This window comes from Streptomyces sp. NPDC087422 (genome assembly GCF_044744145.1).
In the GTDB taxonomy this organism is placed as follows: Bacteria; Actinomycetota; Actinomycetes; order Streptomycetales; family Streptomycetaceae; genus Actinacidiphila.
In genome coordinates, this window is the sequence record NZ_JBIUXT010000001.1 from 1,144,122 (window position 1) to 1,259,119 (window position 114,998).

Genomic DNA, 114,998 nt, shown 5'->3' on the forward strand with positions numbered 1-114,998 from the left:
GCCGGTGCGGCGCGGAGCGTGAGCCGCTGCGTCAGCAGCCACAGCGCCGCCGCTCCGAGCAGCGCGCCGACGATCGACGGCAGCGCGTCCAGCCGGTGGTGGTCGGGACGGCTCCAGGCGGCGACCGCCCCGATGACGCCGAAGGCCAGCACGCCCGCGCAGCCCGTGCGCCGGAAGCGCAGCGCGAACACGCCGAGCACGAAGGCGAAGAGGGCCAGGATCGCGACGATGCCCAGTTGCAGCACCAGCTTGTCGTTGGTGCCGAAGTTCCGTACCGCGTAGTCCTTCAGGGACACCGGTGTGCGGTCGATGACCGCGCCGCCGACCGCCGTCACCGGACTGGCCTCGGGACGGGCGGCCACGGCGACGAGTTCGGCGAAACCGAGCGACGCGGCAGCGGCCAACAGGCCGCTCAGCGCGCCGAGTACGACCCTCAGCAGCCGGCCGGCGGCGCTCGGGCCATGTGGCTGATGAGGCTCCAGCGCACTGCCGGGGCTGATGGTCTCCTGGTCGGTCACATCCCGCATTCGTGGCCACTCGCCCGGCGGATTGGTGCGGGATTCCGCGTCCACCGGACCGACGGGTTCCGCCGCAGGTGGGGACCGTGAAGATCACCGCCGGAACGTTCCGCTCCCGCACCAATCCGCGGCGGCGGCGGCCACGAATGATCAGTGAGGGCGCACCGGTGCCGGTCGCCGTTCCGGCCGCGCCGGACACCGACCGGGCACGGGGCGCCACCGGGCACCACGGGTGTCACCGGACATCGAGCACTGACCGAGGGGATCGCATGACGGCCGAACGACGTCGGATCGCGGTGATAGGCAGCGGAGTGGCGGGCCTTACCGCCGCCCATGTGCTGCACCGCGCGAGTGACGTGTCCCTGTACGAGGCGGACGACCGGCTCGGCGGGCACGCGGACACCCACGACGTGGCCGACCCCGACGGCCGGTCCCTGAGCGTCGACACCGGCTTCATCGTGCACAACGCCCGCACCTATCCGCATCTGCTGCGGCTGCTGCGCGAGCTGGACGTCGCCACGCAGGAGTCCGAGATGAGCATGTCGGTGCGGTGCGAGGGCTGCGGCCTGGAGTACGCCGGGGCCCGCGGGCCGCGCGGGCTCTTCGCGCAGCCGCGCAACGCGCTGCGGGGCCGCTATCTGCGGATGCTGACCGAGGTCACGGCCTTCCACCGCGGGGCGCGCCGGCTGCTCGCGGAGAGCGGCGAAGCGGGTCCGGGTTCTTCCGCGGATACGGGTGCGGGCTCGGGTTCTTCTGCGGGCTCGGGCTTTCCCGCGGATACGGGCTCGGATACGGACACGGGTGCGCACGCTGCCGCCACCGACCGCACGCTGCGGGAATTCCTCGCCGACGGCCGCTACTCCCCCTACTTCGTCCAGCACTTCATGACCCCGCTGGTCTCGGCCGTCTGGTCCTGCTCCCCCGCGACCGCGCTGGACTTCCCGGCCCGCTACCTCTTCCGCTTCCTCGACCACCACGGCCTGCTCAGCGTCGGCGACTCCCCCACCTGGCGCACGATCACCGGCGGCTCCCGTACGTACGTCGAGCGGGTGGGCAAGGAGGTGTCCGCCGTGCACACCTCCAGCCGGGTGACCGCGCTGCGCCGCGTCCCCGGCGGGGCCGAGGTCACCGTCGAGGACGGCACCACCGAGCGCTACGACGCGGTGGTCGTCGCCGTCCACCCGCACCAGGCGCTGAGCCTGCTCGCCGAGCCCACCGCGGCCGAGCGCGAGGTGCTGGGCGCGATCCCGTACACCGTCAATCCCGCGCTGCTGCACACCGACACCGGCGTGCTGCCGCGCGCGTCCGGCGCCCGCGCGTCGTGGAACTACCTGATGCCGTCCTGCGCCTCGGACGCCGACGCCGTCCTGGTCAGCTACGACATGAACCGGCTCCAGCGGCTAAACGGCGCCGACACGTATGTGGTGACGCTCAACGGCGCCGACCGGGTCGACCCCTCCGCCGTACGGGACCGGATGGCGTACGAACACCCGCAGTACACGCCGGAGTCGGTGGCCGCGCGGCGACGGCTGCCCGAACTGAACGGGCCGGTGGTCGCCTACGCGGGCGCCTACCACGGCTGGGGTTTCCACGAGGACGGCTGCGCCTCCGGAGTGGCGGCGGCGCGCGCGCTGGGGGTGGAGTGGTCATGACGGCTCCGGTGGTGGCGGAGGCGGTGGCGCCTTCGCTGTACGACTGTCGGATTGCCCATGCCCGTAACCGCCCCGTGCGGCACTCCTTCCGTATGCGCACCTATATGTGGCTGGTCGACGTGGACCACATGCCCCGACTGCCGCTGCCGCTGCGCCCGCTGGCCGGTTTCCGGGCGCGGGACCACTTCGGCGGTACGGCGCCCACGGTCAGGGCGGGGCTCGACCGGTTCCTCGCCGCGCAGGGGGCGGCCCCCGCGGACGGCCGCGTGCTGATGCTCACGCACGCCCGTGTCCTCGGCCATGTCTTCAACCCGCTGACCCTGTACTGGTGCCACGCGCGTGACGGCACGCCCCGCCATGTGGTCGCGGAGGTCCACAACACCTATGGCGAGCGACACTGCTATCTGCTGGCGCCGGACGCCGAGGGCCGTGCCTCGACCGCCAAGGAGCTGTACGTCTCCCCGTTCTTCCCGGTGGAGGGCGACTACCGCATGCGAGTGCCGGAGCCGGGAAACCGCCTTTCCGTGACGGTCCATCTGGAACTGGACGGAAAACGCCCCTTCACCGCGACCGTGAGCGGCGACCGCCGCCCGGCCACCACGGCCGGACTGCTCCGGGCCGCTGTACGCCATCCGTGGTCGACGCTCCTCGTCTCCGCGGGGATCAGATTCCACGGTGTTCTGCTGTATCTGCGCGGCCTGCCCGTACGGCCGCGGCCAAGCCATCACGTTCAGGAGGGAATGCGGTGACCGTGTCATCCACTCCGGCCGCCCCGGTGACTGCCGGGGCCGCCGTCTCGCCCGTGTCGACGTCCAGGGTGCGCGCGGCGGTCGACGCCGAGCGCTGGCCGGACGTCGCGGCGGCGCCCCGCTGTTCGGCCGCGCGCGCGGCCGTCGCGGCCTTCCTCGTGCGCAGGGCGCTGGAGCGGCTGCCGCTGCGGGTGCGGCTGGCGGGCGCGGACGGCGACGACGCGGGCGAGGGCGCCCGCACGCTGGGGCTCGGCGGCCCGCTGATGCGGGTGCACGACCCGCGGTCCTTCTTCCGCCGGATCGGCGCCGAGGGCCTGATCGGCTTCGGCGAGTCGTACATGGCCGGGGAGTGGGACGCGGACGACCTGACCGGTGTGCTCACGGTCTTCGCCGACAACGTCGCCACCCTCGTACCGCCGTCCCTGCAACGGCTGCGCGGCGCGTGGGCCAGGCGGCGGCCGGAGGCGCAGCGCAACACCCGCGAGGGCGCGCGCGACAACATCCACCGACACTACGACCTGTCCAACGACCTCTTCTCGCTCTTCCTCGACGAGACGATGACGTACTCCTCCGCGGTCTTCCGCGGCTTCCCTGCCGACGAGCACCTGCTGCCCGCCGCCCAGCACCGCAAGATCGACCTGCTGCTGGACGCGGCCGGGGTCGGTCCCGGCACCCGGCTGCTGGAGATCGGCACCGGCTGGGGCGAACTGGCGGTGCGCGCGGCATCGCGCGGCGCCCGTGTGGTGAGCGTGACGCTCTCGCGCGAGCAGCGTGAACTGGCGCTGGAACGGGTCCGCGCCGCCGGGCTCCAGGACCGTGTCGAGGTGCTGCTGCGCGACTACCGCGAGGTCGAGGGCGAGTACGACGCGGTGGTCAGCGTCGAGATGATCGAGGCGGTCGGCCACGAGTTCTGGCCGGAGTATTTCCGCACCCTGGAGCGGCGGCTCGCGCCCGGCGGCCGGATCGCGCTCCAGGCGATCACCATGCCGCACGACCGGATGCTGGTGAGTCTTCCCACCTTCACCTGGATCCACAAGTACGTCTTCCCCGGCGGCATGATCCCCTCCGCCGAGGCCATCTCCGAGGTGAGCGGCGAGGCCACCGGGCTGCGGATCGTCAGCGCCGAGGCGTTCGGACCGCACTACGCGGAGACGCTGCGGCTGTGGCGCGAGCGGTTCGCGCGGTGCGCGGACGAGGTGGCGGCGCTCGGCTTCGACGCGGTCTTCCGGCGGCTGTGGACGTTCTACCTGGCCTACTCGGAGGCCGGTTTCCGCTCCGGGTACCTGGATGTGCGGCAGTTCGTGCTGGAGGGGGCGGCGGGGGCCACCGGGGCATCGGGGTCGACTGGTGCCGTGCACGCGGAAGACTCGGCGGCAGGCCGGTGAACGGCTTTCCGTGGGGCGCATTCTGCGTGAATCTCGCGGCGGCGGCGGGCGCGGCGCTCGCCGTGATGCTGGTGACCTTCGCGGTCGCGGTGGCCAAGGGCATGCACCGGGTGGTCGACGTGGCGTGGGGCGCCGCCTTCGCGGCGGTCGCCGTCGTGTCGTACGGGTTGTCCTCGGGGCACGGTGACGACGGGCGGCGGCTGCTGGTCCTCGTCCTGACCGTGGTGTGGGGGCTGCGGCTGGCCGGACACATCGCGTGGCGCGGCCGTGGCCACGGCGAGGACCCGCGCTACGAGAAGATGCTGTCCAAGGTCCCGGCCGACCGCCGCAACGGGTACGCCTTCCGGATCGTCTACCTGCTCCAGGGTCTGCTGGTGTGCGTGGTGTCGCTGCCGGTGCAGGTCGCCTGCTATCTGCCGGGGTCCGTCGGCCCGGCGGCGGCGGTCGGCGCGGCGCTGTGCCTGGTCGGGCTGGTCTTCGAGGCGGTCGGCGACCACCAGCTCGCCCGCTTCAAGGCCGATCCCGCGCACCGCGGTCAGGTGATGGACCGCGGCCTGTGGGGCTGGACCCGGCACCCCAACTACTTCGGCGACTTCTGCGTCTGGTGGGGGCTGTACGTGCTGGCGTGCGACGGCGCCCGCTGGTCGTCGGCGGCGGGCGCCGTCGTGCTGGCCGTGCTCGGCCCGCTGACCATCAGCTTCCTGCTGCTGCGGGGCAGCGGGAAGCCCCTGCTGGAACGGCACATGGCGCAGCGGCCCGGCTACGCCGAATACGTCGCCCGGACGAGTGGTTTCTTCCCGTGGCCGCCGCGAAAGGGCGGTGTTGACGGGCGGGCGTAATCGGCGGCAGCAGGGCCGCTGGGGGCACAGGTCGTGGTGAGCGGGTCGGCTCCGCTCGGTTCGGCGGTTTCGGTGGGCTCGGTGGCTCGGTCGGTTCGCGGGTTCGCGGTCAGTCGTCCAGGCCGCGGGCCCGCGAGAAGCGGGCGTGCCCCTCGCTGAGGGCCACGATCGGGTCCGGGTAGGCGAACCGCTCCCGTTCCGGACCCGACAGCTTCCACGGCTGGTGCACCGCCGCCCCCTCCAACTCGGCCAGTTCCGGAACCCAGCGCCGCACATAGTCGCCGTCCGGGTCGAAACGGGCCGCCTGGAGCAGCGGGTTGAGCACCCGGTTGGGCCGGGTGTCGGTGCCGGTGCCCGCCGACCACTGCCAGTTGAGCTGGTTGTTGGGAATGTCGCCGTCGACCAGCAGGTCCAGGAAGTGCCGGGCGCCGACCCGCCAGTCCACGTACAGCGTCTTGGTCAGGAAACTCGCCACGAGCAGCCTGCCCCTGTTGTGCATCCAGCCCTCGTGCAGCAGTTGGCGCATCGCGGCGTCCACGATGGGGTAGCCGGTGCGGCCCTCGCGCCAGGCGGTGACCTCCTCGGGCGCGGTGCGCCAACGGTCGTGCCGGGAACGGTAGTCGCGGTGCGCCGCGTCCGGCCGCGCGGCGAGCACCTGATGGTGGAAGTCGCGCCAGGCGAGCTGCCGGATGAACGCCTCCGCGCCCCGGCCGCTCACCGACCGCGCCCGGTGCACGAGCTCGGTCGCGGACACGCACCCGAAGTGCAGATACGGCGAGAGCCGGGAGGTCGCGTCGCCCGCCAGGTCGTCGTGCTGGTCCGCGTAACCCTCCAGGCCCGAACGCCACCAACTGCCCGCCAGCTTGCGACCCGCCGTCTCCCCGCCGGGCGGCAGGCCCGGCGACGGCTGCCCGCCGCCCGGCCCGGTCAACTCGGCGGCGGAGGGCAGCGCGGCGGACTTCACGTCCTCGGGCACGGTGACCTTGCGCGGCGCGTCCAGCACGCGGCGCTGGGGCTCGGCGCCCCAGCGCCGGAAGTACGGTGTGAAGACGGCGAAGTGGTCGCGGCCCACGGGGGTGACGGCGCCGGGCGGGGCCGCGGTGACCACGGCCTCGTGCACCACCACCTCGCAGCCCGCCTCCGCCAGGGCCTTGCGCAGCCGGTCCTCACGGCGCAGGGCGTAACCGCTCACCCCGGCCGCGATGTGCACCTGCCGCGCCCCGCTGTCGCCGGCGGCCCGGACGACCTCCTCGACGACGTCGCCGCGCCGCACGACCAGCCGCCCGCCACGGGCCCGCAGGCCCGCGTCCAGGTCGGCCAGGCAGTCGGCGAGGAACGCCGCCCTGTTCGGCACCGCGAATCCGGCCCGCGCGATGCCCTCGTCCACCACGAACAGCGGGACCACGCTCCCGGCCGCCGCCACCGCCCCGGCCAGCACGGGGTTGTCGTGCAACCGCAGGTCCGCGGTGAACAGCGCGATGGACGACCCGGTCCGCGACGTCTCAGGCACGGGCCACCGCCGGGAACGTCACCAGCGCCAGCGGGGCACTCGTCGGCTGCTGCGAGCCGCCGGCCGGTTCGACCGTCACGCCCACCCCGGAGGCGTTGTCGATCCGCCCGTCCAGCACCACGGCCTGGTCGGTGGCTGACGGGTCCATCAGACCCGCCGGCCGCATCTTCCCGCCGTCGTCGAACCACAGCTCGTACGTCTTCCCGGCCGCCGGCGTCGGCATACCGGCGGCCAGGAAAGCGGCCTTGCCCAGGCTCCGGGAGACCACCACGGTCGCGGTCGTGCCGGTGCTGAGCTTCCGCGTGGTGCTCGCCGCGTCGGGCGCCGAGAGCACCTGGGAGAGCTCGCCCGCCCGCTGCTCGGCCTGGTTCGCCCGCTGCCTCGCGTCGTCGGCGGCCTGGTGCTGCCAGACGGCCACCCCGCCGAGCCCGACCACTCCCGCCATGCACGCGGCCAGCGCGTAACGCGGCAGCCGCCGCGCCCCGGCCATCCATCCGGCGAGACCGCGCCGCTCCTGCCGCGTGACGACCGGCGGCTCCTGCCGCACGGCGGCGACCCGGCGCAGCACCTGCTCACGCATGTGCGGCGGCGGCACGACCGAGGCGGCCAGCGCCAGCCGGGTGGCCGTCGCGGACAGCTCGCGGACCTCCTGCGCACAGGCCGAGCAGTCGGCGATGTGCCGTTCGAATTCCTCCCGCTCACCGTCGGGCAGCGCGTGCACCGCGTACGCACCGGTGAGGGTATGCAGATCGGCGGTCGTCATGCGCTCACTCCCAAGCAGTCGCGCAGGCGGATGAGTCCGTCCCGCAGTCGGGTCTTGACGGTCCCCAGCGGAGCCGCGAGCAACTCGGCGACCTCCCGGTAGGTGAATCCCTGGTAGTAGGCGAGCGTCACCGACTGGCGCTGCAATTCGGTGAGCGTCCGCATACAGCGTCGCACCTGCTCGCGCTCCAGCCGTGACTCGACCTGTTCCGCGACCTCGTCGAAGGCGGGGGTGTGCTCAAGCAGCGCGGCCTTGTGCTCCCGGTCGGAGGACGCCTGCGCGGAACGCACCCGGTCCACCGCACGACGGTGGGCCAGCGTCATCACCCAGGTCATGGCGCTGCCTCGGGATGCCTGGAAGCGGGTCGCGGTCTGCCAGACCTCGACCAGCACCTCCTGGGCGACCTCTTCCGACTGCGCGGGGTCCCGCAGCACCGAGCGCACCAGCCCCAGCACGGGCCCGGCCACCGCGTCGTAGACCCTGGCGAACGCCGCCTCGTCGCCGCGGGCGACCGCGACCAGCAGCTCCTGGAGGTCGGGGCCGGCGCCTGCGACGCCGTCCAGCCGTACGGCTTCCCTCATCTGCGAATCCATCCCGTCCCGACTCACCCGCGCAAGTCTCCGACCGGTATTCGGAGCCGAGGGGTGGGCGGATTGCCCGCTCGCGGATTTCCTCCGGTCTCAGCCCGCCATCGTGCCCCCTTTCACCGCCACGGCCCGGACGACCTGCGCGGTCGTTACCCGTTCGCCACATTTGTCACCGTTACGCGGGTTCCGTGTCACAGAAGATCAACAAGCCCATGCGGTGACGCTCACCTGTCGTTGGCCGGACGAAGGTGCTGATCAACAGCAGCCCCGCCGTACGGAGGTACCTGGGATGACCGACCGGACCCTGTGGTCGTACGCCGAGATCGCCGCGCACATCCGCGTACAGGTCGACACCGTCCGCTCCTACCGGAAGCACGGGCATCTCCCGCCGCCCGATGTCGTCGAGGGCGGCAAGCCCTTCTGGTACGCCGATACCGTCAGGGCCTGGAGTGCCCGGCGGCCGGGAAACCGCGGCCGCCGGGATCCGGACTGAGCCTCAGTTCCGCGTGGCCGGCTCGGGGTCCCGCCGCTCCCGCGAGGAGTGCGGGGCCTTCGTGCCCTCCGGCGCCTCCTGGCCGCCGCCCTCCGATATGCCGAACCGGTCGTGGAAGCGGCGCAGCACCGGCGGCGCCCACCAGGTGGCCCGCCCGGTCAGCCGCATCACCGCGGGCACCAGCAGGGTGCGGACCACCATCGCGTCCATGAGCACCGCGAGCGCGATGCCGAGCCCCAGCATCTTGGTGTTGGCCACCCGCGAGGTGCCGATCGCGACCATCACCACGGCCAGGATCACCGCCGCCGCCGTGATCAGTCCGCCGGTCCGCTTGAGCCCGAACTCGATGGACGCCTGGTGGTCGCCGCCGCGGTCGTACTCCTCCTTGATCCGCGAGAGCAGGAACACCCCGTAGTCCATGGAGAGTCCGAAGGCCACGCAGAACATCAGCACCGGCAGGGTCGTCTCGATGCTGCCGGTGGCCGTGAAGCCCAGCAGTCCGGACAGATGACCGTCCTGGAAGACCCACACCACCGCGCCGAACATCGCGGTAAGACTCAGCGCGTTGAGCAGCACCGCCTGGAGCGGGATGATCACGCTGCCGGTGAGCAGGAAGACCAGCAGCAAGGTGACCAGGGCGATGATCCCGGCCGCCCATGGCAGCCGTTGGCCGATGGTGTCCTTGGTGTCCACCAGGACGGCGGCCTGGCCGGTCACCGAGGCTTTGAAGTCCGTGGGCACGGCGCGGATCGCGCCGACCAGGTGCTGGGTGCCGGCGTCCACCGCCTCGCTCGTGGACAGCACCGTCATGTAGGCGGCGCCTGAGTCCCGGGCGACGACCGGCCCCTCGACCCGGACCACGCCGGGCAGGGCGGCCACCCGCTTCTCGTATCCGGCCAGTTGGGACCGGTCGGCGCCTTCGGCCAGCACCGTGATGGCGCCGTCGGGACTGCCGGGGAACTCCTGGCGGATGTGCTGCTGCACCACATGGGACTCGGCCGCCGAGGGCAACTGCCGGTCGTCCGCGGCGCCGAAGCGCACCTGGAGGAAGGGCAGTCCGAGCAGCAGCAGGCCCGCGACCGCGCCGATCGCGAAGAGCGGCGCCCTGCGCATCACCAGCCGGGCGAAGGCGGCGTATCCCGCGCCGGGGTCGCTCGCGGGCCTGCGGCGCAGTGCCTTGCGCAGATCCAGCGCGTTGACCCGGTCTCCGAGCAGGACCAGGCAGGCGGGCAGCGCGATCAGCGCCGCGGCGGCGGCCAGCAGCACCACGGCGATCCCCGCGTAGGCGAAGGAGCGCAGGAAGTACTGCGGGAAGACGAGCATCGCGGCGAGCGAGGCGGCGACGGTCAGGGCCGAGAAGAGGACGGTGCGGCCCGCGGTGCGCAGGGTCACTCCGACCGCCGCGCGCGGGGTGAGTCCGGTCGCCAGCTCTTCGCGGAATCTGCGGACGATGAACAGGGCGTAGTCGATCGCGAGGCCGAGGCCGAGCGCGGTGGTGAGATTCTGCGCGAAGACCGAGACGTCGGTGAACGAGGTGATGGCGCGCAGCACCGCGTTGGTGCCGAGGATCGCGATGATGCCGACGCCCAGGGGCAGCAGTGCGGCGATGGCGCTGCCGAAGACCATGACGAGCAGTATCAGGGTGACGGGCAGGGCGATCATCTCGGCCTTGACCAGGTCGTCCTGGATGGTGCTCTGCAATTCGTGCCGGACGGCGGCAGAGCCGCCGACGCTCACGTCGACCGGTCCGTGCTCCCCGCGGTAGGCGGGGGCGATCCGTTTGACGGCGGTGGCCACCGCGTCGTCGTCGCCCTTGAGCCGGGCGGTGATCATCGCCGAGCCGTCGTCCTTGGCGCGCAGCACCGGCGCGTGGGTGCCCCAGTAGGAGGTGACGCCGGTGACGGCCGGATCGGCGGCGAGCTTGCGGGCCAGCTCCTGCCCCTGCGCGGCCACGGCGGGGCTGTCGACCCCCGCGCCCTTGGCGTCGACCAGCAGGACCAGATTGGGCTGGGAGGCGGGGAAGTGGTCGGCGAGCGCCGCGGTCGCGTACGAGGACTCGGAGTCGGGCGCTTCCCAGCCGCCGCTGGCCAGCCGGTCGGCCACGCCTCGCCCGGCGACGACCGCGAGCGCGGTGAAGAGGAGGGCGAGCAGCAGCGTCAGCCTGGGCCGGGCCGTGACGGCCCGCGTCCAGCCCCCGACCTCGGAGTCGTGGTTGACATCAGCCATGACAAAAGGTGTCCTCTCCCCGTAGTGCGACGTAAAATCGCAAATGCGAACTGTCGCTCGCGTTTCAAGAATGCGAGTGACCGCTCGTGTTTGTCAATACCCCTGGGGAGTCACCGTGTCCGAGGCGGAAGAGCGGCAGCCGCGCCGTCGGCAGGCCCGCGGCGAGCGGCGTGTCACACAGCTCCTCCAGGCCGCCGCCAGCGTGTTCTGCGCGCTGGGCTACACGGCGTCCAGCACCAACGCGATCGCCCGCGAGGCAGGGGTGTCGCCGGGCACGCTCTACCAGTTCTTCCCGAACAAGGAGGCCATCGCGGTCGAGCTGGGCAGCCAGCTCGCCAAGGAGATGGAAGCCACCCACGGTCGGGTCTTCACCGTCGAGAACGCCCTGCTGCCGCTGGACGAGATGATCGACGCCGTCGCAGGCCCCTTCATCGAGTTCAACTGCGCCAACCCGGCCTTCCTCGCCCTGATCAAGGGCCCGGACACTCCCGGCAAGGTCGCCGAGGGCCACGACGAGCTGCACGCGTCACTGCTCGCGCGCCTCACCGAACTGCTCGGCGTCCGTCAGCCGTCGCTGTCCACAGCGGAACGCACGCTTGTGGCGCAGATGTCCTTCGCGATGTTCAAGGCAGGACTCGACCTCGTCGTCCAGCACGAGGGCGAGGAACGGGACGCGTACGCGCGGGAGATGAAGGGGATGCTCTACCGCTATCTGGCGCCCTACCTGGGCACCGGGGCGGTCACCGCCCCGGACACGGCCGCCGCCCCCGCCGCAGCCGCCGCCCCGGACAAGGGCGCCGCCCCGGACAGGAGCCCAGAAGACAGCACGGACACCGCCGCCGCGCGCTGACTCCGGGTCCGGGGACGCGGCCGACGGCTACTTGCCGCGGCCGGCCGAGAAACAGGGAAATCCGCCCCGGTCCTTGCCCGGTGGCGGACTTGTGCGCGCGACAGTGGCGCCTGTGACGGATGTCGACGTGGTGGTGGCCGCTGCCCCTGGTCCCGCGGGCAGGCCACCGGCCGGTCCCGTACCACCACCGCCGGAGGGTCCCGGTACGACCACCGCGTCACCCGCGAAGGACGCCCGTACCACCATCGAGGGAGGCCGGGTCGCCTCGCGCTCCCCCACCAGGCGTGGATCGCGGCGCTCACGCGCCCGCGAGACCCACTGCACCAATGTGCCGATACCGGCGACGAGCATCGATATACCGAGCCCCAGGCAGAGGGCGAAGAAGGAGTTGGAAGCGGCTTTGCCGCTGAAATAACCGGCTCCGACGGAATAGCTGGCCCAGACGGCCTCCGCGACACCCGCGCCCACCGCGTAACGCCGGGCGGGATAGCGCACGACACCCGCCGCGAGACCGCCTATCACTCGGCCGCTGGGCAGAAAGCGCACGCCGATCACAAAGGGCACACCGTGCCGCTGTATCCGCAGGGCGGCCCATCTGAGCAGCGCCGCCCGGCGTTCGTTGCGCTCCATGCGGGCCAGGACACGGCCGCTGAGCGCCCGGCCGGTGCGGTGGATCAGCATGTCGCCGAGGACCGCGCTGCCCGCCACCACCAGCAGCACGAGGGCGATGTCCAGCCGTCCCTCGGCCGCCATCACTCCGCCGGTCACGAGCAGCACGGAGTTGGGCACGAGCGGCGGGGCCGTGGTGAGGGCCAGTACCGCGTATGCCCAGAAGACGTGTCCACCTCGCAGGTACTCAGCGAGACCCGAGGTGAAGTCCAGTGACGACACGTTCAGTGCAACGTCCATTCCACCGCCCCTCTTCCCGCCCCCGGGCTTCAAAACTGACAGCGGCCGGTGGGACGGGGCAAGGGGGTTTCCCGTGGATCAGGGGATTCCTCGGGGGCTCCCAGGAGAATTCATCCTGAGGGTCCAGTCGGGCTACTCCTCAGGGAGTACGGGCGCGCCTGTCACGGAACGCGGAATGCCCCCGGCGCACTGGACCACCGGAGCACAGGGCCTCGGGAGCACAGGGACCACCGGGTCACCGGGTCACCGGGTCACCGGGTCACCGGCCGAGCAGTTCGCCGCCGTTGCACTGAAGGATCTCGCCGGTGATGAAGCCGGCCTCGGGGGACGCGAGGAAGAGCACGGCCGCCGCCACGTCGGCGGGGTGGCCGACGCGGCCCACGAGCGTGCGCCCGGCCCGCCGGGTCAGCTCGGCGTCATTGAGCCGCGAGCCGAAGAATTCGGTGCCCGCCACGGTGCCGGGCGCCACGATGTTGCACGTGACGCCCTGCGGGCCGAGCTGGGCGGCCAGCGAGTGGTTCCAGGCGTGCAGGGCGGCTTTGGAGGCCCCGTAGGAGCCGCCGCCGCGCAGCGCGGCCACCGAGGTGACCGTGACCACCCGGCCGCTGTCGGTGAAGCGGTCCCGCAGCGATTCGGTCAGCAGCACCGCGGTCAGCACATTGCGCTCGAAGTCGCCGCGCCAGCGGGCGAGCACCCCGTGCGGGCCCGCGCCGATCGCCAGCTCCCGGCTGCCCGCGTTGTTCACCAGGACGTCGACCTGCTCGGGCAGGTGCCGGAGCGCCGCCTCGACGTCGTCGGGGTCGGCCAGGTCGCAGGCGACCGGAGTGACGTCCAGCCCGCGCTCCCGGCGCAGCTCCTCCGCGGTGGCGTGCAGGACCTCACGGCGACGGCCGACGATCGTGACGTGGTGGCCCTCCTCGGCGAAGCGGATCGAGATCGCCCGACCGATGCCCGTACCCCCGCCGGTCACGACGACGCTGCGGCCCGCTGTCCCGTTCTGTGCCATGTACTCCGCCCCTCATGAGGAGACAGCACGCTACGGGATCGCCCCATACCGCCCGCGAGCGGGGTAGCCTGCGAAAACGCCCCCTTTCGAAGAGACGTAGATCACAGGGCTTGGAACGTAACCATTACGGTGGTTCGTGGGTCTTATGTCTTGAGCACCGCGCTCCCGGCGGAGCCGGTGGGGGGCTGCGGAACGGGCTGTCTTGGGGGACGGCCCGGGAATGCGTCGCCGGGGCGATGTCCGGGGAGCTTTGAGCGGCCCTCCCGGGCCGCAGTCGTCCCGGCACGGCGCAGCCGCCGAAAGACGCCCGGTCGGACCCGTGGGGGGATCCGTTCCGGGAACGGGAGCGCCCCGTGCCGGACCCGTGGGGGGATCCAGCGCGGGGCGCTTCTTCATGCGTGGCGGGGCCAGGCTCAGCCCGTGGTTCAGCGGCCCTCGACGGGCACGTAGTCGCGGATCTCGACGCCCGTGTAGATCTGCCGCGGACGGCCGATGCGGGAGCCGGGCTCCTTGATCATCTCGTGCCACTGGGCGATCCAGCCGGGCAGCCGCCCGATGGCGAACAGCACGGTGAACATGCTGGTCGGGAAGCCCATGGCCCGGTAGATCAGGCCGGTGTAGAAGTCCACGTTCGGGTACAGCTTGCGCGAGACGAAGTAGTCGTCGCCGAGCGCGTGCTCTTCGAGCTTGAGCGCGATGTCCAGAAGCTCGTCGGACTTGCCGAGCGCCGACAGGACGTCGTGCGCGGCCGACTTGATGATCTTCGCCCGGGGGTCGAAGTTCTTGTAGACGCGGTGTCCGAAGCCCATGAGCTTCACACCGTCTTCCTTGTTCTTCACCTTGCGGATGAAGGCGTCCACGTCGCCGCCGTCGGCCTGGATGCCTTCCAGCATCTCCAGCACCGACTGGTTGGCGCCACCGTGCAGGGGGCCCCACAGCGCGCTGATACCGGCCGAGATCGAGGCGAACTGGTTCGCCTGCGAGGAGCCGACCAGCCGGACCGTCGACGTCGAACAGTTCTGCTCGTGGTCGGCGTGCAGGATGAAGAGCTTGTCGAGGGCGCTGACCACGACCGGGTCGAGCTCGTACTCCTCGGCCGGCACGGAGAACGTCATGCGCAGGAAGTTCTCGACATAGCCGAGGTCGTTGCGCGGGTAGACCACCGGCTGACCGACGGACTTCTTGTACGCGTACGCCGCGATGGTCGGCAGCTTGGCGAGCAGCCGGATCGTGGAGAGGTGGCGCTGCTCGGGATCGAACGGGTTGTGGCTGTCCTGGTAGAAGGTCGACAGCGCGCTCACCACGGACGACAGCATCGCCATCGGGTGGGCGTCACGGGGGAAGCCGTCGTAGAACCGTTTGACGTCCTCGTGCAAAAGGGTGTGCTGGGTGATCTCGCCCTTGAACTCGGCCAGCTCGTCGACCGTCGGCAGTTCGCCGTTGATCAGCAGGTAGGCGGTCTCCAGGAAGCTTCCGCGCTCGGCGAGCTGCTCGATCGGGTAACCGCGGTAGCGCAGGATGCCTTCCTCACCATCGAGGAAGGTGATCGCGGACTTGTAGGCCGCAGTGTTGCCGTAACCGCTGTCCAGGGTGACCAGCCCGGTGTCGGCGCGCAGCTTGCCGATGTCGAAGCCGTTGTCACCGACGGTGCTGTCAACCACCGGGTAGCTGTACTCGCCGTCCCCATACCGCAGTACTACAGACTTGTCGCTCACGTCATTCCCTCACCGACGGTGTTGCCTCTTCTTCGAGGTGCCCTGACGAGGTCCACTGTCCCCCATTTGGCACTGGCGTGTGCACTCGGGGTCGGCCATCGGGCCGAAAGGTGGCACTCAGTGCCTATTTTGCGCCCCTGGACAGCCGGTGGTCGAGAGCCGTGAAGCGCTTTCCCGCCGACACCGTCCGCACCGCCTGACCGATGGCGCGACGCGATCCGACCAGCACGACGAGCCGCTTCGCCCTGGTCACAGCGGTGTAGAGCAGATTGCGCTGCAGCATCATCCAGGCACTGGTGGTGACAGGGATCACCACCGCCGGATACTCGCTGCCCTGCGAGCGGTGGATCGTCACCGCATACGCGTGGGCCAGCTCGTCCAGCTCGTCGAAGTCGTACGGGATCTCCTCGTCCTCGTCGGTGTGCACGGTGAGGCGCTGCTCGACGGTGTCCAGCCCGGTGACCACACCGACCGTGCCGTTGAAGACGCCGTTCGCGCCCTTGTCGTAGTTGTTCCTGATCTGCGTGACCTTGTCGCCGACCCGGAAGGTCCGGCCGCCGAACCGGCGCTCGGGCAGGTCGGGCCGCGCCGGGGTGACGGCCTGCTGGAGCAGTCCGTTGAGCACGCCCGCGCCCGCGGGACCCCGGTGCATCGGCGCGAGCACCTGGACGTCCCGGCGCGGGTCGAGCCCGAACCGGGCCGGGATGCGGCGGGCCACCACGTCCACGGTCAGCCTGGCCACCTCCTCCGAGTCCTCCTCGGCGAAGAGGAAGAAGTCGGGCAGGCCCTGAGTGAGCGGCGGGACACCGGAGTTGATCCGGTGCGCGTTGGTCACCACCCCGGACTGCTGGGCCTGCCGGAAGATACGTGTGAGCCGCACGGCGGGCACGGGGCCGTCCGCCGCGAGCAGGTCACGCAGCACCTCACCCGCGCCGACGCTCGGCAACTGGTCCACATCGCCGACGAACAGCAGGTGCGCGCCCGGCGGCACCGCCTTCACCAGCTTGTTCGCCAACAGCAGGTCGAGCATCGACGCCTCGTCGACCACCACCAGATCCGCGTCCAGCGGCCGGTCCTTGTCGTACGCCGCGTCGCCGCCCGGCTTCAGCTCCAGCAGTCGGTGCACGGTCGAGGCCTCGGCGCCGGTCAGCTCGGCCAGCCGCTTGGCGGCGCGGCCGGTCGGGGCGGCCAGCACCACCTTGGCCTTCTTCGCGCGCGCCAGCTCCACCACCGAGCGCACGGTGAACGACTTGCCGCAGCCGGGGCCGCCGGTGAGCACGGCGACCTTCTCGGTCAGCGCCAGCCGTACCGCCTCCTGCTGTTCCGGTGCGAGATCGGCCCCCGTCCTGGTCGCCAGCCAGGCCAGCGCCTTGTCCCACTCCACGTCCCGGAAGGCGGGCAGCCGGTCCTCCGGTCCGCGCAGCAGCCGCAGCAACTGGGCGGCGAGCGATATCTCGGCCCGGTGGAAGGGGACCAGGTAGACGGCCTTCACCTGTTCCTCGTGCCCGTCCGGCGAGGGCACGCTCTCCCGGACGACGCCCTCCTCCTCGGCCAGCTCGCCCAGGCAGTCGATCACCAGCCCCGTGTCGACCTGGAGCAGCTTCACCGAGTCCGCGATCAGCCGTTCCTCGGGCAGATAGCAGTTGCCGCCGTCAGTGGCCTGCGACAGGGCGTACTGCAATCCCGCCTTGACCCGCTCCGGGCTGTCGTGGGGTATCCCGACCGCCTGCGCGATCCGGTCCGCGGTCAGGAAGCCGATCCCCCAGACCTCGGCGGCCAGCCGGTACGGCTGGTTCTTCACCACGGAGATCGACGCGTCCCCGTAGCCCTTGTAGATCCGCACGGCGATGGAAGTGGACACCCCCACTCCCTGGAGGAAGACCATCACCTCCTTGATCGCCTTCTGCTCCTCCCACGCGGCGGCGATCAGCTTGGTGCGCTTGGGGCCAAGCCCCGGCACCTCGATCAGCCGCTTCGGCTCGCCCTCGATGATCTCCAGCGTGCCGGTGCCGAAGTGGTCGACGATCCGCTCCGCGATCCTCGGCCCGATGCCCTTGATCAGCCCCGATCCCAGGTAGCGGCGTATCCCCTGGATCGTGGCCGGCAGCACCGTCGTGTAGTTCTCGACGCTGAACTGCTTGCCGTACTGCGGATGCGAGCCCCAGCGGCCGTGCATCCGCAGCGACTCCCCCGGCTGCGCCCCCACCAGCGCGCCGACGACCGTCAGCAGATCCCCCGAGCCACGGCCGGTGTCCACCCGCGCGACCGTGTACCCGGTGTCCTCGTTGGCGTACGTGATCCGTTCCAGGACGCCGTCCAGCACGGCCAGCCCCGACTCGCCCATGCCCGGCCTCCTTTCCCGGCCCTCCCGTTGGTGATCTGTTCCGAAGGTACCGGTTGGCTCGGACACCCCGTTGCCGCCCTGTGGATAACTCTCCGGCGGCAACTCCCCCTGTGGACAACGCCGCTCGGGCCACCCGGCTGCGGCCCTTCACGCGTTCGGCCGAACTCCGGGGGCCGCCGCTCGCGCGCCCGCGTAGCGTCCGGCACATGAGCGACCGACCGCTGCAGGACGAAGTGCTGACCGAGCTGGGTGACGAGCGGCTTCAGGAACTGGCCGATCGGCTCGGCACGGACACGGACGCGGCTCGGCAGGTCGTGGGCGCCTCGGTCGGTTCGCTGACCGGTGTGGTCACGGACGAGGCGGTGACACCGGGCGGGACCGCGGAGTTGAGCCAGGCGCTGGAGCAGGCCGCCTCGGAACCGGAGCCGCTCACCGGGGTCGCCGGTTTCGCGGGGCTCGGCACGGGCGTGGGCGGCGGTCTGCTCACCACGGTGCTGCGCAAGGCGACCGCGCCGACGGCCCGCGCGGTGTCGAAGCGGACGGGTCTTCCGGTGGCGGCGGTCACGATGGCGCTGGAGACGCTCATTCCCGTGGTGGCGACGGTGCTGGCCAAGCGGGCCCGCCGGGCGAAGTGAGGCGGACGCGGCGAGCCGCCCCGGCGGTCACAGCGTCCGCACAGAGATACGAAAGAGGTCCGGCACAAGGCCGGACCTCTTTCGTTTCCCCCCTGCTACCCCCGAAGCCCCCCTCGGGCGCATTTCCCTCTCGGCTCCGTGAAACCCCTCCCAGGAGCCTTGATGCCCAGTAAGACCACCGACCCCCCGGAAGGGTTGTACGACGGATGCGTAATCTCTCAAGTTTTTTTCAGAGAACGTGCCGGAGGTACCGATCGGCGATCTCGGCGACCAGTTCAGCGCCGTCCCTGGCCCACAGCGCGGGGTTGAAGATCTCCACCTCGACCGGCCCGCGAAAGCCCGTCGCGTCCACCTGCTCACGCAGTCCCCGCAGGTCGACGCATCCGTCGCCGAGCTGTCCCCGCCCCAGCAGCACCCCCTCCGGCAGCGGCGTCACCCAGTCGGCGACCTGGAAGGAGGCGATCCTGCCTCCCGCTCCGGCCCGGACGATCTGCGTAGGCACCATGTCGTCCCACCACAGGTGATAGGTGTCGACCACGACACCCACCTGGTCCGCGGGGAAGCGCTCGGCGATGTCCAGCGCCTGGCCGAGCGTGGAGACCACACACCGGTCGGAGGCGTACATCGGGTGCAGAGGCTCGATCGCGAGCCGTACCCCGCGCTCCGCCGCGTAGGGCGCCAGCTCGCCGATCGCGTCGGCGACCCGCTCCCTGGCGGCGGCGATGTCGCGGTCGCCCGCGGGCAGGCCGCCGGAAACCAGCACCAAGGTGGCCGTTCCCAGCGTCGCCGCCTCGTCGATCGCCGCGCGGTTGTCGTCCAGCGCGGTCGCCCGCTCCGCCGGGTCGGTCGCGGTGAAGAATCCGCCGCGGCACAGCGATGTCACGGTGAGCCCGCTGTCCCGCATCAGGTCCGCTGCACGCTCGACGCCGTACTCCCGCACCGGCGCCCGCCACAGCCCCACCGAGCCGATCCCGGCCGCCACGCACCCCTTGGCCAGCTCGGGCAGCGACCACTGCTTGACGGTCTCCTGGTTGATGCTCAACCGCGAGAGGTCACCGGTCACGTCGCTGTGCACGTCGTCGTGAGAGGCGGATGCGGAGGACTCGGGGTCGGGCGACGTCGGTACGGTCATGCGTCCACTCCGTATACGGCGAGCAGGCCGCGCATCCGAGCCTCGGCGAGTCCGGGGTCGGGGAACAGGCCGATCCGGTCGGCCAGTTCGTAGGCGCGGGCGAGATGCGGCAGGGAACGGGCCGACTGGAGACCGCCGACCATGCTGAAGTGCGACTGGTGCCCGGCCAGCCAGGCGAGCAGGACGACACCGGTCTTGTAGAAGCGTGTCGGTGTCTGGAACAGGTGCCGGGACAACTCGACGGTGGGGTCGAGAACGCGGCGGAAACCGGCGGCGTCCCCGGTGTCGAGGGCGCTGACGGCAGCCGACGCCAGGGGCGCGAGCGGGTCGAAGATGCCGAGCAGCGCGTGGCTGAAGCCCTGTTCGTCGCCCTCGATCAGCTCGGGGTAGTTGAAGTCGTCGCCGGTGTAGCAGCGCACGCCCTGCGGCAGGCGGCGGCGCAGTTCGACCTCGCGTCGCGCGTCGAGCAGCGAGATCTTCACGCCGTCGATCTTGTCCGGGTGGGCCTTGATGACGTCGAGGAAGGTGTCGGTCGCCGCGTCCAGATCGTCGCTGCCCCAGTACCCGGCGAGCGCCGGGTCGAACATCGGGCCGAGCCAGTGCAGGATCACCGGGTCGCCGGCCTGACGCAGCAGCCGCCCGTACACCTCCAGATAGTCCTCAGGGCCCTTCGCGACCGCGGCGAGGGCGCGGGACGCCATGAGGACGGCCTGCGAACCGGTCGCCTCGACGAGCGCCAACTGCTCCTCGTAGGCGGCGGCGACCTCGCCCAGTGTGGCGGCGGGACCGGTGAGCTGGTCGGTGCCGACACCGCAGGCGATCCGGCCGCCGACGGCGCGCGCCTCGGCCGCCGACCTGCGGATCAGCTCCGCCGCGCCCGCCCAGTCGAGCCCCATGCCGCGCTGCGCGGTGTCCATGGCCTCGGCCACGCCCAGCCCGTGCGACCACAGATGGCGGCGGAAGGCGAGAGTGGCGTCCCAGTCGACGGCCGCGGGCTCGTCCGCCGCCGTCCGCAGCGGGTCGGCCACGACATGGGCGGCGGAGTACACGACACGGCTGCGCAGCGGAAGATCCGCGCTATAGGTGACGGTTTCCGAACGCGGCACATAGGTGCGCGTTTCACCGGACGCGTCCGGCAGCAGGATGCTCACAGCGCCAGCTCCGGAACCTCGAAGCGGCGACCCTGCGCGGAGGAGGCCAGGCCGAGTTCGGCGAGCTGGACGCCCCGGGCACCGGCCAGCAGGTCCCACTGCCAGGGCTCGTCGAGCGCGACGTGCCGCAGGAACAGCTCCCACTGGACCTTGAATCCGTTGTCGAAGTCGCTGTTGTCCGGGACCTCCTGCCACTGGTCCCTGAAGGACTCGGTGGCGGGCAGGTCCGGATTCCACACCGGCTTCGGCGTGGCGGAACGGTGCTGCACGCGGCAGTTGCGCAGTCCGGCGACCGCGGAGCCGTGCGTGCCGTCGACCTGGAACTCCACCAATTCGTCGCGGTTGACGCGCACCGCCCAGGAGGAGTTGATCTGTGCGACGGCGCCGCCCTCGAGTTCGAAGACACCGTAGGCGGCGTCGTCCGCGGTGGCGTCGTACGGCTTGTCCTTCTCGTCCCAGCGCTGCGGGATGTGGGTGGTGGCCAGCGCCTGGACGGTACGGACCCGGCCGAACAGCTCGTGCAGCAGGTACTCCCAGTGCGGGAACATGTCGGCCACGATGCCGCCGCCGTCCTCCGAGCGGTAGTTCCAGGAGGGGCGTTGGGCGCTCTGCCAGTCGCCTTCGAAGACCCAGTAGCCGAATTCGCCGCGGATGGACAGGATCCGGCCGAAGAAGCCGCCGTCGATGAGCCGCTTGAGCTTCAGCAGGCCCGGCAGGAAGAGCTTGTCCTGCACGACGCCGTGCTTGACGCCCGCGGATGTGGCGAGCCGGGCGAGTTCCAGCGCTCCGTCGAGTGAGGTGGCGGTGGGCTTCTCGCAGTAGATGTGCTTGCCCGCGGCGATGGCCGCCTTCAGCGCGGTCTCGCGTGCCGCGGTCACCTGCGAGTCGAAGTAGATGTCGACGGAGGGGTCGGCGAGGACGGCGTCGAGGTCGGTCGACCAGTGCTCGATGCCGTGCCGCTCGGCCATGGCCCGCAGCGCGTGCTCGCGCCGGCCCAGCAGGATCGGCTCGGGCCACAGCGTGGTGCCGTCGCCGAGGTCGAGTCCGCCCTGCTCACGCAGGCTCAGGATGGAGCGGACCAGGTGCTGCCGGTATCCCATCCGCCCGGTGACGCCGTTCATGGCGATCCGCACTGTCCTGCGTGTCACGTGACAAGTCCTCTCGTCGCTGCCGGGTGCAGGGAACGCGCCCACGGTCACCAGCACGGCGATAGCAAGCGCTTTCTGCTCGTTCACGCTAGCCGCCACTGCCTGCGTTCGACAAGAGTCTCCTGGTGGTGAATGGAAGCGCTTTCTCTCACATGCGCCACCGCTCCCCCTCGCGTCCACGAAGTGAGACCATGTGCCCCTGCGAGCGGGAACGCGCACCTCACGGCGCCCCTCGCGCCCACCGCCCCCTGCAGAAGGACCGGACCGAGATGGCAGTGACTCTGGCCGATGTGGCGGCGCGCGCCGGAGTGTCGTCGGCGACCGTGTCCCGTGTTCTGAACGGCAACTACCCGGTCGCGGGAAGCACTCGGGAGCGGGTCAGGCGCGCCGTCGCCGAACTGGACTATGTCGTCAACGGCCAGGCGCGGGCCCTCGCCGCCGCCACCTCCGACCTGGTCGGCGTCCTCGTCAACGATGTCGCCGACCCCTTCTTCGGGCTCATCGCGAGCGCCGTCCAGGCCGAGATCAGCGCGGGCGCGGCGCCGGGCGGCGGCAAGCTCGCCGTCGTGTGCAACACCGGTGGATCTCCCGAGGCCGAACTCACCTATCTCACGCTGCTCGAACGCCAGCGCGCGGCGGGCGTGGTCCTCACCGGGGGCGCCGTGGAGAGCGCGGAGCACACGGCGGCGGTCACCGCGCGGCTCACCCGGCTCGCCGCGTCCGGCGCCAATGTCGTGCTGTGCGGCCGTCCCCCGCTGACCCTGCCGGACAGCGGGCTCGTCGCGGCCACCGTCGCCTTCGACAATCGCGGCGGCGCGCGGCGGCTGACCGAGCACCTGCTGTCCCTGGGCCACCGCCGAATCGGTTACGTGACGGGGCCGGTCGAGCGCAGCACCTCCCGGCACCGGCTGGAGGGCCACCGTGCGGCCCTGGCCGCGAGCGGTACCCGGATCACCTCGGATCCGGAGGCGTACGCGGAGCGGCTGACGGTGCACGGGACGTACGACCGGGCGTCGGGTTACGACGCCGCGCTCGAACTGCTGCGGCGGGACGCGGGTCTGACCGCGATCGTGGCCGCGAACGACACGGTCGCGCTCGGCGTGTGCGCGGCGCTGCGGGACCAGGGGCTGAGCATTCCCGGTGACGTGTCGGTCGCCGGATTCGACGATCTGCCGTTCAGCGCCGATGTCTCCCCGGCCCTGACGACGGTCCGCATTCCCTTGCAGGAGGCGGGCGCGCGAGCCGGGCGGTTGGTGATGGGGCGGCTGTCCCCGCCGCCGGGCGGGGTCGCCACGATCCGTACGGAACTCATGGTCCGCGGGTCGACCGCGCCGCCGTCGGGCCGGTCCGACTGAAGTTATCCACAGGTTTCGGAGGGGTCTTCCGCCCGGCCCCGCGTCCGCCTACCTTTGACTCAGGCAAAGGAAATGGGGGATTGATCATGGCCGTCCGGGAGATCCGCGAATTCAACCGCTTCTACACCAACCTGATCGGCGCGCTCGACTACAGCCGCCACCTGCACACACCGTTCACCCTCACCGAGGCGCGCGTGCTGTACGAGCTGGCGCACGCCCCGCGGACCGACGCGGCCGACCTGCGGGTGGAGTTGTCGCTGGACGCGGGCCATCTCAGCCGGATGCTGGCCAAATTCGAAGAACGGCAACTGGTCACCCGCGGCCCGTCAGAACAGGACGCCAGGCGGCAGCGGATAGAGCTGACCACGCACGGGAGGCAGGCCGCGTCGCTGCTGGAGGAGCGGTCGGAGGAAGCCGTCGGCTCGCTGGTGGACCGCATACGTCCGCAGGACCGACCGCGGCTGTCCGAGGCGATGCGGACGGTTCGGGAAATACTGCGCGACAACACCGTCAGCGGCGACAGCGGTGGCGACGGCCGTGCCCCGGCCACCGGCGGCGAGCCGTCCGCGTCGCGGGTCGTGCTGCGCGGCGCGCGCCCCGGCGATCTGGGGTGGTCCATCGAGCGCAACGCGGAGGTCTACGCGACGGAGTTCGGGTGGAACGAGGAGTACGAGGCGCTGGTCGCCCAGATCGTCGCGGACTTCGCCGCCCATCGCGATCCGGAGCGCGACGCGGTGTGGATCGCCGAACTCGACGGACAGCGGGCGGGCTGCGTCTTCTGTGTACGCGACAAGGAGCCGGGCACCGCGCGGCTACGGCTGCTGCTGGTCGATCCGGCCGCCCGGGGACACGGCATAGGCAAGTTGTTGGTGGACGAATGCATCGCCTTCGCCCGCTCCGCCGGCTACACCGATCTGGTCCTGTGGACCAATGACATACTGGCCGGCGCCCGAACGATCTATCAGCGCGCGGGATTCGAACTCGTCGCGGAGCAGCGGCATCACAGCTTCGGCCGCGAACTCATGGGGCAGGACTGGCACTTGGCGCTGTAGGGGACAGCGCCGCGGGGCCGACACGACATCGCAGACACGGTATAGGGGGATTCCATGGCGATTTCGATGCAGAAGGTGGAGCAGACCGCGCCCGGTCTGGTCAGCCTCTACAAGCAGGCGGCCGTCAGCCTGGACAAGCACCGGCTGTCGGGCGAAAGCGCCGCGGTCTATCTGGTGCTCGACCGCTCGGGCAGCATGCGGGAGTTCTACAACGACGGCACCGTCCAGTATCTCGCCGAGCAGACACTCGGCCTGGCCGCGCATTTCGACGACGATGGCATCGTCCCCGTCGTGTTCTTCTCCACCGAGGTCGACGGTGTGGACGAGGTGTCGCTGACGCGGTACGGCGGCCGGATCAACAAGCTCAATGAGGCATACGGCCATATGGGTCGCACCAATTACGCGGCTGCCATGGAAGCGGTCATCGAGCACTATCAGCGGTCGGGGTCGACGGCGCCCGCGTTCGTGGTGTTCCAGACCGACGGCGGGCCGATCAACAAGGGCGCGACCATCGAGGTGCTGTGCAAGGCGGCGAAGCTGCCGATCTTCTGGCAGTTCGTGGGATTCGGGGACGACGAATTCCGCTTCCTGCGGCGGCTGGACGAACTGCCGGTACCCGCCAAACGGGTGGTGGACAACGCGGGGTTCTTCCCCGCGGGCAAGGACCCGCGATCGATATCCGACGCGGTGCTGTACGACCAGCTCATGGCGGAGTTCCCCGACTGGCTGGCGGCGGCCCGCGCGCAGGGCATCGTTCGTGGCTGAACAGGTGCCGAGCAGGGGCTGAACACGGGTCGGGCGGGGCCGAACGCGGTTGACCCGGCAGGAAGCGGTGCCTAGTGTCCGGCGAATGAAACTCGCCTTCTCCACTCTCGGCGTCCCGGCCCTGCCCATCGAGCAGGTGGTGCGGCTCGCGACGGAAAACGGCTTCCACGGCGTCGAATTGCGCGCCAGCGACGAGGAACCGGTCCACCCCGGTCTCTCAGCCGGTGAACGCGCCGACGTGGTGGAGCAGTTCGGCAAGGCCGGGGTCGAGATCCTCACCGTGGCCGCCTACGCCAAGGTGGCCGCGCCCGGGGACGACCAGCCGGTGCTCGACGAGATCGGCGCGGCGATGACCCTCGCGGCCGATCTGGGGGCCTCCTACGTGCGGGTGTTCCCCGGCGGAGGCGACACCGAGTCGCAGGAGGCGGACGCGGTCGCCGCGCGCCGACTCGCAGCGGTGGCGCCGGTCGCCGCCGACCTCGGGGTGCGGGTGCTGCTGGAGACCCATGACTCGCACCGCGGCGGCGCCGATGTCGCGCGGATCCTGGGCCTGGTCGGACACCAGGGGGTCGGCACGATCTGGGACGTGATGCACACCTGGCTGGCGGGAGAGCAGCCGTCCACGACCTATCCGGCACTGGCCCCGTACCTGGGCTATGTCCAGGTCAAGGACATCGCCTCGGCGGCGGACACCACGCCGCTGGCGCTGGGGGCCGGGGTGCTGCCGCTGGCGGAGACCGTCGAGGTGCTGAGCCGGGCGGACTGGGACGGCTGGCTGTGCTGGGAGTACGAGAAGCGCTGGTATCCGCAGGTGCCGGAGTTGGCGGGGCTGCTCGGCCCGGCGCGCGAGCACCTGTCCCGGTTGCTGGCCGACTCGGCCTGAACGGCATGCTCGATCTAGCGCGGCTGAGGGCGCTGCACGCGGTGCACGTCCACGGGTCGGTGGGCGCGGCGGCCGAAGCGCTCGGCTACACGCCGTCGGCGGTCTCGCAGCAGATCTCCAAGCTGGAGCGGGAGACCAGGTCCGTGCTGCTGGAGCGGCACGGGCGCGGGGTGGCGCTCACGGACGCGGCGCATCTGCTGGTGGAGACCGCGCAGCGGCTGATGTCGATCGTGGAGGCGGCCGAGGTCACGCTGGAGGAGCAGCGCGGACGGCCCACGGGACGACTGACGCTGGCGGCGTTCCCGACGGCGGCCTGCGGGCTGCTGCCCGGAGTGCTGGCGGAACTGACCGCGGCGCACCCCGCGTTGGAGCTCCGGCTGCTGGAGGTGGACGCGCATCTGTCGGTGGACCTGGTGGCGCGCGGGGCGGTGGACCTGGCCGTGGCGCACGACTGGGACATCGCGCCGCTGCCCGCGCCGCCTGGCTTGGAGCGGGCGGTCATCGGGGACGACCGGTGCGACGTACTGGTCCCTGCCGGGCACCGGTTGGCCGAGCGGGCGTCGCTGACGCGGGCGGATGTGGCGCACGAGCGGTGGATCTGCCAGCCGCCGGGGTCGGTGTGCCACGACTGGCTGGTGCGGACGTTGCGGGAGGCCGGGACGGAGCCGGACATGGCCTTCCAGGTCGGCGAGTACGGGACGCAGTTGGCGCTCGTGGGGGCAGGGCTCGGTATCGCGTTGGTGCCGAGGCTGGGGCGGGGACCGGTGCCCGAGGGCGTCGCGGTCGTACCGCTGGAGCCCGCTCCGGTGCGGCGGCTGTACGCGCTGTGGCGGACGGGGGCCGCGCGCAGGCCCTCGATCGTCGCGGCGGTCGACACGTTGAGGTCGCATTGGGCGGCTGGGCCCGGATCGGCCGCCGAGGACGGATGATCGGGGCATGCGCCCACGATTTCCGCACCGTCCGCCGCGCCCGCAGCCGGGCGGTGACCATGCCCCTGAGGCCATCGCGGAACCGGGCGGGGTCGGGGACCGTCACACCGGCATGCTGACCGTGAAGGTGAATCAGCGCGGAGCGGCCTGGGCCGTGGCACTGGCCGTTTCGCTGACCTTGGGTGCCGTCGCCTGCGGGAGCGGCACCTCGGACGCGGCGGACGGCGCGCCGTCCAGCACAACCGGGCCCGTGACGCCGAGCGGCGACACGACCACCGCGCCGCCGACGACCACCGAGCCGACGACCGCGACGCCGACGACCGGTGGCCCCACCACGGGCGGGACGACGTCGGGGACGGGGTCGATCGCCAGTCGCGTCGTGTACTTCTCGTCGTCGGTGCGGGCCGTCGCGGGGACGCACGAGGTGCTGCGCGACCGGGACGAGTTGGACCGTTTCGCCACCACCGCGGCGCACAACGACGGGAAGACGGCGGCGGAGATCTCGGCGGGCGGGGCGGCGACGGACTTCGGGCGGTACGTGCTGGTCGGCTGGACCGAGTCGACCGGGTGCAGCGCGGCCACGTCGGCGACGCTCGGCGTGGCGGGCAACTCGCTGAAGCTGCGCGTCGAGCAGCCGACGCCGACGGCGGAGTGCCTGACGGACTTCCGCGTGACGGTGGTGTTCGAGGTGCCGAAGGACCGGATCCCGGCGCGACCCGCCTTCGGCTGACCGAAGGCGGGACGCCAGGAGCCCAGAAGGGCAGAAGGGCGGCAGGCCAGGAAGGCGGGACCCGCCGGTTCGTCGCACGGGCGACGGATCCTCCCGTCACGCCACCGCGCGTACCTCGCCCGTGAAGGTGCGCCACAGCTCGGCGTAGCGGCCGTCGCGGGCCAGCAGCGCCGCGTGGGTGCCGTCCTCGATGACCCGCCCGTGGTCGAGGACGACGACCCGGTCCGCGCGGGCCGCCGTGCTCAGCCGGTGCGCGACGACCAGCGTCGTACGCCGGGTGGCGAGCCGGTCGGCGGCCTGGTTGACGAGGGCTTCGGTGGCCAGGTCGAGGGCCGCGGTCGCCTCGTCGAGAAGCAGGACGGCGGGGTCGACCAGTTCGGCGCGGGCCAGGGCGATCAACTGCCGCTGTCCGGCCGACAGATTGCGGCCCCGCTCGGCGACCTGGTGGAGATAGCCGTCCTCCAGCGTCGCGATCATCGCGTGCGCGCCGACGGCCCGCGCCGCCGCCTCGACCTCGGCGTCGGTCGCGCCCATCCGTCCGTACGCGATGGCGTCGCGCACCGTGCCCGCGAAGAGGTACGGCTCCTGGGGGACGACGCCGAGGCGCTGCCGGTAGGCGGTGAGGTCGAGTTCACGGATGTCGGTGCCGTCGACCAGCACCGCGCCGTCGGTCGGGTCGTAGAACCGCGCGACCATCTTGACCAGGGTGGACTTGCCCGCGCCGGTCTCGCCGACGAAGGCGACGGTCTGTCCGGCGGGGATGCGCAGATTCACGCCGCTGAGCGCCTCCGCGCCCTCGGCCCCCTCGCCGCCGTACCTGAAGTGCAGGTCGCGGAAGGCGATCTCGCCGCGCAGCCTTCCGACCTCACGCGGCCGGGCGGCGGCCGGGGTGGCGGTCGGCTCGTGCAGCAGCTCACGGATCCGGCCGAGCGACACCGACGCCTGCTGGTAGCCGTCGAAGACCTGCGAGAGCTGCTGCACGGGCGAGAAGAACAGGTCGATGTAGAGCAGATACGCCACCAGCGCGCCCGCCGTGAGCGTCCCCGCGCTGATCCGGTGCGCGCCCACGATCAGGACGAGCGCCGCCGCCACGCTGGACAGCAGCTGAACGAAGGGGAAGTAGACGGAGATCAGGAACTGGCCGCGCACCCGCGCCGTCCGGTAGTCGTCACCGCGTTCGGCGAATCGTTCCGCCCCGCGCCGCTCCCCCCGGAACGCCTGCACGATCCGCAGACCCGCGACGTGCTCTTGGAGGTCGGCGTTGACGACGGCGATCCGCTCGCGCGCCAGCTCGTACGCCTTCACCGACTTACGGCGGAAGATCCAGGTGGCGACGATCAGGATCGGCAGCGTGGCGAAGACCATCAGGGCGAGCTGGACGTCGATGGCGAGCAGCGCCACCAGGATGCCGAGGAAGGTGAGGACGCTGACCAGCGCCGTGACCAGCCCGGTCTGGAGGAACGTCGACAGCGCGTCCACGTCCGTGGTCATCCGCGTCATGATGCGGCCGGTCAGCTCGCGCTCGTAGTAGTCGAGGCCGAGCCGGTGCAGGTGCGCGAAGATCTTCACGCGCAGGGTGTAGAGGACGCGTTCGCCGGTGCGGCCGGTCAGCCGGGTCGAGCCCCACTCCGCCGCCCACTGCGCGATCACCAGGACCAGGCCGAGCAGCGACGCCACCCAGACCGCGCCGAGCGCCGCCTGCCGGACGCCCGCGTCGATGCCGTGCCGGATCAGCACCGGCAGCAGCAGTCCCGCGATGGCGTCCACGGCCACCAGCGCCAGGCTGAGCAGCAGCGGGGTGCGGAAGCCGCGCAGCAGGCTGCCGAGGCCGAACTTCTCCTCGGCGGTCCGCGCCCGGTCCTCGTCGACCTCCGGGGTGTCCAGGGCGGGCGGCAGCGCGGCGACCTTGGCGAGCAGGTCGGGAGTGGCGGGCATGCCCGCCAGCGCGCCCGCCATGCCGCCCTGGGTGGGGGCGCCGCGCGGCGGCCCGGAGGCGCCCGCGCCGGCGCTCCGCCGGTCGTCGTCCTCGGCCGCGGCGCGCCGGTCGGCAGGCCACAGCTCCGGAGTCACCGCCCCCGGAGTCACAGCCTCGGGACAAGCGCCGTCGCCCCGCGCCAGGTCGTCCTCGTCGAGCGGGCACTCGAAGCCGTCGAGGCCGTCCGTACAGCCCTCGGTCCGCGCACCCGCCAGTTCGGCCTGCGCCGCGGCCATGTCCGTCTGCGCCGCCTCCCACTCGATCCGCCCCGCCGGGTCGAGGTCGACCACGTCGGCGCCGAGCGCGTCCGGGTCGGTGAGCAGCGCGCGGTAGAGCGGGCAGCGCTCCTGCAACTCCTCGTGCGTGCCGACGTCCGCCAGGCGTCCCGCGTCCAGTACGGCGATCCGGTCGGCGAGCGCCAGCGTGGAGCGGCGGTGGGCGATCAGCAGCGTCGTACGGCCGCGCATCACCTCGCGCAGCGCGTCGAAGATCTCCGCCTCCACCCGGGCGTCGACCGCCGAGGTGGCGTCGTCGAGCAGCAGCAGCCGGGGGTCGGTGAGGATCGCGCGGGCCAGGGCGACGCGCTGGCGCTGGCCGCCGGACAGGGTCAGGCCCTGCTCGCCGACGACCGTGTCGTAGCCGTCGGGCAGGTCGGAGATGAAGCCGTCCGCCTGCGCGGCGCGGGTGGCGGCGAGCATCTCCTCCTCGGTGGCGTCCGGGTGGCCGTAGAGGATGTTCGCCCGCACGCTGTCGGAGAACAGGAAGCTGTCCTCGGGGACCATGCCGATCGCGGACCGCAGCGATTCGAAGGTCAGCTCCCGTACGTCCACGCCGCCGACGCGTACGGCGCCGCCGGTCACGTCGTACAGCCGCGGCAGCAGTAGCGAGACCGTGGACTTGCCGGAGCCCGAGGAGCCGACGACGGCGACGGTCTCGCCGGGCTCGACGCGCAGGTCGAAGCCGTCGAGGACGGGCCGGTCCTCGGTGTAGCCGAAGGTGACGTGGTCGAAGTCGACGGTGGCGGGGGCGTCCGCGGGCAGCGTCCTGGTGCCGTCGGTCAGCGTGGGCTCGGTGTCGATCAGTTCGTAGACCCGCTCGACCCCGGCCCGCGCCTGCTGGCCGACGGTGAGCATCATCGTCAGCATCCGGACCGGGCCGGTGAGCTGCGCCAGGTAGGTGGAGAAGGCCACGAAGGTGCCGAGGGTGATCTGGCCGCGGGTCGCCATCCAGCCGCCGAGCGCCAGCATGCCGATCTGGCCGAGGGAGGGCACCGCCTGGAGCGCGGGGCTGTAGCGGGCGGTGAGGCGGATGGTACGGAGGCGGCCGGCGAACAGCTTGCGGCTGACCGTCTCCAGCTTGTCCATCTCCTGCTGCTCCTGGCCGAAGCCCTTCACCACGCGCACACCGGTGACCGAGCCGTCGACGATGCCCGCGACGGCCGCCGCCTGACCTTGCGCGTACCAGGTCGCGGGAAACAGCCGCTTACGCGACCGGTCGGCGATAAACCACAGGGCAGGGGCGACCGCGAGCGCGACCAGGGTGAGCAGCGGCGACAGCGTGAGCATCACCACGAGCGAGAGCACGAACAGCAGCAGATTGCCGATCATCATCGGCAGCATGAAGAGCAGACCCTGGATGAGCTGAAGGTCGCTGGTGGCGCGGCCGACGACCTGGCCGGTGCTCAACTCGTCCTGGCGGCGGCCGTCCAGGCGCATGATCGAGCGGAACATCTCATTGCGCAGGTCGTACTGGACGTCCAGGGCGAGCCGTCCGCCGTAGTAGCGCCGCACATAGGTGAGCACATAGACGACGACGGCCGCCGCGATCAAGGTGAACGCCCAGGGCGCGAGCGGCTTGTCGTGCTTGACGATCACGTCATCGATGATCAGCTTCGGCACCAGCGGGACCAGCGCGGTCACCGCCATGCCGCCGAGTGACGCGCCCATCGCGAGCAGCACATTGCGGCGGTAGCGCCAGCAGTACGTGGTCAGCCGCCACAGCCAGCCCCGCTCCTTCAGCGTCCGCGCCGCCGCCCCCTCACCGGGGACAGGACCTTCCTTCGTCGTCCTCGCCCTGGTCAACGACCTTGCCACCCGCGTCCTCCAGCCCGTCCGTCCACCCGTTGCCGCCGGAGGCTGCAACGCTCCGGCGTGCGCGTTTCATCCTCCCGCAACAAATGGGAGACCAAGGTCGCGGGGCGGTGCGACCTTGGTCGTAGTCCCCGGGGCGACACCGGCCAGGCCGCCGAGGGGCCGCGAACAGGCCCGCGGGGCGGCCCTGGAGGGGCCGTCAGCGGGCCGCGGCGACCTGCCGGGACATGATCGTCGTCAGCTCGTAGGCGGTGTGCGAGGCCGCGACCGAGGTGATCTCGGCGTGGTCGTAGGCCGGGGCGACCTCGACGACATCGGCGGATACCAGGTGGCAGTCGGCCAGGCCCCGCAGGATCTCCAGCAGCTCGCGGGAGGTGAGGCCGCCGGCCTCCGGGGTGCCGGTGCCGGGCGCGTGCGCCGGGTCGAGCACGTCGATGTCGACCGAGATGTACAGCGGACGGTTCCCGACACGCTCCCTGAGCTGCTGCGCGACCTCGTCGACACCGCGCCGCATGACGTCGGCGGACGTCACGATCCCGAAGCCCATCTTCTCGTCGTCGTCCAGGTCCTTCCTGCCGTACAGCGGGCCGCGCGTGCCGACGTGCGACAGCGCCGACGTGTCGAGAATGCCCTCCTCGACCGCGCGCCGGAAGGGCGTGCCGTGGGTGTACTCGGCGCCGAAGTAGGTGTCCCAGGTGTCCAGGTGCGCGTCGAAGTGCAGCAGCGCCACCGGGCCGTGCTTGCGCGCGACGGCGCGCAGCAGGGGCAGCGCGATGGTGTGGTCGCCGCCGAGGGTCATCAGCCGGGCACCGGTGTCCAGCAGGTCGTCCGCCGCGGCCTGGACGGTCTCCACGGCCTCGTTGATGTCGAACGGGTTGGCGGCGATGTCGCCCGCGTCCGCGACCTGGGCGAGCGCGAAGGGCGACGCGTCCTGCGCCGGGTTGTACGGGCGCAGCAGCCGTGACGCCTCGCGGATCGCGTTGCCGCCGAACCTCGCGCCGGGCCGGTAGGAGACGCCGGCGTCGAAGGGCACGCCGACGACCGCGACGTCGGCGGCGCCGACCTCGTCCAGGCGCGGCAGGCGCGCGAAGGTGGCCGGTCCCGCGTAGCGCGGGATACGCGAGGAATCGACGGGGCCGCGCGGCTCTGCGCTGCTCATGGGTGGCTGCCTCTTTCGTTGGGGATCGCCCGCCTGAGGGGCGAGGCCGACCCTACGTGGCCGCCGGAAGCCACCGGAATGTACGTTTCCTCCAATCGGGGGTTCCGATTACGCCTCGGCGTCGATCCCCGGCCGGACGCACGTCCGAGCGGCGGAGCGGGACAATGTGCGCATGCCCATGGATCCAGCTGCCGCAGCACCCACCCGCCAGGCCCTCGTCGCCCATCTGACCAGCACCCGGATAGCCGGCGACGTGGCGACCAGCCGCGAGAACAACCTCGACCACTTCCGGGCGCTGGCCGAGGGAAATCGCTACTACTGGTTCGGCCTGGAGCTGGGTGACCGCTGGGACGACCAGGCGGCGGTGCTGGAGCTGATGGCCGAGCGGTGCGGTGTCGTCGCCGATCCCGGGCACCGGCACGGGCAGGACACCATCGATCCCGAGCTGACGATCGACGCGCTCGACCGGATGGCCGATGTGCTGCACAAGGCGGCGGAAAACGGCTCCAGGGTGCTGGTGGCGACCGGTCACCCGGCGGGTCTGTTCGCCGTCCACTGGGAGTTGGCCGCCGCGCTGCGCGAGGCGGGCTGCACGCTGATCACCCCGTCGGAGCGCCTGTACGCGGACGGCGGTGAGATCCGGCACCTGGCGTCCGTTTCCATGGTCCACCGGGCGGGCGGTCTGGTGCACACCCACTCGCCCGACCCGATGCGGGAGATCCTGGACGCGCTGGAGCGCGACGGCGAGCCGCTGCCCGATCTGGTGATCGCCGACCACGGCTGGGCGGGGTACGCGGGCGAGCGCGGCATCGACACGGTCGGCTTCGCGGACTGCAACGACCCGGCCCTTTTCGTCGGCGAGGCGGAGGGCAGCCTGCTGGTGACCGTCCCGCTGGACGACAATGTGCCGCCGCAGCACTACGCGCCGCTGACCGCGTATCTGCTGGCGACCGCCGATCTGACCGCCGCAGGTCAGGCCGCGCGGAACTGACGCGGTCCCGGTCCGTCGCTACGCTCGCTACCATCAATGAAGGAACAAAAGGAACATCAGGGTCAAGAGGGGGCGAGGAAGGCAGGCGCAGTGGTCCAGGTCGTGATCGTCGATGACGAAGCACTGGTCAGGGCCGCCCTGCGAAGCATCCTCGAATCCTCCGGCGACATCCGGGTGGTCGCGGACTGCGACGGGCACGACGCCGTCGGGACGGTGACCGCGACGCGTCCCGGCCTCGTCCTGCTGGACGCGGTGATGCCGCCGCCCGACGACGGACTGACCGTCCTGCGCGCCCTGCGGGCACTGCCCTCGCCGCCCGCCGTCGCCATGCTGACCGCCTTCGACACCAGCGCCCATCTGCGCGCGGCGATGGCGGCGGGCGCCACCGGTTTCCTGCTCAAGGACACCGCGGTCGGCACCCTGATCGACGCGGTACGCGTCATGGCGCGCGGCGGCACCGTCTTCACCCCCACCGTGGGCCGCGCGGTCGTCGACGGCTTCCTGGGCGGTCCGCCCGGCTCCGACGGCGCGAAGGGGCCCGGTACGCCCGAGGCGTCCGCCCACGCCGCGGCCCTGGCGCCGCTGACCGACCGCGAGACCGAGGTGCTGCGGCTGCTGGCGGCCGGGCTGCCGAACGGCCGGATAGCCGCGGAGCTGGGGATCTCGGTCGGCACCGTCAAGGACCATGTGCGCGCGGTGCTGCGGAAGCTCGCCGCGCCCAACCGGGTGGCCGCCGCCGTCGTCGCGCACCAGGCCGGGCTGGTACGGGTGTCGAAGTGATCGTGAAGCCACGTGTCGCCCTGCCGGACGCCGCGCTGTTCGCCCTCTCCGCGACCGAGGTGTGGGCGACGCGCTCCTTCGGCGGCCCGGTCTCGTTCGCCTTCGCGGCCCTGGGCACGCTGGCGCTGCTGTTCCGGCACCGCTTCCCGCTGATCGCCTTCGCCGCGACCCTGCCCGCCCTCTCGCTCGGCTACATCTGGTTCTCGCCGATGGGCGCGCTCTACGAGATCGCCGCGGGCGGCCCCGACCGTCACCGCGCACAAGGGTGGCCGTTTTCTCCGGCCCGGCCCTCGAAGAGCACGCCTTCCGGTACGCCGCCCGCCGGTTCCTCTGCTCGGGCGGCTCTCGTACCGCCGGGGACCACGGCCGCTACCTCATCGGCCACGCTCACCCGTTCGGGTGAGCGCGTGATATCTCGCCGCGCCCTGCTGATCGGTGGCTGCGCGCTGCTCGCGGCGACGGTCTCCTGCGTGCCGTGGCCGTTCCGCGCCCCGGCGCCCTGGGGGCTGTCGGACACGATCCTCGCGGTGATGCTGTCCTCGCTGCTGGCCCTGGCGCCGACCGCGCTGGGCCTGTTCGCCGCCTCGCGGCGCGAGCTGGCCGGGCGGCTGGAGGAGCTGGCGGCCAGCAGGGAACGGGAGCGAGAGCTGGCCGCGGAACAGGCGGTGGTACGGGAGCGGGCCCGGCTCGCCCGCGAGATGCACGACACCGTGGCGCACCACATCAGCCTGATCGCCGTGCAGTCCGGCGCCCTGGAGGCGACCGCGCGGGGACCGCAGGCGCGGGCGGCGGCCGGGGCGGTGCGCGAGCTGAGCCGGGACGCGCTGGACGAGCTGCGCCGGATGGTGGGGCTGCTGCGGCTGCCGGTGACGTCGGGGCAGCCGCTGGACGCGGGCCCCGGCCTCGCGGGCATCCCCGCGCTGGTCGCCGCCGCGGGACCCGGCACGCACGGCGAACTGCCCGGCACCATGGCCCCGGCCGACGCCGCCCGCCTGCCCTCGGACGTCCAGCACGCCGCGTACCGCATCGTGCAGGAAGCGCTCACCAACATCCGCAAGCACGCGCCAGGCGCGGAAACCCGCGTCCTGGTGCGGCACAGCGGCGACGTGCTGGTGGTGGAGGTGCGCAACGGACCCGCGTCGGCGGCGCCGGGACCGGCCCTGCCCTCGGGCGGCCACGGTCTCGCCGGGCTGCGCGAGCGAGCGGTGCAGCTCGGCGGCGAATTCATCGCGTCGCCCGCGGCGACCGGGGGCTTTCTCGTACGGGCGACGCTGCCGGTCGGACCGGCGGTCGAGGCGGCGTAGGCGGAGCCGCGCGATCGGAGCCCGCGCGCGGCTCCGAAACCGCCGAGCCGCAACGCCGCGCGTGTCTCGTATCCGGGAGCGGAAATCCGCGCTCACCCGAAAGGGTGAGCGTCAGTCGCGCGGCACCCGCACCAGGCCCTCCTGGATCACCGAGACGGCGAGCTGCCCGTCGCGGGTGTAGATCCGGGCGGTGCCGAGGCCGCGACCGCCGGAGGCGGACGGGCTCTGCTGGTCGTAGAGCAGCCATTCGTCGGCCCGGAAGGGCCGGTGGAACCACATGGCGTGGTCCAGGCTCGCGCCGACCACGTCGCCGACGGTCCAGCCGCCGCGGCCGTGGGCGAGCAGAACCGAGTCGAGCAGCGTCATGTCCGACACATAGGTGGCGAGACAGACGTGGAGCAGCGGGTCGTCGGCCAGTTTGCCGCGGGCGCGGAACCAGACCTGGGAGCGCGGTTCGCGGATGACACCCGCGGTGAGGAACGGCGGGTCCTCGACGTAACGCAGGTCGACGGCCGCGCGGGTCTCGAGTATCCGGTCGACCACCGTGGGGTCGGGGAACCGCGCGGCGTGTACGGGCAGCATCTCCTCGGCCGTCGGCAGCGTCTCCGGGTCGGGCGCGTACGGCATCGGCTCCTGGTGTTCCAGACCCTCCTCGTGGACCTGGAAGGACGCCGAGAGGTGGAAGATCGGCTGGCCGTGCTGGATCGCGACGACTCGCCGGGTGGTGAAGGAGCGGCCGTCGCGGATCCGGTCGACCTGGTAGACGATCGGCGCGCCGGGGTCGCCGGGCCGCAGGAAATAGGCGTGCAGCGAGTGCGCGCCGCGGTCCTCGGGCGCCGTGCGGCCCGCGGCGACCAGGGCCTGTGCGGCGACCTGGCCGCCGAAGACCCGGGGCACCACGGCCGACCGGCTGACACCGCGGAAGATGTCCCGCTCGATCCGCTCCAGGTCGAGCAGATCGAGCAGGGACTGGAGCGGATCCCGGGAGTCGTTCACGGGTCCTTCGGCATTCACGCGTCCGCCGCTTCTCACGGATGGGTCTACGGTCACAGGCCCATCGACTTGGCGATGATGGACTTCATGACCTCGCTCGTGCCGCCGTAGATCCGGTTGACGCGGTTGTCGGCGTACAGGCGGGCGATCGGGTACTCGTTCATGTAGCCGTAGCCGCCGTGGAGCTGGAGGCAGCGGTCGATGACGCGGGCGGCGACCTCGGTGCAGAAGAGCTTGGCGGAGGCGGCGTCCGCGGCCGACAGCTCCTTCTTGTCGTGCGCTTCGAGGGCGCGGTCGACGACGGCCTGCGCGGCGTCCACCTCGGCCTTGCAGGCGGCGAGTTCGAACTTGGTGTTCTGGAAGGACGCGACGGTCTGGCCGAAGACGGTCCGGTCCTGGACGTACGCCTGGGCGAAGCGGATCGCGGCGGCGGCCTGGGCGTACGCGCCGACGGCGATGCCCAGCCGCTCCTGCGGGAGATTCTGTCCGAGGTAGGAGAAGCCCTTGCCCTCCTCGCCGAGCAGGTCCTCGAGCGGGACCTTGACGTCGGAGAAGGAGAGTTCCGCGGTGTCGGAGGTGCGCAGGCCGAGCTTGTCGAGCTTGCGGCCGACCGCGTATCCGTCGGCCTTGGTGTCCACGACGAACAGGGAGATGCCCGCGCGGCGGTCCTCGGGCGTGGCGGGGGCGGTGCGGGCGCAGACGATGACGCGGTCGGCGTGGACGCCGCCGGTGATGAAGGTCTTGGCGCCGTTGAGCACGTAGTGCGTGCCGTCGGCGGAGAGCTTGGCCGTCGTCTTCATGCCCGCCAGGTCGGAGCCGGTGCCGGGTTCTGTCATGGCGATGGCGAACATCGTCTCGCCGCTGACGAAGCCGGGCAGCCAGCGCTTCTTCTGCTCGTCGGTGGCGTAGGCCATCACGTAGGGCAGGCAGAGGCCGACGTGGACCCCGCTGCCGCCGAAGCTGACGCCCGCGCGGGCGCACTCCTCGCTGATGACGGCCTGGAATTTGAAGCTGTGCTCGCCCGCGCCGCCGAACTCCTCGGGCACCTCGATGCCGAAGACGCCCAGCTCGCCGAGCTTGTAGTAGAAGTCGCGCGGGACCAGGCCCGCCGCCAGCCACTCGTCGTGGACGGGGACGACCTCGGCCTCGATGAAGGCACGTATCGTCTCGCGGAACGCTTCGTGGTCCTCGTTGAACACCGTACGACGCACAGCGCGCCTCCCATCCGCGACCGGGTCCGCTGCCGGGGCGGTCGACAATCGAGCATTAAGCAAGCGCTCAGTAAGTTACCCGCCAGTCGGCCGTGCTGTCCAGACCGTCCAGCGCGTCCAGCGCCCCGAGGGCGAGCCGGTGCAGCAGGGCCGCCATCGCGGTCCTGCCGGGCAGTCCGCCGCGCTCGCCGAGGTGCGGAGTGGAGTTGAGCAGACCGAAGACGGCGTGCACGGCCGCGCGCACCTCCAGCTCGGTGGCGCCCGGATGGACCAGCCGCACGACCGCGACCCACTCCTCGACGTACTGCCGCTGGAGCTGGCGGACCAGCTTGCGGTCGGAGTCGCGCAGCCGGTCCAGCTCGCGGTCGTGCAGCGTGATCAGCGGCCGGTCGTCGATCGCGAAGTCGATATGGCCGCGGACCAGCGCGTCGAGCGCCTCGACGGGCCCGGTCGCCTCGGCGACCCGCATCTTGCCCGCGGTCAGCAGCCGGCCGCTGATGCCCACCAGCAGCTCGGCGAGCATGGCGTCCTTGCCCGCGAAATGCCGGTAGAGACCCGGGCCGCTGATGCCGACCGCGGCGCCTATCTCGTCGACACCGACCCCGTGGAAGCCGCGCTCGGCGAAGAGCCGGGCGGCCTCTCGGAGAATCTGCTCGCGACGGTTCTCCGCCGTCTTCGTCGGGTTCATGAGATCGAGTCTAGACAACCGAGTTAGCGAGCGTTAACGTGGAGTCATCACGTTAACGCTCGCTAACATCCGGGGGGCCGAACCATGGCAGCACCCGCCCTGTCCAGCGCCGCAGATCCGGCGTCAGAGGCGTATCAGGCCAATGCGCAGGCTCATGCCGCATTGACCGCGGACCTGCGCGACAAGCTGGCCGCCGCGCGGCTCGGCGGCGGCGAGAGAGCCCGCGCCCGCCACACCGCGCGCGGAAAGCTGCTGCCCAGAGACCGGGTGGACGGGCTGCTCGACCCCGGCTCGCCCTTCCTGGAGCTGGCGCCGCTGGCCGCGGACGGGATGTACGACGGGCAGGCACCGGCCGCCGGGGTGATCGCCGGGATCGGCCGGGTCGCGGGGCGTGAGGTCGTGGTCGTCGCCAATGACGCCACGGTCAAGGGCGGCACCTATTACCCGATGACGGTCAAGAAGCATCTGCGCGCCCAGGAGATCGCCCTGGACAACCGGCTGCCGTGCGTCTACCTGGTCGACTCCGGCGGCGCCTTCCTCCCCCGGCAGGACGAGGTCTTCCCCGACCGCGACCACTTCGGCCGGATCTTCTACAACCAGGCCACCATGTCCGCGCGCGGCATCCCGCAGATCGCCGCCGTCATGGGCTCGTGCACCGCGGGCGGCGCCTACGTCCCGGCGATGAGCGACGAGGCGGTGATCGTACGGAATCAGGGCACGATCTTCCTCGGCGGCCCGCCGCTGGTGAAGGCGGCCACCGGCGAGGTCGTCACCGCGGAGGAACTGGGCGGCGGCGAGGTGCACTCCCGGGTCTCCGGCGTCACCGACCACCTCGCCGAGGACGACGCCCACGCGCTGGACATCGTCCGCGACATCGTCGCCACCCTGCCCGCGCGCGGCGCCCCGCCGTGGACGGTACGGCCCGCGGAGCCGCCCGCCGTGGACCCGGCCGGGCTGACCGGTGCGGTACCGGTCGACTCCCGCACCCCGTACGACGTCCGCGAGGTCATCGCGCGGCTGGTGGACGGCAGCCGCTTCGCCGAGTTCAAGGCGGAGTACGGCACCACGCTGGTCACCGGCTTCGCCCACATCCAGGGCCATCCGGTCGGCATCGTGGCCAACAACGGCATCCTGTTCGCCGAATCCGCCCTCAAGGGCGCGCACTTCATCGAGCTGTGCGACCAGCGCGGCATCCCGCTGCTGTTCCTCCAGAACATCTCCGGCTTCATGGTCGGCCGCCAGTACGAGGCGGGCGGCATCGCCAAGCACGGCGCGAAGATGGTCACGGCGGTCGCCTGCGCGCGCGTGCCCAAGCTGACCGTGGTGATCGGCGGCTCCTACGGCGCGGGCAACTACTCGATGTGCGGCCGGGCCTACAGCCCGCGCTTCCTGTGGATGTGGCCCAACGCCAAGATCTCGGTGATGGGCGGCGAGCAGGCCGCGTCCGTGCTGGCCACCGTCAAGCGCGACCAGCTCGCCGCCGCGGGCGAGAAGTGGAGCGAGGAGGCGGAGGAGGCGTTCAAGGCCCCGGTCCGCGAGCAGTACGAGACGCAGGGCAACGCCTACTACGCCACCGCCAGGCTCTGGGACGACGGTGTGATCGACCCGCTGGAGACCCGTACCGTCCTCGGCCTGGCCCTCACCGCCTGCGCCAACGCCCCCCTTCCGACCGCCGATCCGGGCGCGCCCGGCTACGGCGTCTTCCGGATGTGAGGGGCGTGCCGACCATGAACACCGCAACCGCCGGGAGCGCGAGCCCCATGTTCGACACCGTCCTGGTCGCCAACCGCGGCGAGATCGCCGTCCGCGTGCTGCGGACCCTGCGGGAGCTGGGCGTCCGCTCGGCCGCCGTCTTCACCGACGCCGACGCCGACGCCCGGCACGTACGCGAGGCGGACACCGCGGTACGGATCGAGAACTATCTGTCGGCCGCCGAGCAGGTACGGGCGGCCGTGGAGGCGGGTGCCCAGGCGGTCCACCCCGGCTACGGCTTCCTGGCGGAGAACGCGGCCTTCGCCCGCGCCTGCGCCGAGGCGGGCCTGGTCTTCATCGGACCGCCCGCCGAGGCCATCGAGCTGATGGGCGACAAGATCCGCGCCAAGGAGACGGTCCGGGCCGCGGGCGTCCCGGTCGTGCCCGGCAGCACGGGCAGCGGGCTCACCGACGACCAACTGGCCGACGCGGCACGGGAGATCGGCCTGCCGGTGCTGCTCAAGCCCTCGGCGGGCGGCGGCGGCAAGGGCATGCGGCTGGTGCGCGACGAGGCCCTGCTGGCCGAGGAGATCGCGGCGGCCCGGCGCGAGGCGCGCGGCTCCTTCGGCGACGACACGCTGCTGGTGGAGCGGTGGATCGACCGCCCGCGGCACATCGAGATCCAGGTCCTGGCCGACGGCCACGGCTCGGTGGTGCACCTCGGCGAGCGCGAGTGCTCGCTGCAACGACGGCACCAGAAGGTGATCGAGGAGGCCCCCTCGGTCCTGCTCGACGAGGCGACCCGGCAGGCGATGGGCGAGGCCGCGGTGCAGGCCGCCCGCTCCTGCGGCTACACGGGCGCGGGCACGGTGGAGTTCATCGTCCCCGGCGCCGACCCCGGCGCGTACTTCTTCATGGAGATGAACACCCGCCTCCAGGTGGAGCACCCGGTGACGGAGCTGGTCACCGGGCTCGACCTGGTCGAATGGCAGCTCCGGGTGGCGTGCGGCGAGCGGCTGGGCTTCGGACAGCGGGCCATCGCCATGACCGGCCACGCCATGGAGGCGCGGATCTGCGCGGAGACCGCCAGAGCGGGCGACGGCCGGGTGGACTTCCTGCCGTCCGCGGGCACCGTCGTGGCGCTGGCCGAACCGACCGGCCCCGGAGTGCGCGTCGATTCGGGTCTCGCGGTCGGCACGGAGGTGGGCACGGCCTACGACCCGATGCTGGCCAAGGTGATCGCCTACGGCCCCGACCGGGCCACGGCGCTGCGACGGCTGCGGGCCGCGCTGGCGGACACCGTCGTGCTGGGCCTGGACACCAACACCGGTTTCCTGCGCAGGCTGCTGGCCCACCCGGCGGTGGTCGCGGGCGAGCTGGACACCGGGCTGATCGACCGGGACGCCGCCGAACTGCTGCCGCCCGGCGTGCCGGACGAGGTGTACGCGGCGGCGGCGCTGCTGCGGCAGGCCGCGCTGGCCCCGGCCCCGGACGCGGGCGGCTGGACCGACCCGTTCTCGGTGCCGAGCGGCTGGCGGCTGGGCGGCGAGGCGGCCTGGACGGTGCACCACCTGCGGGTTCCCGGCCGGGAGCCGGTGACGGTACGGGTCCGTGACGGCCTGGTGCGGATCGGCGAAGGACCGGCCACGGCGGCCCGGTTGACGCTGGACGGACCGCGCGCGCTGCTCCACCGCGAGGGCACGGTGACCGCTTTCCGGCACGCGGGCGAGTGGCTGGGCCGGGACGGCGACGGCTGGTGGGTACGGGCGTACGACCCGGTGGCCGCGGCCCTGCGCGGCGCCGCGGGCGGGGGCGGGGGCGGCGCGCTGACCGCGCCGATGCCCGGCACGGTCACGGTGGTGAAGGTCGGCAAGGGGGACGAGGTCGTGGCGGGCCAGAGCCTGCTGGTGGTGGAGGCCATGAAGATGGAGCACGTGATCACCGCCCCGCACGACGGGACGGTGTCCGAGATCGACGTCACCGCGGGCAGCACCGTGGCGATGGACCAGGTGCTGGCGGTGGTCACCCCGTCGGCCGCGCAGGACCCGGCCGAGGCGGCAACACCCGCGGCAGCCGCCGGAACAGCGCCCGAGCCGCCCGCCGGACCGACCGCCGGACCGACCGCCGCGCGGACCACCGCATCCGACGCCGCGCGGACCACCGCACCCGCTGCCGGTCAGACCACCGCGCCGACTGCCGGGGAGGCGTCATGAGCACCGCCGACCGGAGCCCGGCCGCGTCCGGGACACCCAGCGGCGCCGCCGCGGGTACGACGACGGACGCAACCGGCGGCGCGCTGCCCGCCGGACTGCCGATGGCCGTACCCGCGGCCGGGCTGCCGACGGCCGTGCGGATCCACGAGGTCGGCGCGCGGGACGGATTGCAGAACGAGAAGGCGACCGTGCCGACCGCCGTGAAGGCGGAATTCGTGCACCGGCTCGCCGCGGCCGGGCTCGGCACGATCGAGGCGACCAGCTTCGTCCACCCCAAGTGGGTGCCCCAACTGGCCGACGCGGCCGAGCTGATGCCGCTGCTCGCGGACCTGGACCCGGCGGTGCGGCTGCCGGTGCTGGTGCCGAACGAGCGGGGTCTGGAGCGGGCGCTGGAGCTGGGCGTCCGGGAGATCGCGGTCTTCGGCAGCGCCACCGAGTCCTTCGCCCGCGCCAACCTCAACCGGACGGTGGAGGAGTCGCTGGCGATGTTCGCCCCGGTGGTGACCAGGGCCAGGGACGCGGGCGCCACCGTCCGCGGCTATCTGTCGATGTGCTTCGGCGACCCCTGGGAGGGCCCGGTCCCGATCGGGCAGGTCGCCGCCGCGGCCCGGCGGCTGTACGAACTGGGCTGCACCGAGCTGAGCCTCGGCGACACGATCGGGGTGGCGACGCCCGGCCATGTCACGGCGCTGCTGGACGAACTGACCGGCGGCTCCGGCGGCAACGGCGTCCCGGTCGACAAGCTCGCCGTGCACTTCCACGACACCTACGGCCAGGCGCTGTCCAACACGCTGGCCGCGCTCCAGCGGGGCGTCACCGTCGTGGACGCCTCCGCGGGCGGCCTCGGCGGCTGCCCGTACGCCAAGAGCGCCACCGGAAACCTCGCCACCGAAGACCTCGTCTGGATGCTGCACGGCCTCGGCATCCGTACCGGGGTCGATCTGGACCGCCTCAGCGCCACAAGCGTGTGGATGGCGGAGCACCTGGGACGGCCGAGCCCGTCCCGTACCGTCCGCGCCCTGACCCACCAGGAGCAGTAGCCATGTCGATCGACCACCGTCTGTCCGCCGAGTACGAGGAACTGCGCGCCACGGTCGCGGAGTTCGCCAAGGACGTGATCGCGCCGAAGATCGGCGAGTTCTACGAGCAGCAGGAGTTCCCGTACGAGATCGTGCGGGAGATGGGGCGGATGGGCCTGTTCGGGCTGCCGTTCCCCGAGGAGTACGGCGGGATGGGCGGTGACTACTTCGCGCTGTGCATCGCACTGGAGGAGCTGGCCCGCGTGGACTCCTCGGTGGCGATCACCCTGGAGGCCGGGGTGTCGCTGGGCGCAATGCCGGTGTTCAGGTTCGGCACCGAGGAGCAGAAGCGCACTTGGCTGCCGAAGCTCTGCTCGGGCGAGATGCTGGGCGCGTTCGGGCTGACGGAGCCGGAGTGCGGTTCCGACGCGGGCGGCACCCGTACCACCGCGCGGCTGGACGAGGCGACCGACGAGTGGGTGATCAACGGCACCAAGTGCTTCATCACCAACTCGGGCACCGACATCACCGGGCTGGTCACGGTGACGGCGGTGACCGGCCGCAAGGACGACGGCAGGCCGCGGATCTCCTCGATCATCGTGCCGTCGGGGACGCCCGGCTTCACGGTGTCGAAGAAGTACAGCAAGGTCGGGTGGAACGCGTCGGACACCCGCGAGCTGTCCTTCGCCGACTGCCGGGTGCCCGCGGCGAATCTGCTGGGCGAGGAGGGCCGGGGCTACGCGCAGTTCCTGCGCATCCTGGACGAGGGGCGGATCGCGATCTCGGCGCTGTCCACCGGTCTGGCGCAGGGCTGTGTGGACGAGTCGCTGTCGTACGCCAAGACCCGGCACGCCTTCGGGCGTCCGATCGGTGACAATCAGGCGATCCAGTTCAAGATCGCGGACATGGAGATGCGGGCCCACACGGCGCGGCTGGCGTGGCGGGACGCGGCGTCGCGGCTGGTGCACGGCGACGAGTTCAAGAAGGAGGCGGCGCTGGCCAAGCTCTACTCCTCCGAGATCGCGGTCACCAACGCCCGTGAGGCCACGCAGATCCACGGCGGCTACGGCTTCATGAACGAATATCCGGTGGCCCGTATGTGGCGGGACTCCAAAATCCTGGAGATCGGCGAAGGCACCAGCGAGGTGCAGCGCATGCTGATCGCACGGGAGTTGGGGCTGGTGGGCTAGAACACCCGCCTGCGGGGAAGAGTGATCCCTGAGACAACTGGGACACAGGACCGTTGAAGCGGTGAGTTAGGTTAGGCTAACCTAACTCAGCCGCTCAACGAGAGGTCTGCCCATGCGCTCACACCTGCTCAACGACGCCACGACGGAGCACTACCTGCGCTCCGTCTCCCAGGGAGTCGAGCGGGTGGCGGCCACCCTCGCCGCGACCGACCGGCCTTTCACCGGCATCACCCCGGAAGCCCTCGCGCCCCGGATCGACGCGATCGACCTCGCCCAGCCGCTCGGCGACACCGCCGCCGCGCTGGACGAACTCGAAGCGGTCTATCTGCGCGACGCCGTCTACTTCCACCACCCCCGCTACCTCGCGCACCTCAACTGCCCGGTCGTCATACCGGCCGTCGCCGCCGAGGCCGTGCTCAGCGCCGTCAACTCCTCCCTCGACACCTGGGACCAGAGCGCCGGCGCCACCCTCATCGAGCGCCGCATGATCGACTGGACGGCCGAGCGCGCGGGCCTCGGCCCGGCGGCCGACGGCGTCTTCACCAGCGGCGGCACCCAGTCCAACCTCCAGGCGCTGCTGCTCGCCCGTGAGGAAGCCGTCACCCGCGGCGCCGCCTCCTCGCGGCTGCGCATCCTCGCCTCCGAGTGCGGCCACTTCAGCGTCCAGAAGTCCGCGAAGCTGCTCGGCCTCGGCGCCGACGCCGTCATCTCCGTCCCCTGCGACCAGAACAAGCGGATGCAGAGCCTCGCGCTCGCCCGCGAGTTGGACCGCTGCGCCCGCGAGGGCCTGACCCCGATGGCCGTCGTCGCCACCGCGGGCACCACCGACTTCGGCTCCATCGACCCGCTGCCCGCCATCGCCGACCTGTGCGAGCGCCACGGCGTGTGGCTGCACGTGGACGCCGCGTACGGCTGCGGCCTGCTGGTCTCCCCCACCCGCCGCCACCTGCTCGACGGCATCGAGCGCGCCGACTCGGTGACCGTCGACTACCACAAGTCCTTCTTCCAGCCCGTCAGTTCGAGCGCCCTCCTGGTCCGCGACCGCACCACGCTGCGGCACGCCACGTACTACGCGGACTACCTCAACCCGCGCCGCACCACCACCGAGCGCATCCCCAACCAGGTGGACAAGTCGCTCCAGACCACACGGCGGTTCGACGCCCTCAAGCTGTGGATGACGCTGCGCGTGATGGGCGCCGACGGCGTCGGCCAGCTCTTCGACGAGGTCGTGGACCTGGCCGCCGAGGGCTGGAAGCTGCTCGACGCCGACCCGCGCTTCGAAGTGGTCGCCCCGCCGACCCTGTCCACGCTGGTCTTCCGCTGGATCCCGGCCGCCGTCACCAGCCCGGCGCTGATCGACCGCGCCAACCTGCACGCCCGCAAGGCGCTGTTCGCCTCGGGCGAGGCCGTCGTGGCGGGCACGAAGGTACGCGGCAGCCACTACCTGAAGTTCACCCTGCTCAACCCGCGCACCACCCCCGCCGACATCGCCACCGTCCTCGACCTGCTCGCCGAGCACGCGGACCAGTACCTGGGAGACGCACTTGTCCACGCCTCGTGACCCGGACTCGGCATCCGAACCCGCCGCGCCGGAACCGGAGTTCGACTTCATCGCGATCGGCCTCGGCCCGTTCAATCTGGGCCTGGCCTGCCTGACCGAGCCGATCGACGACCTCAACGGCCTCTTCCTGGAGGCCAAACCGGACTTCGACTGGCACTCCGGCATGTTCCTGGAGGGCAGCACCCTCCAGACGCCGTTCATGTCGGACCTGGTGACCCTCGCCGACCCCACCTCGCCCTTCAGCTTCCTCAACTACCTCAAGGAATCGGGGCGGTTGTACTCCTTCTACATACGCGAGAGCTTCTATCCGCTGCGCGAGGAGTACAACGACTACTGCCGCTGGGCCGCGGCCCGCATCCCGTCGATCCGCTTCGGACAGACGGTCACCGAGGTGACCTACGAGGACGGCGCAACGCACGAGGGCACACACGAGGACACGCACGGCGGGACCTACGTCGTACGGACCGCGAGCGGCGCGGCGCACCGTACGCGCCGGCTGGTCCTCGGCACCGGCACACCGCCGTACGTCCCCGCCGCCTGCGAAGGGCTCGGCGGCGACCTCATCCACAACTCCCGCTATCTGGCGGCCAAGAGCGACCTCCAGCGCAAGCGCAGCATCACGATCGTCGGCAGCGGGCAGAGCGCCGCCGAGATCTACCACGACCTGCTCCAGGACATCGACGCGCACGGTTACGCGCTGAACTGGGTGACCCGCTCGCCGCGCTTCTTCCCGCTCGAATACACCAAGCTCACGCTGGAAATGACGTCGCCCGAATACGTCGACTACTTCCATTCCCTGCCGTCCCCGGTCCGCGACTCGCTGAACGTCTCGCAGAAGAACCTCTACAAGGGGATCAATTCGGAGCTGATCAATGACATCTTCGACCTGCTCTATCTGAAGAACCGGCGCGGCAAGGTCCCGACCCGGCTGCTCACCAACACCTCGCTCGACAGCGCGCGGTACGACGCCGACAGCGGCACGTACACCCTCGGACTGTGCCAACGCGAGCAGGGCGGGGAGTTCACGATCGACACCGAGGGCCTGGTCCTCGCCACCGGCTACCGCTACCAGGTGCCGGAATTCCTCGCCCCCGTCCGGGACCGCATCCGCTGGGACGAGCAGGGCCGTTACGACGTCACCCGCGACTACGCCATCGACGTCACCGAGCGCGCGATCTACGTGCAGAACGCCGAACTGCACACGCACGGCTTCGTCTCTCCCGACCTCGGCATGGCGGCCTACCGCAACTCCCGCATCATCCGGGAGCTGCTGGGCCGCGAGCACTACCGCGTGGAAAAGGCCATCGCCTTCCAGGAGTTCACCGCATGAGCAGCACGAACAGCGTGAGCGGCGCAAGCACCGCGAGGACCGCAAGCACCGCGCACAGCGCGGGCAGCACCAGCACAGACCTCGACTTCACCTTCCGCCCGGTCGACCCCCTCGCCGACGCCGACCTGCTGCACACCTGGGTGACGCACCCGAAAGCCGGTTTCTGGCTGATGGGCGACGCGAGCCGTTACGACGTCGAGCGCGCGTACACCGAGATCGCGCAGGCCCCGTACGAGGAGGCGTTCCTCGGCCTCCAGGACGGACGGCCCGTCTTCCTGATGGAACGGTACGACCCCGCGCGGGTCGAACTCGTCGGGCTCTACCCGGCGCGGCCCGGTGACGTCGGCATGCACTTCCTGGTCGCGCCCTGCGACACCCCCGTGCACGGCTTCACCCGCGCGGTGATCAGGGCGGTGATGGCCGAACTCTTCGCCGATCCCGCGACCCGCAGGGTGATCGTGGAGCCCGACGTCCGCAACACGGCGGTGCACGTACTCAACGAGACGGTCGGCTTCGAGATCATCGAGCGGATCAAGAAGCCGGAGAAGGACGCCTTCTTGAGCATCTGCACCCGCGAGCGCTTCGAGGCCACCCGATGACCGACGTCGACCACCTCACCCCGGAGCTGTGGGAGCGGGCCACCCGCCACCTGGTGGCCAAGGCCCTCGCCGAATTCACCCACGAACGGCTGCTCACCCCGGAGCCCGCGAGCCAGGACGCCCAGCACGGCCAGGACCGTCAGCACGCCCCGGCCACCCAGCACGCTCCGGACGCCCGGCACGCCCGGCACGCCCGGCACGCCCGGCACGGTCAGAAGGACCACGACAGCTACCTCGTCCGCAGCGACGACGGCGCCACGACGTACCGTTTCGCCGCCCGCCGCCTGGCCCTCGACCACTGGCGGATCGACCCGGCGAGCGTCACCCGCCACCGGCAGGAGGCCGAACTCCCCCTCGACGCGCTCGACTTCATCACCGAGCTGCGCACCACCCTCGCCATCAGCGACAGCGTCCTGCCGGTCTACCTGGAGGAGATCAGCGCGACCCTCTCCGCCGCCGCCTTCAGGCTCGCCGCCCGCGACCGCGCGCCGGTGAGCGCGGCGGAGCTGACCCGCGCCGGATTCCAGGCCATCGAGACCGGGATGACCGAGGGCCACCCCTGCTTCGTCGCCAACAGCGGCCGGCTCGGCTTCGGCGCGGACGACCACCCGCGGTACGCGCCCGAGGCCGCCTCCCCCGTCCGGCTGATCTGGCTGGCCGCGCGCCGCGACCGCACCACCTTCAGCGCGGGCGCGGGCATCGACTACGAGGACTTCCTCACCGCCGAACTGGGCCGGGAGCAGCTCCGGCGCTTCGCCGCCGCGCTGACCGGCCGGGGCCTCGACCCGGCCGCGTATCTGCTGATCCCGGTCCACCCCTGGCAGTGGTGGAACAAGCTCTCGGTCACCTTCGCGGGCGAGGTCGCCCGGCAGCACCTGGTCTGCCTCGGCCCCGGCGACGACGCGTATCTGGCGCAGCAGTCGGTCCGTACGTTCTTCAACACCACCGTCCCGACCAGGCACTATGTGAAGACGGCGCTGTCCGTCCTCAACATGGGCTTCATGCGCGGCCTGTCCGCCGCGTACATGGCGGCCACCCCGGCGATCAACGACTGGCTCGCCGAGCTGATCGCCGCCGACCCCACCTTCACCGCCGCCCGCTTCTCGATCATCCGCGAGCGGGCGGCGATCGGTTACCACCACCGGCAGTACGAGGCGGCCACGGCGTACGGCTCCCCGTACCGGAAGATGCTGGCCGCGCTGTGGCGGGAGAGCCCGGTCGCGGACCTGGAGCCGGGCCACCACCTGGCCACGATGGCGTCGCTGCTGCACACCGACGCCGACACGAGCACGGGTACGGACACAGACATGGGTACGGGTCCGGACACAGGCACAGGCACAGGCACCGGCACGGACGCGGGCACCTCCTTCGCGGGCGCCCTCATCGCCCGCTCCGGCCTCCCCGCCGAGACCTGGCTGCGGCGCTACCTGGACGCGTATCTCGTCCCGGTGCTGCACAGCCTCTACGCCTACGGGCTGGCCTTCATGCCGCACGGCGAGAACGTGATCCTGGTGCTGGACGAGACCGGGACGGTGCGGCGGGCGGTGTTCAAGGACATCGCGGAGGAGATCGTGATCATGGACCCGGAGACGCCGCTGCCGCCCGAGGTGGAGCGGATCAGGGCCGAGGTCCCGGAGGACGAGCGGGTGCTCGCCGTCTTCACCGATGTCTTCGACTGCTTCTTCCGCTTCCTCAGCGCGATCCTCCACACCGGGAAGATCCTGGACGAAACGGTGTTCTGGCGGACGGTCGCCGAGTGCGTCGCCGACTACCAGGCCGCCCACCCCGACCTCGCCGACCGGTTCAAGCGGTACGACCTCTTCGCGCCGGAATTCACCCTGTCCTGCCTCAACCGGCTCCAGCTCCGTGACAACCAGCAGATGATCGACCTCGCCGACCCGTCGGCCGCCCTCCAGTTCGCGGGCACCCTCCCCAACCCCCTGGCGGCCCACCGGCCGCACCCGTAACCGGGCCAACCGGGCCGACCGGGCCAACCGGGCCGACCGGGCCGCCCGCGCCCGCAGCAGTGCCGTCTTCGTCCGTAACGGCCGAATTTTCACCCCCTTGGCCGCTTTCCCTGCCCGAAATCGGGCAGGATTCTTGCAAAGCGCAGATGATCACATCAGTATCGACGGGTGCTCGAACGCCGGACGTCCTACGAGGACCTGATCGACCACCTGGTGCGCTCCACGCCGCTGCACCGCGGCGAGGCGAGCCGGGTGGTGCTGGACGTGCTGGCGTACTTCGACGAGACGACGGAGGAGTTCGTCCGCAGGAGACACCGCGAACTCCAGGCCAAGGGCCTGGTCAACGCGGACATCTTCGAGCGGATCGCCGAGGAGCTGCCGCACCGCGCGGTGGCCCCCTCGGCCCTCTCGCAGCGCCAGCTCCGCCGCATCGTCTACGGCTGAGCGACCGAGCCAACGATGCGGCCGAGCGACCGAGCCGACAATGCGGTCGAGCGGCCGAGCGGCCGAGCGGCCGAGCACCGTCGGCCACCGGGACAGGGCACCCGGGGGCCGAAAAGAACAGAACAGAACACGGACAGACACAGGGACGAGGGACGACCATATGTGCGGAATCGTCGGATACATCGGCAGGCGTGACGTGGCACCGCTGCTCCTCGAAGGGTTGCAGCGGCTGGAGTACCGGGGTTACGACTCCGCGGGCGTCGTGATCACCGGAAAGTCCGGCGAGCTGAGGACCGTGAAGGCCAAGGGCCGGGTGCGCGAGCTGGAAGCCCGCATCCCCAAGCGCTTCGCGGGCACCACCGGCATCGCGCACACCCGCTGGGCCACCCACGGCGCCCCGAGCGACCACAACGCGCACCCGCACCTCGACGGGGACAGCAAGGTCGCGATCGTCCACAACGGGATCATCGACAACGCGTCCGAGCTGCGCGCCAAGCTCTCCGCCGACGGCGTCACCTTCGCCTCGGAGACCGACACCGAGGTGCTGGCCCACCTGATCGGCCGGGCCCAGGCGGAGACCCTGGAGGAGAAGGTCCGCGAGGCCCTGCGCTCGGTCGAGGGCACCTACGGCCTCGCCGTCCTGCACCGCGACTTCGCCGACCGTATCGTCGTGGCCCGCAACGGCTCCCCCGTCGTCCTCGGCATCGGCGAGAAGGAGATGTTCGTCGCCTCCGACGTCGCCGCGCTCGTCGCCCACACCCGCCAGGTCGTCACCTTGCAGGACGGCGAGATGGCCACCCTCAAGGCCGACGACTTCCGCACGTACACCACCGAGGGCTCGCTGACCACGGCGACGCCGACCACCGTGGAGTGGGAGGCCGAGTCGTACGACATGGGCGGCCACGACACGTACATGCACAAGGAGATCTCCGAGCAGGCGGAGGCGGTCGACCGCGTGCTGCGCGGCCGGATCGACGACCGGTTCTCCACCGTGCACCTGGGCGGTCTGAACCTGGAGCCGGGCGAGGCCCGCCGGGTGCGCCGGATCAAGATCCTCGGCTGCGGCACCAGCTACCACGCGGGGCAGATCGGCGCCGGGCTGATCGAGGAGCTGGCCCGTATCCCCGCGGACGCCGAGCCCGCCTCGGAATTCCGCTACCGCAACCCGGTGGTCGACCCCGACACCCTCTATGTCGCGGTCTCCCAGTCCGGCGAGACGTACGACGTGCTGGCCGCCGTCCAGGAGCTCAAGCGCAAGGGCGCGCGGGTGCTGGGCGTGGTCAACGTGGTCGGCTCGGCCATCGCCCGCGAGGCGGACGGCGGCACCTATGTGCACGCCGGGCCCGAGGTCTGCGTGGTGTCCACCAAGTGCTTCACCAACACCGTGGTCGCCTTCGCGCTGCTCGCCCTGCACCTGGGCCGGATCCGCGACCTGTCGGTGGCCGACGGCAAGCGGATCATCGAGGGCCTGCGCCGGCTGCCCGGCCAGATCGACGAGATCCTGAAGACCGAGCCGGAGATCAAGGCGCTGGCCAGGCGGTACGCGGACGCCAAGTCGATGCTGTTCATCGGGCGGGTACGCGGCTACCCGGTGGCCCGCGAGGCGTCGCTGAAGCTCAAGGAGGTCTCGTACATCCACGCGGAGGCGTACCCGGCCTCGGAGCTGAAGCACGGGCCGCTGGCCCTGATCGACCCGTCCATGCCGACGGTCGCGATCGTGCCGGACGACGACCTGCTGGAGAAGAACCGGGCGGCCCTGGAGGAGATCAAGGCCCGCAGCGGGCGCATCCTCGCGGTGGCGCACCAGCCGCAGGAGAAGGCCGACGACACCATCGTCGTACCGAAGAACGAGAACGAGCTGGACCCGATCCTGATGGGCATCCCGCTCCAGCTCTTCGCGTACCACACGGCCCTCGCGCTGGGCCGGGACATCGACAAGCCGCGTAACCTGGCGAAGTCCGTGACCGTCGAGTAGCCGAGCGATCGGCTCGTCGCCGGTCGCGCATACGGCGAAGGCCCCCGCCAGCCCGGCGGGGGCCTTCGTATACGTCCGTACGGGACGATCCGGCACGGAACGTGCGACCGCCCGCCGCGAGCCTCCGCGACCCTCCGTGACCCGTCGCGACCCTCCGCGCCCTACGGAATGACCACCACGGGCCGCTGCGCCCGCCGCGCGAGCCGCCCGGCGACCGAGCCGAAGATCCGGCCGACCAGGCCGTGCGTCCCGCCCACCACGATGGCGTCGGCCTCGTACTCCCGGCCGACCTCCTCCAACTCGTGGCAGATGTCGCCGCCGCGCTCCACCAACACCCAGGAGATCTCGGCGAGGTGGTCCGCGCAGGCCAGTTCGAGGCCGAGGACTTCGGTGCGGTGGTCGGGCACGTCCACGAAGACCGGCGGTTCGCAGCCCGCCCACACGGTGGCCGGAAGCCGGTTGGCGACGTGCACGATGATCAGCGCGGAGTGCGTCCTGCGGGCCATGCCGATGGCGTAGGACAGGGCGCGCTCGCTGGAGAGGGAACCGTCGAAGCCCACCACGACCCCGTGCCGGAAGGCAGGATCGCAGGCGTGCCGCAGCGCTGGAGCCTGCTCGGGCAGCGCCGCCGACTCGGCGAGCGGCCTGCCGTCGGCGGGCTCGGGAAACTCATGACCGGCCATGATGCGGATTCTCGGCGAGGGCGGCGCTGACGCGCCGAGCGGCGGACAAGGACGGTGCGCGCGGGGCGGGCCGCCGGAACCAGCCGGTTTCGGCCAGTTCGCCACTTCCCGTCCCACTGACTCCAGAGTACGGCCGCGGAGACCGCCTGCACAGGCTTGCCGGGGCTCCACAGCCCTGTCGTACCCGGCAGGTACCCGGAGTTTCCGGAAGAATGCCGGAGCCGGGCCCAGAGTGCAACGCCATCACGCCAACCGGCGGCACGGTTCAGCGCACCGGCGCACCGTGGGGGCGCATCGGGATCACCCGTCCGTGGCTCTTCCGGAACGCCTCGGAACCCCGCCGCAGGGACCTCGGACCGGTGCGCAGGACACCTCCGGCGCACGTGAACGACGTGTTCGGGCTCCGGCAGGCGCGCGGGCCGGCCGCGCGCCGCGCACCGCTCCCCGTACGCGGTGGGCGCACCACCCGGCGCCCTTTACGCACACCGGCCCGCCGAACGACGTTTTTCGGCCAACTTCTCTTCCCTGCGCGCCGATTGGGCTTCCGGATCATTAACACCCCCACCACCTGCGGTTCTACGATGCCCAAAGACGCGGAGGGGGCGTTTGGTGGCCCGTGTGGCGGGAGGCGTACTTCCCAGCGGGCTCAGCGAGTGAAACGCTTCGTGATCGAATGCTTTACGCCACGTTGTCTTGTCGACTTAGCGTCAGATGGTGAACTAGTCACTAACGCCCCACCTGACACAGTAGATTTGATCATGGGTGGCCTCATGGGGGAAAACATGCAGGACCGAGGGGACGACGCGTCGATTCGAGGGGGGCTTGAGCTCCATGAGCCAGGAGTCCAGTTCCGTTACGGCGGCGGACAGTCCGTCGCAAGCACCATCGGCATCGCCTCGCGCCATTCGTAAACTTTCCGCGCGACGCCGACCGGAAGTCGTCGCCGTGCTGCTCTTCAGCGGCGGACCGATCTTCGAGAGCTCCATACCGCTCTCGGTCTTCGGCATAGACCGGCAGGACGCGGGCGTGCCCCGCTACCGGCTGCTGGTCTGCGCCGGGGAGGACGGCCCGCTGCGGACCACCGGCGGACTCGAACTGACCGCGCCCTACGGCCTGGAGGCACTCTCCAGGGCCGGCACGGTCGTCGTGCCCACCTGGCGCTCGATCTCCCAGGCGCCGCCGCCCGAGGCGCTGGACGCGATCCGCCGCGCCCACGAGGAGGGTGCCCGGATCATCGGACTGTGCACCGGCGCCTTCGTGCTGGCCGCCGCCGGGCTGCTGGACGGCCGCCCGGCCACCACGCACTGGATGTACGCGCCCACGCTCGCCAAACGGTATCCCTCGGTGCACGTGGACCCCAGGGAACTGTTCGTGGACGACGGCGACGTCCTCACCTCCGCGGGGACCGCCGCCGGGATCGACCTGTGCCTGCACGTGGTGCGCACCGACCACGGCGGCGAGGCCGCGGCGGCGCTGGCCAGACGCCTGGTCGTACCGCCCCGCCGGGCGGACTGGCAGACCGGTCAGCGACACCTCGACCGGTCTTTACCCGAGGAGATCGGCGCCGACCCGCTGGCCGAGGTCGTCGCCTGGGCGCTGGAGCATCTTCACGAGCAGTTCGACGTCGAGGCGCTGGCCGCGCGCGCGTACATGAGCCGTCGGACGTTCGACCGGCGGTTCCGCTCGCTCACCGGCAGCGCGCCGTTGCAGTGGCTGATCACCCAGCGGGTGCTCCAGGCGCAGCGGCTGCTGGAGACGTCGGACTACTCGGTCGACGAGGTGGCGGGCCGCTGCGGCTTCCGCTCGCCCGTCGCGCTGCGCGGGCACTTCCGGCGGCAGCTCGGCTCCTCCCCCGCGTCCTACCGGGCGGCCTACCGCGCCCGCAGGCCGCAGGACGAGCCGGACCGCACGCCGCCCGCACCCGACCTGCCGCCGCCCCGGCGCGGCCCGGTCTCCCAGATCCTGGCCGCCCCCGGCAAGACGGACAGTGACGCCTACGTCGCCGCCCGTGTGCCCGAGCAGCCCGGCAGCAGGGCCGAGGCGGCCGAGAGCGCGTCCCGGGGGCGGCTGCGCGCCCCACGCAGCCTGGGCGCCGCACTGCCCGGCTCACGGGATCGCCCCGTAGGGTGAGGCGTATGAACGACCGGATGGTGTGGATCGACTGTGAGATGACCGGGCTGTCGCTGGCCCACGACGCGCTGATCGAGGTGGCCGCGCTCGTCACGGACTCCGAGCTGAATGTGCTCGGGGACGGGGTGGACGTGGTCATCCGGCCGCCCGACGAGGCGCTCGTGACCATGCCGAACATCGTGCGGGAGATGCACACCTCCTCCGGTCTGCTGGAGGAGCTGCCCGGCGGGATCACGCTCGAAGAGGCCGAGAAGATCGTGCTGGGGTACGTGCGCGAGCATGTGGCCGAGCCGCGCAAGGCGCCGCTGTGCGGGAATTCGGTCTCCACCGACCGCGGCTTCCTCGCGCGCGACATGGGGACCCTGGAGCAGCACCTGCACTACCGGATCGTGGACGTCTCCTCGATCAAGGAGCTGGCCCGCCGCTGGTACCCGCGCGCGTACTTCAACAGCCCGGAGAAGAACGGCAACCACCGGGCGCTGGCCGACATCCGCGAGTCGATCGCGGAGCTGCGCTACTACCGCGAGGCGGTCTTCGTCCCCCAGCCGGGGCCGGACACCGACACCGTGCGGGCCATCGCGGCCAAGCACGTCCTGCCGGCGGAGTAGCGCGGCCGGAAGGCCCTGCTGAGCGGCCAGGAAAGGCCGCGGAGAGCGGCCGCGAAAGCTCGCCAAAAGGGATGCGCGAGCACGCCCCCGCACCCTGTACACTTCTTCAGGTCGGCGCCTGAAAGCGCCGGACATGGTGGGTGTAGCTCAGTTGGTAGAGCACCTGGTTGTGGTCCAGGTGGCCGCGGGTTCAAGTCCCGTCACTCACCCCATACGAGAGGCCCGGCCCGCGGAAGCGGACCGGGCCTCTCGCGTGACTCACGTCACATCAGGGGTGGTCGTACGCCGCCTCACTCGTTGAAGAGCAGCGCGTACGAGCCCATCGCCAGCGCGATGTCCGCCTGGGCCCAGAAGCGGTGGTAGGTGAAGGTCGGGGCGGCTCCTCCGCCGAGGTAGGTGGCGATCTTGGACCAGTTGGGGTCGTTCTTGTAGAAGGAACGCAGCTCCAGGAAGGTCGAGCTGGAGTTGATCTTGTCGCCGTTCGGCATGGCGCCGGAGAAGGTGGACGGGACGTAGACCGGGGCGTTGAAGCGGGAGAAGTCCGTACGGGTCTCCGGCACCGCGATGCCCAGGGCGTCCTGGTTGTTGCTCCACATTCCGTCCAGCAGCGCCTTGGCCGTGGTCTTGGCGGCGGCGTTCCCGGACTTGGCGCCGTAGTACGACAGGGTCTTGGCCAGGGCGGCGGCGACACCGAGGTCGTTGCCGTAGGACGTGACCGTGACGTGCAGGTTGGCGTTGGCGCCCGGCGAGGCGGCGTTCCAGGTGTCGGGAGCGCCGGTCCAGGCCAGGTCGGACGGGATCTTGAAGGTGCCGTCGGGGTTGATGGTGGTCTGGGAGATCGCCCAGGTCACCCACTTGTCGAGCACCGCCTTGGCCTTGGCGTCACCGGTCTGCTGGTAGTACTCGGCGACGCGCTCCATCGACCACGCCTGCATGCCGAACCACTGGTTCGACGGCGGGTCGTGGTAGACGGGCTCCCAGTCGTACGCCATCCCGTAGAAGGTCGGCGTGCCGGCCGGGGGCTGGGCGTAGGCGCCGTCCCAGCTATTGGTGGCACCGCCCGCGATGCCGCCCTCCTTGGACTGGAGCCAGGTGTAGAACTCCAACTGCCGGGTGAGGCTGGTCGACCAGTCCTGCTTGCCGGTGGCCGACTTGGGGGCCATCGCCGGGTCGGTGGTCAACGCGTAGGCCGCCAGCGGGTTCTGGTAGCCGAAGTGCGAGGCGCCGTCACCGATCCGCCAGGACCAGCCGCCGCCCGTACCGCTGGAACCGCCCCAGGCGTAGTACCAGGAGAGCAGGTAGTGCTCGCTGTCCTTGCCGGTGCCCGCCGGGCAGGACGGACTCGTGCAGTTGCCGATCTTCTTGAAGTACTTGTCGAAGAACGAGTACCGCAGGTAGTCGCCCATCTTTCCGGCCTTGGCGACCGTGGTCGCCACATCGGCGCCCTTGCCCTGCGCCTTGGCCCAGGTGTCCGCCCAGTAGGCGGCCTGGATCGCGCGCGCGTCGGCGTCCGGGGCGTCGGTGTACTTCCACTGCTTGGCGTACGACGAGTCGCCGGTGAACAGGTCCAGATAGCCGTTGGTGCCGCCGTACTTGAAGGCGTCGCAGGTCGGCTGCGGCACCGTCTCCCACACCGACTCCTGCGCGCCGCGCTGGAAGGTGTTGATGTACGAGGGACCGGCCGCCGTCGGGCCCAGCTCGCAGCCGCCGCCGGGCGTGTCACCGAACCCGTAGGTGTTGTCCACGTCCTGGAGCCAGTGCATGCCGTAGATGTCGGACGTGCCGTACGCCGACTTCAGCTCGTTCGCGATCGGGTCCTGACCGACCGGGACGCTTGTGTCGAGCTTGGACGGGTAGTCCGAGGGCAGCGGGTGCTCCGGCGCGTACGTGGCGGGCTTGCTCGGGTCGTAGAAGCTGTTCGTGGGCTGGTCGGCGGAGGTGGGGATCATGTACTTCTCCATCAGCGCCCAGGCCCCGTTGAACTTGCTCCAGTCCTGGGTGATCCGGCCGTACATCGCCTGGAGCCAGATCAGGTAGGAGTACGCCTCCGACGTCGTCTCGTGCCCGTAGTCCGGCGCCTCCACGATCAGGGTCTCCACCGAGTGGTAGGGGATGCCCTGCGGGGAGAAGTAGCCGTTGGCCGGGTCGGTGATCTTGCCGTAGAGGTTCAGGAAGCGGGAGTCGTACGTGCCGCTGGTGCCCGTCACCTCCGTCACCGTGACGTCGGCCTTGGCGAAGCCGGTGGCGGTCGCGGAGAAGGTCGCCGCTCCGCTGCCGGTGGCCGCGGCGGCGACGGTGACCGTCTGCGCCGTGCTCCAGTTGGCGGGGGTGAAGGTCAGGCTGGCGCCGGACTTCACGGTCAGCGAGGTGTTCCCCGAGGTGCGCGCGACGGCGACCGTGACATTGGCCGACGGCGCGCCGGACAGCTTGACACCGAAGGTGCCGGTGCCGCCCTGCGTGACCGAGACCTGCGTGGGCGAGGCGACGATCGAGGGCCCGGCGGCCACGTGCACGCCCACCGGGGTCGATTCGCCGGACGCGCCCAGGCTGTCGTACGCCTTGGCGTAGACCGAGTAGTCACCGGCCGCGACCGCGGGCCAGGTGAAGGTGTAGGGCGAGGTGGTGTCGGTGCCCAGCAGCGTGGTGTCGCTCCAGAACTCCACCTTGCTGACGGTCGCCGAGTCCGCCGCGACCGCGGTGGCCGCCAGCGGGATGCTGGCGCCGGCGGTGTACGTGGCCCCGGCCGACGGGCTGGTGAGCACGGTGAGCGGTGGCTGGTGGGCGCCCCCGCATACGGTGCCGTTGACGGCGAAAGCGGTCGGCGCCGCGTTCGTGCCGCTGTAGTTGAAGTTGGCGCTCGTGGTCACACCGGCGTTCGGCGCGATCGTCTTGTTCCAGTCGAGCGATTTGACGGTGACGTTCTTCCCGGTCTGCGACCAGGTGCCGTTCCAGCCGCTCTGGAGCGTCTGGTTGCCGGCGTAGGCGTACGTCAGTGTCCAGCCGTCGATCGCGGCCGTACCGCGGTTGGTGATGGTGGCGTTGGCGGTGAAGCCCGAACCCCAGTCGTTGGCCGAGTAGTCGACGCTGCACTGAAGAGTGGCCGCGTGGGCGACGGTTCCGCCGCCTGCCACGGTCAGGGCGAGCGGCAGGGACAGCGCGACGGCGAAAGCCGTCACCAGCCTGCGGATCCGCTTGCTGAACGGTCTTCCTCTGGGCATGCGAGAAGCCCTCCTCGCGGTTCTGTGGGGGGATGGAAACATCTGAACCAGTGGGAGCGCTCCCACAATCAAGGCGCTGTGAGCGCACTGTCAAGAGGTGAAGCAGAACGGCATGTTCATGCCGCTATCACCGGGGAGTCGCTACAGAAGTCGACACGGTCGTCACCGAACCCCTACCGCCCTCGCCGACTTGCCGCTATGGTCTGCGGCGGACCAGTGGGAGCGCGTCCACTTCTCGATCCCCCCACTTACGAGGAGTCGCACATGCGACGACCCACGCGCACCGCGGCATTCGGGATCGCGGCCGTCACGACGGCCGCGACCGCCGCCGCGCTACTACCCGCCGCGCTCGGCGCGACCGCGTCGGGTGCCGCCCCCGCCTGTTCGGTGGCCTACTCGGTGACCAGCCAGTGGGACGCCGGATTCCAGGGCGATGTGGTGATCACCAACAACGCTGCCGCCACGACCAGTTGGAATCTGAGCTTCGACTTCCCCGGCAGCCAGAAGGTCACCCAGGGCTGGAACGGCACCTGGACCCAGTCCGGCAAGACCGTCAGCGTCGCCTCGATGTCGTACAACGGGACGATCGCCACGGGCGGTTCGGTGAGCGCCGGATTCCTGGCCAACTGGTCGGGCTCCAACCCGGCGCCGACGGTCTTCAAACTCAACGGGACCACGTGCAATGTGAACGGCACGACGCCGCCCACCACGCCCCCGACGACCCCGCCCACGACACCGCCGACCACTCCCCCGACCACACCGCCCACGACACCACCGACAACGCCGCCGACGACTCCGCCGACGACTCCGCCCGGTGGTGACACCGCGCCGCCCAAGCTGCACGTCTCCGGCAACCAGCTCGTCGACTCCGCCGGCAAGAACGTCGTGCTGCACGGCGTCAACCGCTCCGGCACCGAGTTCATGTGCGCGCAGGGCTACGGCGTCTTCGACGGCCCGGTGGACGACGCGGCGATCGACGCGATCAAGAGCTGGCACGTCACGGCGGTCCGCGTCCCGCTCAACGAGGACTGCTGGCAGGGTCTTTCGTACGTGCCCGCCGCGTACGGCGGCGCCAACTACGTCTCGGCGATCACCGGCTGGGTCAACCGGCTGGTCGCGCACGGCATCACGCCGATCGTGGAACTGCACTGGAGCCACGGCACGTACACCGGCAACTCGGCGGGCTGCTCGGACGTCAACGCGACCTGCCAGAAGCCGATGCCGGACGCGCAGTACGCGATCCCGTTCTGGACCGGCGTGGCCAACGCGTTCAAGAACAACACCTCGGTGGTCTTCGACCTGTTCAACGAGCCCTACCCGGACCGCGCCACCTCCACCACCGAGCAGGCGTGGACCTGCTGGCGGGACGGCGGCACCTGCCCGGGGATCGGCTACCAGGTGGCCGGCATGCAGTCGATGATCAACGCCGTACGCGGCACCGGCGCGCAGAACGTGATCCTGGCGGGCGGTCTGGCGTACTCCAACGACCTGACCGGCTGGCTGGCGCACAAGCCCACGGACCCGACGGGCAATCTGGGCGCCTCGCTCCACGTCTACAACTTCAACACCTGCTCCTCGGCGGCCTGCTGGGACTCGCAGGTCGCGCCGGTCGCGGCGCAGGTCCCGCTGGTGGCCGGTGAGATCGGCGAGAACACCTGCTCGCACGGCTTCATCGACCAGTTCATGAGCTGGCTGGACGCGCACAAACTGTCGTACCTGGGGTGGACCTGGAACACCTGGGACTGCTCCTCGGGACCGTCGCTGATCTCGGCGTACGACGGGACGCCGACGGCGTACGGGATCGGGCTGCGCGATCACCTGGCGTCGCTGGGGTAGCCCGGTGACGTGACGAGCCGGAGCGGTCCCGCGCATGGATGGCGTGTGCGGGGCCGCTCCTTCGCGCCGCGCGGGAGTGCGAGGCGCGAACGACGGCGCGCGGGGTGTGAGCTGCGGGTTCGGCGTCCGCTCGCGTTCGGTTCTCGAAATCGGGCACGGGGCCAACTGACCATTATTGAACAACTCATTGACGCGGCTGTTCGGCGCTTGTAAACATCACCTCGCCGGGAGAGCGCTCTCAATGCACTCCGGCTCCCTCCGGCCTCCATCACGGACCCCCACCCGGTTGAGGAGAACACATGTCAGGCAGCACTACCCTGTCGGTGCGCCAACGGCCATGGCGCGGCGGGCGCCGGCCGGTTCTGATCTTCACCGTCCTCGCGGCCCTGCTGGCGAGCCTGGCGCTCGTCTGGACCCAGTCCCCGGCCCGCGCGGCGGACACCCTGCTCTCCCAGGGCAAGCCGGCCACCGCGTCCTCGACGGAGAACGCGGGCACGCCCGCGTCGGCCGCCGTGGACGGCAACACCGGCACCCGCTGGTCGAGCGCCGCCGCCGATCCGCAGTGGCTCCAGGTCGACCTCGGCTCCTCGCAGACGATCACCTCCGTCGCCCTCAACTGGGAGGCGGCGTACGCGAAATCCTTCAAGATCCAGACGTCGGCCAACGGCACGACCTGGACCGACATCTACTCCACCACGACCGGAACGGGCGGCAACCAGACGCTGACCGTAAACGGTTCCGGGCGCTATGTCCGGGTGTACGGCACGGTCCGCGCCACCCAGTACGGCTACTCCCTGTGGGAGTTCCAGGTGTACGGCAACGGCGGTACGACGCCGCCCGCCGCCTGCGGCACGGCCAACGCCGCGCTGAACCACCCGGCCACCGCGTCCTCCACCGAGAACGCGACCACCCCCGCCTCGGCGGCGGTCGACGGCAACACCGGCACCCGCTGGTCCAGCGCCTTCGGCGACCCGCAGTGGCTCCAGGTCGACCTCGGCTCCTCGCAGACCATCTGCAAGGTCGGCCTCAACTGGGAGGCGGCGTACGCCACCGGCTTCCAGATCCAGGTGTCCGACAGCGGTACCGGCGGCTGGACGAACATCTACTCCACCACCACCGGGACCGGCGGCGTCCAGGCGCTCAACGTCACCGGCACCGGCCGCTACCTGCGGGTCAACGGCACCGCCCGCGCCACCGCGTACGGCTACTCGCTGTGGGAGCTGACCGTCAACACCACCGGCGGCGGCACCACGACTCCCCCCACCACACCGCCCAGTGACAGCTTCTGGGGCACGACGGACGACATTCCGGCCGCGCACAATGTGATGGAGCTGAAGATCCTCAACCGGACCAACGGCCAGTACCCGGACAGCCAGGTGTACTGGAGCTTCAACGGCACGGTCCACTCGATCGCCGAGCAGCCGTACTTCGACATGCCGGCGAACTCCTCGGGCCGGATGTACTTCTACCTCGGCTCGCCGAACAGCCAGTACTACGACTTCATCGAGTTCACCATCGGCGCCAACGTCTTCAACGGGAACACCACCCGGGTCGACGCCTGGGGCCTGCCGCTGGCCATCCGGCTGCACACGCACGACGGCCAGGACGTCCAGCTCGGTGACAGCCAGGACCTGTTCAACCAGAGCCGGGAGGCGACCTTCGCGCAGTTCCAGGCCGCCGTACCGCAGCAGTTCAAGGTGCTGGCCCAGACCCAGGCCCCGTACCGGATCATCGCGCCGGGCAGCGACCCGAGCTTCCGCGCGGGCGGCGCGAACGCCAACTACTTCACGGCGTACGCCAATTCGGTCGGTGTCAACGAGCCCACATCCAACATCTTCGGCTGCGCGGGCTCGCTGGCGGGCAACCCCGGCATGTGCGCCGCGCTCAACCGGCACACCGCCAACCTCCCGTCCAGCCAGTGGGAGGACCCGACCAAGTTCTACACGGGCGGCGACCCGGCCAACTGGTACGCCAAGTTCTGGCACGACCACGCGATCAACCACCTCGCCTACGGGTTCCCGTACGACGACGTGGCCGGGCAGGCCGCGTACGCCTCGCTCCAGAACCCGCAGTGGATGGAGATCGCGGTGGGCTGGTAGCACCCGCTGCCGCTCCTTCCTTCTCACCGTTCTTTTCTCCTCCCCCCACAAGCCGGGGGCGGGCGGCGGCCGTTCATGGCCGCCGGCCGCCCCCGGCGGCATGTCCGGGTCCGGACGCGCGTCCGGGTCCGGCGGCACGTCCGGGTCCGGCGGCACGTCCGGGTCCGGCGGCGCGTCCGAGGCCCGTGGCGGGTCCGGGTCCGGCGGCGCGCGGGTCCGGCTTCTTTGCGACTCGGATATCTCGCCATGGCGGACGTTTTACCTCCGGATATCCATGGACGAAACGGGTGTTACGCGTGAGGCGGTGTTGACATGTGCTCGACATCGTTTGATGGTGGGGGACGGCCGGTGGTGAGAGCGCTCTCGTGCGGTGGAGGCGCGCTGGACTGCCGGGCGCTGTTCGAGTGTGTTGTCCCCCCACGATTTCTCGCTCGCGAGAAGGTGCAAAGGAGCGCGTCGATGCGACGTATGACTCGTACGGGCTGGTGTCTGTCCGCCGTAGTGGCTTTGGGAGTAGGGGCGTTGGGGCTGGCGCCGGTGACCTCGGCGTCGGCCTCCGAGCCGTTGTCGCCGGGACTGGTGAGCGCCATGCAGCGGGACCTGGGGCTGACCCAGACGCAGGCGACCGCGCGGCTGAAGGCCGAGGCGACGGCGACCACGCTGGCGCCCACCGCCCGGCGCGCGGCCGGAAAGGCGTTCGGCGGCGAGTGGTTCGACGCCGCCTCCGGCAAGCTGGTGGTGGGGGTGACCGACAGCGCCGCGACCGAGGCCGTACGCGCGACCGGCGCTTCGACGGTGAAGGTCGCGCACACCGCGGCCGCGCTGGACTCGGCCAAGGCCGGGCTCGACACCGCGGCCAAGTCGTCGGCCGGTGCGCCCGCCGCGGTGCGGAGCTGGCGCGTCGACGTCACGACCAACCGCGTCGTCGCCGACGTACAGGCGGGGGCGGAGAACCGCGCGGACGTGGCGGCCTTCCTCGCGCCCGCCCGCGCCGCCGGGCTGCTGACCGTCAAGGCCGACAACTCCCCCGCGCCCCGCACCTTCTCGGCCGGGACCGTCGGCGGTGACCCGTACTACATCAACGGCAACACCCGCTGCTCCATAGGCTTCTCGGTGGTCGGCGGCTTCGTCAGCGCCGGGCACTGCGGCACGCCGGGCAGCTCCGTGGCCGGCTGGGACGGCTCGGCGATGGGCACCTTCGTCGGCTCCACCTTCCCCGGCAACGACTACTCCTACATCTCCATCGGCAACGGCTGGTGGACCGTCCCGGTCGTCCTCGGCTGGGGCACCGTCAGCGACGTCCTGGTCCGCGGCTCCAACGTCGCCCCGGTCGGCTCCTCCATCTGCCGCTCCGGCTCCACCACCCACTGGCACTGCGGCACCGTCCTGTCCCAGGGCGACACCGTCAACTACGCCCAGGGCGCGGTCTACAGCCTGACCGGCACCAACGTCTGCGCCGAACCGGGCGACTCCGGCGGCTCGTTCATCACCGGCGACCAGGCCCAGGGCGTCACCTCCGGCGGCTGGGGCAACTGCACCAGCGGCGGCCAGACCTGGTTCCAGCCGGTCAACCCGATCCTGAGCCGCTACGGGCTGACCCTGGTCACCGCCTGACCGGATACGGAACCCGCCGCGGTCCCGGTGATGCGTGACAGCTGCGCCTGGTGCGAAGTCGGCGAGGACTTCGGCCGGGTCGGCGGAGTCGGTCGCATGTCGTGTGTCCATGCCTCTAGGGGCGTGTGAGGCGCCGGATTCTTGAAGCCCAGCCCCTTCGGGGGCGGTGGAAAGAATCCGGCGCCTCGCGCGTCCTACTCCATGTCCGGCAACGCGGGGCGACCCGCAGATCGAATGGAGCGGAGGACATGGGACAAGGCTCGGGGGCCATGACGACGAGCGCCGTACCGCCGCCGAAACGGCTGTCGGAGGAGCTGGAAGGGCTCATCGAGGCAGAACTGAAGGAGGTACATCCCCGCCTGCTCAGGGCGGTCAGGCGACTGACCCGGGACGCGGTCCTCGCCGAGGACATCACGCAGGAGGCGTGCATCGCCGTCATCCTGGAGTACCGCAAGGGCACCGTCTTCGAGAAGCCGGTGATCGTCTTCGCGACGGTGGTCGCCCGCAACAAGCTCAAGTCGCACTACAACCGGCTCGGTACGCGCTACGAGGACCCGACCGGGGAACTCCCCGAAGGCGTCCCGTGGCCCGGCGTTCCCGGCCGCCCCGCCGCGGACCATCTCACGGCCTCACTGGAGTTCATCGAACTCCTCGCCGCCGTACGAGCCGCGATCGGCCACGAACGCACGTACACCATATGGGAATTGACCCATGTATGGGGCCTGAGCGGGGTCGAGATCGCCGCCCACCTGGGCGTCTCGCCCGCGACCGTCAGCAAGGACCTGAAGAAGGCCACCCAACTGGCCTTAGGCATCGGCCCGGAGGAGGAATGGCGCGCGGAATAGGTCTGCTTCTCGGGACCACGGATCACTTTCACCGTGGTCCCGAGTCGGGATCTAATCCCGACACGAAGAACAGGGGGAGACAGGGAGGATGCACGTGTCGAAACCGAATCGAGGGGATTCACCGCACGAAAGGATGCTGGCATACCTGAACGAGAGTGACCGCACGATGAACGACCCGCCCGAGCCCGAGGGGGGCAAGGGCGTTGGGGGCACGACCGGTTGGCATGAGGTGTACGGGGGACTCATGGCGACCGCGGAGGCAGTCCGGATCGTGGCGGGGGCCACGGCGGACGCGCCGACGACCGGGGAGGACGTCGCCGGCGCACCACGGGAACACCCGGGGGAACACCAGGGGGAATGGGTACCGGTCGGCGGCACGCGGGGGCGCTGATCCGTATCCCGAACGTGCCCGTTGTTCGACGCGAGGGGGTCGTCGAGCAACGGGCACATCGACGGATGGCAGAGCTCACGTCAGAGGTGACGAAGTGTCTGCAAGGGCCAACCGTACTTCAGGCCCGTTGACGGGGAATCCAATGGGCGGCTCCAATCACCGCTGTCCCCACCTGTCGGTAACCTCATAGCGACTCACGCCATGTCGAACGGCCAACTCGCCGGCGCCGGCCTCCTCGGCCACGCCCCCCCCCGCAACCCCGCCGAGCAGCAGTTCCACGCTACAGAATTCCCGTGAGAGTGAAATCCGATGAGCCGTTCACAGGGAAATTCTATTCAATTGCGCACCGCGCTTGATCCCGAACCTGCACGGACAACACCTCAGAGGTTTCCATCTCACGGAGAATCCCTCGGACGACGTCTTGATCGAAATCCTCTCGGCGAGACATTTCAATGACCCACGGAGCAGCCAGTTGCATCCAATACGAACGGCCAGACCTCCACGCCGACTCGACCGTCAGCTCAATTAGCCTCTCGGGAGTCGATACGCCGCCCCGACTGAGCTGCTCCCACGAGCGGGCATATTCAGCCAGGGATTCGGGCAGATCACGCTCCGGGTAGGGCCACATGGGAACGAAACCGGAGCTCACAAGCGCAGCTCGCCCTTCCGAATCCACCCCGACCCCAATACGGCCGTCAGGCATGATCCCAATCCATGCCCCGTCCCCTCGGTACACCACCGGAGTCCAATTACTCATCTGAACACCGGGAAGCGGGTGCCCGCGTAGGGCGCGGCGTCCTCGGTGAGGGCCGAAGCGGCCTTTCCCTGCGGGGACTTCTCCGCTGTCTGCGAAGGAGGAGCGGCGAACGCCTGCCCGCCCGCACCCAAGGGCGCGAGGCCGCCCGTCACCATTACCGCCGCCACGGCAGCAATCAACGACCTGCGCGCATGTCTGCTCAGCACAGAGCTCTCCCCCGCCCCAGCCCCAAAGTCCCCACCCGGAGCCACAGAATTCCCACAAGTTCGCAGATCTTACATGTGATGTACATGCTCAGGTCAAGGGTGCATAAAGGGGTCTTCTGGCGGGTGAGCGGACGATGGAGACCACGGACATATCCGGAGGGAGTCCTTCCATGTGGAGGGGGCGATCGCTCGTGGGCATGATCTGCATATCCCCGTGGGGGTCTACGGATCAGGCTGTGTACGGGCAGGTGCCGGTGGGCGCGATGCCGCCACTGGCGTCGTGGGGCCGACGGGTAGCGGCGGCACTGATCGACGGCATCATCGTGTACGTGCCCGAACGCATCGTCTGGTACGCGCTGGGCAGCACGCCGGCAGCCGCCCAGTGGGGCGCGCTTCTCGTCCTCTTGATTGCCATCGGCCTGAGCTACGTGGCGGGCACCACCGGGCAGACCCCCGGAAAGAAGGCGGTCGGCATCCACCTCCTACGCGAGGCCGACGGGCAAGTCCTCGGCGTCGGGAGGGCCTTCGGCCGCTGGCTCCTGCACATCCTCGACGCCGTCTGCTGCGGGCTCGGCTATCTGTGGCCGCTGTGGGACGAAAAGCGGCAGACCTTCGCCGACAAGATCGTGCGCTCCGTCGTCATCAAGCCCTGACAGCCGCAGGCGCGACAGCGGGGGCCACGGCGATGCCGCCGTGGGCGCGACGCCGGGCCTGAGTGACGAGCCGGGGCCGGAATCGAGCCGTGGCGACGACCTTGGCCTCGATGACGAGTCTCCGCTTCACGACGCCGAAGGCGGCCTGGGGGCGGGGCGGTTGGACCGGTAGCGGCCGGGGGTTGTGCCGAGGACGGCGGTGAAGGCGGCGATGAAGCCGCTGGGGTTGGCCCATCCGCAGGCGGCGGCGGTGCGGAGGGTGTCGTGGCCGTCGGCGAGCAGTACGAGGGCGTGGTGGATGCGCAGTTGGGTGCGCCACTCGTAGAAGGTCATGGCGAGTTCGTCGTGGAAGAGCCGGCTGAGGGTGCGGGGGCTGGCGCCGATCGTCCTGCCGAGTTCGGCCAGCGTGGAGTTGTCCGCCGGGTTCTCGTAGAGGATCCGGGCGACGGCTCGCAGCCGGTCGTCCGCGGGCTGGGGCAGGTGCAGGGGCTGTTCGTGCGCCTCCTGGAGATCGTCGACGAGGACGCGCAGGAGGCGGGAGCGCGCGGCGGGGCTGTGCGCGGGCACGTCGGCGTCGTGCGCGCGGGGTCCGGTCAGGGCGAGCAGGACCTCGCGGGCGAGGCCGGAGGCGAGGAACACGGCGGGGTGGCCGGGCAGGAGCCGGGCGAGGGACGGCGTGAGGAAGACGATCCGCATGTCGGTGACGCCGTGGGCGCGGTGGTGGTGCGTGAACCCCGCCGGGGTCCAGGCGACCCGGTCGGCGGGCACGATCGAGGTGCCGCGCTCGGCGTGGACCGCCAGGACGCCGCTGGCCGCGTACACCAGGTGCCCGCGCGGGTGCGACCGCACCTCGCTCGCCTCGCCGGACGGCCAGAGGTGGCGCCCGCCGGACGGCCACACATGGGACGTCACACCGGCGGCCGGGCGAGGTTGGCGGCGAACGGGCATGACTTGGCATCGTAGCGGTACCACGCCACCGCCTGCCCCCGTGAGACTGGCTCTGTACGGAGCGGTCCCGCGGCGCGCCGAGCGCCCGACCGGGCCGCGTGTCACCCGGAGAAGGAGAAGCACATGGCGACGTTCGTCCTCGTACCCGGCGCGTGGAAGGGCTCCTGGTCGTTCGAGGCGGTGGTCCCGCTGCTGGAGCGCGCCGGGCACACCGTGCACGCCCTGACCCTGACCGGTCTGCGGCCGGACGACGACAGCGCGACGGTCGCGACCGCCGGTCTCGACACGCACGCCGACGACGTGCTGCGGTGCCTGGACCGCAACAGCGTCACCGGCGCGACGCTGGTCGGCCACAGCTACGCCGGGATGGTGGTCGCCGCCGCGGCCGACCGCGCGGAGGGCCGGATCTCCCGGCTGGTGCACCTCGACGCCTACGTACCGCGCGACGGTGATTCGTGCTGGTCGTCGACGAACGACCACTTCCGGGAGGTGTTCGCCGCCGGCGCCGCGGCCACCGGCTACTCCGTCCGGCCGCCGGACGGCGGCGATCCCCGCCGCCGCCCCCATCCCCTCGCCGCCTTCCTCCAGACGGTCCGGCTGACCGGCGCGGTCGCCCGCGTCCCCCGCCGCGAGTTCGTCTACTGCTCGGGCTGGGAGAACCGGACACCCTTCGCCGGCCTCCGCGCCCGCCTCCAGGCCGACCCCGCCTGGCGGGTCCACGACCTCCCGACCGGCCACGACGCCATGCACGAGGCCCCGGACGCCGTCGCCGCGATCCTCCTCGCCGACGCCGACGCCGACGCCGACGCGCACACCGCCGCCGACACCGCTGCCGACACCGCCGCCGACACCGCTGCCACCGCCCACCCGAGCGCCTGAGCCCGGCGCGTGTCGCATCCCGCAGCCGAGCTCACGGCGTTCATGGCGCGGTATGAGCAGGCCAACAACAGCCACGACATCGCACGCGTGGTGCAGCCCCGGTCAGGGGAGGGACGGGGCACGAACGTGATCGTGAAGCGGGACGGGGCGTGGAAGATGCTGCACGAGCACCTGAGTTCCTGACGCGCCGGTGGGCCGGTGGGGGTCCTTCGGGCCGGGGCCCGGCGTCGCCGCCCGGGGCGGAAACTCGGGTGCGGGGGCCGGACGGGCGTGTCTAGGGTGCGGCTCGGACGTCGAGGGATCGGAGAGGTACGGGGTATGAGCAGTGAACTGTTCGCGATCTGCTTCAACGCGACGCGGCCGACGGGGCTGGCGAGGTTCTGGTCCGGGGTGCTGGGCTGGGAGGTGAACCCCGGTGAGGACGAGGACGCGCAGGGCGGTGTCGCGATCGTGCCGCCCGCCGCGGACGGGGCGACCGGCGGCTTCCGTATCCGCTTCCTGCCGAGCCAGGAGCCCAAGACCCGCCAGAATCAAGCGCACTTCGACCTGACGAGCGCCTCCGCCGAGGACCAGCGGCAGACGGTGGCCAGGGCGCTGGAACTGGGCGGACAGCACATCGACATCGGCCAACTCCCCGAAGAGGGACATGTCGTGCTCGCCGATCCTGACGGCAACGAATTCTGCGTCATCGAGCCCGGCAACACATTCCTCGCCGACACCGGCGTCATCGGCGCCCTGGCCTGCGACGGCACCCGCGAGGTCGGCTGCTTCTGGAGCGAGGCCCTGCGGTGGCCCCTGGTCTGGGACCAGGACGAGGAGACCGCGATCCAGTCCCCCGAGGGCGGTACGAAGATCACCTGGGGCGGCCCGCCGGTCGCCCCCAAGACCGGCACCAACCGCCTCTTCTTCGAACTGGCCCTCCCCGCCGGCGCCGACCGCTCCGCCGAGGTCGACCGCCTCCTCGCCCTGGGCGCCACGCGCCCCGAGGCCGCGGAGACCGACGGCGGAGCCCACGTCCTGCTCCTCGACCCCGACGGCAACGAGTTCTCCGTCCGGAGGCCCGGATAGGCCGTCCTGCCCGGATGAAGCCGTCCTGCCCGAGCCTGCCCCGGCCCGGCTCCCGCCCCGCCCCGCCGCACCCCGCCGCAGTCAGTCCGCCGTGACGCCCCAGTAGCCGATCGAGACCGGCCTGCCGTCGGCGTCGTAGAGGACGGTGCGGTTGCCCGCCGCGCGGTCGGGGTAGAGGTCGCCGCGGTCCGACACCGCGGCGGTCCACTCGGCCTCGGTGGACGGCCGCCGGGGCACCAGGCGCGGACCTCCGCGTCGGCCAAGGGGCGCATGAACGGCCCCTCTTCGTCATGGTCCCGAACCCGTGGTCGTCCTCGGAGAGTTCGCGCTCCTGCTCGAACGCCGCCGCCGGATCCGGGCGGTGCGGAACCCCGTGGCCGAGGCGGAGGGGGGAGCGTCGGCCACGGGGCGCGGGGGTCAGATTCCGCAGGAGGAGGCGCTCCAGTAGCGGGAGCTCTGGTCGCCGAGGTGGGCGTGGGTGCTGTGGCCCGGGTAGCCGGGGCCGAGGATCTCGTTGAAGCCGTGGTAGCGGGCCTCCTGCACGATGCGGCAGTAGCTCGGCGAGCCGATCAGGTCGACGGCCCGGCCGTACATGTGGTTGCTGTTCGAGGCCCCGCCGACGGCGCTGTTGCACGAGGCTGAGCGGAAGCCGCTGCTCGTGTTGAGCGGCTGGTCGCCCAGCGCGTGGCGCAGCGCCTCCAGCTTCCACATGAGCCGCAGGGCGTTGTCACGGGCGGTGGCCGCACTGACCGCGCCGCCCGCCCAGGTGGTGTTGCAGCGGTTCATCTCGCCGAAGGTGAAGTGGATCGGGGTGCAGTCGGTGTCCTGGAGCGCGCCGATCTTCGCGAAGGTCTGCGGCCCGGCGATGCCGTCCGCCGTGAGGCCGTACGCCTGCTGGAAACGCACGACGGCGGACTTGGTCGCCGGCCCGAACTGGCCGTCGGTCGCCAGCACCGCGCCGTAGCCGGGGTATCCGGCGATCCGGATCTGGAGCTGGCGGACGTCCTCACCGCTCGCGCCCTGGCTGAGGGTGCGGCCCCAGGAGTAGCAGCCGGCCGCATGGGCGCTGCCCGCCGTCACGGCGGTTCCGACGAGGATAGCTGACGCAAACATGACAATAGCGAGTAATGCACGGACGTACCGTCTCAACATCACGCCTCCCATGGGGGGTTCACGGACTCATGAGACTGCCCGACCTTGTCTATGCGCGTCAACCACTCCTTGACCTGGCATATTCGCCTGGCGCACCTCGCCCGCGAACGCCGGCGGGGCCGCGCGGACACGGTGTCCGGGCGGCCCCGCAGAAGCAGGCCCCGCCGAAGCAGGCACGCGGGCCGAGGGTCAGGACCCCTGGGTGAACGTGTAGTGCGGGGAGTCGTACTGGGGGCCGTTCTTCTCGTACGTGAACCAGTACGTGAGAACGCTGCCGGTGGAGAGGCCGTTGACGGTCTGGGTCCAGGTGCCGGAGGAGTTGGTCATGCGGAAATTCTGCTGACCCGCGCCGTTGACGAGGTAGTGGACGTCGACGTAGGCGGCCGGGGTGGTCGGGGTGAAGGAGATGCGGGCCTGCGTGGAACTGGTGGAGGTGACACCGGCGGTGTAGTCGGGCGTGGTGGTGCTGCCGCCCGTGCTGCCCGCGCTCGAACCGGAGCTGGTGCCGGAACTCGTACCGGAGCTCGTACCCGTGCTCGTACCGGACGACGTACCGCCGTTGTTCGTGCCGCCGACCGTGCCGCTGCTGCCGCCGGTCGTCTGGTACACGGCGAACCAGTCGACGCTCATGCCCGCGCCGGAGCTGATGTCGGCGGACGGGGAGGTGCAGCCGCAGACCTTGTTGGGGTACGAGCCGCCGATGGCGACGTCGAAGATGGCGAAGAAGCCGTGGTCGACGGCGGCCTGCCAGGTGGCGACGGAGACCTGGTTCTCGTTGACGGTGTAGGTCAGATTGCCGTCGAGGTAGAAGCGGAGCTGCTCGGCGGAGGTGTTGGTGCGGTCGATGACGGCCGAGTACTTGTGGAAGCCGGTCTGGCAACCGGCGCACGGCTGGAGGTCGCTGGTGATGCCGTCGGGGTCGTGGCACTCGCCCGCCCACTGCCCGCAGTGGAAGGTGGTGGAGTGCTTACTGAGGGCGTTGACGTCCTCCATGATGTCGATCTCGCCGATGCTGGGCCAGTTGGTGGCGCTGACCGGGCGGGCGGCGGCGCCCATCGCCCAGAAGGCGGGCCAATAGCCGAGCCCGCTCTGGGGGTTGGGCTGCTGGATCGAGGCGCTGATTTCGAGCTGACCGCCCGCGGGGGCCGCGAAGTCCGTGCGCTGCGTCTCGACGCGGCCCGAAGTCCAGTGCCCCGAGGCGTCCTTGACCGGCTTGATCACCATGTGGCCGGAGCCGTCCTGGTAGACGTTCTGCGTCGAGTCGGTGGAGGTCTCGATCTCGCCGGTGCCCCAGTTGCCCGCGCCGCCGGGGTAGCTCGTGCCGATGTCGTAGAGCCAGTTGGACCGGTTGAGGCCGCTGCCCGCCGCCCCGTTGAAGTCGTCGCTGAACACGGTCGTCCAGCCCGCCGCGGGTCCGGGAACGGCCGCCGACGCCGAACCGCCGGACAGCACAAGGCCGGTGATGCCGGTCACGAGGAGGAGCAGGGCGCTGAGCACGGCCGTGGGACGTCCGCTGACGAAGCGGCGGGCGGCCGATGGAGGGGATGTCGTCATGGGCAGGTGCTGCCTTTCGGTCGTGGGGGGACAGCTGCCGTGGGGGCGGGACGCTGAGCGTGAGCCGTGGTGCGTGGTCCGTGGTCCGTGGTGCGTGGTGCGTGATACGTGGTACGTGGTCCGTCCTGCTCGTGCGTGAGCCGCCGCCCGTGGTGCCGTACTCGATATGCGTGATGCGGGCATGACATATCGGGAATCCTGAGAGCGCTCTCAGAGCTGCGTGCGAATGGAGTGTCGGGCGGAACGGCGGGGGCGTCAAGGCATCGCACACAGATCCGCCGGGTGGGGGGCGGCGGCGGACAGGGCCGGGCACGCGTCACGGCCCCCGCCCGGGAAGGGCGGAGGCCGTCACAGGCATCGGGGCCGCGGGGCCCGCTCGATCACCTCTGCGAGGCGACCGGCTCGCGGTCCAGGTCGGGACCGGAGGCCGGCTCGCCCTCGCTGAGCCCGAACCGGTCGTGGAATCTGCGCAGGAAGCCCGGCGCGTACCAGGCCGATCCGCCGAGCAGGCGCATCGCGGCGGGGACGAGGACACCGCGGATGGCGACGGCGTCGATGAGGATGGCCAGTCCGCTGCCGAGGCCGAACATCTGCATGAAGCTGAGCTTGGCCGTGCCGAAGGCGAAGAAGCTCACGGCCAGCAGGCAGGCCGCCGCGGTGACGATGCGCCCGGTGTGCCCGAGGCCGTTGACGACGGCCGACTCGGTGTCCTCGCCCTGGTCGTGGAGTTCCTTGATCCGGCTGGTGACGAAGACCTCGTAGTCCATCGAGAGTCCGAAGACGATGCAGAACATCAGCACGGTCATCGACATCTCCATCGGCTGCGCGGTGAAGCCGAGCAGGGAGGAGAGATGGCCGTCCTGGAAGATCCACGTCATGACGCCGAGGGTCGCCACCAGGGTGATCGCGTTGAGCAGCAGGGCGCGCAGCGGCTGCACGACGCTGCCGGTGAACAGGAAGAGCAGGATGAAGGTGGTGAGGACGACCAGGCCGATGGCGAGCGGGAGTTGGCCGCCGATGGAGTGCCTGGTGTCGACCAGTTCGGCGTCGGTGCCGCCGACCAGCGGGTGCGTTCCGGCGGGCGGCGCGAGGTCCCGTACCGCGCCGACCAGGTCCTGGGCCGCGTCCGACCTCGGCGTCAGGGAGCTGGTCACGCTGATCCGCTGCCCGTCGGGGCGGCCGAGGTTGGCGTTGCCCGGCCCGGCGGCGGAAGCCTGCCCGTCGGCGTAGGTCCCGGTGCTGGTCTCGACCCGTACGACACCCTTGAGCTGCGACAGCCGCTGCGCGTACGACCCCAGGGGGCCCTTGTCCACGGCCTGGCCGAAGACGATCTGGAGGGCGGAGTCGTCGCTGCCGGTGAAGTCGCTCCTGAGCGTCGCGGAGACCTGGCGGCTCTCGGCGTCCTTGGGCAGCACGCGCTCGTCCGGGGTGCCGAAGACGATGCCCAGCAGGGGGCTCGCCGCCGCCAGTAGGACCACGAGCACGGGCAGCGCGGTGAGCGCGGGCCGCCGCATGGAGGTACGGGCCAGCCGCGCCCACACGGAGACGCGGGTGGTGGAGTCGGCGGAATCGGTGGAGTCGGCGGAAGTCGTGGCGCTCGCGGCGCTCGCGGAATTCACGGCCTTCGTGTCGTTCGCGGCGCTCGCGACCTTCATCCAGGGCATCCGCCCGCTGTTGACCCGGTGGCCCAGGACGACGAGCAGCGGCGGCATGACGAACAGCGCGCTGACGGCCGCGATGGCGACGACCCCGACGCCCGCGAAGCCGAACGAGCGCAGGAAGTACTGCGGGAAGACCAGGAGCGCGGCGAGCGCGGCGGCCACGGTCGCCGCGGAGAACGCGACGGTGCGGCCCGCGGTGTGGACGGTCCGGCGGACGGCGTCGTCCACGCTCGCGCCCGTCGCGAGCTGCTCCCTGAACCGGCTGATCATCAACAGGCCGTAGTCGATGCCCAGTCCGAGGCCGAGGGCCGTGGTGAGATTGGTCGCCGTGTTCGAGACGCTGGTGACGTCCGCGAGCAGGGACAGCTCGGCGAACGAGCCGAGGATGGCGATGACCGCGATGGCCAGCGGCAGCAGGGCGGCCACCGCGCTGCCGAAGACGAACAGCAGCAGGACGAGGGTCAGCGGGATCGCGATCAGCTCGGCCAGTTCGAGGTCCTTGACGACCTGCGTCGCCATGTCGTTGCCGACGGCGGCCACACCGCCGGCCCGGACCGTGAGCGCGTCCTTGTACGTACCGCCGAAGTGGTCGAGAAGCTTCTCGGCGTTCTTCTGCTGCTGCGTCGGGTCGCCCTTGACGTGGGCGAGCACCATGGCCTCGCGGCCGTCCTTGGACCGCAGTTCGGTGCTCCGCGTGTCCCAGTACGAGACGACGTTCGCCAGCGTCTTCTCGCTCTTCAGCTCGGCGACCAGGGCCCGCCCGTTCCGCTCGGCCGCCGGGGCGTCCACGCGGCCGTCGGCGATACGGCCGTCCGCGGTGCGGACGAGCAGCACCAGATTCGTCTCGCCCCCGAATCTCTTGTCGATGAGGTCGCGTGCCCGGGTGGACTGGGAAGCTGGATCGTCGAAGCCGCCGCCCAGTAGCTTGGTGAAGGCGCCAGCACCCACGGCACCCATGACGGCCGTCGCCACGATGGCGACGATGAGTACCAGCCGGGACCGGCGGATCGCCAGTTCGGCTATGCGTTCGAACACGCGAGATCTCCTCTGCGGACTTGCGGGCCTTCTGGACGCGCGTACCGGCGCAGTCGCGGGTGTGCGGGGCCCGCGGAGTCGCGCCGTGCGGCGGATGCGACGGGAGTGACGTCGCCGTGACGAACGTAGACAGCACACAACAGAATTTGGCAGTGCGAGATTTACCTGACAGTGTTCAAATTCCGGATACACGCCAAGGAAGCCGTCATAGGGTGGGCGCATGCCCGCCGAGGAACACCCGCCAGCGCCACCGGACGTCTCCACGCCGACAACACCGCCGACACCACGGACGACACCGTCGGCACCGCCGACACCAGCAACGCCGCCGCCACCGTCGTCCCCGCCCTCCCCGCCCTCCCCGCCCTCCCCGCCCTCCGCGCCCGCTGCGCCCTCTCTGCGTGAACGGCGGCGCGCGGCGGCGACGCAGGAGATCCTGGACGCCGCCGAACACCTGATCGGGGAGAACGGCCCCGAGGGCCTGTCGATGCGCGCGATAGCCCGCGGCCTGGGCATGACCGTCCAGGCGCTCTACCACTACTTCCCGAGCCGGGACGCCCTCGTCACCGTGCTCGTCACCAAGGCGTACGACGACCTGACCGCCGCCGTACGTGCCGCGCTCGACCGAGCGGCGGCGGACTGGCCGGACCTGCCGCGCCTGGTGGTCGCGGCCGAGGGCTACCGCCACTGGGCCATCGCCCACCCCGAGCGGTACCAACTCCTCTACGGGACACCGCTGCGGGGGTACGCGGCCCCGCACGACGGCATCACCACCCAGGCCAACCGCCGGATGAGCGTGCTCTTCCAGCGCGAACTGTTCGACGGCTTCAGCACCGCGCAGCTCGCAGCGGCCGACGTCCCCGCGCTCTCGCCCCGGCTCCTGGCGCACCTGGACCGGCTGCCGCCGGAGGGCCCGGGAGAGCTGCCCCCGCCGGCGGTCGCTCTCCTCATGGAGGCGTGGGGCCGCCTGCACGGGCAGGTGGTCCTGGAGGTCTTCGGGCACACCTCGTTCCTCGGCGAGCACCAGGCCGAGGTCTTCCGCATGGCGATGCGGAATCTGCTCGCGGACGTCCGCCGCCGTATCCCGGCGGACGTGATGGTGCCGCAGACGTAGGACGGACCCGCAGCGAGTGGGCCCGACACCCGCGCGGGCCCGAGGCCCACGCGCGCCCGGCAGGGATCAGGGGGCGGTCTCGGCCCCCAGGATCGCGGCGAGCTGGCGCGGCTCGGAGAACATCGGCCAGTGCCCGGTGTTCATCTCCACCAGCCGCCACTGCTTGCCGTCCAGGAGCGCGGCCACGTCGCTGTTCGGCTCCGGGCCGTCCAGAAGGCACTTGATGTACGTCGTCGGGAGGTCGGCGAGCGGGCGGGACAGCGCGGCGGGCTCGGTGAGCGAGGGAGCCGGATGCGGGGTCGCGCCCGCGACGAGCCGGGCGATCTGCTCGTCGGTCAGGCCCTGGCCCTCGAACTCCCCGGCGGCGGGCGGCGGCCAGAAGCCGTCCCCCTCGGCCAGGATCGCCTCGAATCTGGCCTGCCCCTCCCACCAGCCGGACGCGAACGACCCGCCCTCGACCGGCACTTCGGAGTCGACCAGGACCATACGGGCCAGCCGGTCACCGATCCGCCCGGCGGCCTGGCCGACCGGAATCCCCGAGTAGCTGTGCCCGACCAGGACCACGTCCCGCAAATCGAGCCGTTCCACCTCGGCCACGATGTCCTCGACATGCGTCCGCTGCCCGGCGTCCGGCGCGGCGCCCCGCTTCTCGGCGAGCCCCGACAGCGTCAGCGGATGGACGCCGTGCCCGGCCGCCCGCAGCTCGGGCACCACCTCGTCCCACGCCCACGCGCCGAGCCACGCCCCCGCGACCAGTACGAATTCAGCCATGGCGGCAACGTATCCGAGGGGAACGACAATCCCGCCGAGGCCCGCACGCCGCCGCGCGACAGCCGTACGACAGCCGTGCGACAGCCCCCGGCAGACGGGCGGCACCCGCGCCAATCCGTACGCCGTACCGCGCCGAATACAGGGTGAGAGCCCCGGCCGGAACAGCCCGGCACAGCCCGGAACAGCACAGCGGAGCCGCCGCCTCACCGGCCGGCACCGCGGAAAGCGAGCGCGTCCATGCCCTCCGTGACACCCACCGCGGCCGACCGGCTGCGCCCCCACCTGGACCAGGCGCTCGGCGGGGAACCGCCGCTGCGGGTGCGGCTGTGGGACGGGAGCGAGCTGGGCTCGGGCGACGGCCCGCTGGTGGTCGTACGGCGGCGGCGGGCGCTGCGGCGGCTGGTCTGGCAGCCCGGCGAGCTGGGCCTCGCGGAGGCGTACGTGGCCGGGGAGATCGACGTCGAGGGCGATGTCGGGGAGGCGCTGCGCACGGTGTGGGCGGCCATCCGGCAGCAGAAGCTGCGGCCCGCCCGGCTGTCGGCGGCCGACCGGGCACGCGCGCTGGCGGCGGCGGTACGGATCGGCGCGATCGGGCCGCGCCCCGCGCCGCCGGGGGCGCCGGCGCGGCTGAGCGGACGCCTGCACAGCAAGGACCGCGACCGGGCCGCGATCCACCACCACTACGACCTGTCGAACGACTTCTACGCGCTGCTGCTCGACGAGACGATGGCGTACTCCTGCGGTTGGTGGACCAGCGACGCCCCCGACTACACGTCCGCCGACGCGCAGCGCGACAAACTCGACCTGATCTGCACGCGGTTGGGACTCGGGCCCGAGGCCCGGCTGCTCGACATCGGCTGCGGCTGGGGCTCGTTGACCCTGCACGCCGCCGAGCGGTACGGCGCCCGCGTCACCGCCGTCACCCTCGCGGCCGAGCAAGCGGCGTACGTACGACAGGAGGTGAAGGCGCGCGGGCTCAGCGACCTGGTCGACGTGGAGTGCCGCGACTACCGCGACATCCGGGGCGGCGGCTACGACGCCGTGGCCACCATCGAGATGGGCGAGCACGTCGGCGACGCCGAGTACCCGGCCTTCGCCGCGGCCCTGCACGACCGGCTCAGGCCGGGCGGCCGGGTGATGGTCCAGCAGATGTCACGCGGCCGGAACGCGCCGGGCGGCGGCGCCTTCATCGAGACCTACATCGCCGCCGACATGCACATGCGCCCGCTCGGGGAGACCGTCGGCCTGCTCGAACAGGCCGGTCTCGAAGTGCGGTCCGTCACCGCGATGCGCGAGCACTACGTCCGCACCATCCTGGCCTGGCACCGCACGCTGGAGGACCGCTGGGCCGAATTCGTCGCCCTCGTCGGCGAGGAGACCGCCCGCGTGTGGCGGCTCTACCTCATCGGCAGCGCCCTGTCCTTCGGGGAGAACCGCATGGGCGTCGACCAGATCCTCGCCTGCCGCCCGCCCGCGCCCGAGGACGCGGCATGAACCGATTTAACGTATTCGGTGCACGGCGGGCCTCACCCATGCATTGGCGCACGGCCTGCGGACGGGCGAGGCGGACGGCGACCGCGACGGGCTGATCACGCTCGGCGAGTTGTACGCGTACGTACGCGACCGGGTGCGGGAGGCCGCCGACGTCCACGACGAACTCCTCATCGCCTGGTGCGACCGCCCCGCCGCGTCCTCCGGCCACCGCCAGGAGCACCCTCACCACCACCTCGCCGTACCGGAGTTGGAGCTGCCCGACGTCCCGGACGCAGCCGTCCCCGCCCCACGTGGTGCTGTCGTCGCCCTCCCGCGCCGCGCCGGGAGTGCCGGTGTGGCGCCGCCCGTGGCGGCGGTAAACGGCGTCGGCAGCGCGTTCTGAGAGCGCGTACGAGGGCCCGCGTTCAAGAAACGTACGCGCCTCGGCGGCCCGAGGTCGTAGCCTCCGTTCATGGCCGAGATCTGGGATGAACAGGAGCTGATCGGCGAGGGATTCGAGCGGGTCTTTGCCGAATTGGACCGATACGACGCCCCGATTTTCGGCCTCGCCGAGGTCGAAGGGGAGCCGCACTACTTCCGGCTCGTGTACGAGGACACCTACGCCGTGTGGCCCGTCGGCGCCGCCCAACTCGCCCTGGAGCGCGAGCGGTGGGCCCTCTTCGCGGCCTGGCACGCCCGCTACGAGGCCGGTACGGCCGAGCCCGACACCCACCCCGGCACGGGCGGCGTCGACGCCCGCTACGACGAACTCACCGCGCTGCTCCTCCCCCACCGCGACACCCCCGCCGAGCCGCGCGTCCTGACCGCCCAGTGGCGCTCCACCCCCGGCCCCCGCTACCGCCCCGACGGCGTCGACTACCGCGTCAGATGGCGGCCCGCCGACTGAACCGGATACGGCGTCTCCCGGCTCTCCGTCCGCAACGCCCTGTGCCACTCCCCCATCTCCTCGGCCAACTGCCCGTGCCGGGCCAGCACCGGAGCCGGGACCTTCCCCGTATTGCGCTCCAGCCAGCGCACCAAGTGCGTACGGATGTAATCGCGGTCGTACGTGCGGTGCCGCTCGTAGAACTCGGCCTCCGCCGACGACAGTTCGAACCTGGTCGACACCGCCAGGCCGTAATCCGCGAAGTACAGGCGGTGGCCGTCGGTCAGGATATTCTCGAAGTGCGCGTCGAAATGCAGCAGTTCGCGGTCGTTCATGAAATCCGCGCCGTCCAGCAGCTCGCGCTCGATCCACTCGCAGACGCGTTCCGTCGTCTCCTCGTCCGCCTCCGCGAGACGGTTCCGCAGCCAATTCTGCAAATTCTGCGGGATGTACTCCATGAAGACCACCGCGCTCGCCGTCGCGTCCCGCACACCCTCGATGCGGCGCCTCATTCCGGGGCTGCCGCCCCAGTACGCCACCGCCGCCTCCACATCGGCCAGCTCCTTCGGCAGGGGCCTTCTCGTGCTCGGCAGCACCCGCCAGTGATACGTCATGGGGAAGCCGTCGTGCTCTCCCGCCAGGACCCAGTTCGTCGTCATGGCATGGACGGCCAGTTCGCGCCAGGCGCCGAAGCCGGGGGTGGCGATGCCGTAGTGGCAGAACGCCGGGAGGTCGAATACGTTCGCCGTCGAGTGGGTGTTCTCCGGGCGCCTTTCGAGGTCGGTGAGGCGGATCTCCTTCACGAAGACGGGGGTTCCCGCGAGGAGCACCTTTGAGGTGTGTCCGCCGATGCCTTCTCCGAGGGGTTCACCCCTTTCCACGAGCTCGCGCAGTTCCGCGTCACTTCTCAGCGCCAGCTCTGTCGCCACTTCCCCGTAAACCGCGGTCCGCTTCTTCACGTCCTGTTCTTCCTCCGTCCTGTCTTTCCCACCCGCCCACCCGTGCGGGTGCTTTCTTCGTCTGCGGGTGCCGCTTGTGCCCGGTCGGTCCCGGCCCGGGGCACCTCCTCGGGCGACGAACGTGCACCCACTTCGAAAACGTCCAGCCCCTTTCCGTTCGTCCCCCTGCGGGGGCACCCCGCACCGTCCCCTCCGGTCCGTCGGCGTCCGCCTGTCCGCTGTGGCTGGGGGGGGGGAGGGTGGGAGGGGGTGCGGGCCCTGCGACGCCCAACCCTCCGGCGGGGTGGGCGCAAGGGGGTGGGGGGGAGCCCGGGCCCTGCGTCACCCGACGTCCAGCCGGGTGGGCGGGGGGTGCGGGTGCTGGGGGGGGTAACAGAGGCTTCGTTGGGCGCCTGGGGAAGGGACCGGTCTTTCCGGAGCGGCCGGGAGGGGGCACCGGCGCAGGGCGGCTCGCCGAAAAGAACCCCCTCCCCGGCAACCCCCACCGGACCGCCGGACGCCGACGTACCGGGAGGGGACGGGCCGGGGTGCCCCCGCAGAAATGCGGTGACAAGAAGGGTGCCGAATAAGCAAAGGCCAGGTAGCCGCATTTCGAGGAGGTGCCCCGGACCGGCACCGACCCAGGCACAAGCGGCACCCGCAGACGAAGAAAACACCCGCACGGGTGGGCGGGCGGGAAAGACAAGACAACGAGCCCTAAACAGAGTCGCGTTGAATCAGCTCAGTGGCCAGAACGACATGGCGTCGCACCGAATCCCGCTCAGCGATCTCCTCCAGAAGCACCCGCGCCATCGTGCGCCCCATCTCCTCCGTCGGCTGCCGAACACTGGTGAGCGCCGGATCCATGTGGCGCGCGATGGCCGAGTCCTCGAAACCGACGAGCGCGACATCGGTCGGCACAATCCGCCCCGACTCGCGCAGCACCTGCCGCGCGCCGGCCGCCATGAGGTCGGAGGCGGCGAAAACGGCGTCGATGTCCGGCCGCCGCGCGAGCAGCTCGCGCATGGCCCGCCGCCCGCCCTCCTCGGTGAAGTCGCCCCGGGCGACGAGCTCCGAGTCCGAGGAGCCCCCCGAGGAACCCCCGGCGGAAATCCCCGCCGCCTCCACGGCCTGCCGATACCCGTCGAGGCGACACCGGGCCACGTACATGTCCGGCGGCCCGGTGATCGTCGCGACGGCCCGCCGCCCGCGGGCGAAGAGGTGGGCGACGGCGGCACGCGCGCCGCCGACGTTGTCGGCGTCCACGTACGAGACGGATTCCAGGTCACTGCGCCGCCCGTTCAGAACGGCGGGCATGTCGAGCTGTTCGAGAAGGTCGGGCAGCGGATCGTCCTCGTGGACGGAGACCAGCAGGACGCCGTCCACGCGGTGCGCGGCCAGGTACTGGCCGAAACGGGCCCGCTCCTTGGGCGTACGGATCAGCGTGAGCAGGAGCTGCATGTCGGTGTCGGCCAGCTCCGCCCCGATCCCCCGGATGATGTCGGAGAAGTACGGCTCGGCGAAGAGCCGCGTCTCCGGCTCGGGGATGACCAGAGCGATCGCGTCGGTACGATTTCCGGCCAGCGCGCGGGCCGCGCGGTTGGGCACGTACCCCAGTTCGGCGATGGCGGCCTCGACCGCGGCCTTCGCGCGGTCGCTGACCCGCGGCGACCCGTTGATGACGCGCGAGACCGTGCCGCGTCCCACCCCGGCGCGTACAGCCACCTCTTCCAGGGTGGGCCGTCCGCTGTGCCGCCCGTTCATGGCCACTTCCGCCTCCTGTGCTCCACTGTCGCGCCACCTTAGCGCCCGGCCCGCTCTGGACAGCAGGATCTCTTGAGAGCGCTCCCACGCTGTGTTCACCGTACCCGCCCCACGGCGTCCGATCCGTTCAAGAAGTGACCATCGGTCCGGTCCGGACACGTTCCGGCAACGAAATCGACTTCACATCTTGACACTGACCCCTCCGAGGCCGGATTGTTCCGGCAAGCTTAGTGGGAGCGCTCCCACACCCTCACTCGCACCACCGCACGCCAGACCCACCCTGACAAGGAGAGTGGAATGCGCACTTCCGGCAGAACCCGCAAGGCCGCAGTCATCGCGGTCGCGGGTCTCGCGACCTGCGCGACCCTGATCACCGGATGCAGCAGCGACAGCAAGAGCAAGGACTCGGGCAACGGGAGCACCGCCTCCTCGACCGAGAAGATCACGCTGCACGTCGGTGACTTCGGATCGTTCGGCTACGACGACAAGACGGGCGCGGCCCTCTTCTCCGAGTACCACAAGCTGCACCCCAACATCACGATCGTCGAGGACAACGTCGCCGACGGGCAGCAGTACTGGGACGCCCTGAAGCTCCACCTCTCCCAGGGCAGCGGCCTCTCCGACATCCAGGCCATCGAGATCGGCTACATCGCCGAGGCCACCGGCCCGACGCTGGCGTCGAAGTTCGTGGACCTGGGCAAGGCCAAGGGCGTCAACGTCGGCGACTGGCTGGACTACAAGGAGAAGCAGGCCACCACCACCGACGGTTCGGTGATCGGCCTGGGCACCGACATCGGCCCGATGGCGGTCTGCTACCGCAAGGACCTCTTCAAGGCCGCGGGTCTGCCCGACGACCGCGAGGCGGTCGCGGCCAAGTGGGCCGGTGACTGGTCGAAGTTCCTGGCCGTCGGCAAGGAGTTCAAGGCGAATGCGCCCTCGGGTGTGGCCTTCACCGACTCCGGCAGCGGCCTGTTCAACGCGGTGGTCTCCAGCCAGACCACGCAGTACTCCGACGCGTCCGGCAAGCTGATCTACGACACCAGCCCCGGTGTGAAGACGGCGTGGGACCTGGCGACCGAGGCCGTCAAGGACGGACTGACCGACAAGCTGCGGCAGTTCGACGCCAACACCTGGAACGCGGCGTTCAAGAACTCCAAGTTCGCGACCGTGGCCTGCCCGAGCTGGATGATCGGCATCATCAAGGACTCGGCCGGCCCCGCCAACCAGGGCAAGTGGGACATCGCCGCGCCGCCGCAGGCCGGCAACTGGGGCGGTTCGTTCCTGTCGGTGCCCAAGGCCGGCAAGCACATAGCGGAGGCGACCGCGCTGGCCGCCTGGCTGACCGCACCCGCCCAGCAGGCGAAGGTCTTCGCGAAGAACGGCAACATCCCGTCGACCAAGGCGGGTCTCGCCGACCCGGCCGTGCAGAACGCGACGAACCCGTACTTCGGTGACACCCCCGTCGGCAAGATCTACTCGGCCACCGCGGAGAGCATCCAGCCCGCGCCCATCGGCCAGTACGACGGTCAGGTGAAGACCTTCATCACCGACAACGGAATCCTCGACATGGAGCAGCACGGCACCTCGGCCGAAAAGGCGTGGTCGAACGTGAAGGCGCTGGTCAAGGACAAGATCGACCAGTAGCGCGGACGGGGCCGCCCGGCAGTGTCTCCCACCTGCCGGGCGGCCCGCACCTCGTCTCCCCGCACCTCGTACCGCCCCCGCAGCCGCGGCCGGACCACCCCGGACGACCGCGGCCCTCCTCCAGTCACCGCACAACCCTCGCCCGAACCCCTACGGGAAGGACGCCACTCGTGGCCACCTCCGTCAGGGCGACGTCCGACGGCAGTCCTCCGTCGTCCCGGCCCGCCGCCCCCCGCTCGCCCGGCAAGGGCGCCCACCGCCCCCCGGGCTGGCGTTCCAGGCTGTACCGGCTGGACACCAAGGCGTCGCCGTACGCGTACATCGCCCCGTTCTTCATCTGCTTCGCGGCCTTCGGCCTCTTTCCGCTGATCTACACCGGCTACCTCTCCTTCAACCAGGTGCAGCTCGGCGGCGACGCCAGTTGGGTCGGTTTCCGGAACTACACCCGCCTGTGGGACAGCGAGTTCTTCTGGAACGCGCTGCGCAACACCTTCTCGCTCGCGGTGATCTCGACCGTGCCGCAGCTCCTGATGGCGCTCGGGCTCGCGCACCTGCTGAACTTCAAGCTCAGGGCGCGCGGCTTCTTCCGGGTCGCGGTGCTCGCGCCGTACGCCACCTCGATCGCGGCGGCGTCGCTGGTCTTCGTCCAGCTCTTCAATCCCGACTACGGGATGGTCAACCAGATCCTCGCCCACTTCGGGGTGCACAACCTCGACTGGCAGTCGTCCAAGTGGCCCGCGCAGATCGCCATTTCGGCGATCGTGACCTGGCGCTGGACCGGCTACAACGCGCTGATCTACCTGGCCGCGATGCAGGCCGTGCCGTCCGACCTGTACGAGGCGGCGGCGCTCGACGGGGCCTCGCGCTGGCGGCAGTTCATCAGCGTCACGATCCCCTCGATCCGGCCGACGATTCTCTTCACCATCGTGGTCTCAACGATCGGCGCCACACAGCTCTTCGGTGAGCCGCTGATCTACGGCGGCGGAGTCGGCGTCAGCGGCGGCTCCGCGCATCAGTACCAGACGCTGAGCCTCTACATGTACGAGAAGGGCTGGGCGACCGGCGCGCTGGGCCAGGCCTCCGCCGTGGCCTGGGTGATGCTGCTGATCCTGCTGCTCATCGGCGCCGTCCAACTGTTGATCGTGCGGGCCAACCGCCGGAAGCTCGGGGGCTGACCTCATGGCACAGACAACCGAAACGCAAGCGTTCGGGGCCGCGCCGTCGCGGCGGTCCGCCGCCGTACCGCCGCCCAGGCCCCCGCGTCGCCGGTTCCTGCGCAGGAGTGGGGCGGGCAAGCAGGAGCACGCGGGCCCGGTCGCGTACGTGATTCTCGTCGTCGCGGCGCTGATCTCGCTGTTCCCGCTGTACTGGACGGTGGTGGCGGCGTCGCGCACGGACGCCGAGATCGTCACGCCGCCGATGCCGCTGCTGCCCGGCAGCCATCTGATCGACAACCTGCACATCGTGTGGGACCAGGTCGACATGGGCAAGGCCCTGATCAACTCCACGATCGTGGCGGGCTTCGTGTCGTTCAGCACGGTCATGTTCGCGACGCTCGCCGGATTCGCCTTCGCCAAGCTCCAGTTCCGCGGCCGTAACGCGCTGCTGATGCTGGTGGTCGCGACGATGACGATCCCGCCGCAGCTCAGCGTGATCCCGCTCTACCAGATCATCACCAACCTGGGCTGGGTCGGGCACATCCAGTCCGTCATCCTGCCGTCGCTGGTGGCCGCCTTCGGCGTGTTCTTCATGCGGCAGTTCCTGTCCGAGGCGCTGCCGATCGAACTGGTCGAGGCGGCGCGGGTGGACGGCGCGCACAGCCTGCGGATCATCTGGCACGTGGTGTTCCCGGTGGCGCGGCCCGCGATGGCCGTGCTGGGAATGCTGGTGTTCGTGCAGTCGTGGAACGACTTCTTCTGGCCGTTCATCGCGCTCAACCAGCAGAACCCGACGGTTCAGGTCGCGCTGGCCGGTCTGGGTTCCGGTGACCACACCATCGACCACTCGATCGTGGTGACGGGCGCGCTGGTCGCCACGCTGCCGCTGCTGCTGGTCTTCGCGGTCCTCGGCAAGCACATCGTCGGCGGCATCACGGCAGGTGCCGTCAAGAGCTGAACCCTTCGTGAACTCCCCCATGCCTCCCCTGAACTCCCCCTGAGCAGCGTCCTGTTGGCCCCCTCCCCCGCTTACCCCTGATTCCCCTGGAGTCCCCCGTTATGACCGCTGTCCGCTCCGAGAGCGCCGAGAGCGCCAATGTCTCGGCCTCGCTCCGCTTTCCCCCCGGCTTCGTCTGGGGGGCGGCCACCGCCGCCTACCAGATCGAGGGCGCCGCGGCCGAGGACGGCCGCACCCCTTCGATCTGGGACACCTTCAGCCACACGCCCGGCCGCGTCCACAACGGGGACACGGGTGACATCGCGGCCGACCACTACCACCGCTTCCGCGACGACGTCGCGCTCATGTCCGACCTGGGCCTGGGCGCGTACCGGTTCTCCGTCTCCTGGTCGCGCGTGCAGCCGACCGGGCGCGGCCCGGCCGTCCAGCGCGGCCTCGACTTCTACCGCTCGCTCACCGACGAACTGCTCGACCGCGGCATCACGCCGGTGGCCACCCTCTACCACTGGGACCTCCCGCAGGATCTGGAGGACGTCGGCGGCTGGACGGTACGCGACACCGCCGAGCGGTTCGCCGACTACGCGGCGCTGGTGGCCGGCGCGATCGGCGACCGGGTGCCGTACTGGACGACCCTCAACGAGCCCTGGTGCTCGGCCTTCCTCGGCTACGGCTCCGGCGTGCACGCGCCGGGCCGCACCGAGCCGGAGTCGGCGCTGCGGGCCGTCCACCACCTCAACCTCGCGCACGGCAAGGCGATCGGGGCCCTGCGCTCCGCGCTGCCCGCCGCCGCGCAGACCTCGATCACCCTCAATCTGCACCAGATCCGCCCGCTGACCACCTCACCGGGCGACCTCGACGCGGCCCGCCGGATCGACGCGGTCGGCAACCGGGTCTTCCTCGGCCCGATCCTCGGCGGCGACTACCCGGCCGATCTCCTCGCGGACACCGCCCACTTGGTGGACTGGGAGTCGCTGGTACGGGAGGGCGACCTCGCGGAGATCTCCCGGCCGATCGACCTGCTGGGCATCAACTACTACACGCCGACGCTGGTTTCGGACGGCAAGCAGCGCGCCGACGGACCCGACGTGCCCCGCAACGACGGGCACGGCGCCAGCGACCACTCGCCGTGGCCCGGCTCCGAGCACGTCGCCTTCCACCTGCCGCCCGGCGAGACCACCGCGATGCGCTGGGCGGTGGACGCCACCGGTCTGTACGACCTGATCCACCGGGTGGCGCGCGAGCACCCGGGGCTGCCGATGATGGTCACCGAGAACGGCGCCGCCTACGACGACTACATCTCGCCCGAGGGCACGGTCAACGACCCGGAGCGGATCGCGTATCTGCGCAGCCACCTGGCGGCGATCCACCGCACGATCGCCGACGGCGTGGACGTACGCGGCTACTTCCTGTGGTCGCTGATGGACAACTTCGAGTGGGCGTACGGCTACAGCAAGCGGTTCGGCGCGGTCTACGTCGACTTCGGCACACAGCGCCGCATCCCCAAGCAGAGCGCCCACTGGTACGCGGCCGTCGCCCGCGAGAACGTCCTTCAGGGAGTCGCGGAGGAGGACGGGGCTTCCTGAGGGAACGGAAAAGGAGCGGTACGGACAGCTCGAGGGTGCTGTCCGTACCGCTCCGCGCTCCTCTCCCGTGGGGGTGGGAGAGGCACGGTTCAGGGGGCGTTCACAGGTGACGTGCCGTCAGCCGGTGTACGCGGCGAACGCCTTGGAGAAGGCGCCCGCGCTCTGCACGATCGAGCTGCACGAGGCGTCGGCCCAGCTCTGCGCGCCGCCCGCGCACTGCTTGTCGCGGGTCGCGGACCACATCGACAGCCACGCCAGGCCCTTGGACTTGGCGAAGGTCACCAACTGCGTGGCGTCCTCAACGGTGAAGATCTCCGTGGCGACGTCGTTGACGCCGATCATCGGCGTCACCGCGATCTTCTTCCACGCGGCGGCGTCGGAGATCCCGAGCACGCTCTTGACCTGCGCCTGCGTGGCGGTCGCGCCGTCGATCGCGTACTGGCCCATGTCGCCGCTGAACGAGGAACCGTAGTCCATCGCCATGATGTTGACGGCGTGGATGTCCACCCCGTTGCTCTTGGCGTTGCTCAGCAGATTGATGCCGTCCTGCGTGAGCCCGGTCGGCATCGCGGGCAGCGTGTACGAGACCTCAAGTCCGCTGTGGCTCTTCTGGAGTTGGGCGATGGCCTGCGCGCGGCGGGTGTTGGCCGCGGTGTCCGGCAGCGCGCCGCCCTCCACGTCGAAGTCGACCTTCGTGAGCTTGAACTGGTCGATGGCCTTGCCGTACGCCGCCGCCAGGTCCGACGCCGAGGAGCACGCCGAGGCCAGCTCCGTACCGTTGGCGCCGCCGAACGATACGCGTACGTCGCCGCCGGCCGCCCGCAGCGCGCCGATCTGCGCGGCCACCGCGTCACCGCCCAGGTCGGTGACGCCGCCCCACTTGGGGACGCAGCCGCCGCCGGACACGAGGAAGGCGAGGTTGAACTCCTTGACGCCGTTGGCCTTCGACGCGGCGACGAGGTCGTACGCCGGGTAGAGGGAGGTGTCGACGTAGGGGGCGAAGCCGCTGGACGCCGTGGTGCCGCCGCCGCCCGAGGTCGGGGTCGGGGTCGGGGTGGCGGTGGGCGTCGGGCTCTGCGTGGGCTTCTGGGTCGGGGTCGCCGTGGGGGTCGCGGTCTGCGTCGGGTGGCCCGTCGGGGTCTGCGTGGGGCCGTCGGAGACCGAGCACTTCGCAGTGTTGATCAGGCAGTTGACGGGGTCGCCCGCCGCGCCGGACGCGCTCGTCACGAAGCCGACGTCGACTTTGCCGCCGGGGGCGATCGTGCCGTTCCAGCTCTCCGCGGTGACGGTGACCGTCTGGCCCGACACCTGGTAACTGCCGTTCCACAGCGAGCTGATCTTCGTTCCCGCAGGCAGGTCGAACTTCAGCGTCCAGCCGGTGAGGGCGCTGCTCGCGGAGTTCGTGATCTCGTACTGGCCGGTGTAACCGCCGTCCCACCCGCTGGTCTTGGAGTACACCGCCCCGACCGACGCGGCACTCGCCGATCCCGCCAGTGCGAAGGCGCCTCCGGCTACGGCGGCGACGGCGGTGAGGCCGCCTATCAGTTGGACCTTCCGGCTGGGGCGACGGCGGTGCGTTGTTGCCATGTTCGAGCCTGCCTCTTGGGGGTTGGGGGGAGGGGGACGCGTTGGCACGCTAGCGCGCGGAGAGGGGACAAATTGGCTGGTCCGGGCTGCGGACGGGGTTCTTATGGCGCGCTTAAGGCGGCGCAAGGGAGCCGTTAAAGGTGGGGCCTCATCGCCGGCGGGGCTCGTCGCCCCCAACTACTGCTGGGAGGTGCCCCCACAGACGCCGGACGGGCTGAATCCTGGCTTCCGGCACCCGCGCCGGGCGCGCTGCGCGCTCAGCGGTGGCGGTTGAGGGGGGTGCGGCGGTGGGTGGGGTGGGGGGTCGAGGTGTGGGGGGAGAGGGCGAGCCAGAGGCGGATCTCGGCGCCGCCGAGGACGCTGCGGCCGACGGCGAGGTCGCCTCCGGTGGATTCGGCAACGCGGCGGACGATGTCGAGGCCGAGGCCGGTGGAGCCCTGGCCGCCCGCGCCGTGGCCGCGGCGCAGGGCGGCGGCCGGGTCGGCGACGCCGGGTCCGGCGTCGGAGACGAGGACGATGACGGCGTCGTCGCCGCGGTGGACGTCGACGGCGAAGGCGGTGCCCTCCGGGGTGTGGCGGAAGACGTTGCCGAGCATGGCGTCGAGGGCGGCGGCCAGTTCGGCGCGGGCGACGGGGACCCGTACCGGCCGGTCGGCCCCCGCGGAGCGGACCTCGCGGCCCTCGTCCTCGGCGAGCGCGGACCAGAAGGCCATCCGTTCGCGGATGACCTCGGCGGCGTCGCACCCGGCGGCGCCGGTCGCGGTGTGGGCGCCGCGCTGTTCGCGGGCGGCGCGGATGATCTGGTCGACCTCGCGTTCGAGCTGGGCGACGGCCGCTCGGGTCTGGTCGGCGGCCGGACCTTCGCCGAGGGACGCGGTGTTGAGCCGCAGCACGGTGAGCGGGGTGCGCAGCCGGTGCGATAGATCAGCCGCCAACTCCCTTTCGCTGGCGAGGAGTTCGACCACCTGGTCGGCCATGGCGTTGAACGCGGCGGCGGCGGACCGCAGTTCGCTGGGACCGGCCTCGGGAACCCGTACCGCCAGGTCGCCTTCGCCGAGGCGCTGCGCGGCGCCCGCGAGCCGGGCGGCGGGGCGGACCATGCGGGTGCCGAGCCGGTCGGCGATGGCGACCGAGCCGACGATCAGGCCGATTCCGACGGCGGCCAGCACCAGCCAGGCGGTGGGGACACCGCGGTTGATGTCGTCGTCGGGCACGAACACCTCGACGACCGCGACCGTCCCCGAGCTGACGGCGGTCGGCTGGAGCAGCGCGTATCCGCCGGGGACGCGTACGGTCGCGGCCTCGCCGTACGCCGAGGCGGTGTGCAGCGCGGCGTCGGTGGCGTGCGGGGTGCCGATGCCGACGGCCGGGGACTGCGCGGTGGCCGGTATGCGCAGCGCGATCCGGGACTCGGCGCCCGCCTGGGTGCTGGCGATGGCGCGTTCCAGCTCACCCCGGTCGGTGGTGATGGCCAGGGCGGGGCCGATCGCGGCGGCCTGGCGTTCGGCGTTGGTGAGCGCGCGGTCGCGGGCCAGTTCCTTGACGACCAGGCCGAGCGGTACGGCGAAGGCGATGACGACCATCGCCGTCACCGCCAGGCTCACCTTGATCAGCGCCCATCTCATGACGGCGGCGCCGCGGGGGCGGCCGGTATCGCGGTGGGCGGCAGGGCGGCGGGCGGTTCGAGTTTGACGCCGACGCCGCGCAGGGTGTGCAGATAGCGCGGACTGGCCGCGGTCTCGCCGAGCTTGCGGCGCAGCCACGACAGGTGGACGTCGATGGTCTGGTCGTCGCCGTACGACTGCTGCCAGACCTCGGCGAGCAGTTCGCGGCGGGCGACGACGACGCCGGGCCGGGCGGCGAGGAAGGCCAGCAGGTCGAATTCGCGGCGGGTCAGGTCGAGGACGGCGCCGTCCAGGACCGCTTGTCGGCGGCGTACGTCGATGTGCAGGCCGCCGACGTGGATCAGGGCGTCCGCGGTGGGCGCGGCGGACCGGCTGCGGGCGCGCCGCAGGACGGCGGAGAGCCGCGCCGACAGGTGCTCGACGGAGAACGGCTTGATCAGGTAGTCGTCGGCCCCGGCGTTGAGCAGCCGTACGACCTCGGCCTCGTCGTCCCGCGCGGTCGCGATGATCACCGGTACGTCGCTGAGGCCGCGCAGCATCTTCAGCGCCTCGGACCCGTCGAGGTCGGGCAGGCCGAGGTCGAGGATGACCACGTCGAAGCCGACCTGCGCGACCTCCCGCAACGCCTCAAGAGCCGTCCCCACGCTGCGTACCGTGTGGGACGCCTCGGTGAGGTGCCGAATGAGGGCGGACCGCACGAACTGGTCGTCCTCGACCACGAGCACACTTGCCATGCGCCGCAACCTAGCCCATCCGGGGGACCGGGCACCGGCCCGCCCGGCGATCCGAGGTGCGTACGGGGCGCGGACGGGGGTGCGTAAAGGGGCGCATCGGACGCGCGGCGGGGCGGGCGGTCTCGCGGACGGCGGTGCTTCGGCCAGCCGCTGGGCCCGGTGCCGAATCCGGTGCCGAACCCGGTGTTGAGGCGGACGCTGAGCCGGGCGTTGAGCCGGGCGTTCCTGTACGTGTTCCGGGCGGCGGGCGGGTGCGGCAGTATGGCGCGCGTGCACAGAGGACTGTTCCATGTCGGCGCCTGGGCGCTGGCGACCGCGGCGGCCGTGACCTTGTCGTGGTTCGGCGTGCACTCGGTGCTGCGTACGGCGTACGACCCGCCGCGCGCCCTGCCGATCTCGGACGGGGACCCGCCGGTCGTGTCCTCCACGCACCGCCCGAAGCCGACGCCGCCCGCGACGCCGACCGCCACGCACACCAGGGCGACAGCCCCGCCCCCGGTCACCGGCAAGGCCAAGGTGCCGCCGAAGACGCCGCCGGGCACGCCGAAGGCGACCGCCACGGCGAGCGGCGACACCGGCCATGTGCACAGCTACACCGTGGAGGGCGGCCGGGTCGCCCTCGACCTGGGCCCCGACTCGGCGTCGCTGGTCTCCGCGACGCCCAATCCGGGCTGGCAGATGCAGGTCTGGACGCAGGACGGCTGGCTGCGGGTGACCTTCACCGAGACCTCCGGCAGCGGCTCGTCCTCCGTCTTCTGCACCTGGAACGGCCACGCGCCGACGGTCCAGGCCTTCGAGGACTGACGCCCGGCCCGCCGCCACGGGGCAGGCCGCGGGCTTACGTGAAGACGCCGGGCGGTGGCGCCGGGGAGTCGGCGGCCGTGGCGTCCGTGACGACGGGCGCGCCGCCCGCGAAGTCCGCCAGCCCGCGGCCGTGTTCGACCCGGCCGGGGTGCGGGTCGGTGGCGACCCTGCGGGTCAGTTCGGCGACCGGCAGCGGGTGGTCGGCGGCGTAGAGGATGAGATTGCCGAATCTCTTGCCGCGCAGCACGGCGGGGTCCGCGGCCAGGCAGACCTCGGCGAAGGCGGCCCGTACGGTGGCGATCTGCGCGCGCAGGAAGTCCAGCCGCCCGCCGTCTGCGAGGTTGGCGGCGTAGTGCCCGTCGGGCCGCAGCACCCGGCGGACCTCGGTGAGGAACTCGGCGCTGGTGAGGTGGGCGGGGGTGCGGGCGCCGCCGAAGACGTCGGCGATGACCAGGTCGGCCCAGCCGTCGGGCAGTTTGGCCAGGCCCGCGCGGGCGTCGCCGCCGCGTACCTTGATCCGCCAGCCGCGGTCCCAGGGCAGTTCGGCCCGGACCAACTCGACCAGCGCGGTGTCCAGTTCCACGACCTGCTGGGTGGAGCGCGGGCGGGTGTGCGCGGTGTAGCGGGCCAGCGTCAGGGCGCCGCCGCCCAGGTGCAGGACCTGCAACGGGCGGCCGGGCGGCGCGGCCAGGTCGATCAGGTGGCCGAGCCTGCGCTGGTAGGAGAAGTCCAGGTGCGCGGGGTCCGCGAGGTCCACATGCGACTGCGGGGCGCCGTCGATCAGCAGCGTCCAGCCGCCGGGGCGCGCCCGGTCGGGCACGAGCGCGGCGAGTCCGCCTCCCACCTGTGCCTCGACCGTGTCCGGGGTACGCGCCCTGCCGCCGCTCTGCCGCTTGCCTGCCATCCCCCGATTATCGGGGACGGCCGGCGGCCGGGCGGGTCAGGGGCGGGGAGGCCGGAGGGGCCGTGCGTGATCCGCTGGACAGGCCCTAGCGGTACCCCGGGGTTGCGTCCGCGGTCCGCAGGACCGACTCGGCCGGGCGGTGGTGGTCCGCGGACGGGCAGAAGCCGTCGGCCAGCTCGATGGTGCGGGCCGCCATGCCGAGGGCCGCGCGCAGTACGGCCGGGTCGGTGACGACCGTGTCGGTGTGCGGCGGCACCAGCCAGCCGGTGTCCTCTACGGGCGGCTCGTCACCGATGACCAGACCGCGGCCGTCGGTGCTGGTACACGAGCTGCCGGGGACGTCCCAGCAGTCCGCGGTGCCGGGCGGGACGAGGAAGCCGAGGCTGTGCCCGGAGTTGTCGTGCAGTACGGGACCGACTCCGCTGCTCAGCCGCAGGATGTCGACCGCTTCCAGACCCTGCCTGGTCGGCACGGTGACCAGGTCGCACGGCGGCGGCAGTTGGCTGCTCTCCGTGCTCGGACCCGACGTGTGTGACCCGCTGGTGTCCAACAAGGCAACTCTCCTCACGCTCACGATGGGATCGGCACCACACCCGTATCAACGCGCCCCGGCGTCAACGGCTACGCGTGAATGACGCCGTAAGGGGTGGCGTTTCATGGCGGATAGCGCGTGAGATATCCGTTTTGTAGGCAAATTGAGTATTTCGCGGGCCCGATTCCCCGGTACGGTCGTCCCCGCCGCCGAGCGGCACCGTCCGTCCGGGAGTCCGTCATGACGTCGTTCCCCCTGCCCCCTCTCCCCCGCGCCACCGGGTCGTCCGCCGCCGCGTCCGCTTCCCCGTACACGCCCAACACCGCCTTCCGTCAGTTGCGCGGCGACCGGTCGCCGGGCGAATTCGCGGCGGCGGTACGGCGCGCCGCCCGCGAGATCGGCGAGCACGTGAGCTGCGACGCGCGGTACATCGGGCGGCTGGAGAGCGGGGAGATCCGCTGCCCCAACTACGCCTACCAGCGGGTCTTCCGCCATCTGTTCCCCGGCCTGACCTCGGCGGACATGGGCTTCGCGCCCCGCCGGGCGGTACGGGGCCGCGCCCGCCGCTCCCCCGAGTCCGGCGCCGCCGCCGGTCCGCCCGCCCTCTCCGTCCTGCCCTCCCCCACCGGCCCCACCGGCCCTTCCGGCCCCACGGCTTCCGCCGGCCTTCCCGATCCGACGTACGAGGAGAGCGACGTGCTGCGTCGCGCATTCATGACCGGCGGCTCCGCCGCCCTCGCCAGCACGCTGGTGCCCGCGCAGGGCGGCCGGGACCGAGGCCGTACGACCGGCCGCGCCGGTTCCTCCGAGGTACGCGCCGTCCACGAGTCCGTCCGGCAGATCCGGCTGCACGACGACCGGCACGGCGCCGACGGCCTCTACGACGACGCCGGGGACGCCCTGCGCACGGCCTACCGGCTCCTGGACGAGAGCAGCCACGGGCCCGCCGTCGCCGCCGGGCTCGCCTCCGGCGCCGGTGAACTGGCCATCTCCGTCGGCTGGTTGGCCCACGACTCCGGGCGGCTCACCGAGGCCCGCTCGTACTACGCCGAGGCGCTGGCCACCGCCCGGATGGCCGGGGACTCCGCCCTGGAGGCCCACGCCTTCTGCAACACCGCCTTCCTCGCCCGCGACGCCGGGCGCCCCCGCGAGGCCGTCCGCGCCGCCCAGGCCGCCCAGCTCCTCGCCCGCTTCTTCGGCTCCCCCCGGCTGCTCTCCCTGCTGGCCCTGCGCGAGGCCGGGGGACGCGCCGGGCTCGGCGACCGGCGCGGCTGCGAACTCGCCCTCTCCCGCGCCCACTCCCTCTTCGCCTCCGGCCCGCGCGACGCCGACCCCGCCTGGATGACGTTCTTCGGCGAAGCCGAACTCTCCGGCCTCGCCGCCCAGGCATGGTCCGCCCTCGGCGCCCACTCCCGCGCCGCTGCCGCCGCCCGCGAGGCCGTGCGCCTCCAGGACCCGCACTTCACCCGGAACATCGCCCTGTACGAGGCCGAACTCGCCCTCAATCTGGCCGCGTCCGGCCAACCCGAGGAGGCCCAGGCGGCGCGCTCGCGCGCGCTGCGCCTCCTCGGACAGGTCCGCTCCTCCCGCATCCGCGCGATGCTGGTGGCGTAGCACGGGGCACCTCAGCGGACCCGGTCGTAGACGAGGGACAGCGTCCCGTGCTCGCCTGCCGCCTGGCTGGCCGCTAGCCCTCTTGCCCTTTGTCTTGCCCGCCCGCCCACCCGTGCGGGTGCTTTGTCGTCTGCGGGTGCCGCTTGTGCCTGGTCGGTGCCGGTCCGGGGCACCTCCTCGAAATGCGGCTACCTGGCCTTGCTCATCCGGCACCGTCCCTGTCACCGCATTTCTGCGGGGGCACCCCGGCCCGTCCCCTCCCGGTACGTCGGCGTCCGCCTGTCCGGTGGGGGTGGCCGGGAGGGGGTGGGTGGGCTCGGGTACGTCGGCGTCCGACGGTCCGCCTGGGGCGGATGGGACGGGGTGGGTGGGGGCTCGGCCCCCTGCGCGACCGACCGTCCAGCCGGGGCGGACGAGAAGGGGTGGGTGGGCTCGGGTATGTCGGCGTCCGCCTGTCCATGGGGGGCCGGGGTGGGTGTCCAAGATTGTGAGGGTGCCCCGGGTGTCTTCCGCCCTGAGGGGGCGCTCTCCGTCGATCCCGCGGTGGAGGAACGGCCGGGTGCCGTCACCGGTCTTTGGGACTTTCCTCAGCCACAGTGGACCGTTGGACGCCGATGTGCCCGAGCCCATCCGTCCCCCTCCCGCCTACGCGGGCGGGTTGGGGGGCGCAGGGGCCGAGCCCCCACCCACCCCCTCCCGGTAACCCCCACCGGCAGGCGGACGCCGATGGGCGAGGAGGGGACGGGGCGGGGTGCCCCCGCAGAAATACGTTGACGGCCGGGTGCCGGATTCGCGAAGGCCAGGTGGTACGGATTTCGAGGAGGTGCCCCGGACCGGCACCGACCAGGCACAAGCGGCACCCGCAGACGAAGAAAGCACCCGCACGGGTGGGCGGGCGGGAAAGACAAGACACACTCGCGCCCGTGACGTGGCGCGTCCGATCAGGCATACTCCAACGCGCCAGAACCGCTGATCACCGCGTGCCGCGACCCGGCAGGGGACCATCGGTTCATGGGCACTGCCCACCGACGGCGCCGCCACACCCAGGGCGTGCCGCCGACGCCCCCGACAGGGAGGAGCGTGCCGCGATGTCGCAGCACGGCCCGCAGCCGGTTGTCCGCCACCTGCCCACCGAGGAGGCGCGGGATCTGCTCGCGCTCACCCGGGACCTGGCCCAGCGGGAGATCGCGCCCGCGGCCGCCGCGGAGGAGGACGCGGGCCACTTCCCGCGTGAGACCTTCGCGCTGATCGGGGAGACCGGACTGCTCGGCCTGCCGTACGCGGAGGAGCACGGCGGCGGGGGCCAGCCGTACGAGGTCTATCTCCAGGTGCTGGAGGAACTGGCCGCGGCCCGCCTCACCATCGGCCTCGGCGTCAGCGTCCACACCCTCGCCTGCCACGCGCTCGCGCACTTCGGCGCCAAGGAACAGCGCGCCGAGCACCTGCCCGCCATGCTCGGCGGCAGCCTCCTCGGCGCCTACTGCCTCTCCGAGCCCGCCGCGGGCTCCGACGCGGCCAGCCTGCGGACGCGCGCCGTACGTACCGGCGGCGGCGCGGACGGCGGCGGCGCGGACGGCGACGGCGCGGACGGCGACGGCGGGAACTGGACGATCGACGGCACCAAGGCGTGGATCACCCACGGCGGGGTCGCCGACTTCTACACCGTCCTGGCCCGCAGCGGCGGCGACGGCGCGCGCGGCATCTCCGCGTATCTGGTGCCGGGCGACGCGCCGGGCCTGAGCGCCGCCGCGCCCGAGCGGAAGATGGGCATGAAGGGCTCGCCCACCGCGCAGGTGCACTTCGACGGCGTGACCGTCCCCGACAGCCGCCGCATCGGCGAGGAGGGCCAGGGGTTCGCCATCGCGCTGGCCGCGCTGGACGCCGGGCGGCTCGGCATCGCCGCCTGCGCCGTCGGCCTCGCCCAGGCCGCGCTGGACGCCGGGCTCGCGTACGTCAAGGAGCGGCGCCAATTCGCCCGGCCCCTGGCCGACTTCCAGGGGCTGCGCTTCATGATCGCCGACATGGCCACCAAGATCGAGGCGGGCCGCGCCCTGTACCTGGCCGCGGCCAGGACCCGCGACGCCGGTCTCGACTTCTCCCGGCAGGCCGCCATGGCCAAGCTCTTCTGCACCGACGCGGCGATGCAGGTGACGACGGACGCCGTCCAGCTCCTGGGCGGCTACGGCTACACGGCCGACTTCCCCGTGGAGCGGTACATGCGCGAGGCCAAGGTGCTGCAGATCGTCGAGGGCACCAACCAGATCCAGCGCATGGTGATCGCGCGCCACGTGGCGGGCCCCGAGTCGCGGAGCTGAGCGGTCGCCCGGCGGCGGGCGGTACCCCGGCGCCCCGGTCGGGGCGCCGGATCAGGCCGCGCGGGGCGCCGGTACCCGGAAGGGGCGCGAGCCGGGGCCGCCCACGTGCGAGAAGGGCTGGGTGCGCCAGTCCAGGGTGTCGGGCAGGACCAGGAGGGTGCCGAGGTCGAGGTCGTGGACCTCGCCGGGCAGGGAGCCGTCGAGGGGGCGGGCCTCCTCGACGGGGCGGCCCGAGCCGGAGCAGACGGTGAGGCCGAAGGGGTTCCACGGCGTGGGGCACAGGGCGTGCTCCGGAAGCCGGTCCTCGTCGGCGAAGACCGCGATCGGCCGCGCGCACTCCGGGCAGTCCACCCGGACCAGGTCGAGATCGTCCTCGAACGAGTCATCCGTGTCGTCGGCGTCCGGCAGTCCCGGCAGCAGCGCGAGCGCGAATTCGCGTTCGTGCCCCTCCTCGGGCGCCGGCTGGGTCCGCTCACTGCGGTTGTGGCGCACATGGTTACGCATATTCGCGTCTCCCCCATCGGACGGATGTGCCCTCCATCGGGCCGGCCCGGCGTCAATCCCGCGGCCATAGCGAGCACTTCCCGCCGCGCTACGCGGGTAATCACGCCATCGACCTCATAGGGATGCATGGGGTGTGGCCTTCGTCACATCCCGCCTTTCGGCCGGTCCATGCGCCCTCACCATGCCTCCGCGCACCCCTCGTGCCCCCGCGCGGCATCTTGCGGGAGTGCCGGATAAGGTGCGAGCGGGCGTGGCCGGGCAGGGCCCCGCCGACCGGTGGAAGCGGCTCGGCAGAATGCGTGGCGACGTGATGCGTGACGGGTGGCGGCGTAATGCGTGACGGTGGGATGCGGACCAACTGGGCCGGGAACATCACCTTCTCGGCGGAACGGGTGCACCGCCCGGAGTCGACCGGCGCCCTGCGCTCCCTGGTCGCCGCGAGCCGCCGCGTGCGGGTGCTGGGCAGCGGCCACTCCTTCAACGACATCGCCGACACCGACGGCGCCCTCGTCGAACTCTCCGGCCTGCCACCGGAGATCGACATCGACACGGCCGCGGCCACCGTCCGCGTCGCCGCGGGCGTCCGCTACGCCGAACTCGCCCAGCGGCTGCACGAGTCCGGCTTCGCGCTGCCCAACATGGCGTCGCTGCCGCACATTTCGGTGGCGGGCAGCGTCGCCACCGGCACCCACGGCTCCGGCAACGCCAACGGCGGCCTCGGCACCTCCGTCAGCGCCCTCGAACTCGTCACCGCGGACGGCGAAGTCGCCGTGCTCAGCCGGGACAAGGACGGCGACCGCTTCGACGGCGCCGTGGTCTCGCTCGGCGCGCTCGGCGTCGTCACCGCTCTCACCCTCGACCTGGTCCCCGACTTCGCCCTCCGCCAGCACGTCTTCACCGGGCTCGAACTGGCCGACCTGGACGGCCACTTCGACGCGATCACCGGGGCCGCGTACAGCGTCAGCATGTTCACCGACTGGCGCGCGCCGCGCTTCGGGCAGGTCTGGCTCAAGCAGCTCGCCGACGCGCCCGCGCCCGAATTCCCCTGGGCCGCGCCCGCCACCGGGCCGATGCACCCCGTCCCCGGCGCCGACCCGGTGAACTGCACCGCGCAGCAGGGCGTGGCCGGACCCTGGCACGAGCGACTGCCGCACTTCAGGCCGGGATTCACCCCCAGCAGCGGCGCCGAGTTGCAGTCCGAGTACCTGCTGCCCCGCGAACACGCCCTGCCCGCGCTCCACGCCCTCGCCGCGCTCGGCGCCGACATCGCGCCGCTGCTCCAGATCTGCGAAGTGCGGACCGTCGCCGCCGACCGGCTCTGGCTCAGCCCCGCCTACGGGCACGACTGCGTCGCCTTCCACTTCACCTGGGTGCCGGACACCGCCGCCGTCCTCCCCGTCCTCGCCCGCCTCGAACAGCGCCTCGCGCCGTACGCGCCGCGCCCGCACTGGGGCAAGGTCTACGTCGCCGACGCCGCCGAGGTCAGGTCCCGCTACCCCCGTATGGCGGACTTCCGGGCGCTGGCCGCCGAGGTGGATCCGGGCCGCACCTTCAGCAACGCCCACCTGGACCGGCTGCTGCCCGCGTGAGCGCGACGGCGACACCCGGCGCGGGATGTGACCGAACCGTGCACATGCATACGTAACGCGGCGCTGTGCCTATGGGTAAGGTCATCCGCTATGGAGGAGTTGGACCGGCACATCGTGGAACTTCTCGTCGCCGACGGGCGCATGAGCTACACCGACCTGGGCAAGGCCACCGGCCTGTCCACCTCGGCGGTGCACCAGCGCGTGCGCAGGCTCGAACAGCGCGGGGTGATCCGCGGCTACGCGGCCATCGTCGACCCCGAGGCGGTCGGCCTGTCCCTGACGGCCTTCATCTCCGTCAAACCGTTCGACCCCAGCGCCCCCGACGACATCGCGGACCGCCTCGCCGAGGTCCCCGAGATCGAGGCGTGCCACAGCGTCGCGGGCGACGAGAACTACATCCTCAAGGTGCGGGTCTCCGCCCCCATCGAGCTGGAACACCTCCTGACCCGGATCCGCACCCTCGCGGGCGTCTCCACCCGCACCACGGTCGTCCTGTCCACGGCGTACGAGGCCAGGCCGCCGCGCGTCTGAGCCGCGATTCCGGCCGCCGCGGACCCGCCGTCACGGGAGGCGCGCAGGAGCCGGGGGCGCCACCCCGGAGTCCGGCGCGCGCCCCGACCGGGGGAGACTTGTGCCCATGCACCGCACCTCCACTCCGCAGCCCCCCGCCACCCCCGCGCCGACCGGAACCGTCCTGCTCCGCGGCGGCGCCGTCTACAGCCCCGCCGACCCCTTCGCCACCGCGATGGTCGTGGACGGCGGCACCGTCGCGTGGGTCGGTTCCGAAGGGGCCGCGGACTCCTTCGCGGACGGCGTGGACCGTGTCGTCCAGCTCGAAGGGGCGCTGGTCACCCCGGCCTTCACCGACGCGCACGTGCACACCACCGCCACCGGCTTCGCCCTCACCGGCCTCGACCTGTCCGGCGCCGCGTCGCTGTCCGACGCGCTGACCCGTACGGCCGCGTACGCCGCCGAGCGGCCCGCCGACCGCGTGCTGCTCGGCCACGGCTGGGACGAGAGCCGGTGGCCCGAGCGGCGCACACCGACCCGCGCGGAGCTGGACGAGGCGGTCGGCGGACGACCCCTCTACCTGACCCGTACGGACGTCCACTCGGCCGCCGTCAGCACCGCGCTGCTCGACCTGGTGCCCGGCGTCCGGGACGAGCCCGGCTTCGACCCGCAGGCGCCGCTGACCCGCGACGCGCACCACGCGGTACGCCGCGCCGCGTACGCCGCCGTCACCCCCGCCCAGCGCGCCGCCGCCCAGCGCGCCGCGCTGCTGCACGCCGCGGAACAGGGCATCGGCGCGCTGCACGAGTGCGCGGGCCCCGACATCTCCTCCGAGGACGACCTCACCGACCTCCTCGCGCTGGCCGCCGCCGACGCCGGGCCGCGGGTCTTCGGCTACTGGGCGCAGGCCGCGTCCGACCCCGCCGACCTCGACCGGGTCAGGGACCTCGGCGCGATCGGCGCGGGCGGCGACCTCTTCGTGGACGGCTCGATCGGCTCCCACACCGCCTGCCTGCACGCCCCGTACGCCGACGCGCCGCACACCGGCGTCAGCTACCTGGACGCCGAGACCATCGCCCGCCACCTCACCCTCTGCACCGAAGCGGGCCTCCAGGCCGGTTTCCACGCCATCGGGGACGCGGCGATCGGCGCGGTCGTCGACGGCGTACGGGCCGCCGCCGCGGCCGTAGGCCTGGAACGCGTCAGGGCACTGCGGCACCGCGTGGAGCACGCCGAACTGATGACCCCCGACACCATCGCGGCCTTCGCCGAATTCGGCCTCGTGGCCTCCGTGCAGCCCGCCTTCGACGCGGCCTGGGGCGGCGAGGACGGCATGTACGCCGACCGGCTCGGCGCCGACCGGGCCCGCGACCTCAACCCCTTCGCCGCCATGACCCGTGCCGGGGTGCCGCTGGTCCTCGGCTCCGACAGCCCCGTCACCCCGCTCGACCCCTGGGGCGCCGTCCGCGCCGCCGCCTTCCACCGCACCCCCGAGCACCGCGTCTCGGCTCGCGCCGCCTTCAACGCCCACACCCGTGGCGGCTGGCGCGCCATCGGGCGGGACGACACCGGCGTCCTGGTCCCCGGCGCCCCCGCCGACTACGCCGTCTGGGACAGCGGCGACCTCGTCGTCCAGGCCCCCGACGAACGCGTCGCCAACTGGTCCACCGACCCGCGCTCCGGCACCCCGGGCCTGCCCGATCTCACCCCCGGACGCCCGCTTCCGTCCGCCCTGCGCACCGTCGTCGGCGGCCGTACCGTCTTCGAGCGGCCGAACGGGTGACCATCGCTCGGCACATGCGGCCGAACGGTGTGCCCTCGGCCTGTCGCGGCGTGTCGCAGGGCCCCGCACTGACCTGCTGATTTGGCGAAACCCCGCAGGTCAAGGGGGTGTTGACAGCCGATGGTCGGAGGCGAGTAGGTTCGGCCAAGTCCACCACAGGACGTCGGACCGGGGGCCCTCCGCGGTTCTGTCGACCGCCGCTGGGCCATGGGGCGCCGCGCCGCACGTGCACGCCGCCACTGGCAGCCAGGTCCAGCGTCAGCGGCGCCGGAACGCGTACGCGCCCCGGTCGGCAGGTGTGACCCGGGAAGGGCCCGGACGCCCAGTAGACAACGGCCTTGGTACTGACCCGCAGCCAGCGGGTCCCAGGTCGGCCCGAAGGGCGTCCGGGCCCGTTCCGTTGCCCTTCCGCAGTCTGGGGGTCCCCCCGGACGGAGTCTGGGGGAGGGTCCCAGGTCGGCCCGAAGGGCGTCCGGGCCCGTTCCGTTGCCCTCCCGCGGCCTGGGGGTCCCCCCGGACGGAGTCTGGGGGAGGGTCCCGCGTTGGCCCGAAGGGCGTCCGGGCCCGTTCCGTTGCCCTCCCGCAGTCTGGGGGTCCCCCCGGACGGAGTCTGGGGGAGGGTCCCGCGTCGGCCCGAAGGGCGTCCGGGCCCGTTCCGTTGCCTTCCCGCAGTCTGGGGGTCCCCCCGGACGGAGTCTGGGGGAGGGTCCCGCGTCGGCCCGAAGGGCGCCTGGGCCCGTTCCGCTGCACTTCCGCTCTCTGTTCCGCGGCCTGGGGGTCCCCAGACTTCGTCCGGGGGTGCCCCCAGGCGGGTGGGGCGGGGTACCGTCGCCTTCATCACCACTTCACCTGCAAGAAAGGCCGCGACGTGCGCCCGCGACCCGACACCGTTTCCGCGGCGACCGCGGTTGAGCCGTTGACGGAGCCGTCAGCGGCGCCAGGGGTTGGGGCGGAGGGGAAGGCGTCGCGCCGCGAGCGGTTCGCGGCGGCGGCGCGGGCGGCCGCGCCCAGGTCGGCGGTGGCCGCGGTGAGCGGCTGCGCGCTGGCGCTGGCGTTTCCGCCGTACGGGGTGTGGCCGCTGTCGGTGGTGGCGGTGGCGGCCCTGGCACTGGTGCTCGAGGGCAGGACGGTGCGCCAGGCGGCCTGGCTGGGCTTCGCCTTCGCGTTCCCCTTCTTCCTGTGGCTCCTGGTGTGGCTGCGCTCGGTGATCTGGCTGGCCGTACCGCTGCTGTCGGCGGTCGAGGCGGCGTACCTCGTGCTGATGGCCGCGCTGATCGTGCTCGCCCGGCGGCTGCCCGGCTGGCCGCTGTGGACCGCGTGCCTGTGGGTCGCACAGGAGCTGGTACGCGACCGGCTGCCGTTCGGCGGCTTCCCGTGGGGGCGCCTGGCGTTCGCCAACACCGCCTCCCCGTACACCCCGCTCGCCGCGCTCGGCGGCGCCCCGCTGGTGACCTTCGCGGTGGCGCTCAGCGGCACGCTGCTGGCCGCGGCGGCCCTGGCCGGGTACCGGGCGTACAAAGCCCGCCGCGCCGCCGTCCTGCCGGGCGTGACCGCCCTGGCCCTGTCGGTGGCCGTCCTGCTGTCCGGCCTGCTCGTGCCGGTGCACACCAATGCCGTCGGCCACGTGCGCGTCGCCGTCGTCCAGGGCAATGTGCAGCAGCCCGGCATGCACTTCCTCGGCCGACCGATGCAGATCCTCAACAACCACGTACAGGCCACCCTCAAGCTCGCCGCCGACATCGAGGCGGGCAAGGTGCCCAAGCCCGACATCGTGCTGTGGCCGGAGAACTCCTCCGACCTGGACCCCTTCACGTACCCGGAGGCGTACGACAAGATCACCGAGGCCGTGAAGGCGGTGGGCGTGCCGGTGCTGGTCGGCGCCCTGGTCGACGGCCCGGACGAGGACCACGTGCAGAACGAGGGCATCGTGTGGGACCCGGTCACCGGCCCCGGCGCCCACTACACCAAGCAGCACCCGGTGCCGTTCGGCGAGTACGTGCCCTTCCGCAAGGCGCTGACCAAGGTCGTCCCGATGCTCAACCAGATCCCGCGGGACTTCTACCCCGGCAAGGGCACCGGCGTGATGCGGATCGGCCCGGCCGAACTCGGCGACGTGATCTGCTTCGAGGTCGCCTACGACGGCATCGTGCGCGACACGGTGAAAGCCGGGGCGCGGGCCCTGGTCGTCCAGACCAACAACGCCACCTACGGCCGCACCGGCCAGCCCGAACAGCAGCTCGCCATGTCCCGGCTGCGCGCCGTCGAGCACGGCCGCGCCATCGTCACCGCCGCGACCAGCGGAATCAGTGCGATCGTCGCTCCTGATGGCAAGATCGAACAGCAGAGCGCGGAGTTCACCCAGCAGGTGCTGAGTGCCGACATCCCGCTGCGCGACGAGATCACTCTCGCCGACCGCGTCGGTACGTTTCCTGAGTGGTCACTCGCTATTGTTGGGCTCCTGTCCTGTGCGGTCGCCTTCGCGCTCGGCAGGCGCGACCGCACACGCATGGGTATGGCAAAGGGGCAGTAGTGAACGACGGCGAGCAGCGGAGCTTCGGGCCGCTCGGCAAGGTTCTGGTCATCATCCCGACCTACAACGAGGCCGAGAACATCAAGCCGATCGTGCAGCGGGTGCGCACGTCGGTACCCGACGCCCACATCCTCGTCGCCGACGACAACAGCCCGGACGGCACCGGGAAGCTCGCCGACGAGCTGGCGGGCGCCGACGAGCAGGTCCACGTCCTGCACCGGCAGGGCAAGGAGGGCCTGGGCGCGGCGTACCTCGCCGGCTTCCAGTGGGGCATCGACCACGGCTACGGCGTCCTGGTCGAGATGGACGCGGACGGCTCCCACCAGCCGGAGGAACTGCCCCGGCTGCTGACCGCGCTCAAGAGCGCGGACCTGGTGCTCGGTTCGCGCTGGATCCCGGGCGGACGGGTCGTCAACTGGCCGAAGTCCCGCGAGTATCTGTCGCGCGGCGGCAGCACCTACTCCCGGCTCCTGCTGGACGTCCCGATCCGTGACGTGACCGGCGGCTACCGCGCCTTCCGCAAGGAGACCCTGGAAGGTCTCGGCATGGCCGAGATCGCCTCCGCCGGCTACTGCTTCCAGGTGGACCTCGCCTGGCGCGCGGTCAAGGGCGGCTTCCACGTGGTCGAGGTGCCGATCACCTTCGTCGAACGCGAGCGCGGCGACAGCAAGATGAGCCGCAACATCGTGGTCGAGGCGCTGTGGCGGGTCACCGCGTGGGGCGTGGGCTCCCGGGCGGGCAAGATCGTCGGCCGCAAGGCGTAAGGCCGCCCACGGCCCCCTGAGCCCCTTCGTGGGGCATGCGGGGGCGGGGCGCGCGGACGTGCGCACGGGCGTCCGCGGGAATCCCCCGCGGAACCCGAAGAGGGAAGCGTCCACCGATCCGGTCTTTACCTGATCTTTGGCACACTTGAGCTATGACGATGAGCACTCCGCCCTCTGTCCGTCCGCAGCAGCCCGGCCCGCGGCGACGGCGCCGTTCGCGTGTCCGCACCATCCTGCCGCTGGCCGTCGCGGCCTGGGCGGTGCTGGAGATCTGGCTGCTCATCGTGGTGGCGGGGGCGACCAGCGGGCTGACGGTCTTCCTGCTGATCGTCGCCGGGCTGATACTGGGCGCGAGCGCGGTCAAGCGGGCCGGGCGCAGCGCGTGGCGGAATCTGACCGCACAGGTGCAGGCCGCCCAGGCGCAGGCCGCGCGGGACCCGAACGCGGCCCCGACCCCGCCCGCCGAGAGCAAGGGGCGCAACGGACTGGCGATGCTCGGCGGCCTGCTGCTGATCATCCCCGGCTTCCTCTCCGACGCCGTGGCGCTGTTCCTGCTGTTCCCGCCGACCCGCAGGCTCATCGGCAAGGGCGTCGACCGGCTCAACGCCCGCGCCCTCGCGGCGCGGCCCGCCGCCGGGGAGCCCGGCTCCGTCGGCGACCTCTTCCAGCAGGCGCGGGACGCCAACGAGCAGATCCGGATCCACAAGCCCGACGGCAAGGTCATCCAGGGCGAGGTCGTCGACCACCGGGACTGATCACGCGCGCGGGTCCGGCGGTCCGCGCCCCGCGGATCTCGGGATCAGCGCCGCGCCACGCAAAAACCCGCCGGGGGCGGAGCAGGTGCTCCGCCCCCGGCGGGGAAGTGTCGGGGGGCCTTGGTCCCCGGGGAGGTGATCCCTGGGGCGCCCCCATGGGTGAGCCCGCGCTGTCAGGCGCTCTTGCGGTTGTCGCGCGGATGCACGGCGATGTTCATCGCTCCGGAGCGCAGGACGGCCAGCCGTTCGGCCAGCACCTCCTCCAGCTCCTCGAGCGTGCGCCGCTCCATCAGCATGTCCCAGTGCGTGCGCGCGGGCTTGGTCGTCTTCTCCTCCGGGCCCTCTCCGTCCACCAGCAGGGCGGTCTGGCCGCAGGCGCGGCACTCCCACTCCGGCGGAATCTCGGCCTCAACCGAGAACGGCATCTCAAATCGATGTCCGTTCCGGCATGCGTACTCAACGGTCTGGCGCGGGGCCAGATCGATACCGCGGTCGGTCTCGTAGCTGGTGGCCCCGAGTCGCGTGCCGCGGAGAGCTCGCTCACTCATGAATCGTGCCTCCCGGGCTTGGTCGCCCACAGGACAGGTGTCGCTGTCGTCGTCATCCGGTCAACGTCCGGTCGGCGGTGAAGATTCCCGTTTAGGGAGATGCGTCGCCCGTCGTGTCGCCCCTGTTTGTACCCACCGGTGCCCGGTTTGTCACATCTGAGCGGAGATGTCACCCGGTGTCGTCATATCTTTTGCGTGCAGTAACGGTCAAGCTGCTGGGCCAACCGCGTACACTACCGGTCCGCACCGCCTCCGGCTAAATCGGATCGACCGCAGCGCGTTCGGGCGCGTCCCGACGAATCACCGCAGAAGCGGGCATTACGTCCGGGGTCGAGCCCGCGTCAGCACCCGAATTCGTATCCGAATTCACCTCCCCGTCGCTGGTCGCGTCCGTGGCCCCGTCCCTGTTCGCGTCCTTGACCACGCTCGGACCCGGCGCTCCCTCCGGTTCCGCGAAGACCCGCAGGAAGAACTGTGCGAGCGGGCCGATGGCCAGCGCGTAGAGCACCGTACCGACCCCCACGCCGCCGCCCAGCGCGAAACCGGCGGCCAGCACGGTCACCTCGATGCCGGTACGCACCAGCCGTACGGAACGGCCGGTCCTGCGGTGCAGGCCGGTCATCAGGCCGTCGCGCGGACCGGGGCCGAAACGGGCGGTGATGTAGAGGCCGGTCGCCAGGCCGTTGAGCGCCACCCCGGCCACCAGCAGCGGGACGCGTACGGCCAGGGCCTCCACGTGCGGCACCAGGCGGCAGGTCCCGTCCATCGCCAGGCCCACGACGAAGACGTTGGAGACCGTGCCGAGGCCGGGGCGCTGCCGGATCGGCCACCACAGGAGGAGAACGGCCGCGCCGACGACAATGGAGACGACGCCGATGCTCAGTCCGGTCAGCCGGGACAGCCCCTGATGGAAGACGTCCCACGGGTCCAGGCCGAGCGCGGCGCGGATCATCAGCGCTGAGCTGGCCCCGTACAGGACCAGCCCGACGTAGAGACGGACGAGGCGGCGGTACGGGACCGGCGAGAGCGACGGGTGCGGGAACGACGAGAACAACGGAACCCCCCTGGCGGACGTGTTGGCGCACATGCCACTCTGTGGCCTGTAAGTGCTTCGGATCCACGGCCAATCTGTGGAAGGTGGACTGATTTCTGTGTCCCAGTGGACTGCGACGGTCGGCGCCGCGCACCTCGCCCGGCTTCTCGAACCGCGCCCGCGAAGCGGCCGCGGCGCCGGAGCGGCGGCGGGCCACGGGCGGAAACTGCCCGCCTACCGGGGGCTGGCCGACGGGATCAGGCTGCTGGTGCTCGAAGGCCGGGTACAGGTCGCCGCGCGGCTGCCCGCGGAACGGGAACTGGCTCTCGCGCTCGGCGTCAGCCGGACCACCGTCGCCGCCGCCTACGAGGCGCTGCGCGCCGAGGGGTTCGCCCGCTCGCGGCGCGGCGCCGGAAGCTGGACCGCGATCCCCGACGGCCATGTGCTGCCCTCGCGCAGCCTGGAGCCGCTGCCGCCGGACGCCGCCGGGTCCGTGATCGACCTCGGCTGCGCCTCGCTGCCCGCGCCCGAGCCGTGGCTGACCCGCGCGATGGAGGGCGCGCTCGCCGAACTGCCCGCCTACGCCGCCACGCACGGCGACTTCCCCGCGGGGCTGCCGGTGCTGCGCGAGGCCATCGCCGACCGCTACACCGCGCGCGGTGTGCCCACCATGCCGGAGCAGATCATGGTGACCACCGGGGCGATGGGCGCCATCGCGGCGGCGGCCCGGCGGCTGGTCGGCTTCGGGGAGCGGGTCGCCGTCGAGTCGCCCAGTTACGCCAATGTGCTGGAGCTCTTCCGCGAGACCGGCTCCCGGCTCGTGCCGGTCACGCTCCGCGAGGGGCTCGGCGGCTGGGACATGGACGCCTGGCGGCGCGTGCTGCGGGACGCCGCGCCGCGCATGGCGTACGTCATGCCGGACTTCCACAACCCGACCGGCAGTCTCATCGGCGAGGACCAGCGGCGCGACCTGGTCGAGGCCGCGCGCGCGGCGGGCACCGTCGTCGTGGCCGACGAGACGATGGCCGAACTCGTCCTGGACGGTGAGGAGTCGGGGGTGCGGCCGATGGCCGCCTTCGACCGCGGCGGCACCGTCATGACCGTGGGCTCCGCCAGCAAGGCGGTCTGGGCGGGGCTGCGGATCGGCTGGGTCCGCACCACCCCGGACGTCGTACGCCGCCTGGTCTCGGCCCGCGCCTACCTCGACATCGGCTCGCCCGTCGTCGACCAGCTCGCCGTCGCCTGGCTGCTGCGCGGCGGCGGCTGGGACCTGGCCCTCGCGGCTCGCCGCGAGCGGGCCCGCGAGTGCCGCGACGACCTCGTCGCCGCTTTGCGTGAGCACACTCCCGACTGGGACTTCGCGGTGCCCCGCGGCGGTATGACCATGTGGGTCCGCACCGGTGACGTGTCCGGCTCGCGGCTGGCCGTCGCCGGTGAACGGCTCGGTGTCCGCGTGCCGTCCGGGCCGCGCTTCGGCGTCGACGGCGCCTTTGAGCCGTACATCCGGCTTCCCTTCACCGTCAGCGGGGCCGCCGCCGTTGAGGCTGCCGCCCGGCTTGCCCAAGCCGCCCACGTCGTCCGCTCCGGCGGCGCCGCCGACGGCGAAACCACCGGCCTCTTCGTGGCCTAGGGCCCCTCTGCGGCCCCCTTTGCGCCGGGGCGGCGCGCCGCTCTTTCAGGGGCGCGGGGAACTGCGCGCCCAGCCACGACGGGCTGTCAGCCCGGACACGACAGCGACTGCCCCGCCGGGGCCGGTTCTCACAACTCGCCGCCGCGACGGCTGGTCGCGCAGTTCCCCGCGCCCCTACGGGGCACGTCCCGCCGCGAGGCTAGGGGCTAGGGGCTAGCCGAGTTCCAGGTCGGCGACGGTGCGGACGACGGCGTCCTTGCGGAGGGCGACGGGGGCCGGTTCGAGGACGGCGGGAGAGGACTCCTCGGGCTCGGGGACCTCGACGGAGTCGGAGTCGGCCTCGGCCTCGGAGGTGGTGGGGAGGAGGCCGAGGACGGCGTCGCGGTGCGACTGGGCGCACTCGTCGTCGTAGGGGTCGGGAGTGGAGGGCACCTGGAGGCGCAGGACGGGCCCGGTGCCGAGCCGGGCGTACCCGCGGCCGGGGGGAACGTCGGCGGCCGGGGTGGTGCGCTGCGGAGCGCCGAGAACGGCCTCGACGTGCTCGGGGGCGAGCGGCCCGAGGACGACCCGGGCCCGGGTCTGGGCGATCACGACGGGCGCCAGCGCCTCCGTGGCGTCGAGCTGGTCGGCGACGGCGACGGCGACATTGGCCGCGCGCCCGTGCCGCAGCGGGACGTCGAGGAGGGTCTGCGGATCGGGCCGCCCCTCGGCGAGGGCGAGCTGGGTCAGCGCGGTGGGCCGGTCCACCAGGATCCACAGCGGACGGCGTACGTCCTCGGAGACCGGATCGCCGTTCTGCCGCGCCCGGTTGACGGCGATGAGCCGCCGTTCCGTCTCGTGCGCGGCCCATTCGAGGGTGGCGGAGGCGCCGGACAGGCCGCCCTCCACGGCGAGGACGCCGGGCCGCCCGATCAGCGACGCGTACTCACCGGTGCCGCTGCCGTCCACGACCACCACGTCACCGTGGACCAGCGCCTGGAGCGCGATGGACCGCAGCAGGCTGGTGGTGCCGGTGCCGGGCTGGCCGAGCGCCAGCAGGTGCGGCTCGGTGGAGCGGGGGCCGGTGCGCCAGACGACCGGCGGGGCGTCCCTGGTGCCCTCGCCGCCGGTCACCGGCACCGTCCGCTGGACGGCACCGGCGTCGGTGAAGCCGAGGACCGTCTCGCCGGGCGAGGTGATGAAGCGCTGCGCGACGATGTCGGTCGGCAGCGGCGCCAGCGCGGTGAGGGTGAGGTGGTTCTCCTCCTCGTTCCAGTCGAAGCGGTACTCCCGGCCCCGGCCCGCCTTGGCGTGCAGAAGCTGCTCCACCCGGGCGCGCGACTCGGCCTCGCCGTCGGTGAAGTACGCCGGGTAGCGCAGGTGCAGCCGGGCGAGCCGACCGCCCTGGAACTCGTACTCGCTGAACACCTTCTGCCAGCTTCCCTCGTGCGCGTACAGCGGCGCGGGGTCCCCGGCGTCCGACAGGTACGGCACCAGCGCCTCGTACAGCGCCTGGAGCCGGCCGGTCTCGGCCTCGCTCGGGCCCGCCGGGGCGGCGGGGGTGCGGTCGCGGCCCATCCACGCGGCGGACGCCATGATCGCGCCGATCGCCAGCAGCGGGCCGTACGGCATCATCACGACGACGACCACGCCCGCGGCGGCCAGCAGCAGCGCGGGGCCGCGGCGGTCCTTGGGGGTGCGGCCCCACCAGCCGCCCGCCCACAGCACCTGCTTGCGCATGCCGCGGGCGATGGTGATGACCGGATGGAGCACGTCGGTGGCGCTGTCTGCCGCGGTGCGCGCCAGATCGCGCCCGCGGACGAGCGCGGGTCGGCTGGTCAGAATGCTGGGAAGGGGACGCCTGGCCACGGGGTGCTCCATGGGTGGTTCGGGTTCGGGCTTCGGGTGCGGGAAGGGCCGCGTGGGGAAGGGCGGCGCCCTGAGGGTGCGGCGGGGGGACGGGCGGCGGCCGGAATGGACACGGGCCCGGAGCGGACGACCGCGCCGGGCCCGTACTGGAGTGGCCGCCCGCCGGCGACGGCCAGGTCCCGGGCCGGGGCCCTAGACCTTGATCCCGCCCAGCAGGCTGGCCAGGCTCGCGCCGCCCGCCTTGATGCTCGGGGCGATGGCCGTGCCCGCGAGGTAGAAGCCGAAGAGGGCGCAGACGAGGCCGTGGGACACCTTCAGCCCGTCCTTGCGGAAGAACAGGAAGCAGATGACGCCGAGAAGGACGACGCCGGAGATCGACAGGATCATTGGGCTTTCTCCTGGGTGATGGGGACGGTCACCATGAGTTCTTCCAGGCTCACAAAAAGTAATAGATCACGCACGGTGGCAAATGAGTGATTTGTAGCGAATTTCCACCATGTGGGGGAGGCGGCGAACGGTGCCCGGCGCGAGCATTGCCCGCCAGGACCGGTGCATGTGCCCACCGCGCCCCCCGCCCCGCTCCTGGCGCAGTGAAGTCGCCCGAACGGGTGACGGCGGTGCAGGATGGCCGGTGTGCAGCTCACCCCGATCACCTGGTCACGGCTGGCCGACACCCTCGCCGAGCGGATCGCGGACGCGACCGCGGGGGTGAGCGCGGACGGGCCGGGGCCCTGGTGGCGGGTGGCCGTCGACGGCGCGGACGCCGCCCGCCCCGGCGATCTGGCGGACGCCGTCGCCGCCGCGCTGCCCGCTCTCGGCCGCCGCGCGCTCCGGGTGCGCGCCGCCGACTTCCTGCGGCCCGCCTCCCTGCGCTACGAGTACGGCCACCAGGACGCCGACGCGTACTACCAGCTCTGGCTGGACACCGGCGCGCTGCGCCGCGAAGTGCTCGACCCGCTCGGCACCGACGGCTCGGGCCGCGTCCTGCCGACACTGTGGGACGCCGCCACCGACCGCGCCACGCGCGCCGACTACGTGCGCCTGCCGCCCGGCGGCGTCCTCGTACTCGACGGGCCGCTGCTCCTCGGGCAGGGGCTGCCGTTCGATCTGACGGTCCATCTGCGGCTGTCCCCGGCCGCGCTGGAGCGGCGCACGGCGCAGGCCGACCGGTGGACGCTGCCCGCATTCGACCGTTACGACCGGGAGGCGATGCCGGAACAGACCGCCGATGTCCTGGTACGTGCCGACGACCCGCGACACCCCGCCTGGACAGGCTGAACGACCCTCGCGCGTAAGCCCGTTGACCTCCCGGCCGCCGCCGGTCCGGCCTCGCCTTGCCGTGGGACCGCGCACCCCGCTAGCGTCCCCATCCACCATGACTGTCGCCATCGCGCCGCTGACCACCGAGCACATACCCCAGGCCGTGCAGCGCTACGACCGCTGGTTCGCGCGCGCCCGCCGCCCGCCGTCGCAACGCTCGTGGCTCGCCGACGGCCCCGTGCGCGGTGAGGAACTGCTGGGCAAGCTGATCGGCGTTCCGGGTCTCGAGGCCGCCCGCGCGCTCGACGGCGACGGCGGCCTGATCGGACACCTCGCCGCCGTCCCGGTGGACCTCACCCAGGACGACCCGGCGGGGCTGCGCAGCCACCCGCACTCCGCGCTGGTCCCGCACGGCGGTCACGCGCTGCCCGGCGGACGCGAGTCGGAGGTGCTGCGCGCGCTGTACGCCCGCGTCGCGGCCCGGCTCGTCGCGGAGCGACGGCTGGTCCACTACGTCGACGTGCCCGCGGGGGAGACCGCCACCCTGCCCTGGGCGGACCTCGGCTTCGGCCGCGAATTGGTGCACGGTCTGATGGCGGTCAAGGCGCGCGGGCGCCAGCCGCGCGGCGTCGAAGGGCTCGGCATCCGGCGCGCGGGCGTCGGCGACCTGCCGCAGATCGGCCGGATGGCCGCCGAGTCCTCGCGCAGGCAGCGCGAGTCCGCGGTGTTCCAGCCCCAGCCGGAACGCGCGCTCGCCGCCCTGCGGGTCTACTACGCCGACGCGCTCGGCGACCCGCGCAGCGGCGCCTGGATCGCCTCCCGCAGGGGCGAGGAGATCGGCATGGTGCTGCTGGTCCCCGCCACGCCCGACCCGGTGATCCCCGAGTCCTGCGTGGAGCTGGCCGAGGCGTACGTCGAACCCTCCGCGCGCGGCGAGGGCGTCAGCCGCGTCCTGCTCGCCACCGCGCTGGCCTGGGCGTACGACCACGGCCACCGCTACATGTCGGCCCGCTGGCACTCCGCCTCACCGCTGGCCGCGGGGCACTGGCCCGCGGTCGGCTTCCGGCCGGTCGCGTACCGGCTCAGCAGGTCGCTCGACGGCCGGATCGGCGGCTCGCCCGGCAGCTACTGATATCCCCAAGTAGCGTATTAAATCGGGCATTTAGGCGTGATGTGGCTCACTCGGCCGGTCCGCAGTGAGCGGCATCACCTCGGGAACACGGTCCGATTCCCCCGATGTACCCACTGTTCCCGATCCGGGCGGTTTGTCACCAGGAATCGGTCACGAAGGCACGGACGGTGAGCGGCCCGCACACGCAGCGGTGACGGCGGACGACCGGGAGTGACCGCGCCCCGAGCGGTGCGCCCGACGACGATCACGGTTGGTTGCCCGCCGCTCGGCCGGTCGTTTAGCTTCGCCTCCTGCGGGCCGGATGCCCGCGAATTGCGAATGTCCGTCGGGCGGAACGCCGAATCCTGCCGCCGCCCGGTTTCCTGGATCTTTGATCACACACGGCAGGGGCGGGGGACCCAGGTAAGTCGCCGTCCAGCAGTACCGGACGGCTCGGGGTGAAGTCGCGGCGCCTTGCGTACACGCAACGGCATTTCCACGTGACCGGGCATCTCCTGCCCGAACCCGACAGCTCACCTCGTAGGCGTAGGAGAGGAAATCCCCCATGCCCGCAAAGGGACAGCACCGCAAGACCCGTATGAGCCGCCTCACCCGCATCTGCATCGCCGCGGGCACGGGTGGCGTGGCCATCGCCCTGCCGCTGGTCGGCGCGGGCATCGCCTCGGCGGCCGAGCCCGCCCACAGCGCCCCCGCCACCGCCTCGCACACCTCCGCCGTCAAGGCGACGACCGTGGCGGACAAGAGCGCCGCGCCCAAGGCCGCCAAGGCCAAGACCACCAAGTACTCCGTGGTCAGCGGTGACTCGCTGTCGAAGATCGCCGACAGCCACCACGTCAACGGCGGCTGGCAGCAGCTCTACTCCGACAAC

96 protein-coding genes, 1 tRNA gene and 1 riboswitch (2 of these 98 cut by a window edge) are annotated in these 114,998 nt (G+C 71.7%); of the genes, 59 read left to right on the forward strand and 38 right to left on the reverse strand.

The window, feature by feature from the left end; genetic code table 11:
- Window positions 1–437, reverse strand: the start of a protein-coding gene (locus ACIO6U_RS05275) for a sulfite oxidase (protein ID WP_401715857.1). Its footprint begins 1,243 nt before the window's first position; the window shows 437 of its 1,680 coding nt (coding positions 1–437); the start codon lies at window positions 435–437; its stop codon lies off the left edge, out of view.
- 350 nt (window positions 438–787) lie between these two features.
- On the opposite strand from ACIO6U_RS05275, the gene ACIO6U_RS05280 reads away from it, so the two are divergent.
- The 4 genes from ACIO6U_RS05280 to ACIO6U_RS05295 are packed head-to-tail and all read left to right on the forward strand — an operon-like array spanning window position 788 to window position 5,143.
- Complete coding sequence (locus tag ACIO6U_RS05280) at window positions 788–2,170, forward strand: NAD(P)/FAD-dependent oxidoreductase (RefSeq protein WP_401715632.1); 1,383 nt, start codon at window positions 788–790, stop codon at window positions 2,168–2,170.
- Window positions 2,167–2,919 (forward strand): DUF1365 domain-containing protein, encoded by a 753-nt coding sequence (locus tag ACIO6U_RS05285; RefSeq protein WP_401715634.1) that lies wholly within the window; start codon window positions 2,167–2,169, stop codon window positions 2,917–2,919. Before ACIO6U_RS05280 ends, ACIO6U_RS05285 begins: the two co-directional genes overlap by 4 nt.
- Before the next feature lie 53 nt (window positions 2,920–2,972).
- Window positions 2,973–4,304, forward strand: a complete 1,332-nt coding sequence (locus tag ACIO6U_RS05290) for a class I SAM-dependent methyltransferase (RefSeq protein ID WP_401715859.1) — start codon at window positions 2,973–2,975, stop codon at window positions 4,302–4,304.
- A complete protein-coding gene (locus tag ACIO6U_RS05295; protein ID WP_391160471.1) occupies window positions 4,301–5,143 on the forward strand; it encodes a DUF1295 domain-containing protein in 843 nt (280 codons plus the stop codon). The genes ACIO6U_RS05290 and ACIO6U_RS05295 overlap by 4 nt, the downstream gene beginning before the upstream one ends.
- A 109-nt stretch (window positions 5,144–5,252) precedes the next feature.
- Here the strand turns inward: ACIO6U_RS05295 and ACIO6U_RS05300 are convergent, their stop codons facing one another.
- Genes ACIO6U_RS05300 through ACIO6U_RS05310 form a run of 3 tightly spaced genes read right to left on the reverse strand, consistent with a single transcriptional unit; the run spans window position 5,253 to window position 7,997 of the window.
- Window positions 5,253–6,653 carry a cryptochrome/photolyase family protein gene (locus ACIO6U_RS05300; RefSeq protein ID WP_401715636.1) on the reverse strand — a complete coding sequence of 467 codons (1,401 nt, stop codon included), beginning with the start codon at window positions 6,651–6,653 and terminating at the stop codon, window positions 5,253–5,255.
- On the reverse strand, window positions 6,646–7,416 hold the full coding sequence (locus tag ACIO6U_RS05305) for an anti-sigma factor domain-containing protein (RefSeq protein ID WP_401715638.1): 771 nt from the start codon (window positions 7,414–7,416) through the stop codon (window positions 6,646–6,648). Before ACIO6U_RS05305 ends, ACIO6U_RS05300 begins: the two co-directional genes overlap by 8 nt.
- On the reverse strand, window positions 7,413–7,997 hold the full coding sequence (locus ACIO6U_RS05310; RefSeq protein WP_188280325.1) for a sigma-70 family RNA polymerase sigma factor: 585 nt from the start codon (window positions 7,995–7,997) through the stop codon (window positions 7,413–7,415). The genes ACIO6U_RS05305 and ACIO6U_RS05310 overlap by 4 nt, the downstream gene beginning before the upstream one ends.
- 295 nt (window positions 7,998–8,292) lie before the next feature.
- Here ACIO6U_RS05310 and ACIO6U_RS05315 point away from each other — a divergent pair, with 295 nt between their 5' ends.
- The gene (locus ACIO6U_RS05315) at window positions 8,293–8,496 is read left to right on the forward strand and encodes an AlpA family transcriptional regulator (protein WP_188280324.1); all 204 of its coding nucleotides are present in this window, start codon (window positions 8,293–8,295) and stop codon (window positions 8,494–8,496) included.
- A 3-nt stretch (window positions 8,497–8,499) separates the two neighbouring features.
- On the opposite strand, the gene ACIO6U_RS05320 is transcribed toward ACIO6U_RS05315, so the two are convergent.
- A complete protein-coding gene (locus tag ACIO6U_RS05320; protein ID WP_401715640.1) occupies window positions 8,500–10,722 on the reverse strand; it encodes an MMPL family transporter in 2,223 nt (740 codons plus the stop codon).
- 70 nt (window positions 10,723–10,792) lie between these two features.
- Here ACIO6U_RS05320 and ACIO6U_RS05325 point away from each other — a divergent pair, with 70 nt between their 5' ends.
- A complete protein-coding gene (locus ACIO6U_RS05325) occupies window positions 10,793–11,572 on the forward strand; it encodes a TetR family transcriptional regulator (RefSeq protein ID WP_391046879.1) in 780 nt (259 codons plus the stop codon).
- 27 nt (window positions 11,573–11,599) lie between these two features.
- Here the strand turns inward: ACIO6U_RS05325 and ACIO6U_RS05330 are convergent, their stop codons facing one another.
- From ACIO6U_RS05330 to ACIO6U_RS05345, 4 genes are all read right to left on the reverse strand, one after another.
- Entirely contained in the window at window positions 11,600–12,481 is an 882-nt protein-coding gene (locus ACIO6U_RS05330; protein WP_401304742.1) for a DedA family protein, read from the reverse strand.
- Window positions 12,482–12,740: 259 nt separating this feature from the next.
- Window positions 12,741–13,487 (reverse strand): SDR family oxidoreductase, encoded by a 747-nt coding sequence (locus ACIO6U_RS05335; protein ID WP_355337035.1) that lies wholly within the window; start codon window positions 13,485–13,487, stop codon window positions 12,741–12,743.
- 425 nt (window positions 13,488–13,912) lie between these two features.
- A complete protein-coding gene (locus ACIO6U_RS05340; protein WP_188280320.1) occupies window positions 13,913–15,202 on the reverse strand; it encodes a citrate synthase in 1,290 nt (429 codons plus the stop codon).
- A 124-nt stretch (window positions 15,203–15,326) separates the two neighbouring features.
- Window positions 15,327–17,546 carry an ATP-dependent RecD-like DNA helicase gene (locus tag ACIO6U_RS05345; protein ID WP_401715643.1) on the reverse strand — a complete coding sequence of 740 codons (2,220 nt, stop codon included), beginning with the start codon at window positions 17,544–17,546 and terminating at the stop codon, window positions 15,327–15,329.
- Between the two features lie 206 nt (window positions 17,547–17,752).
- On the opposite strand from ACIO6U_RS05345, the gene ACIO6U_RS05350 reads away from it, so the two are divergent.
- Window positions 17,753–18,181 (forward strand): DUF937 domain-containing protein, encoded by a 429-nt coding sequence (locus ACIO6U_RS05350; RefSeq protein ID WP_391046885.1) that lies wholly within the window; start codon window positions 17,753–17,755, stop codon window positions 18,179–18,181.
- 229 nt (window positions 18,182–18,410) lie between these two features.
- On the opposite strand, the gene ACIO6U_RS05355 is transcribed toward ACIO6U_RS05350, so the two are convergent.
- The 3 genes from ACIO6U_RS05355 to ACIO6U_RS05365 form a co-directional block, all read right to left on the reverse strand.
- Window positions 18,411–19,244 (reverse strand): sugar phosphate isomerase/epimerase family protein, encoded by an 834-nt coding sequence (locus tag ACIO6U_RS05355; protein WP_401715862.1) that lies wholly within the window; start codon window positions 19,242–19,244, stop codon window positions 18,411–18,413.
- A 65-nt stretch (window positions 19,245–19,309) separates the two neighbouring features.
- On the reverse strand, window positions 19,310–20,464 hold the full coding sequence (locus ACIO6U_RS05360) for a dihydrodipicolinate synthase family protein (protein ID WP_401715645.1): 1,155 nt from the start codon (window positions 20,462–20,464) through the stop codon (window positions 19,310–19,312).
- The gene (locus ACIO6U_RS05365; protein ID WP_401715647.1) at window positions 20,461–21,612 is read right to left on the reverse strand and encodes a Gfo/Idh/MocA family protein; all 1,152 of its coding nucleotides are present in this window, start codon (window positions 21,610–21,612) and stop codon (window positions 20,461–20,463) included. Before ACIO6U_RS05365 ends, ACIO6U_RS05360 begins: the two co-directional genes overlap by 4 nt.
- A gap of 269 nt (window positions 21,613–21,881) precedes the next feature.
- On the opposite strand from ACIO6U_RS05365, the gene ACIO6U_RS05370 reads away from it, so the two are divergent.
- The 6 genes from ACIO6U_RS05370 to ACIO6U_RS05395 all read left to right on the forward strand — a co-directional run bounded on the left by ACIO6U_RS05370 (window position 21,882) and on the right by ACIO6U_RS05395 (window position 27,326).
- Complete coding sequence (locus tag ACIO6U_RS05370) at window positions 21,882–22,967, forward strand: substrate-binding domain-containing protein (RefSeq protein ID WP_391160492.1); 1,086 nt, start codon at window positions 21,882–21,884, stop codon at window positions 22,965–22,967.
- An 86-nt stretch (window positions 22,968–23,053) separates the two neighbouring features.
- The gene (locus ACIO6U_RS05375) at window positions 23,054–24,019 is read left to right on the forward strand and encodes a GNAT family N-acetyltransferase (protein WP_401304758.1); all 966 of its coding nucleotides are present in this window, start codon (window positions 23,054–23,056) and stop codon (window positions 24,017–24,019) included.
- Between the two features lie 54 nt (window positions 24,020–24,073).
- Window positions 24,074–24,784, forward strand: coding sequence for a VWA domain-containing protein (locus tag ACIO6U_RS05380; RefSeq protein WP_401715649.1), 711 nt, complete (start codon window positions 24,074–24,076; stop codon window positions 24,782–24,784).
- Window positions 24,785–24,869: 85 nt separating this feature from the next.
- Window positions 24,870–25,667, forward strand: a complete 798-nt coding sequence (locus ACIO6U_RS05385; RefSeq protein WP_188280311.1) for a sugar phosphate isomerase/epimerase — start codon at window positions 24,870–24,872, stop codon at window positions 25,665–25,667.
- Window positions 25,668–25,672: 5 nt separating this feature from the next.
- Window positions 25,673–26,596 carry a LysR family transcriptional regulator gene (locus ACIO6U_RS05390; protein WP_355337016.1) on the forward strand — a complete coding sequence of 308 codons (924 nt, stop codon included), beginning with the start codon at window positions 25,673–25,675 and terminating at the stop codon, window positions 26,594–26,596.
- Between the two features lie 7 nt (window positions 26,597–26,603).
- Window positions 26,604–27,326 (forward strand): hypothetical protein, encoded by a 723-nt coding sequence (locus tag ACIO6U_RS05395; RefSeq protein WP_401715652.1) that lies wholly within the window; start codon window positions 26,604–26,606, stop codon window positions 27,324–27,326.
- A gap of 96 nt (window positions 27,327–27,422) precedes the next feature.
- Here the strand turns inward: ACIO6U_RS05395 and ACIO6U_RS05400 are convergent, their stop codons facing one another.
- Window positions 27,423–31,394, reverse strand: coding sequence for an ABC transporter ATP-binding protein (locus tag ACIO6U_RS05400; protein ID WP_401715654.1), 3,972 nt, complete (start codon window positions 31,392–31,394; stop codon window positions 27,423–27,425).
- A gap of 196 nt (window positions 31,395–31,590) precedes the next feature.
- On the reverse strand, window positions 31,591–32,550 hold the full coding sequence (gene speB / locus ACIO6U_RS05405; protein WP_401715656.1) for an agmatinase: 960 nt from the start codon (window positions 32,548–32,550) through the stop codon (window positions 31,591–31,593).
- Window positions 32,551–32,722: 172 nt separating this feature from the next.
- On the opposite strand from speB, the gene ACIO6U_RS05410 reads away from it, so the two are divergent.
- The 3 genes from ACIO6U_RS05410 to ACIO6U_RS05420 all read left to right on the forward strand — a co-directional run bounded on the left by ACIO6U_RS05410 (window position 32,723) and on the right by ACIO6U_RS05420 (window position 35,625).
- Window positions 32,723–33,541: a phosphatase gene (locus ACIO6U_RS05410; protein WP_355337010.1), complete on the forward strand. Its 819-nt coding sequence runs from the start codon at window positions 32,723–32,725 to the stop codon at window positions 33,539–33,541.
- Window positions 33,542–33,631: 90 nt separating this feature from the next.
- Window positions 33,632–34,321, forward strand: a complete 690-nt coding sequence (locus ACIO6U_RS05415; RefSeq protein WP_401715658.1) for a response regulator — start codon at window positions 33,632–33,634, stop codon at window positions 34,319–34,321.
- A gap of 2 nt (window positions 34,322–34,323) precedes the next feature.
- Window positions 34,324–35,625 (forward strand): sensor histidine kinase, encoded by a 1,302-nt coding sequence (locus ACIO6U_RS05420; RefSeq protein ID WP_401715660.1) that lies wholly within the window; start codon window positions 34,324–34,326, stop codon window positions 35,623–35,625.
- 111 nt (window positions 35,626–35,736) lie between these two features.
- Here the strand turns inward: ACIO6U_RS05420 and ACIO6U_RS05425 are convergent, their stop codons facing one another.
- From ACIO6U_RS05425 to ACIO6U_RS05435, 3 genes are all read right to left on the reverse strand, one after another.
- Window positions 35,737–36,621 (reverse strand): acyl-CoA thioesterase domain-containing protein, encoded by an 885-nt coding sequence (locus ACIO6U_RS05425; RefSeq protein ID WP_391160509.1) that lies wholly within the window; start codon window positions 36,619–36,621, stop codon window positions 35,737–35,739.
- 50 nt (window positions 36,622–36,671) lie between these two features.
- The gene (locus tag ACIO6U_RS05430) at window positions 36,672–37,829 is read right to left on the reverse strand and encodes an acyl-CoA dehydrogenase family protein (protein WP_355337002.1); all 1,158 of its coding nucleotides are present in this window, start codon (window positions 37,827–37,829) and stop codon (window positions 36,672–36,674) included.
- 67 nt (window positions 37,830–37,896) lie between these two features.
- A complete protein-coding gene (locus ACIO6U_RS05435; protein ID WP_355337000.1) occupies window positions 37,897–38,517 on the reverse strand; it encodes a TetR/AcrR family transcriptional regulator in 621 nt (206 codons plus the stop codon).
- 84 nt (window positions 38,518–38,601) lie between these two features.
- Here ACIO6U_RS05435 and ACIO6U_RS05440 point away from each other — a divergent pair, with 84 nt between their 5' ends.
- The 10 genes from ACIO6U_RS05440 to glmS all read left to right on the forward strand — a co-directional run bounded on the left by ACIO6U_RS05440 (window position 38,602) and on the right by glmS (window position 52,507).
- Window positions 38,602–40,230 (forward strand): carboxyl transferase domain-containing protein, encoded by a 1,629-nt coding sequence (locus ACIO6U_RS05440; protein WP_355336998.1) that lies wholly within the window; start codon window positions 38,602–38,604, stop codon window positions 40,228–40,230.
- A gap of 47 nt (window positions 40,231–40,277) precedes the next feature.
- Window positions 40,278–42,422, forward strand: coding sequence for a biotin carboxylase N-terminal domain-containing protein (locus tag ACIO6U_RS05445; protein WP_401715865.1), 2,145 nt, complete (start codon window positions 40,278–40,280; stop codon window positions 42,420–42,422).
- 101 nt (window positions 42,423–42,523) lie between these two features.
- Window positions 42,524–43,462 (forward strand): hydroxymethylglutaryl-CoA lyase, encoded by a 939-nt coding sequence (locus ACIO6U_RS05450; RefSeq protein WP_355337226.1) that lies wholly within the window; start codon window positions 42,524–42,526, stop codon window positions 43,460–43,462.
- A 2-nt stretch (window positions 43,463–43,464) separates the two neighbouring features.
- Window positions 43,465–44,631 carry an acyl-CoA dehydrogenase family protein gene (locus ACIO6U_RS05455; protein ID WP_355336996.1) on the forward strand — a complete coding sequence of 389 codons (1,167 nt, stop codon included), beginning with the start codon at window positions 43,465–43,467 and terminating at the stop codon, window positions 44,629–44,631.
- Window positions 44,632–44,743: 112 nt separating this feature from the next.
- Window positions 44,744–46,192: a pyridoxal-dependent decarboxylase gene (locus ACIO6U_RS05460; protein WP_391160516.1), complete on the forward strand. Its 1,449-nt coding sequence runs from the start codon at window positions 44,744–44,746 to the stop codon at window positions 46,190–46,192.
- Window positions 46,176–47,522, forward strand: coding sequence for a lysine N(6)-hydroxylase/L-ornithine N(5)-oxygenase family protein (locus ACIO6U_RS05465; protein WP_401715664.1), 1,347 nt, complete (start codon window positions 46,176–46,178; stop codon window positions 47,520–47,522). Before ACIO6U_RS05460 ends, ACIO6U_RS05465 begins: the two co-directional genes overlap by 17 nt.
- Window positions 47,519–48,121 (forward strand): GNAT family N-acetyltransferase, encoded by a 603-nt coding sequence (locus ACIO6U_RS05470; protein ID WP_401715666.1) that lies wholly within the window; start codon window positions 47,519–47,521, stop codon window positions 48,119–48,121. The genes ACIO6U_RS05465 and ACIO6U_RS05470 overlap by 4 nt, the downstream gene beginning before the upstream one ends.
- Complete coding sequence (locus tag ACIO6U_RS05475) at window positions 48,118–50,088, forward strand: IucA/IucC family protein (RefSeq protein WP_401715668.1); 1,971 nt, start codon at window positions 48,118–48,120, stop codon at window positions 50,086–50,088. The genes ACIO6U_RS05470 and ACIO6U_RS05475 overlap by 4 nt, the downstream gene beginning before the upstream one ends.
- Before the next feature lie 168 nt (window positions 50,089–50,256).
- Window positions 50,257–50,532, forward strand: coding sequence for a hypothetical protein (locus tag ACIO6U_RS05480; RefSeq protein WP_188280294.1), 276 nt, complete (start codon window positions 50,257–50,259; stop codon window positions 50,530–50,532).
- 160 nt (window positions 50,533–50,692) lie between these two features.
- Window positions 50,693–52,507 (forward strand): glutamine--fructose-6-phosphate transaminase (isomerizing), encoded by a 1,815-nt coding sequence (gene glmS / locus ACIO6U_RS05485; protein ID WP_355336985.1) that lies wholly within the window; start codon window positions 50,693–50,695, stop codon window positions 52,505–52,507.
- Window positions 52,508–52,668: 161 nt separating this feature from the next.
- Here the strand turns inward: glmS and ACIO6U_RS05490 are convergent, their stop codons facing one another.
- Window positions 52,669–53,190: a universal stress protein gene (locus tag ACIO6U_RS05490; RefSeq protein ID WP_355336983.1), complete on the reverse strand. Its 522-nt coding sequence runs from the start codon at window positions 53,188–53,190 to the stop codon at window positions 52,669–52,671.
- A gap of 831 nt (window positions 53,191–54,021) precedes the next feature.
- On the opposite strand from ACIO6U_RS05490, the gene ACIO6U_RS05495 reads away from it, so the two are divergent.
- The 3 genes from ACIO6U_RS05495 (at window position 54,022) to ACIO6U_RS05505 (ending at window position 56,140) form a co-directional block, all read left to right on the forward strand.
- Entirely contained in the window at window positions 54,022–55,320 is a 1,299-nt protein-coding gene (locus tag ACIO6U_RS05495; RefSeq protein WP_355336981.1) for a helix-turn-helix domain-containing protein, read from the forward strand.
- A gap of 5 nt (window positions 55,321–55,325) precedes the next feature.
- A complete protein-coding gene (orn, locus tag ACIO6U_RS05500) occupies window positions 55,326–55,928 on the forward strand; it encodes an oligoribonuclease (protein ID WP_401715671.1) in 603 nt (200 codons plus the stop codon).
- 136 nt (window positions 55,929–56,064) lie between these two features.
- Window positions 56,065–56,140 (forward strand) — tRNA-His (locus ACIO6U_RS05505).
- 78 nt (window positions 56,141–56,218) lie between these two features.
- Here the strand turns inward: ACIO6U_RS05505 and ACIO6U_RS05510 are convergent.
- Window positions 56,219–59,146, reverse strand: a complete 2,928-nt coding sequence (locus tag ACIO6U_RS05510) for a glycoside hydrolase family 48 protein (RefSeq protein WP_401715672.1) — start codon at window positions 59,144–59,146, stop codon at window positions 56,219–56,221.
- 264 nt (window positions 59,147–59,410) lie between these two features.
- Here ACIO6U_RS05510 and ACIO6U_RS05515 point away from each other — a divergent pair, with 264 nt between their 5' ends.
- The 4 genes from ACIO6U_RS05515 (at window position 59,411) to ACIO6U_RS05530 (ending at window position 65,540) form a co-directional block, all read left to right on the forward strand.
- Window positions 59,411–60,982: a cellulose binding domain-containing protein gene (locus ACIO6U_RS05515; protein ID WP_401715675.1), complete on the forward strand. Its 1,572-nt coding sequence runs from the start codon at window positions 59,411–59,413 to the stop codon at window positions 60,980–60,982.
- A 299-nt stretch (window positions 60,983–61,281) separates the two neighbouring features.
- Window positions 61,282–63,081, forward strand: a complete 1,800-nt coding sequence (locus ACIO6U_RS05520; protein ID WP_391046937.1) for a discoidin domain-containing protein — start codon at window positions 61,282–61,284, stop codon at window positions 63,079–63,081.
- Window positions 63,082–63,540: 459 nt separating this feature from the next.
- Window positions 63,541–64,695, forward strand: coding sequence for an alpha-lytic protease prodomain-containing protein (locus ACIO6U_RS05525; RefSeq protein ID WP_391160533.1), 1,155 nt, complete (start codon window positions 63,541–63,543; stop codon window positions 64,693–64,695).
- A gap of 248 nt (window positions 64,696–64,943) precedes the next feature.
- The gene (locus ACIO6U_RS05530) at window positions 64,944–65,540 is read left to right on the forward strand and encodes an RNA polymerase sigma factor (RefSeq protein WP_401715679.1); all 597 of its coding nucleotides are present in this window, start codon (window positions 64,944–64,946) and stop codon (window positions 65,538–65,540) included.
- Window positions 65,541–66,684: 1,144 nt separating this feature from the next.
- On the opposite strand, the gene ACIO6U_RS05535 is transcribed toward ACIO6U_RS05530, so the two are convergent.
- Entirely contained in the window at window positions 66,685–66,894 is a 210-nt protein-coding gene (locus tag ACIO6U_RS05535) for a hypothetical protein (protein WP_401715681.1), read from the reverse strand.
- Between the two features lie 236 nt (window positions 66,895–67,130).
- On the opposite strand from ACIO6U_RS05535, the gene ACIO6U_RS05540 reads away from it, so the two are divergent.
- A complete protein-coding gene (locus ACIO6U_RS05540) occupies window positions 67,131–67,547 on the forward strand; it encodes an RDD family protein (RefSeq protein ID WP_401715684.1) in 417 nt (138 codons plus the stop codon).
- A gap of 126 nt (window positions 67,548–67,673) precedes the next feature.
- Here the strand turns inward: ACIO6U_RS05540 and ACIO6U_RS05545 are convergent, their stop codons facing one another.
- Window positions 67,674–68,495, reverse strand: a complete 822-nt coding sequence (locus tag ACIO6U_RS05545) for an AraC family transcriptional regulator (protein ID WP_401715687.1) — start codon at window positions 68,493–68,495, stop codon at window positions 67,674–67,676.
- A gap of 123 nt (window positions 68,496–68,618) precedes the next feature.
- Between ACIO6U_RS05545 and ACIO6U_RS05550 the strand changes: the two genes are divergently transcribed.
- The 3 genes from ACIO6U_RS05550 to ACIO6U_RS05560 all read left to right on the forward strand — a co-directional run bounded on the left by ACIO6U_RS05550 (window position 68,619) and on the right by ACIO6U_RS05560 (window position 70,442).
- Window positions 68,619–69,374 (forward strand): alpha/beta fold hydrolase, encoded by a 756-nt coding sequence (locus tag ACIO6U_RS05550; RefSeq protein ID WP_401715689.1) that lies wholly within the window; start codon window positions 68,619–68,621, stop codon window positions 69,372–69,374.
- A 9-nt stretch (window positions 69,375–69,383) separates the two neighbouring features.
- Entirely contained in the window at window positions 69,384–69,557 is a 174-nt protein-coding gene (locus tag ACIO6U_RS05555; RefSeq protein WP_401715692.1) for a nuclear transport factor 2 family protein, read from the forward strand.
- Window positions 69,558–69,692: 135 nt separating this feature from the next.
- Window positions 69,693–70,442, forward strand: coding sequence for a VOC family protein (locus tag ACIO6U_RS05560; RefSeq protein ID WP_401715694.1), 750 nt, complete (start codon window positions 69,693–69,695; stop codon window positions 70,440–70,442).
- A gap of 81 nt (window positions 70,443–70,523) precedes the next feature.
- Here ACIO6U_RS05560 and ACIO6U_RS05565 read toward each other — a convergent pair whose 3' ends face one another.
- The 4 genes from ACIO6U_RS05565 to ACIO6U_RS05580 form a co-directional block, all read right to left on the reverse strand.
- Window positions 70,524–70,679, reverse strand: coding sequence for a hypothetical protein (locus ACIO6U_RS05565; protein WP_401715697.1), 156 nt, complete (start codon window positions 70,677–70,679; stop codon window positions 70,524–70,526).
- Between the two features lie 180 nt (window positions 70,680–70,859).
- Window positions 70,860–71,594: a D-Ala-D-Ala carboxypeptidase family metallohydrolase gene (locus tag ACIO6U_RS05570; RefSeq protein WP_355336958.1), complete on the reverse strand. Its 735-nt coding sequence runs from the start codon at window positions 71,592–71,594 to the stop codon at window positions 70,860–70,862.
- A gap of 189 nt (window positions 71,595–71,783) precedes the next feature.
- Window positions 71,784–73,148, reverse strand: coding sequence for a glycoside hydrolase family 16 protein (locus ACIO6U_RS05575; RefSeq protein ID WP_401715700.1), 1,365 nt, complete (start codon window positions 73,146–73,148; stop codon window positions 71,784–71,786).
- A gap of 380 nt (window positions 73,149–73,528) precedes the next feature.
- Complete coding sequence (locus ACIO6U_RS05580; RefSeq protein ID WP_401715703.1) at window positions 73,529–75,844, reverse strand: MMPL family transporter; 2,316 nt, start codon at window positions 75,842–75,844, stop codon at window positions 73,529–73,531.
- Between the two features lie 171 nt (window positions 75,845–76,015).
- On the opposite strand from ACIO6U_RS05580, the gene ACIO6U_RS05585 reads away from it, so the two are divergent.
- Both ACIO6U_RS05585 and ACIO6U_RS05590 read left to right on the forward strand, forming a co-directional pair.
- Entirely contained in the window at window positions 76,016–76,246 is a 231-nt protein-coding gene (locus ACIO6U_RS05585) for a hypothetical protein (RefSeq protein WP_401715881.1), read from the forward strand.
- A complete protein-coding gene (locus ACIO6U_RS05590) occupies window positions 76,239–76,955 on the forward strand; it encodes a TetR/AcrR family transcriptional regulator (protein WP_401715868.1) in 717 nt (238 codons plus the stop codon). Before ACIO6U_RS05585 ends, ACIO6U_RS05590 begins: the two co-directional genes overlap by 8 nt.
- 66 nt (window positions 76,956–77,021) lie before the next feature.
- Here the strand turns inward: ACIO6U_RS05590 and ACIO6U_RS05595 are convergent, their stop codons facing one another.
- The gene (locus ACIO6U_RS05595) at window positions 77,022–77,726 is read right to left on the reverse strand and encodes an alpha/beta fold hydrolase (protein WP_401715706.1); all 705 of its coding nucleotides are present in this window, start codon (window positions 77,724–77,726) and stop codon (window positions 77,022–77,024) included.
- Between the two features lie 237 nt (window positions 77,727–77,963).
- Here ACIO6U_RS05595 and ACIO6U_RS05600 point away from each other — a divergent pair, with 237 nt between their 5' ends.
- The 3 genes from ACIO6U_RS05600 (at window position 77,964) to ACIO6U_RS05610 (ending at window position 80,106) form a co-directional block, all read left to right on the forward strand.
- The gene (locus ACIO6U_RS05600) at window positions 77,964–79,220 is read left to right on the forward strand and encodes a class I SAM-dependent methyltransferase (protein WP_391160561.1); all 1,257 of its coding nucleotides are present in this window, start codon (window positions 77,964–77,966) and stop codon (window positions 79,218–79,220) included.
- Window positions 79,221–79,263: 43 nt separating this feature from the next.
- Complete coding sequence (locus ACIO6U_RS05605) at window positions 79,264–79,602, forward strand: hypothetical protein (RefSeq protein WP_401715709.1); 339 nt, start codon at window positions 79,264–79,266, stop codon at window positions 79,600–79,602.
- 69 nt (window positions 79,603–79,671) lie between these two features.
- Window positions 79,672–80,106 (forward strand): hypothetical protein, encoded by a 435-nt coding sequence (locus ACIO6U_RS05610; RefSeq protein WP_355336948.1) that lies wholly within the window; start codon window positions 79,672–79,674, stop codon window positions 80,104–80,106.
- Here the strand turns inward: ACIO6U_RS05610 and ACIO6U_RS05615 are convergent.
- Window positions 80,076–81,044, reverse strand: a complete 969-nt coding sequence (locus ACIO6U_RS05615) for a protein kinase family protein (RefSeq protein ID WP_401715712.1) — start codon at window positions 81,042–81,044, stop codon at window positions 80,076–80,078. The two genes, ACIO6U_RS05610 and ACIO6U_RS05615, sit on opposite strands and share 31 nt — an antisense overlap.
- 696 nt (window positions 81,045–81,740) lie before the next feature.
- Window positions 81,741–82,787, reverse strand: a complete 1,047-nt coding sequence (locus ACIO6U_RS05620; protein ID WP_401715871.1) for a LacI family DNA-binding transcriptional regulator — start codon at window positions 82,785–82,787, stop codon at window positions 81,741–81,743.
- A gap of 297 nt (window positions 82,788–83,084) precedes the next feature.
- Between ACIO6U_RS05620 and ACIO6U_RS05625 the strand changes: the two genes are divergently transcribed.
- The 4 genes from ACIO6U_RS05625 (at window position 83,085) to ACIO6U_RS05640 (ending at window position 88,129) form a co-directional block, all read left to right on the forward strand.
- A complete protein-coding gene (locus ACIO6U_RS05625; protein ID WP_391163913.1) occupies window positions 83,085–84,431 on the forward strand; it encodes an extracellular solute-binding protein in 1,347 nt (448 codons plus the stop codon).
- Window positions 84,432–84,601: 170 nt separating this feature from the next.
- Window positions 84,602–85,606 carry a sugar ABC transporter permease gene (locus tag ACIO6U_RS05630; RefSeq protein WP_355336942.1) on the forward strand — a complete coding sequence of 335 codons (1,005 nt, stop codon included), beginning with the start codon at window positions 84,602–84,604 and terminating at the stop codon, window positions 85,604–85,606.
- A 4-nt stretch (window positions 85,607–85,610) separates the two neighbouring features.
- Window positions 85,611–86,546 (forward strand): carbohydrate ABC transporter permease, encoded by a 936-nt coding sequence (locus ACIO6U_RS05635; RefSeq protein ID WP_401715716.1) that lies wholly within the window; start codon window positions 85,611–85,613, stop codon window positions 86,544–86,546.
- Between the two features lie 101 nt (window positions 86,547–86,647).
- Window positions 86,648–88,129: a beta-glucosidase gene (locus ACIO6U_RS05640; protein ID WP_355336938.1), complete on the forward strand. Its 1,482-nt coding sequence runs from the start codon at window positions 86,648–86,650 to the stop codon at window positions 88,127–88,129.
- Window positions 88,130–88,246: 117 nt separating this feature from the next.
- Here ACIO6U_RS05640 and ACIO6U_RS05645 read toward each other — a convergent pair whose 3' ends face one another.
- From ACIO6U_RS05645 to ACIO6U_RS05655, 3 genes are all read right to left on the reverse strand, one after another.
- Window positions 88,247–89,716 (reverse strand): cellulose binding domain-containing protein, encoded by a 1,470-nt coding sequence (locus tag ACIO6U_RS05645; RefSeq protein WP_401715719.1) that lies wholly within the window; start codon window positions 89,714–89,716, stop codon window positions 88,247–88,249.
- A 257-nt stretch (window positions 89,717–89,973) separates the two neighbouring features.
- The gene (locus ACIO6U_RS05650; protein WP_401715722.1) at window positions 89,974–91,341 is read right to left on the reverse strand and encodes a sensor histidine kinase; all 1,368 of its coding nucleotides are present in this window, start codon (window positions 91,339–91,341) and stop codon (window positions 89,974–89,976) included.
- Window positions 91,338–92,075 (reverse strand): response regulator transcription factor, encoded by a 738-nt coding sequence (locus tag ACIO6U_RS05655; protein WP_355336932.1) that lies wholly within the window; start codon window positions 92,073–92,075, stop codon window positions 91,338–91,340. The genes ACIO6U_RS05650 and ACIO6U_RS05655 overlap by 4 nt, the downstream gene beginning before the upstream one ends.
- Before the next feature lie 261 nt (window positions 92,076–92,336).
- Here ACIO6U_RS05655 and ACIO6U_RS05660 point away from each other — a divergent pair, with 261 nt between their 5' ends.
- Entirely contained in the window at window positions 92,337–92,879 is a 543-nt protein-coding gene (locus ACIO6U_RS05660) for a hypothetical protein (RefSeq protein ID WP_355336930.1), read from the forward strand.
- A gap of 34 nt (window positions 92,880–92,913) precedes the next feature.
- Here ACIO6U_RS05660 and ACIO6U_RS05665 read toward each other — a convergent pair whose 3' ends face one another.
- Together ACIO6U_RS05665 and ACIO6U_RS05670 are read right to left on the reverse strand one after the other, a co-directional pair.
- Window positions 92,914–93,783 (reverse strand): fused MFS/spermidine synthase, encoded by an 870-nt coding sequence (locus tag ACIO6U_RS05665; protein WP_355336928.1) that lies wholly within the window; start codon window positions 93,781–93,783, stop codon window positions 92,914–92,916.
- A gap of 85 nt (window positions 93,784–93,868) precedes the next feature.
- Complete coding sequence (locus ACIO6U_RS05670) at window positions 93,869–94,336, reverse strand: hypothetical protein (protein WP_401715727.1); 468 nt, start codon at window positions 94,334–94,336, stop codon at window positions 93,869–93,871.
- Window positions 94,337–94,555: 219 nt separating this feature from the next.
- Between ACIO6U_RS05670 and ACIO6U_RS05675 the strand changes: the two genes are divergently transcribed.
- Window positions 94,556–95,929, forward strand: coding sequence for a tetratricopeptide repeat protein (locus ACIO6U_RS05675; protein WP_401715730.1), 1,374 nt, complete (start codon window positions 94,556–94,558; stop codon window positions 95,927–95,929).
- Window positions 95,930–97,017: 1,088 nt separating this feature from the next.
- Window positions 97,018–98,244 (forward strand): acyl-CoA dehydrogenase family protein, encoded by a 1,227-nt coding sequence (locus tag ACIO6U_RS05680; protein WP_401715733.1) that lies wholly within the window; start codon window positions 97,018–97,020, stop codon window positions 98,242–98,244.
- A 51-nt stretch (window positions 98,245–98,295) separates the two neighbouring features.
- Here ACIO6U_RS05680 and ACIO6U_RS05685 read toward each other — a convergent pair whose 3' ends face one another.
- Complete coding sequence (locus tag ACIO6U_RS05685; RefSeq protein WP_401307219.1) at window positions 98,296–98,748, reverse strand: hypothetical protein; 453 nt, start codon at window positions 98,746–98,748, stop codon at window positions 98,296–98,298.
- Between the two features lie 332 nt (window positions 98,749–99,080).
- On the opposite strand from ACIO6U_RS05685, the gene ACIO6U_RS05690 reads away from it, so the two are divergent.
- The 6 genes from ACIO6U_RS05690 to fxsA all read left to right on the forward strand — a co-directional run bounded on the left by ACIO6U_RS05690 (window position 99,081) and on the right by fxsA (window position 106,679).
- Window positions 99,081–100,337, forward strand: a complete 1,257-nt coding sequence (locus tag ACIO6U_RS05690) for an FAD-binding protein (RefSeq protein WP_401715735.1) — start codon at window positions 99,081–99,083, stop codon at window positions 100,335–100,337.
- A 90-nt stretch (window positions 100,338–100,427) separates the two neighbouring features.
- Window positions 100,428–100,868 (forward strand): Lrp/AsnC family transcriptional regulator, encoded by a 441-nt coding sequence (locus ACIO6U_RS05695; protein WP_355347139.1) that lies wholly within the window; start codon window positions 100,428–100,430, stop codon window positions 100,866–100,868.
- Between the two features lie 106 nt (window positions 100,869–100,974).
- Window positions 100,975–102,630: an amidohydrolase gene (locus ACIO6U_RS05700; protein WP_401715738.1), complete on the forward strand. Its 1,656-nt coding sequence runs from the start codon at window positions 100,975–100,977 to the stop codon at window positions 102,628–102,630.
- A gap of 916 nt (window positions 102,631–103,546) precedes the next feature.
- A complete protein-coding gene (gene lnt, locus ACIO6U_RS05705; protein ID WP_355347145.1) occupies window positions 103,547–105,160 on the forward strand; it encodes an apolipoprotein N-acyltransferase in 1,614 nt (537 codons plus the stop codon).
- Entirely contained in the window at window positions 105,160–105,924 is a 765-nt protein-coding gene (locus tag ACIO6U_RS05710; RefSeq protein WP_355347148.1) for a polyprenol monophosphomannose synthase, read from the forward strand. The genes lnt and ACIO6U_RS05710 overlap by 1 nt, the downstream gene beginning before the upstream one ends.
- 152 nt (window positions 105,925–106,076) lie before the next feature.
- Window positions 106,077–106,679, forward strand: a complete 603-nt coding sequence (gene fxsA, locus ACIO6U_RS05715) for an FxsA family membrane protein (RefSeq protein ID WP_355347151.1) — start codon at window positions 106,077–106,079, stop codon at window positions 106,677–106,679.
- A 173-nt stretch (window positions 106,680–106,852) separates the two neighbouring features.
- On the opposite strand, the gene ACIO6U_RS05720 is transcribed toward fxsA, so the two are convergent.
- Window positions 106,853–107,227, reverse strand: coding sequence for an RNA polymerase-binding protein RbpA (locus ACIO6U_RS05720; protein ID WP_093713023.1), 375 nt, complete (start codon window positions 107,225–107,227; stop codon window positions 106,853–106,855).
- Between the two features lie 256 nt (window positions 107,228–107,483).
- Window positions 107,484–108,179 (reverse strand): YitT family protein, encoded by a 696-nt coding sequence (locus ACIO6U_RS05725; RefSeq protein ID WP_401715873.1) that lies wholly within the window; start codon window positions 108,177–108,179, stop codon window positions 107,484–107,486.
- 199 nt (window positions 108,180–108,378) lie between these two features.
- On the opposite strand from ACIO6U_RS05725, the gene ACIO6U_RS05730 reads away from it, so the two are divergent.
- Window positions 108,379–109,890 carry a PLP-dependent aminotransferase family protein gene (locus tag ACIO6U_RS05730; RefSeq protein ID WP_401715743.1) on the forward strand — a complete coding sequence of 504 codons (1,512 nt, stop codon included), beginning with the start codon at window positions 108,379–108,381 and terminating at the stop codon, window positions 109,888–109,890.
- 213 nt (window positions 109,891–110,103) lie between these two features.
- Here the strand turns inward: ACIO6U_RS05730 and ACIO6U_RS05735 are convergent, their stop codons facing one another.
- Together ACIO6U_RS05735 and ACIO6U_RS05740 are read right to left on the reverse strand one after the other, a co-directional pair.
- Entirely contained in the window at window positions 110,104–111,738 is a 1,635-nt protein-coding gene (locus ACIO6U_RS05735) for a hypothetical protein (RefSeq protein WP_401715745.1), read from the reverse strand.
- 192 nt (window positions 111,739–111,930) lie between these two features.
- Window positions 111,931–112,125 (reverse strand): hypothetical protein, encoded by a 195-nt coding sequence (locus ACIO6U_RS05740; protein ID WP_188279792.1) that lies wholly within the window; start codon window positions 112,123–112,125, stop codon window positions 111,931–111,933.
- A 246-nt stretch (window positions 112,126–112,371) separates the two neighbouring features.
- Here ACIO6U_RS05740 and ACIO6U_RS05745 point away from each other — a divergent pair, with 246 nt between their 5' ends.
- The 3 genes from ACIO6U_RS05745 to ACIO6U_RS05755 form a co-directional block, all read left to right on the forward strand.
- A complete protein-coding gene (locus ACIO6U_RS05745; RefSeq protein WP_401715748.1) occupies window positions 112,372–113,016 on the forward strand; it encodes a uridine kinase in 645 nt (214 codons plus the stop codon).
- A gap of 97 nt (window positions 113,017–113,113) precedes the next feature.
- On the forward strand, window positions 113,114–114,130 hold the full coding sequence (locus ACIO6U_RS05750; protein WP_391050649.1) for a GNAT family N-acetyltransferase: 1,017 nt from the start codon (window positions 113,114–113,116) through the stop codon (window positions 114,128–114,130).
- A 325-nt stretch (window positions 114,131–114,455) separates the two neighbouring features.
- Window positions 114,456–114,671, forward strand: a riboswitch (cyclic di-AMP (ydaO/yuaA leader).
- 3 nt (window positions 114,672–114,674) lie between these two features.
- Window positions 114,675–114,998, forward strand: the 5' end (the start) of a protein-coding gene (locus tag ACIO6U_RS05755; protein WP_401715752.1) for a peptidoglycan DD-metalloendopeptidase family protein. The gene runs 648 nt beyond the window's last position; only the first 324 of its 972 coding nucleotides appear in the window; the start codon lies at window positions 114,675–114,677; the stop codon falls past the right edge of the window.

Excerpts from the sequence above, each read along its gene's own strand:
- ACIO6U_RS05280 (WP_401715632.1), top strand. The coding sequence starts at position 788 with ATGACGGCCGAACGACGTCGGATCGCGGTGATAGGCAGCGGAGTGGCG.
- ACIO6U_RS05285 (WP_401715634.1), top strand. The coding sequence starts at position 2,167 with ATGACGGCTCCGGTGGTGGCGGAGGCGGTGGCGCCTTCGCTGTACGAC.
- ACIO6U_RS05305 (WP_401715638.1), bottom strand. The coding sequence starts at position 7,416 with ATGACGACCGCCGATCTGCATACCCTCACCGGTGCGTACGCGGTGCAC.
- ACIO6U_RS05310 (WP_188280325.1), bottom strand. The coding sequence starts at position 7,997 with ATGAGGGAAGCCGTACGGCTGGACGGCGTCGCAGGCGCCGGCCCCGAC.
- ACIO6U_RS05315 (WP_188280324.1), top strand. The coding sequence starts at position 8,293 with ATGACCGACCGGACCCTGTGGTCGTACGCCGAGATCGCCGCGCACATC.
- ACIO6U_RS05320 (WP_401715640.1), bottom strand. The coding sequence starts at position 10,722 with ATGGCTGATGTCAACCACGACTCCGAGGTCGGGGGCTGGACGCGGGCC.
- ACIO6U_RS05325 (WP_391046879.1), top strand. The coding sequence starts at position 10,793 with ATGCGAGTGACCGCTCGTGTTTGTCAATACCCCTGGGGAGTCACCGTG.
- ACIO6U_RS05330 (WP_401304742.1), bottom strand. The coding sequence starts at position 12,481 with ATGGACGTTGCACTGAACGTGTCGTCACTGGACTTCACCTCGGGTCTC.
- ACIO6U_RS05335 (WP_355337035.1), bottom strand. The coding sequence starts at position 13,487 with ATGGCACAGAACGGGACAGCGGGCCGCAGCGTCGTCGTGACCGGCGGG.
- ACIO6U_RS05345 (WP_401715643.1), bottom strand. The coding sequence starts at position 17,546 with ATGGGCGAGTCGGGGCTGGCCGTGCTGGACGGCGTCCTGGAACGGATC.
- ACIO6U_RS05350 (WP_391046885.1), top strand. The coding sequence starts at position 17,753 with ATGAGCGACCGACCGCTGCAGGACGAAGTGCTGACCGAGCTGGGTGAC.
- ACIO6U_RS05370 (WP_391160492.1), top strand. The coding sequence starts at position 21,882 with ATGGCAGTGACTCTGGCCGATGTGGCGGCGCGCGCCGGAGTGTCGTCG.
- ACIO6U_RS05375 (WP_401304758.1), top strand. The coding sequence starts at position 23,054 with ATGGCCGTCCGGGAGATCCGCGAATTCAACCGCTTCTACACCAACCTG.
- ACIO6U_RS05380 (WP_401715649.1), top strand. The coding sequence starts at position 24,074 with ATGGCGATTTCGATGCAGAAGGTGGAGCAGACCGCGCCCGGTCTGGTC.
- ACIO6U_RS05385 (WP_188280311.1), top strand. The coding sequence starts at position 24,870 with ATGAAACTCGCCTTCTCCACTCTCGGCGTCCCGGCCCTGCCCATCGAG.
- ACIO6U_RS05390 (WP_355337016.1), top strand. The coding sequence starts at position 25,673 with ATGCTCGATCTAGCGCGGCTGAGGGCGCTGCACGCGGTGCACGTCCAC.
- ACIO6U_RS05395 (WP_401715652.1), top strand. The coding sequence starts at position 26,604 with ATGCGCCCACGATTTCCGCACCGTCCGCCGCGCCCGCAGCCGGGCGGT.
- speB (WP_401715656.1), bottom strand. The coding sequence starts at position 32,550 with ATGAGCAGCGCAGAGCCGCGCGGCCCCGTCGATTCCTCGCGTATCCCG.
- ACIO6U_RS05410 (WP_355337010.1), top strand. The coding sequence starts at position 32,723 with ATGCCCATGGATCCAGCTGCCGCAGCACCCACCCGCCAGGCCCTCGTC.
- ACIO6U_RS05435 (WP_355337000.1), bottom strand. The coding sequence starts at position 38,517 with ATGAACCCGACGAAGACGGCGGAGAACCGTCGCGAGCAGATTCTCCGA.
- ACIO6U_RS05440 (WP_355336998.1), top strand. The coding sequence starts at position 38,602 with ATGGCAGCACCCGCCCTGTCCAGCGCCGCAGATCCGGCGTCAGAGGCG.
- ACIO6U_RS05445 (WP_401715865.1), top strand. The coding sequence starts at position 40,278 with ATGTTCGACACCGTCCTGGTCGCCAACCGCGGCGAGATCGCCGTCCGC.
- ACIO6U_RS05450 (WP_355337226.1), top strand. The coding sequence starts at position 42,524 with ATGGCCGTACCCGCGGCCGGGCTGCCGACGGCCGTGCGGATCCACGAG.
- ACIO6U_RS05455 (WP_355336996.1), top strand. The coding sequence starts at position 43,465 with ATGTCGATCGACCACCGTCTGTCCGCCGAGTACGAGGAACTGCGCGCC.
- ACIO6U_RS05460 (WP_391160516.1), top strand. The coding sequence starts at position 44,744 with ATGCGCTCACACCTGCTCAACGACGCCACGACGGAGCACTACCTGCGC.
- ACIO6U_RS05470 (WP_401715666.1), top strand. The coding sequence starts at position 47,519 with ATGAGCAGCACGAACAGCGTGAGCGGCGCAAGCACCGCGAGGACCGCA.
- ACIO6U_RS05475 (WP_401715668.1), top strand. The coding sequence starts at position 48,118 with ATGACCGACGTCGACCACCTCACCCCGGAGCTGTGGGAGCGGGCCACC.
- glmS (WP_355336985.1), top strand. The coding sequence starts at position 50,693 with ATGTGCGGAATCGTCGGATACATCGGCAGGCGTGACGTGGCACCGCTG.
- ACIO6U_RS05490 (WP_355336983.1), bottom strand. The coding sequence starts at position 53,190 with ATGGCCGGTCATGAGTTTCCCGAGCCCGCCGACGGCAGGCCGCTCGCC.
- ACIO6U_RS05495 (WP_355336981.1), top strand. The coding sequence starts at position 54,022 with ATGAGCCAGGAGTCCAGTTCCGTTACGGCGGCGGACAGTCCGTCGCAA.
- orn (WP_401715671.1), top strand. The coding sequence starts at position 55,326 with ATGAACGACCGGATGGTGTGGATCGACTGTGAGATGACCGGGCTGTCG.
- ACIO6U_RS05510 (WP_401715672.1), bottom strand. The coding sequence starts at position 59,146 with ATGCCCAGAGGAAGACCGTTCAGCAAGCGGATCCGCAGGCTGGTGACG.
- ACIO6U_RS05515 (WP_401715675.1), top strand. The coding sequence starts at position 59,411 with ATGCGACGACCCACGCGCACCGCGGCATTCGGGATCGCGGCCGTCACG.
- ACIO6U_RS05520 (WP_391046937.1), top strand. The coding sequence starts at position 61,282 with ATGTCAGGCAGCACTACCCTGTCGGTGCGCCAACGGCCATGGCGCGGC.
- ACIO6U_RS05525 (WP_391160533.1), top strand. The coding sequence starts at position 63,541 with ATGCGACGTATGACTCGTACGGGCTGGTGTCTGTCCGCCGTAGTGGCT.
- ACIO6U_RS05530 (WP_401715679.1), top strand. The coding sequence starts at position 64,944 with ATGGGACAAGGCTCGGGGGCCATGACGACGAGCGCCGTACCGCCGCCG.
- ACIO6U_RS05545 (WP_401715687.1), bottom strand. The coding sequence starts at position 68,495 with ATGCCCGTTCGCCGCCAACCTCGCCCGGCCGCCGGTGTGACGTCCCAT.
- ACIO6U_RS05550 (WP_401715689.1), top strand. The coding sequence starts at position 68,619 with ATGGCGACGTTCGTCCTCGTACCCGGCGCGTGGAAGGGCTCCTGGTCG.
- ACIO6U_RS05560 (WP_401715694.1), top strand. The coding sequence starts at position 69,693 with ATGAGCAGTGAACTGTTCGCGATCTGCTTCAACGCGACGCGGCCGACG.
- ACIO6U_RS05570 (WP_355336958.1), bottom strand. The coding sequence starts at position 71,594 with ATGTTGAGACGGTACGTCCGTGCATTACTCGCTATTGTCATGTTTGCG.
- ACIO6U_RS05575 (WP_401715700.1), bottom strand. The coding sequence starts at position 73,148 with ATGACGACATCCCCTCCATCGGCCGCCCGCCGCTTCGTCAGCGGACGT.
- ACIO6U_RS05595 (WP_401715706.1), bottom strand. The coding sequence starts at position 77,726 with ATGGCTGAATTCGTACTGGTCGCGGGGGCGTGGCTCGGCGCGTGGGCG.
- ACIO6U_RS05600 (WP_391160561.1), top strand. The coding sequence starts at position 77,964 with ATGCCCTCCGTGACACCCACCGCGGCCGACCGGCTGCGCCCCCACCTG.
- ACIO6U_RS05610 (WP_355336948.1), top strand. The coding sequence starts at position 79,672 with ATGGCCGAGATCTGGGATGAACAGGAGCTGATCGGCGAGGGATTCGAG.
- ACIO6U_RS05620 (WP_401715871.1), bottom strand. The coding sequence starts at position 82,787 with ATGAACGGGCGGCACAGCGGACGGCCCACCCTGGAAGAGGTGGCTGTA.
- ACIO6U_RS05625 (WP_391163913.1), top strand. The coding sequence starts at position 83,085 with ATGCGCACTTCCGGCAGAACCCGCAAGGCCGCAGTCATCGCGGTCGCG.
- ACIO6U_RS05635 (WP_401715716.1), top strand. The coding sequence starts at position 85,611 with ATGGCACAGACAACCGAAACGCAAGCGTTCGGGGCCGCGCCGTCGCGG.
- ACIO6U_RS05640 (WP_355336938.1), top strand. The coding sequence starts at position 86,648 with ATGACCGCTGTCCGCTCCGAGAGCGCCGAGAGCGCCAATGTCTCGGCC.
- ACIO6U_RS05645 (WP_401715719.1), bottom strand. The coding sequence starts at position 89,716 with ATGGCAACAACGCACCGCCGTCGCCCCAGCCGGAAGGTCCAACTGATA.
- ACIO6U_RS05650 (WP_401715722.1), bottom strand. The coding sequence starts at position 91,341 with ATGAGATGGGCGCTGATCAAGGTGAGCCTGGCGGTGACGGCGATGGTC.
- ACIO6U_RS05655 (WP_355336932.1), bottom strand. The coding sequence starts at position 92,075 with ATGGCAAGTGTGCTCGTGGTCGAGGACGACCAGTTCGTGCGGTCCGCC.
- ACIO6U_RS05660 (WP_355336930.1), top strand. The coding sequence starts at position 92,337 with ATGGCGCGCGTGCACAGAGGACTGTTCCATGTCGGCGCCTGGGCGCTG.
- ACIO6U_RS05665 (WP_355336928.1), bottom strand. The coding sequence starts at position 93,783 with ATGGCAGGCAAGCGGCAGAGCGGCGGCAGGGCGCGTACCCCGGACACG.
- ACIO6U_RS05675 (WP_401715730.1), top strand. The coding sequence starts at position 94,556 with ATGACGTCGTTCCCCCTGCCCCCTCTCCCCCGCGCCACCGGGTCGTCC.
- ACIO6U_RS05680 (WP_401715733.1), top strand. The coding sequence starts at position 97,018 with ATGTCGCAGCACGGCCCGCAGCCGGTTGTCCGCCACCTGCCCACCGAG.
- ACIO6U_RS05685 (WP_401307219.1), bottom strand. The coding sequence starts at position 98,748 with ATGCGTAACCATGTGCGCCACAACCGCAGTGAGCGGACCCAGCCGGCG.
- ACIO6U_RS05690 (WP_401715735.1), top strand. The coding sequence starts at position 99,081 with ATGCGTGACGGTGGGATGCGGACCAACTGGGCCGGGAACATCACCTTC.
- ACIO6U_RS05695 (WP_355347139.1), top strand. The coding sequence starts at position 100,428 with ATGGAGGAGTTGGACCGGCACATCGTGGAACTTCTCGTCGCCGACGGG.
- ACIO6U_RS05700 (WP_401715738.1), top strand. The coding sequence starts at position 100,975 with ATGCACCGCACCTCCACTCCGCAGCCCCCCGCCACCCCCGCGCCGACC.
- fxsA (WP_355347151.1), top strand. The coding sequence starts at position 106,077 with ATGACGATGAGCACTCCGCCCTCTGTCCGTCCGCAGCAGCCCGGCCCG.
- ACIO6U_RS05720 (WP_093713023.1), bottom strand. The coding sequence starts at position 107,227 with ATGAGTGAGCGAGCTCTCCGCGGCACGCGACTCGGGGCCACCAGCTAC.
- ACIO6U_RS05725 (WP_401715873.1), bottom strand. The coding sequence starts at position 108,179 with ATGATCCGCGCCGCGCTCGGCCTGGACCCGTGGGACGTCTTCCATCAG.
- ACIO6U_RS05740 (WP_188279792.1), bottom strand. The coding sequence starts at position 112,125 with ATGATCCTGTCGATCTCCGGCGTCGTCCTTCTCGGCGTCATCTGCTTC.
- ACIO6U_RS05750 (WP_391050649.1), top strand. The coding sequence starts at position 113,114 with ATGACTGTCGCCATCGCGCCGCTGACCACCGAGCACATACCCCAGGCC.